This is a genomic window from Bacteroides sp. D1, from assembly GCF_000157095.2.
GTDB lineage: Bacteria > Bacteroidota > Bacteroidia > Bacteroidales > Bacteroidaceae > Bacteroides > Bacteroides xylanisolvens.
Map to the genome: position 1 here is coordinate 58,405 of NZ_JH114342.1, position 115,343 is coordinate 173,747.

The following is a 115,343-nucleotide window of genomic DNA, read 5'->3' on the forward strand; positions in this document are numbered from 1 at the left end:
TTTCAGAGATAAAGAACAAGGATGGTCGTTCAACAACAAGATTGTCTATCAGAATGGGAAGGAAAAGAAGATTAACCATAGGATGTCATCTTATATGACCTATTTCTTGAAAGGTGAGACATACAGAGATTGTTGTTATTGTTGCCCATACGCAAAACCAGAAAGATGTGCCGATATTACTATAGGCGATTTTTGGGGCATCTTGCAGACAAGACCCGATTTGAACAACAAAATAGATATTGAAAAGGGTGTGTCTTGTGTTCTTGTTAACACAGATAAAGGTATATCAATGGTCGGTAATGCTGAACTTGAGTTGTACGATGTGGAATATGATGCTATCAGAAAAGAAAATGGTCCTGTAAACGAACCTTCACACCATACGGTCAAACGCGATCTTGTTCTAGCTGAATGGGGAAAAAAAAAGGATTGGACCGATGTACATACATTTTGGAAAAAGAATGATAGGAAAATAACCTTTGTGCTTTGGTCAATGATACCGGTATCTCTTCAGCATAAGATAAGGGTGATGCTAGGGAAGAGATAATATATTCTACATAAAAATAAGTGTGACTATCAACAAATATAATGAGCTCCTTAAGGATAACTTGTCATTTATTGTAATAGAAGTAAATGGAAAACATTTATTGAATAATGATATTCCCCCTTTCCTAAAAAATGTATTAGAAATTTGTCGGTATTACATTGAAAAAAAACATCTTGATTGTATAAAATTGCCTGTTAAGGAAAATACGGTTGAATGGATGTGGAAATGTTTTTAGAAGAGTAATGAAACGTCTATTCAACAAAGTATAGAAGTTACAATAAATCAAAATCAATATATTTTTGAAGAGTGAAGGGTAAAAGGTGAGAGGTATGATTACACGAATGTGTAACGTGAGAATTTTATTCTATGTTGTTAATGATAAAGAATCATAAATTAATTTGGATAAACAAGGAAAAATGTTTACCGCTGTTTCTAAACACCTGTTTCATCAAATGCATGTTTGTAATGATAGCTGTCAAGAATATTGTTCATAGGCTCTGCTCATAGGACGAGACGTTGCCAATAGCATTTCAGAGAGTATTCTTGGATCGTATGATCAAAGGTTGATATTGGGATATCGAAACTTGGAGCTGGCGTTGAAAATTTTAAACTACAGTAGCAATCTTAGTTTATTACTTTCTAATAAAATAGCATTGAAAAAAGATGGGAATACGAGTGTCGTGCATGGGAAAACAGAACAACAACTTATCAGACAGAGGATTATACACAAATGGGAAATATAATGAAAGCTTTGTGTTGATTTTTATATTAAATATCGAAGTAAATACATTAAAACAATATGGAATTAGTTAGTACTTATGGAATTATTTTTGTGATTCTATTGGCATTAGAGTTATGCTATTTCAAGGTGGCTGACCACTTTAATATTATCGACAAACCCAACGAACGCTCATCACACTCTACGATTGTATTGCGTGGCGGAGGTATAATCTTCTTGATTGGTGTATGGATTTGGAGTGTATTCTTTGGATTTCAATATCCCTGGTTTCTGGTAGGCCTGACGCTTGTAGCAGGCATTAGCTTTGTAGATGACATCCATTCATTACCGGACTCTGTAAGATTGGTCGCTCAATTTGTAGCTGCCGCAATGGCATTCTATCAGCTTGGCATATTGCATTGGTCAATGTGGTGGGTAATACTGTTAGCACTAATAGTCTATGTTGGTGCCACAAATGTAATAAACTTCATGGATGGAATCAATGGTATCACAGCAGGCTACTCTTTGGCTGTATTGATTCCGTTGGCTCTGGTGAATATGGATGATATTTTTGTAGAACAGAGTCTGATCATATCAACGATTCTTTCTTCATTGGTGTTTTGTATTTTCAATTTCCGTCCGAAGGGTAAAGCGAAATGCTTTGCAGGGGATGTCGGCTCTATCGGCATTGCTTTTATCATACTGTTTCTGTTAGGTAATGTAATAATCAAGACAATGGATATTACTTGGCTGATATTTCTGTTGGTATATGGTGTGGATGGCTGTCTGACTATTGTACATCGTATTATGTTGCACGAAAATTTGGGCGAGGCACATCGTAAGCATGCTTATCAGATTATGGCTAATGAGTTAAAAGTAGGTCATGTAAAAGTTGCATTGCTGTATACGGTTATGCAGTTAGTGATTTCCCTTGGATTTATCTATCTCTGTCCCGATACAGTGCTTGCTCATTGGTTATATCTGGTGGGTGTATCAGCTGTATTAGCTATTGCTTACATATTATTCATGAAAAAATACTATCATTTACATGAAGAATATCTTATATCATTGAAACAATAACGATTATGGAATTTGATAAAGAATTTTTAGATAAGTTATTTGAGCAAGCTAAAGAGAATCCACGTTTACGTCAGAACTTCGACCTACGCACTTCATCTGCCGATACCAGTCAACGTATGCTAAACGCATTGTTGCCAGAAACTAAGGTGCCTATCCATCGACATGAAGATACTACCGAAACAGTAATCTGCCTGTGTGGTAAGTTGGACGAAGTAATTTATGAGGAAGTAGTTTCGTATGAGAAGGATACGGATGATTTTCAGAAGGGGGTGAATGTACAAGATGTAGCTCGTAAGGTTGAGTATCGAGAAGTACAGCGTATCCATCTCAATCCTACAGAAACCAAGTATGGTTGTCAGATACCTAAGGGTGCATGGCATACTGTGGAAGTGATTGAACCATCTGTCATCTTTGAGGCTAAAGATGGAGCTTATGCTCGTTAAACGATGAAAAACAGATGAAATGAATAGGAAGTACTGAAAGTGCTTTTTAATACGTTATGTTATAATTGAATATTTACAATGAGATGGAAAAATGTAGGTCCCTAGATTCATGTGACAAACATGAATCCCTACATTTAGTAGATTAGGAGCAATATAGTGGTATTGTTCTAATCTCGCTCTTCATATTAGTGTTAACACTAATATGATTTCCAAAAAATACCAACTGTCTGTGAAGATCGTTGATATTTTTTTATACAATAAGCCGTGTGGAAATCTAAAAGAAGCTACTTTTGATAAGAAATTACTTGGGAATACTCTTTCACCGCATCAAAGCACGGACATCCTTTCATTGGATTCAAGTCCCGGTGTCCCACAATCAACGCTTTCGGAAACTGCCTTTTCAACTCCCTCAACAAAGCAAGCAAAGCTCCTTTTTGTTCCAGTGTACGCGTATCTTTCGGTTTTCCGTTCGCATCCAGTCCTCCCTCATAACAAACACCAACCGAATGGGCATTATGATTACGGCAGTGTGCCCCGACCTTTTCTAACGCACGTTCCCGGTGAATCTCCCCATCACGAGTGATGTAAAAATGATAGCCAATATCACGGAAACCACGGTGCAAGATATGATCCTGTCGGCAAGCCTCCGCCGAAAGGGACTTTCCTTCCGGCGTGGCACTGCAATGAATGATAATTAATGTAATAGTCCGCATGGGGTTACATGCAACTTTGTATTCCGAACACACCTCCGATGGCGGTGGCTACAGTGATAACGATTTTGAGAACTAAGCTCCATACAGAGCGGGAAGATGATGATTTACTCATACAATAACAGGTTTTAAATAAATTAATAATAGTTTTCTTTTACCACAGATTTACTGTAGGTTTGCCATAGGTTTACCACAGATCTACACAGACTCACACAGATAAATAATCGACTACTTTAGCAACTACCAATTCAATATAATCTGTGGAAATCTGTGTAGTCTGTGGTGAATCTTTTAGGCAGCCGGGTCAGGCGCTTCGCCACCTCCATCCGGTTTCGGATCAGGGTTGTCACCCGAATCAGAACCTCCTCCGGCAGTTGTCGGTTTCTGATATTCCGCCTGCTGCTTCAACTGGCTATCGAGTTTCAGATTATTGGTCGACAGATTACCGGTGGCACGGGCTTTCAGACGCATGCCGCTAATATTCTTCTCCAACGAGAACTCTTCCAGCGTATCGGCTGCCTTACTGCGAATACCCACACCAAAAATGGCAAGATCATCAATTTTCACACACTTGCCGTCTAGCAACAATTCTTTGATGCAATCTACCATATCCGAAAGCACACCTTTGATGACACCACCGGAATACGGTGAATTGTGCTTCGACATATGTTCGGCAAGCTTTGCCAAATCAAACGTCTCGTCGCTTACTGCACGGGCGAACCACTTACCCGCATTCAAGCCTTTCTTCTGCTGGTTCTGATAAATTTTGTAACGAATCATAAAACAATAAATTAAAGGGTTAAACATATTGTCCGGGGATTCTTTTCCCTTTCGACGATACAAAAATACTACTCCGGATCTCCCGGAAATCAGCTGTGCACGGTTGTGTCTGGTAGCGGTCGGTTATTTGTCATTATAGTCGGTTATTCAATGGAAAAACGTTGGTTATATAGTCGTTTTTTGTTATTTTTGTAACAGTAAATCAGAAATATATCCATCATGAGTGAATTTAAAATACGTGCTTACGGGCGCATGGAACTGGCGCAACTCTATTCTCCGCAACTAACTGACATCGCTGCCTATCGAAAGATGAAGAAATGGATCTCTTTGTGTCCCGGACTTCTACAACGCCTGTACGACTTAGGCTACGAATCAAAGCGACGCTCATTCACACCGTTGGAGGTGAGAGTCATTGTGGATGCTTTAGGAGAGCCTTAAATAAAGCGTCGCTTTATGGTGTATAAAGCACCGCTTTACGATGTCTAAAGCTTAGCTTTACACCTCCTAAAGCGATGCTTTATGCAGGACAAACGATTGTTTCAGTCAAAACGGATGTGGTAATTGAAATGACTACTGCATCCGTAAGTAAAACGGGTACAGTGGGTACACTTTTTCCGGTTCACTCATACACACACGCACGCGCGTACAACCCTTTGCCGTCTATACTGACTAATATTCCGCGCTTGGTGAGCCGTTTCAACCAAGTGAGGGCTGTGTTTTCCTTAATTCCCATGGCAACTGCTTCTTCCAGTAACTGTGTACGAGTAAATTCATCACCCAGTTTCTGGAAGAGATAATCACGATCGGCATTAGGACGGTGGCTGATTTCTGTATTGGGGAGGAACGATAGAATATGCGTGGCATGACAGTAGAGAGGTTCCGCAAGACTAAGCACAGCATGAAAGTCTTCCTGTGAAATGGATACATCCCAACGAGTGATGATGTCATCTTTGCGGTTGTCCGCAGGAATCTCCTTGTCCGGTGTGAAAGGAGAGGTGGGAGAGGTCTTGAAGTCGTAGGGCTGCGGGCTTTCGAGGGCACGCAATACGGCTACTTCCGACATGATTCTGCATAGATTGACGGCCAGACGTGCCACAAAACTATACATTTCCCTTCCATTAGCTACACTGGAGCGTTCAAACAAGTCGGAAAAGACGGTGTCGATTTCTTCTTTTTGTTCATCCGTGAGTTGCAGGGTATGAATGCCGTGCGCTTTTATCACGCTCAACTTTTCTTTCCATTCCAGTCCCATAGCGGTGAATATCTCCTCCCAATCTATCTCGTTGTCCATAAATTGGCTGATCCATTTACTGATTCCGCACATGTAATAATATAATTGGCGGGAGTATGATCCGTCTTCTGCCGTCGGAATGAAAGTTTGCACCTGCGACGGCGTACCCGAAATCAGGACGGAAAGATAGCTTTTCTTCACTTCCCGGTATTCCTGGTCGGTGCGGCGGTTGTAGGACAAGCGGTCGTGGTCGAACGCTTTGCGCAGGGTATCGCTCCAATGACCATGGTCCGATCCGATGGCGGTGGAAAGGGTGTCCGCTTCCGCTTCGCAGATAAGTCCGGTTCCGTCGGAGTCCATGATGTTTTGTAGGATACCCGTACCGGTGTTGTTGCCCGAAATGAGGAACATCCTGTTAGGGGGCATTTGTGGAGCCTCCTTTTTGGTTCGTTCTTTCCCCATAGCATCGTACTCGGCTTTCTCTTTTTTGTATGCTTTCATCTGTATGGCCACTTCTTTGCGGATCTCGTCGTGGATAGGTTCCACGAGTAAGCGGATGTAGGAAAGGATACCTTTGCCGGAAGCCGAAGGAGCCACTACGAAACATTGGAGGCTGGGGTGATGGTATTTGCCGCCATATAGGCATCGCACGTGGCGCGACATACAAGCACCCAGGGCAGTGAGCGCTCCCAATAACATGATGTCGTGTTGTATTGGGCTGCTCCCGGCTTTTATGATACGTTGCAAGAATTCCGGCCAGTTGTTTTTCGGAAAAGTGGGCAATTGATGTTGCGGTTCACTGCCCGGCAATAGTTCTTCTTCCCCTTCTCTTTCTTCGGAGATATTGTCATTCCCTACCTTATTATACGCGCCCGTGTGTGGGGGAAATTTGCGTGCTGTACCTGCTGTACCTTTTGTACCTGTGGGATGTTTGGGCATTTCTTCTATGCAGATGCTTACTCCCGTCGCTTCGGCCAGGTGGAAAGCGGTGCCCAAGTGCACTTCTCCACGTTGGGTGTGGAGTGCATTGGAGAATACCCGTTCGGCATGTTCGCGCTGATACTTGGGAGACACCCGGCACAGGCGATGGAAAAAGTCACGTCCTGCTTCACCGCAATCCGTTGCGATGGCGAATGACAATTGTACGTATTCAAGATAGGTGGGAGCAATGTCCGCTCCTGCCGCTTCGACTGCTTCGGTGAGACGGCATAAAGATTCAATATCGGTCATGTTTTGATTTTTATAAAATAATGTTTAATTATTCTCGTTTACTTGGTTCTGAACAATGCTTCCGGGTCGTAACTAAGGAAACAGGATCTCACGAGGTCTTTGCCGGAGAAATCTACTTTGGATTTCGTTTCGGAAGAAACCGCTGTTACCGTATTGTATGCCGTCTCTACGTACCGCATCGCCCAACTCATGTTGTCTGTGATATTTTGGGCATCATTTATCGTGGGGGAATAATGGCAAGGAACAAATGCCTTTACACCCAGTCCGCTGGGGCTGATAAAGGTGAGTACAGGTTGTAGGAGAGGGTCGTCATAGAGCATACGTCGCATTTCTACTGCTTCCTGATAAGAGTGGAGACCGTCCACATCTACTATCACCAGATGAGACGGGGAGACGAAATCCTTACAGCTACGGCGGGTGAATGTGCCGCAAGGGGTCACATACGGAAGCAATGATGCTTTGGCGGCTCGTATATCTGTGGCATTCCGTACTTGTGCGGTCAGGGTTTTGAGATTCTCATTGCAAGTAATCATTTGGAAAACTTGTTCGATGGAGACTTCGCAGAAGGGGATAAGCGTGGGAGGAGTCATCAGTCGGCCTTGTTTGTCTTTGATGGGAGCGATAGGTGGCATAAAATAGGACATTCTGTAGCTGTTTGACATCATTTTCTTTTTGTTATAAGTTAAAATGTTTATTTTTGCAAAAAATATGAGTGTGTTTCAAAAACACGGCATGAAGGTAGTAATAACAAAATAGACTCTACCCTGATATGTGAGGATAAAAGTTAAAATATTTAATTATTAAAGTGTGTATTTAACAACAAAAAACAAAGATGAAAAAGAAAACGGTTTGTTGCAGTGATTTGGGAGCTTATATTAATGAGTTGCTTAAACGTGCGAAATTGAAAAATGAGTATGTATGCGAGACCCTGGGTATGGGACATGATGTTTTGAATGGCATAAAAAAGGGCTAAATCTCCCATTGAACGATTATATAAAAGTAATGAATCTCTGTTTGAATGCCTACAACGAAGAGGAGATTGAACTGATTTTGAATACGTTGGTGAGAATGTATCTGCGCTACTACAAGAAGAGGATAGTGGAGTAATCCGTGAAATAATTGATAGAAAATCCCGGCTGAATAAATAAAACGGCCGGGATTTTTTTGTCTAGGATGTCTATTTGTCATTCTTGGGAAATATTAAATGGTAGCCATACCTTTTCCGTGTGCGATAACGAAAACGCAAAAAATAACAATTTATTATGTAGAAAAAGTTGGGGGAATGCTTCGTAGTTCACAAATAATGATTAAATTTGCCGCGATTTGTAATGCGGAGTTTGCAAAATGACGAATAATACTATAAAGCATCTAGGTATTGTGGAAAACATACAAGGTTCTCATCTGTCGGTGAGGATTGTCCAGACATCGGCTTGCGCGGCTTGTAGCGCAAAGGGGCATTGTTCCTCGGCGGATAGTAAGGACAAAATCATAGATATTATAGATACCGCGGCTTCTTCCTATCAGGTGGGAGAGAAGGTGATGGTGGTCGGCGAAACGTCGATGGGCATGATGGCAGTGGTATTGGCTTTCGTACTTCCTTTCGTACTTCTTATATTTTCATTGTTTCTTTTGATGGCGTGGATAGAGAATGAGTTGTATGCAGCACTTCTTTCTCTGGCTGTCCTTATACCTTATTATTTCGTTTTGTGGCTCAATAAAACGCAACTCAAACAACAATTTTCATTTACTATAAAACCAATAAATAACTAAAAACATTATGAATTTGATTCTGATTGCAGTGATTTCATTGGGAGCTATAGCGCTCGTGCTGGCCGCTATTCTTTATGTGGCTTCCAAGAAATTTGCCGTGTATGAAGACCCGCGGATTGCCCAGGTGGGAGAAGTGCTTCCCCAGGCTAATTGTGGTGGATGTGGCTATCCCGGTTGTAGCGGATTTGCCGACGCTTGCGTCAAAGCCGGTTCGCTGGATGGTAAATTCTGCCCCGTAGGTGGACAACCTGTCATGGCACAAATTGCTGATATCCTCGGACTTGTAGCCGGTGAAGCTGAACCGATGGTAGCAGTGGTAAGATGTAACGGAACGTGTGCCAATCGTCCGCGTACCAACCAATATGATGGTGCGAAGAGTTGTGCTATTGCCGCTTCGCTGTATGGTGGGGAAACGGGATGTAGTTACGGATGTCTGGGGTGTGGTGACTGTGTGGCTGCTTGTCAGTTCGATGCCATCCACATGAATCCTGAAACGGGGCTCCCGGAAGTGGATGAAGCGAAATGTACCGCTTGTGGCGCTTGTGTGAAGGCTTGCCCGAAGGCGATCATCGAAATCCGTCCGCAAGGAAAGAAGTCACGCCGCGTGTATGTCTCTTGTGTGAATAAAGACAAGGGAGCTGTGGCGCGTAAGGCTTGTACAGTGAGCTGTATCGGCTGTGGCAAGTGTGTGAAGACTTGTCCGTTCGAGGCTATTACGCTGGAAAACAACTTGGCTTACATCGATCCGCACAAGTGTAAATCTTGCCGGAAATGTGTGGAAGTTTGTCCGCAGAATAGCATTATCGAATTGAATTTCCCGCCGCGGAAACCGAAAGAAGAAGCTCCGGCCGCTCCGAAACCGGCTGCTGTTTCTAAAGAAGCGGTGGAGACTCCTGCACCGGCTGCAAAAGTGGAAACTCCTGCTGCAAAGGCTACAGAAGCTCCGAAAGTAACAGAATAATAACAGAAAAAAATACAGAACTGTATGTTAAAGACATTTTCAATTGGTGGAGTTCATCCACACGAAAATAAATTGTCGGCACATCAACCTATTATCACAGCGGAAGTTCCTGCAAAGGCTGTTATTTTGCTGGGGCAGCACATCGGTGCGCCTGCAAAACCGGTTGTAGCGAAAGGGGATGTGGTAAAGGTCGGCACCCGGATTGCCGAACCTGCCGGCTTTGTTTCGGCAGCAATTCACTCTTCGGTCAGTGGTAAAGTGGCGAAGATTGATACCATAGTCGATGCCAGCGGTTATGCGAAACCTGCCATCTTTATTGATGTGGAAGGCGACGAATGGGAAGAAACAATCGACCGTAGCACCACACTGGTGAAAGAGTGTGAACTTTCCGCAGAAGAGATCGTGAAGAAGATTGCCGATGCCGGAATCGTAGGTCTGGGCGGTGCTTGTTTCCCTACGCAGGTGAAACTTTGTCCTCCTCCTTCTTTCAAGGCTGAATGTGTGATTATCAATGCCGTAGAGTGTGAACCTTACCTGACTGCCGACCATCAGCTGATGCTGGAACACGCGGAAGAAATCATGGTGGGTGTTTCTATCTTGATGAAAGCGGTGAAAGTGAACAAGGCATTTATCGGAATCGAAAATAATAAGCCTGATGCTATCGAACTGATGACCAAAGTGGCTTCCAGCTATGCAGGCATCGAAGTAGTGCCCTTGAAGGTGAAATATCCGCAAGGAGGTGAAAAGCAGCTGATTGACGCGATTACCAAACGTCAGGTGGCGAGCGGTGCATTGCCTATCTCTACGGGAGCAGTCGTGCAGAACGTGGGAACAGCATTTGCCGTTTATGAAGCTGTACAGAAAAATAAGCCGTTGTTCGAACGTGTGATTACCGTGACAGGAAAGTCGGTTGCGAAACCTTCCAACTTCCTGGCTCGTATCGGTACACCGATGAAACAGTTGATTGACGCTTGCGGTGGTCTGCCCGAAGATACGGGTAAGGTGATCGGTGGCGGTCCGATGATGGGTAAGGCGCTCGTAAATATCGAGGTTCCTACTGCGAAGGGCAGTTCCGGTATCCTGATTATGAATCAGAAGGAAGCCAAACGCGGCGAAGCTCAAACCTGTATCCGTTGCGCGAAGTGCGTGAGTGCCTGTCCGATGGGACTGGAACCGTACTTGCTCGGAGCTTTGTCCGAAAACGGAGATTTTGAAACAATGGAAAAAGAAAGAATCATGGATTGTATCGAGTGCGGCTCTTGCCAGTTCACTTGTCCTGCCAACCGTCCGTTGCTCGACTACTGTCGTCTGGGCAAAGGCAAAGTAGGCGCTATGATTCGTGCACGTCAAGCTAAAAAATAACGAATATGGAAAATAAATTAATCGTATCACTATCACCCCACGTTCATGGCGGAGACAGCGTACAGAAAAATATGTATGGCGTGCTGATCGCACTGATTCCGGCTTTTCTGGTGTCTCTCTATTTCTTCGGACTGGGTGCCCTGATTGTCACGGCTACTTCCGTTGCAGCTTGTTTGTTCTTCGAATGGGCGATCGGGAAATATTTAATGAAGAAACCTACCACTACCATCTGCGACGGCTCTGCCATCATCACAGGTGTGTTGCTGGCATTCAACTTACCGTCTAATCTCCCTATCTGGATTATCATTCTGGGTGCACTGTTTGCTATCGGTGTAGGCAAAATGTCTTTCGGCGGATTAGGTTGCAATCCTTTTAATCCGGCACTGGCAGGACGTGTGTTCCTGTTACTTTCTTTCCCGGTACAGATGACCAGCTGGCCGGTAGTCGGACAGTTGACCGCTTATACGGATGCTACCACCGGTGCCACTCCGCTGGCATTGATGAAACAAGCGATTCATGCTGCAGATAAAAGTGCGGCTATGGATGCTTTAAACCAGATTCCGGATGCATTGAGTTTGCTGATCGGACAGAATGGCGGATGCTTGGGTGAAGTGAGTGCATTGGCTCTATTGATCGGACTGGTTTATATGCTCTGGAAGAAGATCATCACTTGGCATATTCCTGTGTCTATCCTGGCTACCGTGTTTATCTTTGCAGGTATCATGCACCTGGCAGATCCGGAAAAATATGTTTCTCCGGTATTGCAGTTGCTCTCCGGTGGTCTGATGCTGGGTGCTGTTTTTATGGCAACCGACTATGTGACTTCTCCGATGAGTAAGAAAGGAATGTTGATTTATGGTGTATGTATCGGTCTGCTGACGGTTGTCATTCGTCTGTTCGGTGCTTATCCCGAAGGTATGTCGTTCGCCATCCTGATTATGAATGCGTTCACTCCGCTGATTAACACCTATTGTAAACCAAAACGCTTTGGGGAGGTAGCGAAGAAGAAATGAAAAAGTTAGAATCATCTTTAAAGAATATGTTGCTGGTACTTACGGGCGTGACTGCTGTTTCCGTAGCGTTGCTGGCTTATGTAAATGAACTGACAAAAGGCCCCATTGCCGAAGCGAATGCGAAGACACTGAACGAGGCTTTGAAAAAGGTTCTTCCCGAATTTACCAATAATCCGGTAGCGGAAAGCGATACGATTTTCAGCGAGAAAGACGGAAAGAAGAATGTTGACTTTATCGTTTATCCGGCCAAAAATGGCGAAGAACTTGTAGGAACGGCCGTCGAAGCTAAATCAATGGGATTTGGCGGCGAACTGAAAGTACTGGTAGGCTTTAACGCCGAAGGTAAAATCTATAATTACTCGTTACTCGCTCACGCGGAAACTCCGGGACTGGGCTCTAAAGCCGACAAATGGTTCGGAGCATACGACCCGGCCAAGGGAGAACAGGCTGTGTCTCATGAAGAGAGTAAAAAGTCTATTTTAGGAATGAATCCGGGTGAAGCTCCGCTGACCGTTAGCAAAGATGGGGGAGCGGTGGATGCCATTACAGCTTCTACCATTACTTCACGTGCGTTTCTGAATGCTGTAAATGCTGCTTATCAGGCTTATAAGGCAACTCCTAATACTGATGCTGCTACAGGAGCTACGATAAAAGTTGAACTTACTGATTCGGTCAGTGCTAAATAAGAAAGGAGACAGATATGAATAACTTTAAAGTAATGATGAACGGGATTATCAAAGAGAATCCTACGTTTGTACTCCTGCTTGGTATGTGTCCTACATTGGGTACGACTTCGTCGGCCATCAATGGTATGGGTATGGGACTGGCTACCATGTTCGTATTGATCTGCTCGAATGTGGTGATCTCTTTAATCAAGAACCTGATTCCGGATATGGTGCGTATCCCGTCGTTTATCGTGGTGATCGCGTCTTTCGTAACCTTGCTTCAAATGGTGATGCAGGCATACGTGCCGGGACTGTACGCTACGCTCGGTCTTTTCATCCCGTTGATTGTAGTGAACTGTATTGTGTTGGGACGTGCTGAAGCATTCGCCGCCAAGAATAACGCAGTTGCTTCTATGTTTGACGGTATCGGTATGGGACTTGGTTTCACCATTGCCCTGACATTGCTGGGTGCTGTCCGCGAATTTCTGGGAACCGGTAAGATTTTCGATCTGACCATCATGCCGGAAGAATATGGAATGTTGGTATTTGTATTGGCTCCGGGTGCTTTCATCGCTTTGGGATACCTCATTGCGCTGATTAACAGTTTCAAGAAAGCCTAATTCAATTAAATAAGAAAAGAATATGGAATATATATTGATATTTATTTCGGCAATCTTTGTAAACAACATCGTGTTGTCGCAGTTCTTGGGTATCTGTCCGTTCCTGGGCGTATCTAAGAAAGTAGAGACTGCGATGGGTATGAGCGCTGCGGTTGCTTTCGTGTTGACCATCGCTACCATCGTTACTTTCCTGATTCAGAAGTTTGTGTTGGATGTCTTCGGGCTGGGATATTTGCAGACGATTACGTTCATTCTGGTCATTGCCGGATTGGTGCAGATGGTGGAAATCATTCTGAAAAAAGTATCGCCTGCTCTGTATCAGGCTTTGGGCGTATTCTTGCCTTTGATTACAACCAACTGTTGTATTCTTGGTGTGGCTATCCTGGTGATTCAGAAAGACTACGACCTGCTGACAGGTGTTGTGTACGCGTTTTCTACGGCCATCGGTTTCGGTCTGGCACTGGTGCTTTTTGCCGGATTGCGCGAGCAGATGAGCCTCGTGAAAGTACCTAAAGGAATGCAAGGCACTCCGATTGCCTTGATTACCGCCGGTTTGCTTGCTATGGCATTCATGGGATTCTCCGGCGTGGTGTAAGGATTTACAGTTGATAATTAAATAGGGGATTGGAAGCTCTGTTGTATGGCGACATACAGCTTTGAGTTTCCAATTCTTTTTTATACCTGATTGCCACCAAATCGTACCTAAATTACTTTTCAGCAAATAAAATTGTGGCAAATTATTGCTATTCCATTTTATTTCCATACATTTGTAACTCAAACAATGATAAGCCGAGAAACTAACCATTTTAATAAAGTATATGAAAGAAAGAATTTTAGTAACAGGCGGGACAGGATACATAGGGTCTCATACTGTTGTAGAACTACAAAACAGTGGATATGAAGTAATCATCATCGATAATTTATCAAATTCAAGTGCTGACGTTGTTGACAATATAGAGAAAGTTTCCGGTATTCGCCCAGTTTTTGAAAAGCTGGATTGCCTGGACTTTGCTGGTCTTGATGCAGTATTTACAAAATATAAAGGAATTAAGGCAATCATTCACTTTGCAGCGAGCAAAGCAGTAGGAGAATCGGTACAGAAACCGTTGCTTTACTACCGTAATAACCTGGTTTCTTTGATTAACCTTCTCGAACTGATGCCAAAACATGGAGTAGAAGGTATTGTGTTCTCTTCTTCCTGTACGGTATATGGTCAGCCGGATGAATTGCCGGTGACAGAAAAGGCTCCGATTAAGAAAGCGGAATCGCCATACGGAAATACGAAACAGATCAATGAAGAGATTATTCGTGATACGGTAGCTTCAGGTGCTCCGATCAATGCGATTATGCTGCGCTATTTCAATCCGATTGGTGCGCATCCTACGGCATTGTTGGGTGAACTGCCTAATGGGGTTCCTCAAAACCTGATTCCATATCTGACCCAAACCGCCATCGGCATCCGTGAGAAACTAAGTGTGTTTGGTGATGATTATGATACACCGGACGGTTCTTGTATCCGTGACTTTATCAATGTTGTTGACTTGGCTAAAGCCCACGTGATCGCTATCCGTCGTATCTTGGAAAAGACACAAAAAGAAAAAGTGGAAGTGTTCAATATCGGTACAGGACGTGGCGTTTCTGTATTGGAATTGATAAATGGCTTTGAAAAAGCCACCGGCGTAAAATTGAATTATCAGATTGTCGGACGTCGTGCAGGCGACATTGAAAAAGTTTGGGCGAATCCGGATTTCGCAAACCAGGAACTGGGTTGGAAGGCCGTAGAAACTTTGGAAGATACTTTACGTTCTGCATGGAACTGGCAGCTGAAACTCCGTGAAAGAGGGATTCAATAAAAGAGATTTGTTTTAAAATAAACATAAAAGATTAAACAAATCGTGCATGCGATTTGTTTATTTGATGCTAATCGACCTGAAGCTGTTTATGAGTATGCGAATATACGTAAATGGTACTTATGCCTCCCCGGCATAGACAGGAAAGATTGCATAGTAGTTTTGTCGTGTTTTATTTTGTGTTTGTGTTGTGACGGTACTACGACGTGAGTCGTGGTACCGTTTTTTGTTCGCCCATACTGGGCGAACAAAACTATGTTTATAGCTTTCCTTTGAAACAGAAAACGTCGCTTTCTCCCATTGTTTTCGGTAAAGAAGTTCCGGGGGCGAACAGTCCGAACACTGAAGAGCCGGAGCCGCTCATGGAGGCGTAGATCGCTCCTTGATGATAGAGTTCTCTTTTAATTTCCCCAATAACGGGATGTTGCGGGAATACACTTGCTTCAAAATCATTGATTAGGATATCCTTCCATTCTGCAACTGGACGCAGGATTGCCTCTTTGACCGGATATTCCGGACGGTGCGGGTGGATATTTGAAAAGGCTTCCCGGGTAGAAACGAAAACGTTCGGTTTTATAATCATGATTTGGTAGCCGTTTAATGAAAGCTCGATTGGTGAGAACAGGTTTCCGATCCCTTCGGCATAGGTCGGCTTGTTTTTGATAAAGAAAGCACAGTCCGCTCCCAAAGTGGCGGCATATACCTCCAGCTGCTCTTCGGATAATTCCAGCTGAAAATGATCGTTGAGCAACTTTAGCATAAAAGCGGCATCGGATGAACCGCCCCCCAGTCCGGCTCCCGAGGGAATATGCTTATATAAATGAATTTCGACAGGGGGAAGATGAAACTCCTTATCCAGCAATGAATAGGCCTTTGCCACCAGGTTGTCTTCCGGATTGCCGGCTATCTCCATGCCATACTGGTGGAGGATAATCTTCTTTTCTGTTTCAGAAGAAGTACGGATTTCGAGAGCGTCTTCGAGGGCTACCGGATAGAAAACGGTTTCCAGATTGTGATATCCGTCCGGGCGTTTTTCCGTGATGGAAAGTCCCAGGTTTATTTTGATATTAGGAAAAGCGAGCATAAGGTTATTTACTATTTTACAATTTACGATTTACTATTTGCAGTGCCGCACATGACAATTAATCATGTGTTGAATGTAATTCGGGAGCAAAGTTAGTAAAATCTTCATTTTTCCTTATCCATTCTTCATGATTATATTCTATCTTTGTCGTCCCGACTGGAAAAACTCTGTTATAAAGGAGTCTGTCTAGTCGTAAAATAGTAAATAGTAAATTGTAAAATAGTAAATACCTCGATGGCCGAACAGAAAAGAAATACCCGCAATACAAAGTCTACTAAGGTACAACCGGTAAATGATTATGGACGTATTCAGCCACAGGCACCTGAATTGGAAGAAGCAGTTCTGGGAGCTTTGATGATTGAAAAGGATGCTTACTCATTGGTGAGTGAGATTCTTCGTCCCGAATCTTTTTACGAACACCGGCATCAGTTGATTTATTCTGCTATCACCGATCTTGCGGTGAATCAGAAACCGGTGGATATTCTGACTGTAAAGGAACAACTTAGCAAACGCGGAGAATTGGAAGAGGTGGGAGGCCCGTTCTATATTACTCAATTGAGTAGTAAGGTGGCTTCATCAGCGCATATTGAGTATCACGCCCGTATTATTGCGCAAAAATCTTTGGCGCGTGAGTTGATTACGTTTACAAGCAATATCCAGAGTAAGGCGTTTGATGAAACGCTGGATGTGGACGACTTGATGCAGGAAGCGGAAGGTAAACTTTTTGAGATTTCGCAGCAGAACATGAAAAAGGATTATACGCAGATCAATCCGGTGATTGACGAAGCCTATAAGCTGATTCAGAAGGCTGCGGCGCGAACCGACGGTTTGAGTGGTCTTGAGAGTGGTTTTACAAAGCTCGACAAGATGACTTCCGGTTGGCAGAATTCCGACCTTATCATTATCGCTGCACGTCCTGCGATGGGTAAGACCGCCTTTGTCCTTTCTATGGCTAAGAATATTGCTGTCGATTATCGGAACCCGGTGGCGTTGTTCTCGCTTGAAATGAGTAACGTTCAGTTGGTGAACCGTTTGATTGCGAATGTCTGTGAGATTCCGAGTGAGAAGATCAAAAGTGGACAGTTGGCAAATTATGAATGGCAGCAATTGGACTATAAACTGAAGAATCTGATGGATGCACCGCTTTACGTGGATGATACTCCGTCTCTGTCTGTATTTGAACTTCGAACAAAAGCGCGTCGTCTGGTACGTGAACATGGGGTGAGAATCATTATTATTGACTACCTTCAGTTGATGAATGCGAGCGGTATGGCGTTTGGTAGCCGCCAGGAAGAGGTTAGTACCATTTCCCGTTCGTTGAAAGGACTGGCGAAAGAGTTGAATATTCCGATTATCGCACTGTCGCAGTTGAATCGTGGTGTGGAAAGTCGTGAAGGTATTGATGGTAAACGTCCGCAGTTGAGTGACCTTCGTGAATCGGGAGCCATCGAGCAGGATGCCGATATGGTGTGCTTTATCCACCGTCCGGAATACTATAAGATTTATCAGGATGATCGTGGTAATGACCTGCGTGGTATGGCGGAGATTGTCATCGCCAAGCATCGTAATGGTGCGGTAGGCGAGGTGCTGCTCCGGTTTAAGGGAGAATTTACCCGTTTCTCCAATCCGGAGGACGATATGGTTATCCCGATGCCGGGTGAGCCTGCCGGGGCTATGTTAGGATCGAAGATGAATACAGGTGATGCCGGCTCGATGCCTCCTCCTCCCGCGCCTGATTTTGCACCGCAGACAGCGAATCCGTTCGGAGCACCGGGGGATGGACCTTTGCCGTTCTAGTTGCGTCCTCTGTGGTGAAATAACGCGCAATTTTTTATCAAACCTTCTCGGTCAACCGAAAAATCTTATTAACTTTGCGAATCTTTTTGAGAAACAATAAAAAATTAAGTATATGAATATCTCTTATAACTGGCTGAAAGAGTATGTCAACTTCGACCTGACGCCCGATGAAACGGCTGCTGCGTTGACTTCTATCGGCTTGGAAACAGGTGGTGTAGAAGAAGTGCAAACCATTAAAGGTGGTTTGGAAGGACTTGTGATCGGTGAAGTGCTGACCTGCACGGAACATCCTAACTCTGACCATTTGCATATTACTACTGTTAATCTGGGAGACGGTGAACCGGTACAGATTGTTTGTGGTGCCCCGAATGTGGCTGCCGGACAGAAAGTGGTGGTAGCTACTTTAGGTACGAAACTTTATGACGGTGACGAATGTTTTACCATCAAGAAATCAAAAATCCGTGGGGTAGAATCTACAGGTATGATTTGTGCTGAAGACGAAATTGGGATCGGTACGGATCATGCAGGTATCATCGTATTGCCGGAAACTGCTGTTCCGGGTACGCTTGCCAAGGATTATTATAATATCAAGAGCGATTATGTACTGGAAGTGGATATCACGCCTAACCGTGCGGATGCCTGCTCTCACTATGGGGTAGCTCGTGACCTGTATGCTTATCTGATTCAGAACGGTCGTCAGGCAACTTTACAACGCCCGTCAGTGGATGGCTTTAAAGTGGAAAACCATGACTTGAATATCGAAGTGAAGGTTGAAAACAGCGAAGCTTGTCCGCATTATGCCGGTGTTACCGTGAAAGGTGTAACAGTGAAGGAGAGTCCGGAATGGCTGCAAAACAAATTGCGCCTGATCGGTGTGCGTCCTATTAATAATGTAGTGGATATTACGAACTATATCGTTCATGCTTTCGGTCAGCCGTTGCATTGCTTCGATGCCGGAAAGATTAAAGGCAACGAAGTGATTGTGAAAACAATGCCCGAAGGTACTCCGTTCGTTACGCTGGATGAAGTGGAACGTAAGTTGAACGAACGCGACCTGATGATTTGCAACAAGGAAGAGGCCATGTGTATTGCCGGCGTATTCGGTGGACTGGACTCCGGTTCTACGGAAGCTACGACAGACGTATTCATCGAAAGTGCTTATTTCCATCCTACATGGGTGCGTAAGACGGCTCGTCGTCATGGCTTGAATACGGATGCTTCTTTCCGTTTCGAACGTGGTATCGATCCGAACGGTGTGATTTATTGCTTGAAACTGGCTGCTTTGATGGTGAAAGAACTGGCTGGCGGTACGATTTCTTCTGAAATAAAAGATGTATTCACTACTCCTGCACAGGATTTTATCGTCGATCTTGCTTACGAAAAAGTACATTCTTTGGTAGGTAAAGTGATTCCGGTAGAGACAATCAAGAGCATTGTGACCAGCCTGGAAATGAAGATTACCAATGAAACGGCAGAAGGACTGACACTGGCTGTTCCTCCTTATCGTGTAGACGTGCAGCGTGATTGCGATGTGATTGAAGATATTCTTCGTATCTATGGATATAATAATGTGGAAATTCCGACTACGCTGAACTCCAGTCTGACTACAAAGGGTGAGCACGACAAGTCAAATAAATTACAGAATCTGATTGCAGAGCAATTGGTGGGTTGCGGATTCAATGAAATTCTGAACAACTCACTGACTCGTGCTGCTTATTATGATGGGTTGGAGGCTTATCCGTCCAATCACCTGGTGATGTTGCTCAATCCGTTGAGTGCTGATTTGAACGCTATGCGTCAGACTTTGCTGTTCGGCGGACTGGAAAGCATTGCTCATAACGCCAATCGTAAGAACGCTGATTTGAAATTCTTCGAATTCGGTAACTGTTATTATTTCAATGCTGACAAGAAGAATGAAGAGAAGGTACTAGCTCCTTATTCGGAAGATTATCACTTGGGCTTGTGGGTAACCGGTAAGAAGGTTTCCAACTCATGGGCGCATGCAGATGAAAATAGTTCGGTGTATGAATTGAAAGCGTACGTAGAAAATATATTGAAGCGTCTGGGACTGGATTTGCACAATCTGGTTGTAGGTAATCTGACAGACGATGTTTTTGCTGCCGCACTCTCTGTCAACACAAAGGGCGGAAAACGTCTTGCTTCTTTCGGTATTGTAACTAAGAAGCTGTTGAAAGCATTTGATATCGACAATGAAGTATATTACGCCGACTTGAACTGGAAGGAATTGATGAAAGCCATCCGTTCTGTGAAGATCAGCTACAAGGAAATTTCCAAATTCCCTGCTGTGAAACGCGACTTGGCATTGTTGCTTGATAAGAATATACAATTTGCCGAAATCGAAAAGATTGCATACGAAACAGAGAAGAAGCTGTTGAAAGAAGTGGAACTCTTCGATGTATATGAAGGTAAGAACCTCGAAGCGGGTAAGAAGTCGTATGCGGTGAGCTTCCTGCTTCAGGATGAAAACCAGACTTTGAATGATAAGATGATTGATAAGATCATGTCGAAACTGGTGAAGAACCTGGAAGATAAACTGGGTGCCAAACTTAGATAAACTTAAAATTGTCATTATTAAAAATATAAACCAATGGGAAGAGCATTTGAATATAGAAAGGCCGCTAAACTGAAAAGATGGGGCCACATGGCTAAAACTTTTACAAGACTGGGTAAACAAATCGCTATCGCTGTAAAGGCAGGCGGTCCGGAACCTGAAAACAACCCGACGCTGCGTTCGGTGATCGCTACTTGTAAGCGTGAAAACATGCCGAAGGATAACATTGAACGTGCTATTAAAAACGCGTTGGGTAAAGACCAGAGCGACTACAAGAGCATGACTTATGAAGGATATGGCCCTCACGGTATTGCTGTGTTTGTAGACACATTGACAGACAACACGACTCGTACAGTGGCTGATGTTCGTTCGGTATTCAATAAGTTCGGTGGCAATCTGGGTACAATGGGTTCTCTTGCGTTCCTTTTCGACCACAAATGTGTGTTCACTTTCAAGAAGAAAGACGGATTGGATATGGAAGAACTGATTCTCGATCTGATCGACTATGACGTGGAAGATGAATATGAAGAAGATGATGAAGAGGGAACAATTACTATCTATGGTAATCCTAAGAGCTACGCCGCTATTCAGAAGCATTTGGAAGAATGTGGCTTTGAAGATGTCGGTGGAGACTTCACTTATATCCCGAACGACTTGAAAGAGGTTACTCCGGAACAACGCGAAACATTGGATAAGATGATCGAACGTTTGGAAGAATTTGATGACGTGCAGACTGTCTATACCAATATGCAACCGGAAGAAGGGGAAGAGTAAAGTAAGGTTATGGAATATGTTTATAAGACCCAGGGAACTTGCAGCACGAATATCGAACTGAATGTGGAAGATGGAGTGGTGAAGGAAGTTGCTTTCTGGGGAGGATGTAATGGTAACCTTCAAGGTATTTCCCGCCTTGTGAGAGGAATGAAGGTGGAGGAAGTGATCGCAAAACTTGAAGGAGTGCGTTGTGGTGGCAGGCCGACATCTTGTCCCGATCAATTATGTCGTGCATTGCATGAGATGGGATATTGATTGATCTTCATTTATGTAAATTATATATTGATTTGTGACCTCTGGCAATTGGTTTGTCGGAGGTCATTTTTTTGCAGAAAGTCCTTATTGCCTTTTCTCGAGTAGTCCTTACTCAATCCTTTTATAATAATGTCCTCATAATTAGTGTATCATCTGTGTCCATAGGTCATCTACTTATTGGTTGGTATTTTGAACTAAAATTGATTCTCACTCGTTATTTATAAGTATATTTGTACTGGATAAACTATTATGCAAAAATGAAGAATATTTTTCAAGACTTAAGACGCAAAGATCATAAACGCTATCTGGGTGGACTGGATGTTTTTAAATATATTGGTCCGGGGCTACTGGTTACTGTAGGATTTATTGATCCGGGAAACTGGGCTTCTAATTTCGCCGCCGGTTCCGAATTCGGCTATTCCTTGCTTTGGGTGGTTACCTTGTCTACTATCATGCTGATTGTCCTTCAGCACAATGTTGCTCACTTGGGAATCGTTACCGGACTTTGCCTTTCGGAGGCGGCCACTAAGTACACTCCTAAATGGGTGTCACGACCTATTCTTGGTACAGCAGTACTGGCGTCGATCTCTACTTCCCTGGCGGAAATTCTGGGAGGTGCCATCGCGTTGGAAATGTTATTGGATATTCCTATTATATGGGGAGCTGTATTGACTACGCTTTTTGTCTCCATCATGCTTTTCACTAATTCGTATAAAAAGATAGAACGTTCCATCATTGCGTTCGTTTCTGTTATCGGGCTTTCATTTATTTATGAGTTGTTTCTGGTGGAAATAGACTGGCCGGCTGCAACGGCGGGGTGGGTGACTCCTTCTTTCCCGAAAGGTAGTATGCTGATTATCATGAGTGTGTTGGGAGCGGTAGTGATGCCTCACAATCTGTTCCTTCATTCGGAGGTGATACAGAGTCACGAGTACAATAAGAAAGATGATGCTTCTATTAAGAAGGTATTGAAATATGAGTTGTTTGACACTCTTTTCTCAATGATTGTTGGTTGGGCGATTAACAGTGCCATGATTCTGCTGGCGGCCGCCACTTTCTTTAAGAGCGGTATTCAGGTAGAGGAACTGCAACAGGCTAAGTCTTTGCTCGAACCTTTATTGGGAAGTAATGCGGCAATTGTATTTGCATTGGCATTGCTGATGGCGGGCATTTCGTCAACTATTACGAGCGGAATGGCGGCAGGTTCTATTTTTGCAGGTATTTTCGGCGAGTCTTATCATATCAAGGACAGTCACTCGCAGGTGGGAGTTCTCTTGTCTTTGGGAATTGCCTTATTGCTGATTTTCTTTATTGGAGATCCGTTTAAAGGATTGATTATTTCGCAGATGGTACTTAGTATTCAATTGCCTTTCACCGTGTTCTTACAGGTGGGACTGACGTCTTCCCGAAAGGTGATGGGCGATTATGTCAATAGTCGTTGGAGTACGTTCGTGTTGTACTCGATTGCTATTATCGTTTCGGTACTGAACATTATGCTTTTGTTTTCATAAAATGAACATGAACTTATAAATATAGAATGATGAAAATTATTACTTATAACGTGAACGGACTACGTGCTGCCGTATCTAAAGGGTTACCGGAATGGTTGGCACAGGAGAATCCTGATATTCTTTGTCTGCAAGAGACGAAACTGCAACCGGACCAATATCCGGGAGAAGTGTTTGAAGCATTGGGCTACAAGTCTTATTTATACTCGGCGCAGAAGAAGGGATACAGTGGAGTGGCTATACTTACCAAGCGGGAACCGGACCATGTGGAATATGGGATGGGAATGGAAGCATACGATAATGAAGGACGTTTCATTCGTGCGGACTTCGGAGACTTGTCGGTAGTCAGCGTTTACCATCCTTCGGGAACGAGCGGAGATGAACGCCAGGCCTTTAAAATGGTCTGGTTGGAAGATTTCCAGAAATATGTGATGGAGTTGCAGAAGTCTCGTCCCAACTTGATTCTTTGCGGCGATTATAATATCTGTCACGAGCCGATTGATATTCATGACCCTGTCCGGAACGCGACCAACAGCGGTTTCCTTCCTGAAGAACGGGAATGGATGACGCGTTTCCTGTCTGCGGGATATGTGGACTCTTTCCGTACGCTTTGTCCGGAGAAACAGGAATATACCTGGTGGAGCTATCGTTTTAATTCGCGTGCCAAGAATAAAGGCTGGAGAATTGATTATTGTATGGTCAGCGAGCCGGTACGCCCGCTGTTGAAACGGGCGTATATCTTGAATGAGGCCGTACATTCCGACCATTGTCCGATGGCTCTGGAAATATTATAGAATGGTAATACTCAATTTACGGGTGTCTCCTCCGTCGCGAAACTCGCCGAGGTAGACGCCTTGCCATGTACCTAAGTTCAAACGGTGGTTTTTGATGGGGATGGTGACCGAGCTTCCTATCAGGGAGGCTTTTATATGGGCACTCATATCGTCAGGGCCTTCAAGGGTATGGATGAAGTAGGGAGCACCGTCGGGGACAAGTTTATTAAAAAACGTCTGAAAGTCATGCCGTACGTCCGGGTCTGCATTTTCGTTGATAGTCAGTCCGGCAGAAGTGTGTTTGATAAAGACTACCAGCAGACCGCTTTCAGGAAGTGGGGGTAGCTGTGAGACAATATCGCGCGTGATTAGATGAAATCCGCGCGAATAATGAGGTAGTTGGATGTCAAATGTTGTAGCCATATATATTTTAGCTTTTTAAAATTTGGATGGTGGATTCAGATCCACATACGGATCTTTGACGGCTGATTCCATCATCGCGTTGATTGTGATTCCTGTGTCTTCTTTATAATTCCTTCTTTTGTTCCATTCACGTATGTCCTTGAGAGTGACATCACGTTTCTTTCTGTTTTGAGGGAAATTACTTTTTCTTTTCCTATCGGCATATTCATCCTTTCTGGCTGCGCTCATCATAGCTTGGATGGCAATGGCTGTCGATTCTTTATATGAAATAGTTTTGTTCATATTTTCTTTTTTTTGATTTTAATCTTTACGCCCTATCTGATACAAAGATACTTTTTTATACTTTTGCACGAAATAAAAATGCAAAATAGTTTATGGAAGATAGAATACAGAAAGCAGTGGAGCTTTTTAAGAGTGGATATAACTGCTCACAGTCGGTGGTAGCGGCTTTTGCAGACATGTATGGATTTACACAGGAACAGGCATTGCGTATGAGTGCTTCTTTTGGCGGGGGCATCGGACGGATGCGTGAAACGTGTGGAGCTGCCTGCGGCATGTTTCTGGTGGCAGGCTTGGAAACCGGTGCTACGGAAGCAACTGACCGGGAAGGAAAAGCTGCCAATTATGCGGTAGTGCAAGAACTGGCGGCTGAATTTAAGAAGCGTAACGGCTCGCTGATTTGTGGCGAATTGTTGGGATTAAAGAAAAAAGAGCCGGTCTCCACTATTCCGGAAGAGCGTACTGCTCAATATTATAGCAAGCGTCCCTGTGCAAAAATGGTTGAAGAAGCGGCAAGAATTTGGTCGGAATATCTCGAAAAGCATCCAAAATGAGCTCCTAAAATGCTTTTTTATTACAAAAACGGTAAAAAAGTGCTCAATAAAGTGTTATATAACATAAAAATAACTATCTTTGCCTCCGAAATAAAATCTGAAAGTCTTTATGGCTGGAAAGATTTTAAGCATGTCTAACTAAAATTGCAAAGCAAATGTTGAAAGAAAAAGCTGGTGTAATTGCAGGTACTATCTGGAATGCACTGAACGAAACAGAAGGAATGACTGCCAAGCAGCTTAAAAAAGCAACTAAATTGGTTGACAAAGATCTGTTTCTCGGCCTTGGCTGGTTATTGAGAGAAGACAAAGTCTCTGTGGAAGAAGTTGAAGGTGAACTCTTCATCAAATTGATCTAAGCGAGTAACTCACTTAAGCAATAAAAAAATGCGTTGGTACATAATCATAATGTTATCAACGCATTTTTTTTTATTCCGCCATTTACGTATCTTTGCACACCAAAAAGATAAAATAATAAGAATTCAGAATGAAGAATATACGCAACTTTTGCATTATTGCTCATATTGACCACGGTAAGTCGACTTTGGCTGACCGTTTGTTGGAGTTTACACATACCATTCAGGTGACTTCCGGGCAGATGCTTGATAATATGGATCTGGAGAAGGAAAGAGGGATCACTATCAAGAGCCATGCTATCCAGATGGAATATACTTATCAGGGTGAAAAGTATATCCTTAACTTGATTGACACCCCGGGACATGTGGACTTTTCGTATGAGGTATCGCGTTCTATTGCTGCGTGTGAAGGTGCGTTGCTGATTGTCGATGCTTCCCAGGGAGTGCAGGCGCAGACGATTTCAAATCTGTATATGGCCATTGAGCATGACCTTGAGATTATTCCGGTGATTAATAAATGTGACATGGCGAGTGCCAATCCCGAAGAAGTGGAAGATGAGATCGTTGAATTGTTGGGCTGCAAACGGGAGGAAGTAATCCGTGCGTCCGGCAAAACGGGGATGGGAGTGGAAGAGATACTGGCGGCTGTGATTGAGCGGATCCCTCATCCGGAAGGAGATGAAGAGGCTCCGTTGCAGGCTTTGATTTTCGACTCTGTATTTAATTCTTTCCGCGGAATTATAGCCTATTTCAAGATCGAAAACGGTATGATTCGCAAGGGAGACAAGGTGAAGTTCTTCAATACGGGAAAAGAGTATGATGCCGATGAAGTAGGGGTGTTGAAAATGGATATGGTGCCTCGTAACGAACTTCGTACGGGAGATGTAGGATATATTATTTCCGGTATCAAAACTTCCAAAGAGGTGAAAGTGGGAGATACCATTACGCATATTGCCCGTCCGTGTGAAAAGGCTATTGCCGGTTTTGAGGAAGTGAAGCCGATGGTATTTGCCGGAGTTTATCCGATTGAAGCGGAGGATTTTGAAGATCTCCGTGCGTCTTTGGAGAAGTTGCAGTTGAATGACGCGTCTTTGACTTTCCAGCCGGAATCTTCGTTGGCTTTGGGTTTTGGCTTCCGTTGTGGTTTCCTCGGATTGCTCCACATGGAGATTGTGCAGGAGCGCTTGGACCGTGAGTTTGATATGAATGTGATTACTACGGTGCCGAACGTTTCTTACCATATATATGATAAGCAAGGTAATATGAAGGAAGTGCATAACCCTGGTGGTATGCCCGACCCGACTATGATTGACCATATCGAAGAGCCGTATATCAAAGCATCTATTATTACTACTACCGATTATATCGGTCCTATCATGACGCTTTGTTTAGGTAAACGTGGTGAATTGATTAAACAGGAATATATCTCCGGTAACCGGGTGGAAATCTATTATAATATGCCTTTGGGAGAAATTGTGATTGACTTTTATGATAAGTTGAAGAGTATTTCCAAAGGGTATGCTTCGTTTGATTATCATCCGAATGGTTTCCGTACTTCTAAACTGGTGAAGTTGGATATCCTCTTGAACGGTGAGCCTGTGGATGCGCTTTCCACTTTGACGCATATTGACAATGCTTACGATATGGGACGCCGGATGTGTGAGAAGTTGAAGGAACTTATTCCGCGTCAACAGTTTGATATTGCCATTCAGGCAGCTATCGGAGCGAAGATTATTTCTCGCGAAACCATTAAGGCGGTTCGTAAGGATGTGACCGCGAAGTGTTATGGTGGCGACGTGAGCCGTAAACGTAAACTGCTTGAAAAACAGAAAAGAGGTAAAAAACGAATGAAACAAATCGGTAACGTGGAAGTGCCGCAGAAAGCCTTCCTCGCCGTACTGAAGCTGGATTAAAAAACACTGCCGCAAGCAATTTTTCAGAGATATGTTCTGAACAAATTGACTTGCGGTTAGTTTTTAATACACCAGGTGATTGCCTTCTGTCTGCAGAGCTTTCCTTGGCAATCACTTTTTAGGAACGAACAACTATAAATATGAGAAAAGTTCTGTCTTTTTCGGGCTTCCTGATGTTGGGGCTCGTCGTTTCGCAATTCCTGCCGATGATGGCAGGGGATGGCTATGGAGCTGTTAAATCCATATCGAATGTATTGCTCTATGTATGCCTTAGTTTTATAATGATTAATGTAGGCCGTGAATTTGTTCTTGATAAGACACGGTGGAAAAGTTACGCCCAGGATTATTTTATTGCCATGGCTACGGCTGCTTTGCCGTGGTTTATGATTGCCATTTATTATGTGTTTGTATTGCTTCCACCCGATTTTTGGAACAGTTGGGAAGCCTGGAAGGAGAATTTGCTGTTGAGCCGTTTTGCCGCACCGACATCAGCCGGTATTTTGTTTACGATGTTGGCGGCTATCGGGCTAAAGTCCAGTTGGATTTATAAGAAGATACAGGTATTGGCTATTTTCGATGATTTGGATACGATTCTTTTGATGATTCCTCTTCAGATTATGATGATCGGGCTGCGCTGGCAGTTGATTATTGTGGTGGTGATTGTGTTCCTGTTATTATCGATCGGCTGGCAAAGGCTGAATAAATACGATTGGCGTCAGGATTGGAAGGCTATCCTCTTTTATTCAATAATCATATTTTTGGCTACTCAAATTCTTTATCTCGGTAGTAAGGAATTGTATGGGGAGGAGGGAAGTATTCATATTGAAGTCCTGCTGCCTGCATTTGTGCTGGGTATGATTATGAAACATAAGGAACATGACACGCCCGTGGAACGAAAGGTTTCTACCGGAATTTCATTTTTTTTCATGTTCCTGGTGGGGATGAGTATGCCGCATTTTATTGGAGTGAACTTTGCGGAGACTCATGCAGGTGCTTATTCCGTCACCGGTTCGCAGGAGATGATGTCGTGGGGGATGATTATGTTTCATGTGGTGATTGTCTCTTTATTGTCGAATATAGGAAAGCTTTGCCCGATGTTCTTTTACCGTGACCGGAAATTAAGCGAGCGACTGGCTCTTTCTATCGGTATGTTTACCCGTGGTGAGGTAGGAGCCGGAATTATTTTCATTGCATTGGGCTATAACTTGGGTGGTCCGGCATTGGTGATTTCTGTGCTTACCTTGGTACTGAATCTGATTTTGACAGGAATTTTTGTACTTTGGGTCAAAAATCTTGCTTTAAGGAGTTATACTAATTAGAAAATTCTGTATATTGCAAAACTAATATTATAAAAACATTTCGTTATGACTATTTTGCGGACTATGCGGAACTTCTCGTCTATGAATATCACGGCGAGTATTCTTTTATTCCTGGCTGCTATCTCGGCAGCCATTATTGCGAACTCTTCTGTGGCTCCGGTATATCAGGAATTTTTGTCGCATGAACTTCATTTACAGATAGGAAATTTTAATTTGCTTTCGCATGGTGGGGAAAATCTGCGAATGATTGAGTTTATCAATGATGGTTTGATGACGATTTTCTTTTTATTGGTTGGACTGGAAATCAAACGTGAGTTATTGGTAGGTGAGCTTTCCTCTTTCCGTAAGGCGGCGTTGCCTTTCATTGCCGCTTGTGGTGGGATGTTGTTGCCTGTGATGATCTATTCGCTTATTTGTGTTCCGGGTAGTGAAGGCGGACATGGACTCGCCATTCCTATGGCTACGGATATTGCTTTTTCATTGGGGGTGTTGAGCTTATTAGGCAGCCGTGTGCCGTTGAGTTTGAAGATTTTTTTGACTGCTTTTGCGGTAGTCGATGATATTGGGGGAATTTTGGTGATCGCTCTTTTTTATAGTTCACATGTTGCCTATGGTTATCTTTTGGTAGCTATACTCTTTTATATTTTACTTTATTTTATAGGAAAGTATGGAACGACAAATAAGGTATTTTTCTTGGTGATTGGGGTGATTATCTGGTATTTATTTTTGCAATCCGGTATTCATAGCACTATTTCGGGAGTTATTCTTGCTTTTGTTATTCCCGCTAAACCTCGTCTGAATGTAGGGAAGTACATCGAAAAAATTCGTCATACCATTGCCGATTTTCCGGCAATGCAATCTGAAAGCATTGTGCTGACTAATGAGCAAATAGCCAAGTTGAAAGAGGTCGAATCGGCTTCCGACCGTGTAATTAGTCCGTTGCAGTCATTAGAAGATAATTTGCATGGAACAGTCAATTATTTGATTCTTCCTCTTTTTGCATTTGTCAATGCCGGCGTTGTGTTTAGTGGGGGAGGCGAATTAGTGGGAGCTGTCAGTATTGCTGTTGCTGCCGGTCTGTTACTGGGAAAATTTATTGGAATATATTTCTTTACCTGGCTGGCTATAAAAATAAGATTGACTCCCATGCCTTTAGGGATGACCTGGAAGAATCTTTCCGGAGTTGCATTGTTGGGAGGTATTGGCTTTACTGTATCACTCTTTATCGCTAATCTTTCTTTTGGGGTAGACTATCCTGTATTATTGAATCAGGCCAAATTTGGTGTATTGACCGGAACCGTACTTTCCGGCTTACTGGGATATGTCGTACTTCGGATTTCGCTTTAATCTGTCGATTCATCGTCTCCATCATCTATCGGAAGAATTTTCATGCTTTCTTCATGTGGCAATTGTTCAACTTGGCGGAGTTTTCGTTCGATAGCGCGAGTCCGCTTACCCATTACTTCTTCTAGTTGGTCGCCGGCATTTTGAAGGTTTTTCTGTACTTTTTCGAGTAGTCCTCCGAATTTGCTGAATTCTGTTTTTACAGCTCCTAATACCGTCCAAACCTCTCCCGTTCGCTTTTGAATAGCTAACGTGCGGAATCCCATTTGCAGGCTATTTAGGATAGCCCCTAGTGTAGTAGGTCCTGTGACAACTATTTTGTAATCTTTTTGCAGAGTTTCTACCAGACTTGTTCTTCGGATTACTTCGGCATAAATGCTTTCAAAAGGCAGAAACATAATGGCGAAGTCTGTGGTAAAAGGAGGATCTACATATTTGTCGTGAATGTCTTTCGCCATTTTTTTGATGGTTGTTTCCAATTGCTTGCCGGACGATTCTATCAATGCAGTATCTCCTGCTTCAAAAGCATCATAATATTGTTCGTATACATCTTTGGGAAATTTAGCGTCGATAGGCAGATAGACGGTGCTGTTCGCATCATCCTTTCCCGGAAGTTTGATTGCGAATTCAACGAATTCGGTTCCGCTTTTCTTGGTTTTTACATTAGCGTCGTATTGTTCCGGACTCATCATCTGCTCTAATAATGCTCCTAACTGAACTTCGCCGAATGTGCCACGCATTTTTACATTGCTCAACACCTTCTTTAATCCGCCTACGTCTTGAGCCAGAGATTTCATTTCGCCTAGTCCTTTCTGCACATTCTCAAGTTGTGAGCGGACAATTTCAAATGATTGGCCAATGCGTTCGTTCAATGTCTTTTGCAATTTTTCTTCCACCATTGTCCTCATGTCATCCAACCTCTTTTCGGTCGATTTAATCAATGATTCCTGTTGACGGGCCATCATATCGAATTTCTGACGCTGCAGCTCTCCGTTAGTCAACATATTTTTGTGCAATACGTCTTGCAATTGCTGCATATTCTGATTCAGCGTTTGAGTCATCTCCAGGCGGAGTTCCCGGATGCTGCGATTCAGTTCTTCGCGATTCTCCTGCATTTGTTGGCGCAAAGCTGTTTGCAGTTGTTCCGCTTGCGTTTGATTATTACCTTTTGTAAGTGACAGTATTAGTAAGACTATCACTAATGCGGCAATAACGATAAGTAAAATTAATTCCATTAATAAGTAAGAATTTCGTTTCCGTTTTCAGTAATCAGAATCATGTTTTCCCATTGGGCGGAAGGTAGTCCGTCGTCGGTGCAGACAGTCCATCCGTCGGCATCATCTATAAAGACTTCGTAGGTTCCCATGTTAATCATGGGTTCGATGGTAAAGGTCATTCCCGGTACGATCATCATGCCCGTACCCCGTCGGCCGAAATGCTCTACGTCCGGTTCCTCATGGAATTGCATCCCTACGCCATGTCCGCAGAGATCACGAACCACGCTGAAACCGTTCTTTTCTGCATGTTCTTGGATGGCGGCGCCTACATCACCCAGTTGTTTCCAGGGTTGTGCGGCGGCAATACCTATTTCCATGCACTCTTTGGTGACTTGTACTAATCTTTGCATGTCAGGATTGACATCGCCAATCATAAACATACGGGATGCATCGGAGAAATATCCTTTGTAAATGGTAGAAACGTCCACATTGATAATGTCTCCGCTTTTCAGAATCTCATTTTTATTAGGTATTCCGTGGCACACAACTTCGTTGATACTTGTGCAGACGCTTTTGGGAAATCCTTCGTAGTTGAGTGGGGCAGGGATAGCGCCGTGGCTGGTGGTGAAATCATATACTAATACATCAATCTCTTCAGTAGACATTCCTTCGCGAATATTTTCTGAAATATAGTCCAACAGTGCAGTATTGATTTTGGCACTTTCCCGAATACCTTCTAGTTGTTCGGGAGTACGGAGTACTTTACGGGGAGGAAGTTTGTAACCTTGTTTCCTGTATTTCTGTATTTTTGCTTCTACTTCGGCCGGATAATTGGAGGGAGTAAACCGGAATCCCTTGATAAAGTTCTTCATTATGATAGCATATTTAATCGTATGACAAAGGTACGAGAATAAATGGAAAATATGCTTTCTTGTTTTCTAAAACTTTTCGATCCTCAATTATCAATAGGATTTACCATTCGTATGAAACACTAACTTGAGGTATCCATTCCCATCTTTTTCGTATAGCATTATATTGGTATTGCATCCCTGTTTTGATTTTCCAGTTTTTATTTATTTTGAAAACGACATTACTTCCCAATTTGGTTGGTTCCACTTCGGAGGGAAGCCCTCGGTATCTTCGGGTATCGAGGTTTTGTGAACCATATATGTCGAGAGACCATCTGGAGGATAATTTATATTCCATTTGGCTTTGGATATGGAAATGATTGGAATTTTCTGCAAAGTCGCTTTTACTATGCAGAATAAGATTCTTGTTTATTCTTAGCCAGGAATAAGTGGGTAAAAAGGTGGAACCTGGCTTTTGGAACATCTTGTATGTGTGAATAGAAGGTTTCGAAAAGATTGTGGAAGATTTTAAAGTGGGTAGTGTGGGATCAAAATCTACAAATGGTTTTCGAGAGTACATTTTTTGCTCTACTTTTTCGATCAGCTTTCTGTTTATCTTGATTTCCTGATCGGATTCCAACATTTGCTGAAGTCTCAATGAGTCCTGTTTGCTCCATTCTTGCCCTGCTGCGGATAAGGGGAACAATAATAAACAAAGAATATTCAATTGATATTTCCGAATGTCCATACACTGTGCTAGTAAAGTTTATTGTATGGACGGTGAAAAACAGGATATGCTGCTTTGAACGATTAGTGAATAGTAATTATTTCACATAATATGGGAATACTTTTCTTTTGTTTATGATAGTGTTCTAGCTTTGAAAACGGGTTGTATCTTCTGAATTTCCGATTCAAAGCCAAACCAGTAGCCATGTCCTTCTTCATCGACAGGGAGGAAACATAGTCGTAGATTTTCACGGTATGCACCGTATACTACTTCCCAACTTTCAGGAGGTAACTGTCTTTTGGTTCTTACTTTTTCTGCCGGAGCTTTTTTTAATGACATACCTGCTTCTATCCATGCAATACTGACTTGTGTCAGGTAGTCGGGATAATGATTCTTGCAGAAATCATAAAGGATTAATCCTCTTCTTTCCAGACTAAGAGGAGTGTCGATGACATCTGTCCGGACCAGATGGTCGAGTAGGTCATGTATAAAATGGGGGTTCTCCAAAATTAGTATACGGGTGATATTTCGCCAGGTAGGAGTGTTATAGAAACCGTCTAACAGGCGGGACATATAATGGGCTGTTTGTAATTCATCTACCGTGATTTCACGGGTTTGGAGTACTTCGTATGGAGGAAGTGGAGAGTACTGTATACCTAACTCGTCCGCTCTTCTTCGCATTTCGGTGCCCGGAAGTAATTTCAGGGATTCCAGTTGGATTTCTCCTGCGCCATACTCGGTTAAGGTACGGACGTCGTCGAAAATCTCTGATAGATGGTAGAGTGGGAGTCCGGCTATCAAGTCGGCATGAGTTTCCATGTTTTCAAGTGAACATAGATAATGGAGTCCGGCCAAAGCATTGGAGAGTTTTCCTATTCTTCGACTTTGTTCAAGCACGTTTTCCCGAAGGCTTTGGATACCGGCTTCCAGGTGCAGCAGACCTTTAGGCAGAGTGGCTAATTCCTGTTTGAGTTCATCGGAAAGTAGTGCCGGATGAATTTCCAGATGGAAACAGATGTCCGGGTATTCGCGGAATAAGTTTAATAGCTCTTTTGCCCGTTTATTATTGTAATTGAAAGTACGATCCAGTACTCGCACGTTTTTGATTCCGTGTTCGTGTATCACGTCGAGACGTTCTTTGATTGCTTCGAGAGATAAGGTACGAACTGGCTTTTCACCTCCACTGACACAAAAAGCACAGGTGTTAAAACATCCCCGGGTAGTTTCTAACTGCACAAATGGTTTGCTCCAATTGAAGAAACGGCTTTTTTCGGGAGGAACCAATTCAGAAAAGTTCATGACACGGGCAAGTCCGTTGTCCTGATATTCTCCTGATTCATTCAGGTAACAAAGTCCTGTGATTGATTTCCATTCCTTTCTTGGCTGATTCCACACTTTTAACCATAATGGAAATACTTCTTCGCCTTCTCCGCGAAACACTCCGCTTACAAATTTGTTCTTATATAAGAAAGCTTCATTATCTCCTAAAAACTCGGGACCTCCGAGTATAACACAGCAGTGAGGTAGTAATGCTTTTGCGCGTGAAACGATGTGCAGGAGTTGCTCATGATTGAATAGCCAATTGGTAGCTGCAATGATATCCGGTTGATGGCGGTAGATTTGATTGACGACACTGCCAGTGTTTTCATTGATCGTAGCGGAGACGGTACACCATTCAATGTCTGTATTATTTGCTATTTGGGCATGTAAGGCAGGTAATGCCAACGAAGAATGAGCGTACGAACTATTTAAATCAAGCCAAAGAAGTTTCATGTGGAAATTTTAATATTATCTTTGCAAAGGTACAAAAAACTTGTGGCTTGTAATGTATAGTAAATAAAAAACGCTAATTTTGTATTAATAAACGCAATAAACTAGAGAATTATGGAAATGATAAAGAGATATGCGGGTATCTTGATGATGCTGACTTTATTGCTTGGCTTTACTTCGTGTGAAAGTGAAGACGAGACAGAATTTAATCTGCCTGGTGAGTGGTATACGAATGAAGAGATTGATTTCGGGGCATATACCTGGGGAAGAGGTACGCTTATGACTTTTAACGCGAGAAATCAAGGAACAATTGGTTCTGCCGGTGATCCGAATTATTTGGTTTTTGAGTGGAGATGGATTGATGGAGGATATAATTCAATGGAATTATATTTTTATGGTGATGGCACTTATGCCTATATTTGGGGTGCGGAAGCTACCGATAGAACTTTTAGTGGAACATGGTATAATAATTGGCGGGATTTTAGGGATAGAATAGATGGACAACCATTCTATATGCGTCGTCAATAAAACAGTGATAAAGATTAAAAATAAAGCCAGAGTCAATCATGATTCTGGCTTTGTTTTTTGAATATAGGAATTTATTTTTTCAAAAACAACTTCTTAAATTCCGCCGGATAAGGCGTCTCGAACTCCATTAAATCTCCCGTTACCGGATGATAGAAACAAAGTTTGAAGGCATGGAGTGCCAATCGTCCGATAGGGTTGGGAGAATCTTCTCTTCCATATCTTCCGTCGCCGATAATAGGATGGCCTAAATCCTGCATGTGTACACGAATCTGATTCTTTCGGCCAGTTTCCAAATCGAGTTCCAACAGAGAATATCCGTTAGCGCGTTTGATTGTCTTATAGTGGGTAATAGATTTTGATCCACCGTCATCATATTCACTGGAACTTACGTAAAGCGTTTTATCAGTCAGCCAGGAAACGACCGTATCATAGTCTTTTTCCATACTACCTTCCACTACGGCTACATATCGGCGGTCGGTCACTATCTCATGCCAGTTGTCGCGTAGCGTCCGCTGCGTTTTTTCATCTTTGGCAAACATCATCAAACCGGAAGTATCTCTATCTAAGCGGTGAACGATAAACACACGGAATTGACGTCCGGAGCGTTGCACATATTCATTCAGTATCGTGTAGGCAGTGCGCTCTTTCTGACGCTCCGTATTGACGGATAGAAGTCCTTGCATCTTTTCGACGACAATGATATAGGCGTCTTCATATACAATCTTCAGCAATCTGTTATTAAATTCTTTCTTTCCCTTTTGCTTGCTGATTTTCACTTTCATGCCTGCTTCAAGGGGAAAGTTGAATTGCGTGGTTATCACATTATCAACAAACACGACCCGCTTGCTTAACAACGATTTTAATTTCGTGCGACTTGCATCCGGCATCTTGGCAGCCAGGAACTCCATTAATTCCATGGGCTCTTTGACTGCATAATTGGTATATTGAGCACGTGCTTTTTCAGCAGGAGTTCTTCTAGGTCTTTTTTTCATTTCTTTTTTCTTTTGAGAATTTATTTTTCACCACAGATTACACAGATTAACACAGATTTTTATTACTGATTATTATAATCTGTGCTAATCTGTGGTGAACTCTTTATCGAAGTTCCAGCAACACCACATTTTCTACGTGGTGAGTGTGAGGGAACATATCTACGGGTTGAACAGCCTTCACCTTATACTTTTCATCCAGTAATTGCAGATCCCGCGCTTGAGTAGCAGGATTACAACTAACATATACAATTCGTTTCGGTTCCGCAAACAAAATGACATCAATCACATCCTGGTGCATACCGGCACGGGGAGGGTCTGTGATGATTACGTCGGGGCGCCCATGCTGATTGATGAAATCCTGCGTCAGCATATCTTTCATATCACCGGCATAAAAAATTGCGTTCTTGATATCATTGATTTCTGCATTCACCTTTGCGTCTTCAATAGCTTCCGGCACGTATTCGATACCGATCACCTGACGGGCTTGGCGTGAAACGAAATTGGCAATTGTTCCTGTTCCTGTATAAAGGTCATATACCAGTTCGTTTCCTGTTAATCCGGCAAAGTTACGGGCTATCTTATATAAATTATAAGCCTGTTCCGAGTTAGTCTGATAGAATGATTTCGGGCCGACCTTGAAACGCAAGCCTTCCATTTCTTCAAAGATGTGGTCTTTCCCTTTAAATACGTGAACGTCCAAATCGTTGATGGTATCGTTGCACTTATTATTAATAATGTATAGAAGCGAAGTGATTTCGGGGAAAGAGTCCGCTACGAATTGGAGTAATTGCTTGAACAGTTCCATTTCGTGATCTTCTGTAATCTTGCAAATGACGATTACCATCAGTTCCCCTGTGGAAGATGTGCGTATAATCATATTCCGCAGCATACCTTCCTGTGTGCGCAGATTGATGAAAGAATAATCGTGTTCGTAAGCGTAGTCACGTACTGCGTTCCGGATGCGGTTGGATATATCATCCTGCAACCAGCATTTCTCAATAGCCAGTACTTTGTCGAATGCTCCCGGAATGTGGAAACCTACCGCATTCATCTGATCGTATTTCACGTCCTGACGAACTTCCTCGTTTGTCAACCAGCGCTTATTTGAAAAGGTGAATTCCAGTTTGTTCCTGTAGAACTCCGTTTTGTCAGAACCGAGAATCGGAGAAATCTCGGGAAGTTCGATCTTTCCGATACGTCTCAAATTATCTTCCACTTGCTTTTGCTTATATCTGATCTGCTCTGAATAGGGGAGCACTTGCCACTTGCAGCCACCGCATACGCCATAATGTTGGCAGAAAGGAACAGCGCGATTGGGCGACAGCTCGTGAAACTTCACCGCTTCAGCTTCGGCATATTTATTCTTTTTACGCTTGATTTGCAGGTCTACAACATCACCCGGCACTACATAGGGAACAAAAATCACCAGGTCGTTTACTTTTGCGATGGCTTTTCCTTCGGCAGCCACATCCATGATTGTTACCTTCTCCAATAAGGGAAGCTCTTTTTTCTTTCTTGCCACTTTTACACCAGTCTAATAATTACTTTGCAAAAGTAGGTATTTTTTTTGGAAAAAATTCGGGTATACAGAAATATTCCGGATTGTAATGTCGAAATTGCATTTTGATAGAAAGTTTTTTCGCAAAAAGTTTTCAAGTTTGCGAAATATCCTTAGATTTGCGAACAGAAAAAAGTCATAATGTAACTTTAAACACAATATTATGGATAAAAAAAGAGTTTATACCTTTGGTAATGGTCAGGCAGAAGGAAAGGCTGACATGAAGAATTTGCTCGGTGGTAAGGGAGCCAACCTTGCTGAAATGAATTTAATCGGAATTCCTGTCCCTCCCGGATTCACAATAACTACAGATGTTTGTACGGAATACAATACGTTAGGACGTGATAAAGTGGTTGAGTTGCTGAAAGATGAAGTTGTAAAAGCGATCGCTCATGTGGAAGCGTTGATGAAATCTAAATTCGGTGATGTTGAAAATCCTTTGTTGGTATCTGTACGTTCCGGTGCACGCGCATCTATGCCGGGTATGATGGATACGATCCTGAACCTCGGATTGAATGATGAAGTGGTGGAAGGTATTATCCGTAAAACGGGTAATGCACGTTTTGCATGGGACTCTTATCGTCGTTTTGTACAGATGTACGGTGACGTTGTGTTGGGCATGAAGCCTACCAATAAAGATGATATTGACCCGTTCGAAGCTATCATCGAAGAGGTGAAGAAAGCGAAAGGGGTAGAACTGGATAACGAGTTGAAAGTGGAAGACTTGCAGGAACTCGTAAAGAAATTCAAGGCCGCTGTAAAAGAACAGACCGGAAAAGATTTCCCGACTTGTGCATACGAACAACTTTGGGGAGCTATCTGTGCTGTATTTGATTCATGGATGAATGAACGCGCTATTCTTTATCGTAAGATGGAAGGTATACCTGATGAATGGGGTACAGCTGTCAATGTACAGGCTATGGTGTTCGGTAATATGGGTGATACATCGGCTACAGGTGTTTGTTTCTCACGAGATGCCGGTACAGGCGAAGACCTTTTCAATGGTGAATACCTGATTAACGCACAAGGTGAAGATGTAGTGGCAGGTATCCGTACTCCACAGCAGATCACTAAGATTGGTTCTCAACGTTGGGCTGTATTGGCTGGCGTTACCGAAGATGTTCGTGCTGCGAAATTCCCTTCAATGGAGGAGGCAATGCCGGAAATCTATAAAGAATTGGATGCTCTTCAGACTAAACTGGAAAATCATTATAAAGATATGCAGGACATGGAGTTCACCGTACAGGAAGGTAAACTCTGGTTCCTCCAGACACGTAATGGTAAGCGTACAGGTGCTGCCATGGTAAAGATTGCTATGGACTTGCTCCGTCAGGGTATGATCGACGAAAAGACTGCTTTGATGCGCGTGGAACCGAATAAACTTGATGAATTGCTCCACCCTGTATTCGATAAGGATGCTTTGAAGAAAGCCAAAGTGTTGACCCGTGGTCTTCCAGCTTCTCCGGGTGCTGCAACCGGTCAGATCGTATTCTTCGCTGATGACGCTGCCGAATGGCATGCTGCCGGTAAACGTGTGGTGATGGTTCGTATCGAAACTTCTCCGGAAGACTTGGCCGGTATGGCAGTTGCCGAAGGTATTCTTACGGCTCGTGGCGGTATGACTTCTCATGCGGCTGTTGTGGCTCGTGGTATGGGTAAATGCTGCGTATCGGGTGCAGGTGCATTGAACATTGATTATAAAAACCGTACGGTAGAGATTGACGGTGTATTACTGAAAGAAGGTGACTATATCTCTTTGAACGGAAGTACAGGTGTAGTATATAATGGTAAGGTAGAAACGAAAGCTGCAGAGCTTTTCGGCGACTTTGCCGAATTGATGACACTGGCTGATAAATATACTCGTTTGCAGGTACGTACCAATGCGGATACTCCTCATGATGCGGAAGTTGCACGTAACTTCGGTGCGGTAGGTATCGGCCTTTGCCGTACAGAACACATGTTCTTCGAAGGCGAAAAGATCAAAGCAATGCGTGAAATGATCCTGGCCGAAAATGCAGAAGGACGTCGGAAAGCATTGGCTAAGATTCTTCCATATCAACAAGAAGACTTCAAAGGTATCTTTAAAGCAATGGCTGGTTGCCCGGTAACCGTTCGTTTGCTCGATCCTCCTTTGCATGAGTTTGTTCCTCACGATTTGAAGGGACAGCAAGAAATGGCGGATACGATGGGTGTAAGCCTGCAATATATCCAGCAACGTGTAGAATCACTGTGTGAACATAACCCGATGTTGGGTCACCGTGGTTGCCGTTTAGGAAATACTTATCCTGAAATTACTCAAATGCAGACACGTGCTATTTTGGGTGCTGCATTGGAACTGAAGAAAGAAGGAGTGGAAACTCATCCGGAAATCATGGTTCCGTTAACCGGTATCTTGTATGAATTCAAGGAGCAGGAAAATGTGATTCGCTCGGAAGCTAAGAAATTGTTTGAGGAAGTAGGAGATAGTATTGACTTCAAAGTAGGTACAATGATCGAGATCCCGCGTGCTGCTTTGACTGCCGACCGTATTGCTTCTTCTGCCGAGTTCTTCTCATTCGGTACAAATGACTTGACGCAGATGACCTTCGGTTATTCTCGTGATGATATAGCTTCTTTCCTTCCTGTTTATCTGGAAAAGAAGATTTTGAAAGTAGACCCGTTCCAGGTTCTCGACCAGAATGGTGTGGGACAGCTGGTACGTATGGCGACAGAAAAAGGCCGTGCTATCCGTCCGGATTTGAAATGTGGTATCTGTGGTGAACATGGTGGTGAGCCTTCTTCTGTGAAGTTCTGTCACCGGGTAGGTTTGAACTACGTTAGTTGTTCTCCATTTAGAGTGCCGATTGCCAGACTGGCTGCGGCCCAAGCAGCGATAGAAGGATAGTCAAATACGCTGGTTAGGTACTTAACTATCTGATAAATAGGCTGTAAATACTTGTGAAAGTATTTGCAGCCTATTTTATTTTAGATTATCATTGATTTTTAGTTGGGATGAATAGTATTTCTCTATTCCGCCAAATCCTCTGATTTTTTTATTTTCTTTCGTTTTATTGATAAAGTTGTTTAATCGCTTTTCAAATTCTTCAGGTCGTTTTCTGGCTGCTTCAATGTATGCAATTCGGATACGTTTATATGCGTCGGAAAAATGGAGATAATTTTCCCATATTGTCTTATCTTCCTTCAATCTTTCAATTATATCATTGGGGAAAATGAAAGGATCAGATAATACATTTCGTATTTTATCCTCAAATTTGGGGTGTATCATTTTATTTTCCAATAGCCACTTAAGTCTTTCTTTGTTAGCTTGCGAATAGGTACTTTTAGGGTTTCTGGGTGTGAAATGCTGAATTTTATGTTCTTTGTCGAGCGATTTTATTGTACTGTCAATCCACTCGAAACAAAGAGCTTCTTCAACAGCGTCGTTGTATGTGATACTTTTTTCGCCTGAAGACTTGCTGGGAAATACAAACCAAACTTCATTGGCAATCTCAAAGTTGTCATTCAACCACTTTCGCCAATCTTTTCTGTTCTCGAAATACTTTATTTCTATTGACATACCCAATCGTTTAAACTAACTGTTTTATTGCCTTTACTTTCATAATAACGAAGCATTTTACACTATACAATGTCAGTCAAACGCGTCTGTGTCTGATGGCTGAAAGGCTTACCACCCGTCAAAGATACTAAATCTTAAAGAAACAGTCCTCATTACTTCTTAAATCCTTTGGCTTATTATGGTATGACAACACTCACTACATGCAATATATTTGAATAAGAATCGATAGCAAGAATTTTGTGTTGCTATATAATATGATGTACAGAGTCTCCGTTAAACATTTATTTGGTGTTTATTATAAAAAACTAACTAAATGTTTGTTTGTTCATAAAAACTGCTTTACATTTGCACCCAGAAATCAATCGACCGAATTGGGGTCTAACGTTTAATTAAAAAAACAAAGAAAATGAAAAAGGGTTTATTATTGGTAGTTGTGATGTTAGCAACTATCGCTGTAAAAGCACAAGACATTTACGTAGGCGGATCTTTGAACGTTTGGCGTAACAGCACAGGCAACACTACTTCTTTTAAAATTGCTCCGGAAATCGGATACAACTTTAATGAAACATGGGCGCTGGGTGCTGAATTAGACTATTCACATAATTATGATGGAGGAGTGACTAAAAATTCAGTATTTGTAGCTCCGTACATTCGTTGGTCTTACTGCGAAACAGGCGCTGTTCGTTTGTTCTTGGACGGAACTGCTGCTGTTGGTTTCGTGAAAGTTAAAGACGGAGACACTAGCAAAGCAGGACAAGTGGGACTTAGACCGGGTATTGCTGTTAAATTGAATGATCACTTCTCTTTTATTGCCAAGTATGGTTTCCTGGGATATCGTAGAAATATAAACACTCTTGGAGATTCTTTTGGTCTTCAACTTACTAGCGAAGACCTTTCAATTGGTTTCCACTACGCATTCTGATAAGAAGAAAAGTAATTCAACAAAATAGGAAAGGGAGTTCTCAAAAATAGGGAATTCCCTTTTTTTATGTATAATCTCTATAAATTACGCACTTGTTAACGAAAAAGTTGTTTAATACAAATTACAATTATACATTTGCATTGTTAAACAATAAGGTCAATAAAAACCTTTAGTATTAATTTAAAACTTTAAAATTATGAAGAAGAGTGTTTTGTTTGTTTTATTTGCGCTGATTTCAGTAGCAGGTTTTTCTCAAATTACAGGTTGGAATGCCAAGGTAGGTATGAACATCAGTAATTACACTGGAGATACTGATATGAATGCTAAGATTGGTTTCAAACTTGGTGGAGGTTTTGAATATGCTTTTAATGATACATGGTCATTGCAGCCTTCATTATACCTGACTAGCAAAGGTGCCAAAAAAGATGAATTGACTATCAACGCTTATTATTTGGAATTACCTGTAATGGCTGCTGCTCGTTTTAATGTTGCAGACAATACTAATCTTGTGGTTAATGCAGGTCCTTATTTGGCATGTGGAATTGCAGGAAAATCGAAAATGGATATGGGTAATGTAGAGTATAAGGAAGATACGTTTGGTGACGATGCTTTGAAGCGTTTTGATGCAGGTCTTGGTGTAGGAGTTGCATTGGAATTTGGTAAAATCATTGCAGGCTTGGAAGGTCAGTTCGGTTTAGTTGACGTACAAAAAGTTGGTAATCCTAAAAACATGAACTTTTCTATTGTTGTAGGATATAAGTTCTGATAAGAAAACACTGAAAAAATAGAGAGCCGTTGCAGAAGGTAATTCGCAACGGCTTTTTAATATTTCATGATTGGGAAAAACACTTCTCTTATTGGATAAAATGAGGAAGCATAACCAGTTAGTTTTATGATCGGTTATATTTATTAATCTGATAGTTTCTTCAGCTTTTTGAAATGCTCGATTACGGCTAAATAATTTTGGTCCTGACAAGCGTCGAATCTATTCCAGAGATCTCCTAAGACGACAGCCCCTCCGAAACCGAAATCCTTAATCTCCAATAAATTGTCTTCATTGATACCTCCCAATGCCATCACTTTCGAGTCGATAATCTTGGCTCTTTGTGCTTCGCGTAACTCTTCGGCAGTGTATGTTGAATAGTAATTCACTTTAGAGATACTGTCATAGATAGGGCTCATAAAAACATAGTCGTAAAAGTGCTTTCTGTTTTTTACCTCCTCCACTGAATGGCAGGAACAACTGATATGACCATAATAATCATGCGGTTCTTTGGGGTTACGCGCATTCAGGTGAATTCCCATCAGGTTGAATTCTTCTTTTAGATAAAAATGCTCATGTGTAACGATGCGACGGTGATATTTATCCGGAATAAGTGTCAATAGCCGTTCCGAATACATAGCCGGAGTCTCCGGTTTTCTAAGATGTAGGACATCCAGCCCCTCTTCGAAAAGAGCGGTAATAATCTTATCTTCTTCGACGAAGAAAGTAGGGGTGGTAACTACAATTAGTTTCATTTCTTTTGTTAAAATTGGATTGTTTAGCAAAGTTACTAATTAACTATGTCAGAAACCAACCTTTATAGTGAAAATTTGTTAGATTGCAGTGTCCGCAGGTCAATTGTCCATAGTTCGCCGGCTAAAACATCACCAAAGCCACAGATTATTTTCAATACTTCCGTAGCTTCAATGCTCCCTACAATGGCAGGAGTAACCCCCATCACTCCTTTGGGCGGAGGAGGCATCCGTTGCATTTCTTCTTCATCGGGATAAAGATCCCGGTAGTTTTTCTTTTGATTTCCGTAGTTGAACACAGAAACCTGTCCTTCAAAACCGCAGATAGCACCATATACGTAGGGCTTTTTCTGTTCAATGCAAATGTCGTTAATCAGGTAGCGGGTGGCAAAGTTGTCGCAGCCATCCACCACTATATCATATTCCTGAATGATATCATACGCATTGTCTTTCGTCAGCCGGGCAGCGTAGGGGTGTATTTCGATTTCACTGTTGAGAGCGGAGAGCCGTTCCGCAGCACAGATAGCTTTTGGTTTACCTAATTCCTTTTCGGAATAGAGCACTTGTCGTTGTAGGTTGGTGATGCTTACCAAGTCATCATCTACCAGTCCCAGGCATCCCACACCTGCACCTGTCAGGTAGAGGGCGATGGGAGAGCCCAGCCCTCCCATGCCTACAATAAGCACTTTGGCTTCCTGCAGTTTCTTCTGACCTTCTTCTCCGACTTCGGGAAGTATAATTTGTCTGTCGTATCGCATCTGTTTATCTTTTAAAATCAAAAGACTGATCCCAATCTTTCCAGACGGGTTCACGACCCAGTTTTTTCAAATCACGTTCCACTTCAACCGCCTTTCGCTCATCACTTACGTGAAATTGTTCCAGGGTTTGAGGATAACTGAAATATCCTCCCGGTTCAGTTTTACTTTCCGCACTCATTGTGGTTACGCCAAGTGTTGCCATGTGGTTTCGGATTTCTGCGCTCTCACGGGTAGAATAAGAGATATCTACATCATGGTCGAAGATTCGCATGGCGAATGTAAGTTGGGCGAGTTCTCGGTCATTCATGACTACATTCGGCTGGAATCCGCCGTTTTCAGATGGGCGCATACGCGGGAAGTTTACGCTGTATTTCGTTTTCCAGTAATGCTTCTGCAAATAACGCAGATGATAAGCCATCATCGTTACGTCGGTTCGCCATTCCTCCAGGCCGATCAGGACACCCATACCAATCTTGTGTACACCTGCCTGTCCCATGCGGTCGAAGCCGTTTACACGCCATTCGAATTTTGACTTCATACCTCTTGGATGATACGTTTTGTAATTTGCTTTATGGTAAGTCTCTTGAAAACAGATCACTCCGTTCAGGCCATGATTGGTTAGCTCCTTGTATTCTTCCGCTTTAAGAGGCATTACTTCAATTTGCAGGTTGCTGAAATAAGGCTTTGCCAAATCCAACGCCCGGGCAATGTATGGAACACCTGCTGCGGCCGGGTTTTCACCGGTTACAAGCAGTAGATTCTCAAAAGGAGCCAACCGTTTGATGGCTTTGTATTCATTGACAATCTCTTCCTCTGTCAATATCGTTCTCTTCATCGGATTGCTGATGTGAAAACCGCAATAGACACAGGAATTGGTACATGAATTAGTCAGGTAGAGCGGTACAAACATAGAGATTGTCTTACCGAACCGTTCCATTGTATATTTCTGACTAAGGCGTGCCATCACTTCCAGATAAGGAGTGGCGGCAGGTGAAATCAGCGCCATAAAGTCGTTGACATCCAGATGCTCTTTTTTACCCAACGCACGGCGTACGTCAGCATCTGTTTTGGAATAGATGGCTTTTGTCGTCTCTTCCCAGGATATTTTTTCTAATTCGTCTGAGAACATTTTATTCAATTATAAATTAAAAATTGAAAATTAAAATGAGGGGAGAGGGTAGGTCAGTGGCCTGACGTTTTGTTTCTCCCCACTCATTATTTGTTGCTTTTAGTGCTTTTCTTTAAATCGCGTGACAATCTCATTGCACAGAAATTAGGTCCGCACATCGTACAATATTCTCCGTCGATATGGTGTCCTGCGCGGAAATAGGTCTGCGCCCGTTCCGGATCGAGAGATAGGTCGAACTGGTCTTTCCAGCGGAACTCATAGCGAGCTTTACTCAATGCGTTGTCGCGTACCTGTGCACCCGGGTGTCCTTTTGCCAGGTCAGCGGCATGAGCGGCTATCTTGTAAGTGATTACTCCTACGCGTACGTCTTCTTTATCAGGTAAGGCAAGGTGTTCTTTCGGGGTGACATAACAAAGCATAGCCGTCCCCAACCATCCGATTTGTGCGGCACCGATAGCAGAAGTGATATGGTCGTATCCGGGAGCAATATCCGTCACCAACGGGCCGAGCGTGTAGAAAGGGGCGTCATGGCATTTTTCAATCTGACGTTCCATGTTCTCTTTAATTTTATGCATCGGAACGTGTCCGGGGCCTTCAATAAATGCCTGAACATTTTTATCCCAGGCACGGAGCACCAGCTCTCCCATGGTATCGAGTTCGGCAAACTGCGCTTCATCGTTTGCGTCGTAGATAGAACCCGGACGAAGTCCGTCACCTAATGACACGGCTACGTCATATTGTGCCAGAATATCACAGATATCGTCAAAATGATCGTATAAGAAACTTTCCTGATCGTGTACGAGGCACCATTTACTCATAATACTTCCTCCACGGCTGACAATGCCGCACAAGCGATTATCGGCAAGATGAACATTATGACGGCGAATCCCTGCATGGATGGTAAAGTAATCTACCCCTTGTTCACATTGTTCAATCAATGTGTCCCGGTAGATTTCCCAGGTGAGGTCTTCCACTATGCCATTCACTTTTTCAAGTGCCTGATAAATAGGAACAGTGCCTACCGGTACGGGACAATTGCGGATAATCCATTCACGTGTTTCATGGATGTTTTCTCCTGTGGAAAGATCCATCAACGTGTCTCCACCCCATTTACAGCTCCACAGTGCTTTCTCCACTTCTTCATCAATGCTGGAGGTAGTAGCCGAATTTCCGATGTTCGTATTGATTTTTACAAGGAAGTTACGTCCGATAATCATCGGTTCAGCTTCCGGGTGGTTGATGTTGGCCGGTAGTACAGCACGTCCCTCCGCAATCTCCTGACGAACAAATTCGGGGGTAATGTGAGTTTTAATTCCCAGTTCCTCACAATTCATATTTTCGCGGATCGCTACGTATTCCATTTCAGGAGTGATAATTCCTCTTTTGGCATACGCCATTTGGGTGATTGCTTCCCCTTTTTTAGCGCGATAGGGCAGGGCGATGTGTTCGAAACGTAAGTGATCGAGACTTTTATCATCTCTTCTCATTTGTCCGTATTCCGAAGTAATTTCAGGCAACTGTTCCACGTCACCACGACTCACGATCCATTCTTCACGCATGCGGGGCAGTCCTTTTTTGAGGTCAATGTTCATTTCCGCATCACTGAACGGTCCGCTGGTATCATATACATATATTTCCGGATTTGGTGTTGCTATCTTTTCTTCGCCTTCAAAGCTGACACTGGGCACTTGCTCCACTTTCCGCATGGCAACGCGGATATTCGGATAAAGTTTACCGGGTAAATAGACTTTCTGCGAACGGGGGAATTTTATTTTTTGTTCCATAGTTTATTTGTTTTAATCAAGAAAAGCCGTTAGAGGTGAACTTGCTTCTGCTACGAAGTCGACGGCTTGTAATCCTAATCCTGCTTTGTAAGCCTGTCTTCCGGCTTCTGTAGCTGCTTTGAATGCTTTAGCCATTTCTACCGGATTTCCGGCAACGGCTATTGCAGTATTCACTAATACAGCGGAAGCTCCCAGTTCCATTGCTTCGGCAGCATGGCTTGGCGCGCCGATACCGGCATCCACTACCACCGGGATACCTGCCTGTTCGATAATGATTTGCAGGAATTCTTTTGTCTGCAATCCTTTGTTCGTACCGATGGGGGCACCGAGCGGCATAACGGTAGCTGCGCCTGCTTCTTCCAGCCGTTTGCAGAGTACAGGGTCAGCCTGACAATAAGGTAACACGATAAAGCCCAGTTTCACCAGTTCTTCCGTAGCTTTCAGTGTTTCGATAGAGTCGGGGAGCAGATAGCGCGGGTCTGGATGAATTTCCAGTTTCAGCCAGTTTGTTCCAAAGGCTTCGCGAGCCAGTTGCGCGGCGAAAACAGCCTCTTCCGCGTTACGTACACCGGAGGTGTTGGGCAATAACTGAATATTCGGATGAATGATATGTTTCATCATGTCGTCCTCTTTGTTATCCATGTCGATTCGTTTCATGGCAACAGTTACCATTTCCGTACCCGAAGCCAGAATAGCTTGTTCCATTACTTCATTGGAATTGAATTTTCCTGTTCCTAGAAAAAGACGGGAGTTAAATTCGCGTCCCGCAATTACTAACTTTTCCATTCTATATATTTTAGTTGATTATTTAAATGCTAATTTAGGGGCGTAGCGCCCCGGCAAGGTTTCCCTGCGGGATATTGTCATTTTAGGCACGGATTACACGGATTTCACGGTTTTAGAAATATGATTGCATAAAGCAACAGCGTAATCCGTGCCTAAAAAATCCCATTTATCATTTGACAAATTATAAATCACTTTCAATGATTCTACGTGTTTCTTCTACCGGATTATCTGCTCCGAGAATAGTTCCTGACAGGGCTATTCCATTTACTCCTGTATGAAGTATGGCAGGAATATCCTCAAAAGTGATTCCTCCGATAGCTACAACGGGGATTTCGATATTCGCTTCCTTCATCTGTGAAAGAATAGAAGAATAGCCCTCTAAACCCAGTACAGGGCTTAGATTCTTTTTAGTGGTAGTAAACCGGAAAGGACCGATGCCGAGATAATCGGCTCCGGCACGATAGTGTTGTACGACATCTTCGAAAGTGTTTGCAGTGCCGCCGATAATAAAGGCTTCACCAAGTATTTGGCGGGCCTGGTCGATAGGCATATCCTTTTTGCCTAGATGCACACCGTCCACTTCCAGCTTTTTGGCCAGTTCGACGTGGTCATCCAGAATCAGGATTGCTTCGTGCTCTTTGCAAAGCGGCTTCAGTTGCAGGGCTACTGCTTCCACTTCTTCGAGAAGAGCGTCTTTCATACGTAGCTGGATCCATTTGCATCCGCCTTCGAGTGCCATACGTGCCGATTCGAGGTACGAATACCGTTCGGTCTGATGCGTGATAAATTGTAGACTAATCATCTCCTTATCCTCCGCAAGCCGCTTTGATAATCACCAGGTTATCGTTCTCGTGTAGAATGAAACACTCCCATTCGATACGGGGAATCATTTTGTTGTTTACGGCGATAGCAATGCCTTGAACCGGAAGTTCGAGCTGTGCTGTCAGTTGCGTAAGGGTAGAAGCAGGAGTCATTTCCACCTCTTTGTTGTTCACTTGTACTTTCATTGTCCTATCAGAATAAATAAGTTGAAAGTAAATACAAAGAGCGTGCTTAAATGGAAAGGCGATAAGAAGAAACACAATCCCTACGTCAGTATTAACTGCCTCAGGTTCCTAGGGTATAATCTCAGCCCCTCATGGGGCACCCCTTTGTCTTTACGGGAGCAAAGTAAGCGAAAAAGAAACAGAAAAACACTAAATCAGTCGATTTTTTTTCATTTTTCTGTTGATTCCTGTTTTTTGATGGGATGAGAAAAGATAAATCGGGCACCATTTTTGTAACTCTTGTCAATCCATATATCACCTCCCATATATTGGATGGTCAGTTTGCAGATAGCCAGTCCCAACCCTGTACCTTGCACGAATTCATTCAGCTTTTCAAAGCGTTGGAATACGAGTTCCTGTTTATCTTCGGGGATTCCCGTGCCGGTATCTGTCACCGAGAACAGCATACATTGCTTTTCTTCGTCCACTTCATAATCCAGCGTGATACTTCCTCCGGCAGGAGTGAATTTCAAGGCATTATTCAGCAGGTTGATAATAATCTGTTGCAGACGCAACGGGTCCGTGTAGAGCATGTAAGGCTCCTTAGGCATTTGGAGTTTGATGTCTACATCCACTGTCTTGTTCCGGTTGGTGAGAGTAATCATATTCTGGCAATGGTTCACCAGCTCGCACCATTCATAGTTGAATTGCAGCTTTCCTGATTCCAGGCGTGATATATCCAGTACATCGCTAATCAGTTGGAGCAATAAATTGGAATTAGTCTGGACGATATCCGCATATTCTTTCAATTCATCATTCTGCTCTACCGAACCGATAATCAGGCTGGAGAAACCGACAATTGCGTTTAAAGGTGTCCGTATCTCATGGCTCATATTCGAGACAAAAGCACTTTTTAATTGATTAGCTTCTTCGGCGCGCTCTTTGGCGTCGCGTAATTCGATTTCAGACTCTTCCAGTTTCTCTTTATCTTCCCGCAATTGTTGCGTGGTTCTTTCGAGGTGATTTTTCAGGATTTTCGTCCGGTAATAGTAATACAGGGAAATCATCAGACTTCCTACTAATACGAGGAAGATAATCAGGATAAATTGCACTTCTGTCTTGTATGCTACAAAGAAGGGGACAGGCTGATTGATAACCATTGAGTTGACAGGCAACTTCTTGTTTTCAAATCCCCATTCCTTTAGTTTCTTCGCGTCAAATTTATATCGGTTGGGTAAGATATTGATGCTGCTGATACCCGTTTCCTTCTGGTCTAAAAAGCGGTAAGCATATTCTCCCATATTTTTTCCCACTCCTTCATATTGCGGGACATATCCTCCGATGGCCCAATAGCCTATTGCGGTGGAAGTCATACTGAACACAGGCAGGAGTGGATTGGCTTTGGAAAAAGCATAAACGGAGTTGTTCATGTAAGTGATTCCCCGGCTGTCAATTCTCCAGATACCAAGAAGCATTGCTGTGTTTCTGGGAAGATTGCGCAATTGATTGGCAGCCATATCGAGTGTGTGGATGCGGCCGTCAATATAGGTGATGGATAACTGCGGGAAATGTTGCAGGTTTTTCTTGAACCATGCCAGTTCGGCAAGTCCGTTATAGGTATTATCCGATACAAATACCAGGTGCTCTGTGTCCGGGTAGAAATCCTGTATCATTTCGATATCTTTGCTGATGTTATATTCGTATGTATCACAGTATTTTACGTTGTACTCCTTCATCCGTTCCGTTAAGTCGATGCTTACAGGATTATAGTTTCGGATATCGATTGAATCCTCCGGAATACGGATGCCGTTGCGTGAAGCCATTGCGCAGAAAACAGGAAGCTGCTTATATTTCTCATCTTCAAGATGAAGGAAACTGCTCCATGTTTCACCACCCAAAAGAATCACTAATTTAGCTTTCGGATGTTTGTCTAAAATATCGGTTAATGTTTTTTTCCATTGGTGCGCCTGCGTTAAATCCGTCGCATTCATGTTTTCTACAATGGTCGAGTATCTTCCTCCCAATTGGGTGTAGGTTTCTATAAATGTGCTGATGTTATCGTAGGTATATTTAGTGTCAGAATTGTATGAGGTAATGAACAGGATCTCTTCCTCTGGTTCTTCTGTGGCGGCAGCGTTGCAGAAAAGGGGGAAGAAAAGAAGAACGGCAATGGAGACAATATATCGTATCTCTTTTCTTTTATATAGTACCATAATTGTTTGTTATGCTAGTTTATGGGTTGCAAAAATACAACTAATGCGTTTGATATACAATAAAAGTTTGTTTTTTTTAGTCTGTAAGAAAGGTCGCTGTGAAAACACAACGACCTTTTTCATAAGTATAGTTTTGCTAGTAAATCCGGTTACATTCTTTTTTCAACCACATCCCAGTCGATGATGTCCCACAGGGCATTTACGTGGTCGGCGCGGCGGTTCTGATAATCCAGATAATAGGAGTGTTCCCAAACGTCAAATCCGAGAAGCGGTTTCAAACCGGCACGTACCGGATTGCTGCCGTTGGCTTCTTTCGTGATTTTCAGTTTACCGTCTTTCCCAACGGATAGCCAGGCCCATCCTGAACCGAACAATCCGACTGCTGCTGCGTTGAATTCTTTCTTGAAGTTTTCAAAGCCACCGAAGTCACGTTTGATGGCTTCTCCCAGTTTGCCTGACGGTTCCTTCTTTGAGGGTTTCGGGGCAAATTGCAGGAAGTACAGATTGTGATTCAATACTTGTCCGGCGTTATTGAATATAACTCCGTCCGGTGCGGTTGCAACGATTTCTTCTACCGTTTTACCTTCATATTCTGTTCCGGGTACGAGGCTATTCAGATTATTTACATACGTTTGTAGATGTTTTCCGTAATGGAAATCTATTGTTTGCTGACTGATTACAGGTTCCAACGCATTGTTTGCGTAAGGAAGTTTAGGCATTTCGTAAGTCATGGTCATCATAATTAAAGACATTAATATAGTATTCATAATGTTACAAGTTTTAATTGGCTTGTTATACTATAATAACAGAAGCCTTCTGCAAAATGTTCACAGCATCTTACTTTATTTGTAAATGTACTGTATACGTTCCACCTCTTTCGGGTGATCGCGGTTGGTCCGGCAGATCCATTGGCCCGTATTGTCATATTCATAATAAGAATTGCCGTCAATCCGGTTCCCGTATTTATCATACAGGCAAGTCAGGCATCCGGACGTTTTTTGGTTATTACCCAAAATCCGTTGGTAGACAATCTGCGACAGATAACCGTATTTATCGTATTCATAAGCATCTTTTTGTGAAATAACCTGATCTGGAGAATTGGCAAAAAGCAAGTTTTGATGTTGGGATGAAACCAATCTTCCTTTATCATCATATTTGTTGGCGGTGTAGGACTGAAGTTCTCCGTTCTTATTATATTCTTTGGTTTCGGTCAATAATCCCTGTTTATTGTAGGAGCTTATGACGACTCTTCCGTCTGCATACTTGAGCGAATCACTCTCAATACTTCCATCGGTACCGATGCGGCGTGTCCGCCGGTAGAGATCCGTTTTGGTTTTCGGATTCGTTTGTACCTCAAAGATGCAGTGACCTTGCGGGTCGTATAATCTATTCGTCTGTATTTCATTACTTGGCTGCCCGTTCTTCATGGTAAGTGCCAGGGTGGAGACGAGCTGTCCTTTATCGTCATACGAATAAGTGGTCGAGGTGGTTCCTGTACTGTCGTTTTCCGCAGACTTTATCAATCGCCCTCCATTATAGTATTTCACGGAAGTAGGGGTGGATATGATTGTTTGCAGAATAAAAGGTGCCCGCAGTGCGTTGGCCTGGTCGCGAAATTCCTTGTATCTGTGTGTGCAAAGAAAATCCTGCAACATACTTAACGATTCGGAACTGACAATGGCAGGTTTTAAAAGCTCAAAATCAGCTTTTTCACTAAGATATTCAAGGTCATCCAGGTGCGTACGTGCTGTGGAAGTCAGGTAAGGTGATTGCTTATAGTCGTCAATGATCTGTCGGATAGCTGTTGCATTTCCTTTCTCCCGGAGGCTGTCAATTCCTTGAAACAGAAAATCGTCGTATAATGTGCGGACTTCCGAAAGGAAGGGACGTGTATCTTTATCAGTGAAGAATTTCTGCATGGCGGCATTATCAAAGAATGCTTTAAAATTCGCAGAGGTCGGATTACTCTTTACGATCTGATAAAGCCGTTTGTTTTCCGCAGTGTTGATTTGAGAGATAAACTTGCCGTTCGGATATTCCGAGATATACGTTTGATAGATGTTCAGCGCAGGTGTTTTCAGCATCCCTTCCAGTAGGGCCAGTTCGCGGATGTCCCGCACCTTTTGCAAGAGGGCGGAGTCTGCCGGATAGCCGCTTGACTGGATGCTGTCCATCAATGTCTTGCTAAAGGGAATCTGCTCTTTCGATGCTTCTAAGATGGAGATAACAGCCTGTTCCGCTTTGTCTTGTACGTTGGAAAGCTGTATTTTCTCTTCTTCGCAGATATTCGGAAAATAAGCTTTCATAGCTTGTTCGTAGCAGCCGAAATAGTTGGTGGCGGCTTGCTCACTTTGTTTGTTCCACAATTCGTTGAGAACGTCCAACAATGCCAGTTCTTCGGCATAATAGGTTTGCGTCTCGTCATCTATCTTATCACGGTTTTTCTGCCATTTGTCGGCGTCATTATCGTTCAGATACCTTAGCAGCTTTTCCAAGCGGCTCTGTTTTTGTGCCATTGCCTGTGGAATGCAGGCAACCAGAAACAAACTTAAAATAATTGATAAAAATATACTCCTTTTCATTGCTTTTTGGGGTTAGGTTAAAATAGTTAGTGATGAAAATTCATAAAAATACCTTCATTCTCGAATGAATATTATACTTTTGTATTGAGAACAAATTTGAGTGCCAAGGGTTTGTTAAAAATCCACATTGTTTTTATAATGCTGTTATGAATACCAATTATATAGATGAATTGAACGAGAGTCAGTGTGCAGCAGTGACTTATAATGACGGTCCTTCGCTGGTGATAGCCGGTGCGGGTTCGGGGAAGACGCGCGTGTTGACTTATAAAATCGCTTACTTGCTGGAGCAGGAGAACGGGTATAATCCGTGGAATATCCTTGCGCTGACCTTTACTAATAAGGCTGCGCGCGAGATGAAAGAGCGTATTGCCCGGCAGGTAGGTATGGAACGGGCACGTTATTTGTGGATGGGTACTTTCCATTCCATTTTCTCACGTATTCTTCGTGCCGAAGCACAATATATCGGATTCACTTCCCAGTTCACCATCTATGATACGGCTGATAGTAAGAGCCTGCTTCGTTCCATCATTAAAGAGATGGGGTTGGACGAGAAAACTTATAAGCCGGGAGTAGTGCAGGCACGCATCTCCAATGCAAAAAACCATTTGGTCACTCCTACGGGGTACGCTGCCAATAAAGAGGCTTACGAAGGAGATATGGCTGCCAAGATGCCTGCTATCCGTGACATCTATACCCGTTATTGGGACAGATGCCGTCAGGCGGGAGCGATGGATTTTGATGATTTACTGGTGTATACTTATATTCTGTTCCGTGATTTCCCTGATGTGTTGACACGTTATCAAGATCAATTTCATTATGTGTTGGTAGACGAGTATCAGGATACTAATTATGCTCAACATAGTATTATACTACAACTAACGAAAGAAAACCAACGCATTTGTGTGGTGGGAGATGATGCGCAAAGTATCTATTCTTTCCGTGGGGCGGATATTGATAATATTCTCTATTTTACGAAAATCTATCCCAACACGAAAGTCTTTAAACTGGAACAGAATTACCGTTCTACGCAAACCATTGTTTGTGCTGCCAATAGTCTGATTGAGAAGAACGAACGTCAGATACGGAAAGCCGTGTTCTCGGAGAAAGAAAAAGGGGAACCCATCGGTGTGTTTCAGGCGTATAGTGATGTAGAAGAGGGTGATATTGTGGCTAATAAGATTGCGGAGTTACGTCGGGAATATCACTACGGATATGCTGAATTTGCCATTCTATATCGTACGAATGCGCAAAGTCGTATTTTTGAAGAGGCCCTTCGGAAACGGAGTATGCCTTATAAGATTTACGGGGGACTCTCGTTCTATCAGCGGAAAGAGATAAAAGACGTGATTGCTTATTTTCGTTTGGTGGTGAATCCGAATGATGAAGAAGCGTTTAAGCGAATCATTAATTATCCGGCTCGTGGTATTGGAGATACGACGGTCGGGAAGATTATATCAGCGGCTACCAATCATGGCGTAAGTCTTTGGGCGGCAGTCTGCGAACCCTTAAGTTACGGACTGGATATAAATAAGGGAACTCATGCAAAACTGCAGGGCTTTCGTGAACTGATAGAAGGTTTTATTGCCGATCAGGCGGATAAGAACGCTTATGAAATAGGAACGGATATTATCCGTCAGTCTGGTATTATCAATGATGTTTGTCAGGACACATCCCCCGAGAATTTAAGTCGTAAGGAAAATATAGAAGAGTTGGTGAATGGTATGAATGACTTTTGCGCTTTGCGGCAGGAGGAAGGCAATCCGAATGTGTCTCTTACTGATTTCCTTTCGGAGATTGCATTGCTTACCGATCAGGACTCCGACAAGGCGGATGATGGGGAAAAGGTAACGTTGATGACCGTCCATTCGGCTAAAGGATTGGAGTTTAAGAATGTATTTGTGGTTGGTCTGGAAGAAAATCTGTTTCCCAGTGGGATGGTCGGAGATTCTCCCCGGGCGCTGGAAGAAGAACGTCGCTTGTTCTATGTAGCTATTACCCGTGCGGAAGAACATTGCTATCTATCTTTTGCCAAAACCCGTTTCCGTTACGGAAAGATGGAGTTTGGAAGTCCCAGTCGTTTCCTGCGTGATATTGATGTTGATTATTTGCGGTTGCCGCATGAAGCAGGAGTGAGCCGTGCTGTGGATGAAGGTGCGGGACGTTTCCGCAGGGAGATTGAAGGGGGATTTGCCCGTTCTACTTCTCCGTCGCGTGCGCCTTTCGGTAGTAATTCATCCGAGCAGCGTGAACGTCCGAAAGCACAGATTATTGCTCCCAGTGTACCGAGAAATTTGAAGAAGGTAAGTGCTGTTGGTGGAAGTAGCAGTGCGCAGATGGCGTCTTCCGGTTCAGCATCGGTAGCAGGAGTACAAGTCGGACAGATGATAGAGCACGAACGTTTCGGATTGGGCGAAGTGCTGAAAGTGGAAGGAACGGGAGACAATGCGAAAGCCACTATTCATTTTAAAAATGCGGGTGACAAACAACTATTGTTGCGTTTCGCTCGTTTTAAAGTGGTAGAATAAATAATAACACTAAATAGAGAGGCTCATGAAGAAACAACTAACAGTAATTTTGCTTTCCGCTTTGCTTTTGAGTGGATGTGCGTCGGGGCGTATGGGAAATCCGGGAGCTATCATGGCAGGTGCTTCTATTGGAGGTAGTCTGGGAAGTTCGATAGGCGGACTTATCGGAGATAATAATCATGGCTGGAGGGGCGGTTACCGTGGCTCTGCTATTGGAAATATTGTAGGAACCATTGCCGGTGCGGCTATTGGAAACGCATTGACGGCACCGAGACAAGAGCAGATAGAGGAGGATGCGTATATTCCTGAAGTGCGGGAAGTACGTGTGCAAAAGTATAAGAAGCAGCCGCAAGTGCAGCCGCCCATTTCTCAACTGAAGTTGCGCAAAATCCGTTTCATTGATGATAATCGTAGTCATGTGATTGATGCGGGAGAAAATAGCAAGATTATTTTTGAGATTATGAATGAAGGGAGAAAGCCTGTCTATAATGTGGTTCCTGTGGTAGAAACGGTAGGAAAGGTGAAGCATCTCGGCATCTCTCCTTCGGTGATGATTGAGGAAATTCTTCCGGGTGAGGGTATCCGTTATACGGCTTCGATCCATGCAGGTGAAAGGTTGAAAGACGGTGAAGTGACATTCCGTGTCGCAGTGGCGGACGAGAATGGGGTGATTTGTGATTCGCAGGAATTTACCTTGCCTACACAGCGCGGAAACTAGAGTTAAAAGCCTGAAATATCCGGTTTAAATATAGTGACGGTATATGCCTTGGATAGTGACGCTATCCTGTGCATATACCGTCACTATGTTGGTGGGATAGCGTCACTATCTTATATAATCATTTTGTTTGCACAGCCAATGTTTGAAGTCATGATTAGAAGTAACCTCTATTTCAGGGCGGGGCATACAAGTGTTTGGTGAAACCTAAAGCTATGCTTTAGCATCTGTAAAGCGTAGCTTTAGATAGGATAAAGCTACGCTTTTTACAGTCTTACCAATTGTTCCCTGCATTACTGCTACCGATAAGCATTTCCACACGTTGTTTATACAAATTTGCTCCTTCAGCGATATTCTTGCCGGCGTCTGCTGTTCCCATTCCGTAAACCACAATAGGGGTTTGCCATGACATTCCCGAATGAATGGCACTTACCTGATAAGGACGTAATAATTCGTCCGTAGTGAAACGGTTTCTGCCTCCACTGCGATAAGCTTCGTATTCAGATCCCGTGGTCGTTACTACTGTCAACGGTTTGCCGGCGACAGCCGGAGTCTTGGATAGAAAAGTAAAGACTTCATCCTGCCATTTCTTTAGTAATGACGGTGCAGACATCCAATAGAAAGGAAATTGATAGATGACAGCCGAAGCATCGGAAATGATTTTACTCCATTCATCTATATTGAAAGCGATTTCCTGTGACAGCTCGTAAAGATTGAAAACCGCCACTCCTTCCATGTCACTGACAGCATCAACTAATGCTTTGTTTGCTTGTGATTCTTTGATGTTAGGATGTGCCAGTAGAATCACTACTTTTCTTAAATCTTTATTCATTTTAATCGGGTATTTAGGATGATACAATACTTACTATAATATATAAGGTGTAAAAATAAGAAAAAGTTCGCGAAAACCAATATCTTAATTAAAAATAAAACAATCCCTCTTTGCTTTTGAATTTGTATTTTTGCATCCACGTTTGTAAGACGTCAGTTTAGATAATAATTTTATATATGATAGATTTTAATCAGTTTCCTTCTCCTTGTTATATCATGGAAGAAGAACTTTTAAGAAAGAACTTGTGTTTGATAAAAAACGTAGCCGACAGGGCGGGAGTGGAGATTATTCTTGCTTTCAAGTCGTTTGCCATGTGGCGTTCTTTCCCTATATTCCGTGAATATATAGCTCATTCTACGGCAAGTTCGGTGTATGAAGCCCGTTTGGCACTGGAAGAATTCGGAAGTAAGGCACATACATATTCTCCAGCTTATACGGAACAGGATTTTCCTGAAATAATGCGTTGCAGCAGTCATATCACTTTCAACTCGATGCAGCAGTTCGAGCGTTTTTATCCGATGGTGGTGGCAGAAGGAAGTGGTATTTCTTGTGGTATTCGTGTAAATCCCGAATACTCGGAAGTGGAAACAGAACTTTATAATCCATGTGCACCTGGCACACGTTTTGGGATAACAGCCGATTTGTTGCCCGATGTATTACCGCAAGGCATTGAAGGTTTTCATTGTCATTGTCACTGTGAATCTTCTTCGTATGAGTTGGAACGTACATTGGAACATCTCGAAGCCAAATTTTCCCGTTGGTTTCCACAGATAAAGTGGTTGAATCTCGGTGGTGGACATCTGATGACCCGTAAAGACTATGATACCGAACATTTGATAACACTATTGCAAGGATTAAAAGCACGCCATCCTCATCTGCGAATTATCCTGGAACCCGGTTCGGCTTTTATATGGCAGACGGGAGTGCTGACTTCCGAAGTAGTGGATATTGTGGAAAGTCGTGGAATCAAGACGGCTATTTTGAATGTCAGTTTCACTTGCCACATGCCCGATTGTTTGGAAATGCCCTATCAGCCTGCCGTGCGTGGTGCCGAAATGGGAAACGAAGGAAAATATATTTATCGTCTCGGAGGAAATTCCTGTTTGAGTGGTGACTATATGGGATTGTGGAGTTTCGATCATCCTTTGCAAATCGGAGAACGTATTGTGTTCGAAGATATGATTCATTATACGATGGTCAAGACAAATATGTTTAACGGAATTCACCATCCTGCCATTGCTATCTGGACCAAAGAGGGGAAAGCTGAAATATACAAGCAATTTTCTTATGAAGATTATCGTGGCCGAATGAGTTGATAATCAAAATGATTGTTTTGCGGTCGATGCAAAGTGAACAGATTTCTGTGAAAAAAGTAGGCAGAATGTTTGCAGGTTTACGGAAAATCCCTACCTTTGCAACCGCAAACGAAAAAATGCGGAAATAGCTCAGTTGGTAGAGCATAACCTTGCCAAGGTTAGGGTCGCGAGTTCGAGTCTCGTTTTCCGCTCATGTTTCTTTGAAATGTTGGAACAATAATCTTTGCCCAGGTGGCGGAATTGGTAGACGCGCACGTTTCAGGTGCGTGTGTCGAGAGGCATGCAGGTTCGAGTCCTGTTCTGGGCACAAAGGTTAAACTTTAAAATTATGGAGAGGTGGCGGAATTGGTAGACGCGCTACTTTGAGGGGGTAGTGACAGTTATGTCATGGGAGTTCGAGTCTCCTTCTCTTCACAGTTTATGAAAGTGAAATGCGGAAATAGCTCAGTTGGTAGAGCATAACCTTGCCAAGGTTAGGGTCGCGAGTTCGAGTCTCGTTTTCCGCTCTTGTTTCTTTGAAATAATGGAACTAAGTTTTGCCCAGGTGGCGGAATTGGTAGACGCGCACGTTTCAGGTGCGTGTGTCGAGAGGCATGCAGGTTCGAGTCCTGTTCTGGGCACCCATCTTTCAGAATTCTGAATGACGAAATTTAGTTTGCGGAAATAGCTCAGTTGGTAGAGCATAACCTTGCCAAGGTTAGGGTCGCGAGTTCGAGTCTCGTTTTCCGCTCCATATAGACATAAGGTTGTCAGTCGATAAGATTGGCAACCTTTTTTTATTTATGATTGATGAATTCTGATTTATATATGGTTGAATAATCGTTTAATATTGGACTTTATTAGAAGTTTATCGGACGATTTTATCGATAGATTGAATAGAAAAACGTAATTTTGCAAACGAAAAAATCAATGTACTCCCCCCAAAAAAGAGCGTCATTGATTCACACAGACCTTTAATTAATTTAACTATTTGTGATATGTTAACACAGATCATTAATGCACGCATCCTGACGCCTCAAGGTTGGCTGAAGGATGGGTCAGTTCTTATTCGCGATAACAAAATTCTGGAAGTAACCAATTGTGACCTTGCCATTATCGGAGCCAAACTGATTGATGCCAAAGGAATGTATATTGTTCCGGGAGGTGTAGAAATCCATGTTCACGGTGGCGGTGGAAGAGACTTTATGGAAGGCACCGAAGAGGCTTTCCGGACAGCAATCAAGGCTCACATGCAGCATGGTACCACCAGTATTTTTCCTACCCTTTCTTCTTCTACCATTCCGATGATCCGTGCAGCTGCGGCAACTACTGAAAAAATGATGGCGGAGCCCAATAGCCCTGTACTCGGACTCCATCTGGAAGGACATTATTTCAATATGGACATGGCAGGCGGACAGATTCCGGAAAATATCAAAGATCCCGATCCCGAAGAATATATTCCGTTGTTGGAAGAAACACGCTGTATCAAACGTTGGGATGCCGCACCGGAACTTCCCGGAGCCATGCAATTCGGTAAATATATCACGGCAAAAGGTGTACTGGCTTCGGTAGGACATACCCAGGCAGAATTTGAGGATATACAGACGGCTTATGAGGCGGGATATACGCATGCTACTCATTTTTATAACGCGATGCCCGGTTTCCATAAACGGAAAGAGTACAAGTATGAAGGTACGGTAGAAAGTATTTATCTGATTGATGATATGACAGTGGAAGTGGTGGCTGATGGTATTCATGTACCTCCGACGATCTTGCGTCTTGTCTATAAGATAAAAGGAGTGGAACGCACTTGCCTGATAACGGATGCGTTGGCTTGTGCCGCCAGTGATAGCCAGGTTGCCTTTGACCCGCGTGTGATTATTGAGGATGGAGTCTGTAAGTTGGCAGACCATTCAGCCTTGGCCGGGAGTGTTGCAACGATGGATCGTTTGATTCGTACCATGGTGCAAAAGGCGGAAATTCCTTTGGAAGATGCCGTAAGAATGGCTTCCGAAACTCCTGCACGGATTATGGGAGTGCTCGACCGTAAAGGAACGCTGGAGCGTGGCAAGGATGCTGATATAATTGCCTTGGACAGAGACCTGAATGTGAGAGCTGTATGGGCAATGGGAGAACTGGTGGAAGGCACCAACAAACTGTTTTAAATCTAATAAAGAACAAAGACTATGTTGACTCAAATAATAAACGGAAGAATACTTACCCCGCAAGGCTGGTTGAAAGATGGTTCCGTATTGATTTGTGATGGAAAAATATTAGAGGTAACTAATAGTGATTTAGCGGTTATCGGTGCAACGGTTATTGATGCCAGAGGGATGACGATAGTGCCCGGATTCGTAAGTATGCATGCACATGGAGGTGGTGGGCATGATTATACGGAAGCAACGGAAGAGGCTTTCCGCACCGCAACCAATGCACATCTGAAACATGGTGCTACCGGTATATTTCCTACTTTGTCCTCTACTTCATTCGAAAGAATCTACCAGGCAGTCGATGTATGTGAGCACTTGATGAAAGAGAAGGATTCTCCGATTCTCGGTCTGCATATCGAAGGCCCATATCTGAATCCGAAGATGGCGGGTACGCAGTATGACGGTTTTCTGAAAACTCCGGATGAAAATGAATATATTCCTTTGTTGGAGCGTACGTCTTGTATCAGACGTTGGGATATTAGTCCCGAACTGCCCGGTGCACATGATTTTGCAAAGTATACCCGTTCGAAAGGAATTATGACTGCTGTTACACATACCGAAGCCGAATATGATGAAATTAAAGCTGCATTTGCAGTAGGATTTTCTCATGCTGCTCATTTCTATAATGCGATGCCGGGTTTCCATAAACGTCGTGAATATAAATATGAGGGTACAGTGGAAAGTGTGTATCTGACGGATGGAATGACTGTGGAAGTGATTGCGGATGGTATTCATTTGCCTGCCACTATCCTGAAACTGGTTTATAAGTTGAAAGGCGTGGAGAATACCTGCCTTGTTACCGATGCTTTGGCGTATGCCGCTTATGAAGGGAATGAACCGATTGATCCTCGTTATGTCATAGAGGATGGCGTATGCAAGATGGCGGATCATTCTGCGTTGGCCGGTAGTTTGGCTACGATGGATGTGTTGGTTCGCACCATGGTAAAGAAAGCGAATATTCCTTTGGAAGATGCTGTGCGTATGGCTTCTGAAACTCCTGCCCGTTTAATTGGAGTGAGTGACCGGAAGGGGGCGTTAGCAAAGGGTAAGGATGCTGATATTGTGATTCTTGACAAAGAACTGAATGTACGTTGCGTATGGTCAATGGGAAAGATCGTTCCGGGAACTGATAATCTGTTGCATAAATAACCATTGAAATAACCTTTGAAAGGGAAGAGGCTGTCCGGAGACTTCCTAAAAGAAAAATGCCCTTTACTAAGAACTAAACTGAATCCCAAAAGTTGGATACAAAATTTTAGGAGTTCAGTTTAGTTCTAGTAAGGGGCATTTTATAAGATCAAGGCTTTTCAGCCTCTTATTATAAAAATAAATGTTCTGTATTATATCAAAAGCCTGGTAGTTTATCAGTCTATCGTCATAAGGAACTTTCCGGACTTTCGATGTTTTTCTATTCTGAAAGTAAACTGGTTTCTATTAATTCTTTCAATTGGGCTTTATTCATAGTGCCTAATTTCATTGCCGGTTTGCCGTTCAACGGGCAAAGTAACAGATTGGGAATGGTACGAATCTTAAATGCGCTTTCCAGTTCCGGTTCCTGATCGACATCCACTTTATAAATATCTAATTTCCCTTCGTATTCTTTTGCCAATTGGTCTAATATAGGCGATAATGCTTTGCAATAGACACACCAGGGTGCATGAAAATCGACCAGGCAAGGTTTATTCCCTTTGAAGTTCCAGCTGTCAGGATAAGATTGATAATCAGCTATTTTCTCAACAAAACTATCTTTGGTTAAATCTATTATTTTCATATATCCTATTTTTTAATGATTCGTTTTATTTTCTCTCCTGCAAAGATAGGGGAGTTGGAATGAAAGAAGGCTGGCCATTTTTCCTGTTGTGTTTACAATTCTTCCTTTATGGCTCTTTTCTAATCAAATTCTAATCTGATATGAGAGGCTTATAATCGTTTTTTCCCGTTTCTCCGGTTGTAGAATTGTAATTTTGCTGCGACAACTACGATAAGGTAATAAAGATAAATATAGTAATGAACAGAGTATTTTTAATTTCTTTTTTTCTTCTGCTGACAGGAGGAATATGTGCGCAACAGGCTACCACAGGAACATTAACGCTGAAAGAGGCGGAACAACGTTTCCTGGAACGTAACTTATCGCTGATAGCCGAACGGTATAACATTGATATGGCACAGGCACAAGTGCTGCAAGCCAGGTTATTTGAGAATCCGGTCATCTCGCTGGAACAGAATGTCTATAACCGCCTGAACGGAAAGTATTTTGATTTTGGTAAGGAGGGTGAAACGGTTGTGGAGGTTGAACAGGTCATTCGCCTTGCCGGACAGCGAAACAAGCAGATAAAGCTGGAAAAAATCAATAAGGAAATAGCGGAATATCAGTTTGAAGAGGTGATGAGAACACTCCGTCAGGAGTTGAATGAGAAGTTTGTGCAAGTCTATTTTCTTTCGAAATCCATATCCATCTACGAGAAAGAAGTGAACTCTCTGCAAGAACTGCTTGCCGGAATGAAGCTGCAACAGGAGAAAGGAAATATCTCATTGATGGAAATGTCTCGTTTGGAATCTATGCTATTTTCGCTGAAGAAAGAGAAGAACGAACGGGAAAACGAGTTGCTGACTCTTAGAGGAGAACTGAATGTCTTGTTAAATCTTCCGGGAGATACTACGGTTAAGTTATCACTGGACGAAGAGGTGTTGAAGCAATTGGATTTGTCTCAATTATCGTTTGCTGATTTGAAAGCGATGGTAAATGAACGTCCGGACTTGAAGATTGCCAGAAGTACGGTAAGCGCTTCCCGTGCCAATCTGAAATTGCAGAAATCGATGGCATTTCCGGAGTTCTCGGTGAAAGGGAACTATGACCGTGCCGGAAACTTTATCAATAACTATTTTGCGGTAGGAGTGAGCTTGTCAGTACCTATTTTCAATCGCAATCAGGGAAATATAAAGGCGGTCCGTTTTAGTATTCAACAGGCAGGAGCGGAACAGGAAAATGCTGCTAATCGTGCAGATATGGAACTTTATACCGCTTATGCTTCACTGGAAAAAGCAGTTCAGCTTTACCAATCTACCAATATGGATTTGGAACGTAACTTTGAGAAACTGATAACAGGAGTGAATGAAAACTTTACCAAGCGAAATATCAGCTTGCTGGAGTTTATCGATTACTATGACAGTTATAAGGAAACCTGTATTCAGTTGCATGAAATAAAGAAAGATGTTTTCCTCGCGATGGAAAACCTGAATACAACTATCGGGCAAAATATATTAAACTACTAATATTCATAAATTATCAAAGACTATGAACTGGAATAAATTCCTTCCTTGCATATTGCTTACTACCGTATTGGGAGCATGCTCCGGTAAAGGAGAACAACCGAATGTTGAACCGACTGCTTTATGCCTGACAGATAGCTTGTTGAGAATTGTATCTGTCGATACGGTTCACGTTCAAGAAGTGATTGATGAACTGACATTGAACGGACGGGTCACTTTTAATGAAAATCAGGTAGCGCATGTATATCCGATGTTTGGAGGCACGGTGACGGAACTGAAAGCAGAAATAGGAGATTATGTTCGTAAGGGAGATGTACTGGCAGTCATCCGCAGTGGAGAAGTGGCGGACTATGAGAAACAATTGAAAGAAGCGGAACAACAACTGTTGCTCGCCCGCAGAAACATGGATGCTACGCAGGATATGTATAATTCCGGCATGGCTTCGGATAAAGATGTGCTTCAGGCAAAGCAGGAGTTGACGAGTGCCGAAGCCGAAGAAAGAAGGATAAAGGAAGTCTTTTCCATTTATAATTTCTCCGGAAATGCTTATTATCAGTTGAAATCTCCCGTTTCGGGTTTTATTGTGGAGAAACAAATCAGCAGGGATATGCAGTTGCGTCCGGATCAGAGTGAAGAGTTGTTCACGATTTCGGGGTTGTCGGACGTCTGGGTGATGGCAGATGTGTATGAAAGCGATATCAGTAAGATTTCTGAAGGTGCTTCTGTACGTATTTCTACTTTGGCCTATCCGGATAAGATGTTTGCCGGCACTATCGATAAGGTATATCATTTGCTGAATAACGAAAGTAAAACAATGAATGTCCGTATCAAATTAAAGAATGAAGAGTATCTGTTGAAGCCGGGGATGTTTACGAATGTAAGTGTGAAGTGCAAAGCAGACGAAACTTCTATGCCTCGTATCGATTCTCATGCGCTGGTGTTTGAAGGAGGGAAAAATTATGTTGTTGTAGTAGAGCCGGATCAGCGTTTGCAGGTGAAAGAGGTAGATGTATACAAACAGTTGAGCAAGGAGTGCTATATCCGCTCCGGGCTTTCCGAGGGGGACAGAGTGCTGAATAATAATGTATTGTTGTTATATAATGCGTTGAATGCAGATTAAAAACAGAAAATAGTATGCACAAATTCATAGATAATATAGTGGCTTTCTCGCTGAAGAATAAGTTCTTTATTTTCTTCTGTACAGCGATTGCCGTTATAGCCGGAGTTGTTTCTTTTAAACATACTCCGATAGATGCTTTCCCGGATGTGACGAATACGAAAGTGACGATTATCACGCAATGGCCGGGACGTAGTGCGGAAGAGGTAGAGAAGTTTATCACCATTCCTGTTGAGATTGCCATGAATCCTGTTCAGAAGAAAACGGATATTCGTTCTACCACTCTTTTCGGACTTTCTGTAATCAATGTGATGTTCGAAGATCGTGTGGATGATTTCACCGCCCGTCAACAGGTATATAATTTATTGAATGACGCCGATCTTCCTGACGGGGTAACTCCGGAAGTGCAACCGTTATATGGCCCGACGGGAGAAATATTCCGTTATACACTCCGTAGTGATAAACGTAGTGTGCGGGAGCTGAAAACAATCCAAGATTGGGTGATCGAACGTAATCTCCGTTCGGTATCCGGCGTAGCGGATATTGTGAGCTTCGGCGGAGAGGTGAAAACATTTGAGGTAAGCGTGAATCCTCACCAGTTGATTAACTATGGAATTACTTCTTTGGAGCTTTATGATGCGATAGCCAAGAGTAACATCAATGTGGGAGGAGATGTCATCACCAAGAGTTCGCAAGCTTATGTTGTTCGTGGAATTGGTCTGATTAACGACTTGGAAGAATTGAGAAACATCGTAGTGAAAAACATCAACGGTACTCCGATTTTGGTGAAGAATCTTGCCGATGTACACGAATCCTGTTTACCCCGTCTCGGCCAGGTAGGACGAATGGATGAAGATGATGTGGTACAAGGCATTGTAGTCATGCGGAAAGGGGAGAATCCGGGCGAGGTGATTGCAAACCTGAAAGATAAAATAGAAGACTTGAATCAGAATATACTTCCGAAAGATGTGAAAATCGTGTCATTCTATGACCGGGAGGATTTGGTGAATCTGGCGGTAAAGACGGTGACACATAATCTGATCGAAGGAATTTTATTGGTTACGTTTATTGTATTGATTTTTATGGCAGATTGGCGGACTACCGTGATTGTTGCTGTCGTTATCCCATTAGCCCTTCTATTCGCTTTTATCTGTCTACGGGTGATGGGAATGTCCGCCAATCTGCTTTCTATGGGAGCCATTGACTTCGGTATCATTATTGATGGGGCAGTGGTGATGGTGGAAGGAGTGTTTGTGGCTTTGGACAAGAAGGCAAGGCAAGTAGGAATGCCGGCATTTAATGTCATGTCCAAAATGGGATTGATCCGTAACACCGCAAAAGACAAGGCGAAAGCAGTTTTCTTCTCCAAATTGATTATCATAACCGCGTTGATTCCTATCTTCTCTTTCCAGAAGGTAGAAGGAAAGATGTTCTCTCCCTTGGCCTATACGCTGGGTTTTGCACTGTTGGGAGCTTTGATCTTTACGCTGACCCTGGTGCCGGTAATGTCGTCTATGCTGCTGAAAAAGAATGTGCGTGAGAAGAATAATCGTTTTGTCCGTTTTATCAATACAAAGTGTACGGCTCTTTTTGATTTATTCTATGCGCACAGGAAACTGACTATCGGACTGGCAACGGTCATAGCAGGTGTCGGATTATGGCTTTTCTCTTTTTTGGGTACGGAGTTTCTTCCACAGTTGAATGAGGGGTCTATCTATATTCGTGCCACCTTGCCACAAAGCATTTCGCTGGATGAATCGGTGACGCTTGCCAATAAAATGAGAAGGAAGCTATTAACGTTTCCAGAAGTACGGCAAGTCCTGTCACAGACCGGACGACCGAATGACGGAACAGATGCTACCGGATTCTATAATATCGAGTTTCACGTTGATATATACCCTGAAAAGGAATGGGAGAGTAAATTGACAAAAATGGAACTGATCGATAAGATGCAGGAGGATTTATCCATTTACCCCGGCATTGACTTCAATTTCTCACAGCCGATTACTGATAATGTAGAGGAAGCTGCTTCCGGTGTGAAAGGGTCTATTGCGGTGAAGGTGTTTGGTAAAGACTTGTATGAGTCGGAGAAATATGCGGTGCAGATTGAGAAAATCCTGGGCACGGTTCAAGGAATTGAAGACTTGGGTGTGATTCGGAATATCGGTCAGCCGGAACTTCGTATAGAGCTGAATGAAGGTCAGTTGGCGCGTTATGGCGTTGCTAAGGAAGATGTGCAATCGATTATCGAGATGGCTATTGGTGGAAAATCGGCTTCATTGTTGTATGAGGACGAACGGAAATTCAATATCATGGTAAGGTATAGCGAGCAATTCCGCCAGAATGAAGAGGAGATAGGTAAGATACTGGTTCCGGCAATGGATGGTACAATGGTGCCTATCAAGGAACTGGCAGATATAACGACCATTACGGGACCATTACTTATTTTCCGTGATAATCATGCACGCTTCTGTGCAGTGAAGTTCTCGGTGAGAGGCCGTGACATGGGTACGGCAGTTGCCGAGGCACAGAAAAAAGTGAATGCATCCGTACATCTTCCGGCAGGATATTCGCTGAAATGGACAGGTGATTTCGAGAACCAGCAACGTGCCACGAAACGCTTGGCACAAGTGGTTCCCATCAGTATTGCTATCATCTTTATCATCCTGTTTATTCTGTTTTCTAATGCGCGGGATGCCGGACTGGTATTGCTGAATGTACCATTTGCTGCCGTGGGCGGTATTGTGGCCCTTCTGATAACACGCTTCAACTTCTCCATTTCTGCAGGTATCGGTTTCATTGCCTTGTTCGGTATTTGTATTCAGAACGGCGTGATTATGATTTCCGACATCAAGGCGAATCTGAAACTGGGTTCTCCTTTGGAGGAAGCTACGAAAGAAGGAGTACGCTCACGCATCCGTCCTGTGATTATGACAGCGGCAATGGCGGCTATCGGTTTGTTGCCTGCTGCCATGAGTCATGGAATTGGTTCGGAGTCACAGCGTCCGTTGGCGATTGTTATTATCGGCGGATTGATAGGAGCGACTTTCTTTGCCTTGTTTGTCTTTCCTCTCATCGTAGAAGTGGTATATGAACGAATGTTATATGATAAAAACGGAAAGTTATTGCAAAGACGTATTTAGTTCATTTCTATTCTGTGGAAAAAACGTTCATAGATTAAATTTGTAGTTTTCAGTAGGTAGAGTGAGAAAGGGATAAAAGAAGGGTGATTAAAAAATCACCCGTACTTTTGTTCCTTTTTCTATTTCTGAAGATATATCCAGCTTTGCGTGATAAGCAGAAATGATTTTCAAAGTCAGACTAAGTCCGATACCCTGTCCGGCATAATCCCGGGTGTTACTACCCCGATAGAAAGACTGGAAAATATGCTCAATTTCTTCTTGCGGAATACCGATTCCCTGATCTTCCACCTCAAGAATGACTTGTTGCTGCTCCCGATAGAGAGCCACATTTACTTCCTTATCGGAGTATTTACATGCGTTATCAATTATATTTTTCAATGCTATCTTTAACAGATAAGGATTAGCCTTAACAACTGCTTGTTGTTCTGTTGCTTCCAAGTGGAGACGGATTCTTTCATTAGAACCGGTCAACTCTTTCAATATATCAGATAGAATGATCTCTTCCACATTATTTTTCAGGAGTTCTTCTTCCTGCCGCGAAAGAAAAAGAAGGTGGCGGATCAGACTGGACAACCGTTTGCTTTCCGAAGAAATTCGTTGCAGGGATTCAATGTATTCTCCGGTACTTCTTTCTTTGAGCAGACTGATTTCACATTCTCCCTGAATAGCAGTAATCGGATTGTTCAACTCGTGCGAAGCATGGCTTACAAAGGATTTCTCTGCCTTGAAAGCACTATCCAGACGATCGAGCATACTATTTAATGTTTTTATCATGTCCTCCAGCTCGTCATTATTTCCGGTAGTCTTTAACCTACGATTCAGACTGTTGGCCCGTATTCTTTTCAACTCCTTTAATATGTGTTGCAGCGGAACCAAAATACGACCGGAATATATTTTCCCGATGAAAAAGATCAGGATGGAACTGGCTAAAACGAGGAAAATGGAAAGTAACAACAGATGTTCCTTGATTTCTGTTCCGTAGGCATTCCGGGACATGACGAGTACGATGAAATTCCCTTCATTATCCGGATAATAAAGGGCGGCTCCTAACTGGTCCTTATATTTAAAAGAGAAAGGAATACTGTCTTGCCTTGCCAGTAGAAGTGTTTGCTGGTGTTGCGTGAGATACTTATTCAACGTATCACGCACTTCAGAAAGACTATCCATATTTAGAAGAATCTCATGAGCTTCGGGTAGAAGTTCATCATATTTGCGTTGGATAATTTGGTAACTCTGTTCGTCCACCTCATCCTTTTCCCAGTGCTTCTGTGCAGTCAGGTAGGCTTTCTCACGCAGGTAGGAAGCATAGAGTTTATTGATATACTGTGTACTGAAAATATAAAATACAGCAATGATAATGACAGTGGTCAACACACTGATTAACGTATAGAAAAGAGCTATTTTGGAACCTATTTTCATAGCCGGGATAGTTGGTGAGTTTAAGTATTCATAATGTATCCTAATCCTACGACTGTGTGAATCAGCTTTTTATCAAAGTCACGGTCTATCTTTACCCGGAGATAGTTTACATAAACATCTACGATATTGGTATTGGTATCAAAGTTCTTGTCCCACACATCTTTGAGCAGGGTGATACGTGAGAGCGCAACCCCTTGATGAGTCATGAAATATTCGAGCAGACGATATTCCTTGACAGTAAGATCAATATCTATATTGCCTCTTTTAGCTCTTCGGGTATTGCAATCCAATATCAGGTTATCACAAGTCAGCAGATTGGAGGTTACTTCTTTATTGCGTCTTAACAAGGCCTTGATGCGTGCCTCCAGTTCTTGGAAACTGAAAGGCTTGACGAGATAATCATCTGCTCCCGCATCCAGTCCTTTGACGATATCTTCCGTTGTACCCAAGGCTGTCAGCATGATCACAGGAGACTGGTACCCAAACGTCTGCCGATAAAGCCGGCAAAGTTCCAAACCGTTTATTTTCGGCATGATAATGTCCAGTATCAAAAGGTCGAAAGGTTCGTCCTGAAGGATTTTCCAACCAGCGTTTCCGTCATGACAGACGGTTACCGTATGTCCGAACTCTTTTAACCCCCGTTCAATGAAAGAGGCGATGTTTATTTCATCTTCAACTAATAATATCTTTGCCATCATTCAGATTGTTTATGCGCAAAGATACTTTTTTCCTGGCATCTGAAGAAAGAAATTCGCCCTACATTTAAGTGTTTCTCCTTTTTGAGTTGTACTGTTTTTCTGAAATTGCAAGGATACTTATCGCGCTATCCGGGATAATTATCCCTTTGCTTCCTGATACATAAAGCGTTTGATTGACTTTTTCGCAGTCTTTTCAAATTCCTCGAAATGGATCTTTATCTTGCTTATTTGAGAATAGTTAGGAAGCTGTTGATTCAACTCGATACGGTTTTGTTCCATCACTTTCTGAATATCCGTCTGCTGCAATCCATGAGCGAAAGCGTCATCGAAATCCGGATAAATCATTGCTACCAGCTTTTCATGTTGTAAGACAATCAGTGATTCCGCAACATACGGCATATTATTCAGCTTGCTTTCAATTTCTTCCGGATAGATGTTCTGTCCGCTAGAGGTGAGAAGCAGGTTTTTGCTACGTCCGCGAACTGTTACATAACCTTCTTCATCCAACGTGCCGAGGTCACCGGTATGCAGCCAGCCGTTAGCATCGATAATTTGCGCGGTAGCTTCCGGATTTTTATAATAGCCCAGCATCATGTTCATTCCTCTACATACGATTTCTCCGGCATGCGTTTCCGGGTCCGGCGAGTCAATACGAACTTCCATCCGGCTGGTTGCCTTACCACAAGAAGCAAGTTTCAGTGTTTCCCAACGACTGGAGCAAATGATAGGACCACATTCGGTCATACCGTAAGCGATTGTATAGGGGAATCCTATCTTTTTAAGGAAGGCCTCAACTTCAGCATTGAAAGGAGCGCCTCCGATAATAATCTCGTCAAAGTTTCCACCGAAGATTTCCATGGCGGCCTGCCGTGCCAGCGATTTGATTTTATCATTCACGATAGGTACTTTAAGCAATAACTTACCGATTGTGCTGTCTACTTTAGGAAGAATATCTTTCTTAATAATCTTTTCCACAATCAATGGCACACAAGAGATCACTCTTGGCTTGATTTCAGAGAAAGATTGAGAAATGATTTTCGGAGACGGCATGCGCGTCAGGAAATAGATGTGCGCACCTGCAGAAAATCCGTAAAGGAAATCATATACCATACCGAACACATGCCCCATAGGCAACATGGAAACGATATGATCGCCCGGTTTAACGGGAAGCATCTCGAAGCAGTAAGCCACATTCGACCAAAGACTGCGATAGGGGAGCATCACTCCTTTAGAGTAACCTGTGGTGCCGGAAGTATAATTGATAATAGCCAGTTCTTCAGGATGATCCTTCCGGTAGCAAATATGTTCCGGGCGGAAGTTCTTGGGATATTGTCGACCATATATTGCATTCCGGTGTTCAAAAGCATAAGTGAGTTTCTCGTTGCGTGATACTAATGGTGAGAAATCTGTTAGTAAAGCAATACCCTCTAATAAAGGCATGGCGTCCTCATTCAAATTTTCCCAGGCTTGGTCACCGACAAAAAGTAATTTGGCTTCGGAATGGTTGACGATATTATGAATATTATCTGCCTTGAATTCATGCAAAATAGGAACAATAACGGCTCCATAAGTAATCGTTGCCAGGAAAGTAACCGCCCAATGAGCACTGTTACGTCCGCAAACGGCAATTTTATCTCCCGGCTGGATGCCGGCACTTTCCAAGACAATGTGAAATTTAGCGATTTTACGCGCTACATCCTTATATTGAAGGGTAATTCCTTTATAGTCAGTTAAGGCATCCTTGTCCCAGTTTTTGATGATGCTTTGCTCAATATAATCAATGAACTGATGTTCTTGTTCCATTCGATTTTTGCACATTTAGTTTAAAACTGCGCAAAATTAATACTTCGCTGATGTAAACCGAATTTTAAATTCAAGTTTTACGGTTAATTAACGGAGGGGGGATGAACAATTTTTACGGCTTGCTAAGGCGTTTTCGTGTTTCTTCCTTAAAACTAGTCTGTTGGCCTATTTAAAACATTTCGTCTCCACGCATGAATTAAGAAACGAGTGTCTTGTAGGGACAAGAGGCTTCATGCGTGGAGACGAATCAGTTATAGTGTATAGAATCAATCTTTTCGGATGTTAGTCAGAATCAGTCTCTTCTTCTTTTGATTTTTCGGAGATGAGCAGCAGTTTATCTCCTTCATGCAGTTTCAGTGTTCCGTTGGGAATCAGGAACTCATCTCCGCGCTTCACAATCATTACCAGCGTGCCTTTCGGGAGATTCATATCTTTCAATGTATCTGCTTCTTCCAGCATACTTTTAGTAATAGTCATATCACTAAGATCAGAGTCTATTTCTTCCGGGAGTTCCACTCCGAAATCATTTCCTGTTTTTTCCAGTGGTTTGGAAAGATTCAAGATCCGAGCTACGAAAGAAATCGTTGTTCCCTGTACCACTAATGACACGATGGTAATAAAGAAAACAATGTTGAAGATGAGGTTCGAACCCTCTACGCCCGCCACTACCGGATAAGTGGCAAAGATAATAGGAACTGCACCGCGCAATCCTACCCAGGAGACGAAAATACGTGATTTCATCGTAATTTTCCGGAATGGAAGCAAACAAAGGAATACGCTTAACGGCCGGCCGATAATAATCATAAAGACACCAATCAACAATGCCACAGCAGCTACTTCCAACATCTCGTGCGGATTGACAAGCAATCCCAGGCAAAGGAACATGATGATTTGAAACAACCAGGTCAGTCCGTTCATAAAGGTGTAGATATCCTTACGATGCATGATTTTATTGTTTCCTACCATGATACCGGCGATATATACGGCAAGGTATCCGTTACCTTTCAGTAAGTCGGTGATGGAGAAAGTGAAAAATACAAATGCAAGTAATAAGATAGGATATAAGGCCTGATTGTCAATATTGAGCTTGTTCAACATTCGGATAGCGAGCTTTCCGAGTACATATCCGGCAGCCGCACCGACGATAAACTGGATGGCAAAAGAACCGACTATGGCTCCGGCTCCCATACCAGACGACTGAATGAACTGTATCAGGACAATGGTAAGCATATAGGCCATCGGGTCATTACTTCCGCTCTCCAGTTCCAGCATGGGACGGAGGTTGTGCTTTAAATTCATCTTCTGTGAACGGAGAATGGCGAACACCGAAGCCGAGTCCGTAGACGACATGGTAGAGGCCAAAAGCAGGGAAGTGGTGATAGGTAAATAAATATTAGACCAGCTCATACCTGATATCCACCAGATAAAGAGCCCGGTGAAAAGAGCTGTGAGTAGTACTCCGACAGTGGAAAGCACGATACCGGGACCTAAAATAGGTTTGATTTCTCTGAATTTCGTATCCATACCTCCCGAGAAAAGGATAATGCTTAGGGCGACCATGCCGATAAACTGCGCGTCTTTCGCGTCGTGGAATTGCAGGCCGAGACCGTCACTCCCAAACAACATTCCTACTACGAGGAACAATAATAAAGTAGGTACTCCGAAGCGATATCCGGTTTTTCCAACAACAATGCTGACGAAAAGTAAGATAGAACCGATAAGTAAAGTGTTTTCTGCTGTAAATATCATAGGCAATATATTATAAAGTTATAAAATTGTCGTTTTAATTCTCACCGTGCGAAGTTACACATTATTAACAACAAATAAAACCTCTTTTTAGATGTATTTTTGTGAAAAAAGGGAGTTAAATTGTCTAAAAAGACTAATTTTGCAGAGATTAATCTACATTATACTTATGGATTCAAATAATCTTACACCTTTGAGGAAAGGGGTGGTGGGGGTACAATTCTTGTTTGTGGCTTTCGGAGCTACGGTACTCGTGCCGTTATTGGTAGGGCTCGATCCTTCGACAGCTCTGTTTACAGCAGGTATTGGTACGCTTATCTTTCATGCCGTTACGCGTGGAAAGGTTCCTATCTTTTTGGGAAGTAGTTTCGCATTTATTGCGCCTATCATTAAAGCGACAGAACTTTATGGGCTGCCCGGCGCCTTATCCGGCATGGTTGGAGTTGCATTAGTTTACTTTGTGATGAGTGCGCTTGTCAAATGGCAGGGAGTGCGGGTGATTGAACGGTTGTTTCCTCCTGTTGTCATAGGACCTGTCATTATTCTGATAGGTTTATCATTGGCGGGAACAGGAGTGAATATGGCAAAAGAGAACTGGGTGCTGGCTCTGCTTTCATTGGTGACTGCGGTTGTCGTTTCGATGAAAGCTAAAGGACTTTTGAAGCTGATACCTATTTTCTGTGGAATTGTAGTGGGGTATCTGGCTGCATGGATCTTCTATGGTTTGGATTTGTCCGGCGTCAGAGATGCCGCTTGGATTGGATTACCGCAGTTTGTCTTTCCTAAATTCTCATGGGAGCCGGTGTTATTTATGATTCCGGTAGCTATTGCTCCGGTGATAGAGCATATTGGTGATGTCTATGTGGTGAATACGGTTACGGGAAAAGATTTCGTGAAAGACCCGGGATTGCACCGCACCTTATTGGGTGATGGTCTGGCTTGTCTCTGTGCCGGATTGCTGGGTGGTCCTCCTGTGACTACTTATTCGGAAGTGACAGGAGCCATGTCATTAACAAAGATTACCAATCCGCAAGTGGTCCGAATAGCTGCCATCTCTGCTATCTTGTTCTCCGTTATCGGTAAAATCAGCGCATTACTAAGATCCATACCTAGTGCGGTACTGGGTGGCATTATGCTGTTGCTTTTCGGGACGATTGCCTGTGCGGGTATTGGTAATCTTGTGAATAACTGTATTGATTTGAGCCGTACAAGAAATATCGTTATCGTGTCTTTGACACTGACTGTCGGGATTGGTGGCGCTGCTTTTAGCTGGGGTGATTTTTCTTTGTCCGGTATCGGATTGGCAGCTTTGGTAGGAGTAGTTCTCAATTTGATATTGCCCAAAGAAGATTAAAAAAGGAAATCACTATAAAAGGAAGCCGGTATTCGAGAAGAAAGAATAAACGCAGGATTCCCGGTTATATATAAAAAAGATAGTGACGGTATATGATGGAAATAGTGACGGTATCATTACCGTATAGCGTCACTATCCTTATCATATACCGTCACTATCTTTTAGAAGGAAATTTGCCTGTAAAATACCCTTCTGTTCCCTTATCATTTATGATAGAAACTTCACAATATCTTCATCCACTGTACTGATACCTCCGATCCCAAATTGCTCGATCAATACGTTCTTTACATTCGGTGAAAGGAAAGCGGGAAGAGTAGGTCCTAAATGAATATGTTTCACTCCTAAAGCCAGCAATGCCAATAAAACAATGACCGCCTTTTGTTCGTACCATGCAATGTTGTATACGATAGGTAACTGATTCACATCGTCCAACCCGAAGATTTCTTTCAGTTTTAGAGCGATTACAGCCAGTGAGTAACTGTCGTTACATTGTCCCGCATCCAATACTCTCGGAATACCGTTGATATCACCTAAAGCTAATTTATTGTATCTGTACTTGGCGCAACCTGCCGTAAGAATCACTGTATCACCGGGTAGCTTTTGAGCAAATTCCGTATAATATTCACGGCTCTTCATACGTCCGTCGCATCCTGCCATTACAAAGAACTTACGGATGGCTCCACTTTTCACGGCATCCACCACTTTATCCGCTAAAGCCGTCACCTGTGCATGAGCGAATCCACCGATGAGTGTTCCGTTTTCGATGGCTACGGGTGGTTGGCATTGTTTAGCATGAGCAATCAGGGCAGAAAAATCTTTCGGTTTTCCATCTTTGCGTTCGGGGATATAATGCGCGCCTTCCAGACCGCAGGCTCCTGTGATGTAAATGCGGTCTTTGTAGCTGGCATTCGCACGTGGCGGAACAATACAGTTACTTGTAAACAGGATCGGACCGTTGAAACTTTCAAATTCCTCTTTTTGTTTCCACCAGGCATTTCCGTAGTTTCCTGCCAGATGCTTATACTTCTTTAGTTGAGGATAATAGTGCGCAGGCAGCATTTCACTGTGCGTATATACATCTACCCCTGTACCTTCCGTTTGCTCCAGCAACTCTTCGAGGTCTTTTAAATCATGTCCGCTTATCAATATACCCGGATGATTACGGACACCAAGATTCACTTGTGAGATTTCCGGATTACCGTAACTGCTCGTATTTGCCTTGTCCAGCTGTGCCATTGCCGATACTCCATGTTTTCCTGTTTCCAGCGTTAATTGAACCAATTCTTCCACAGTAATATCATTGCGGGTCAATTCGGACAATGCGTGCTGCATGAAAGCAAATATCTCCGGTGACTGATAACCCAGGTTATGCGCATGCTCTACGTAGGCAGCCATTCCTTTCAGGCCATAGTGTACGAGTTCTTTTAGTGAGCGTATATCCTCGTTAGGCGTGCGAAGCACACCGACCGTTTTTGATTTTTCTTCAAATTCCTCTTCGTTTCCATCCCAAAGACATTCGTCAGGAGCATTTTCGATCTTTACCTTACCGGCAAGTTCCTTTTTCAGTTTCAGTCCTTCTTTGATTTTTTCGGTGATCGCTACTTTATCAAAATTGGCGTTAGTGATGGTGATGAACAAAGCATCATAGATAAATTTGTCTGCTTGTTCGGAAGACTGTCCCTCTTTACGCAGATGTTCGTTGTAGACAGCAATTCCACGTACTACAAAAAGCAGCAGGTCTTGCAGGTTAGCCACTTCGGAAGTTTTACCGCATACACCTTTTAAGGTACAACCCGTACCCATTGCGGTTTCTTGACATTGATAACAGAACATACTCATAACTTTTACGTTTTTAATTAGTCCAACAGTTTATTTATTGAACGCAAAAGTAGAGGAAAGGTTTCAGGTGATTCTGTAACCAATGTTACAACAATGAATATTTTTATCTCAAATACTCACAATTAGATAAATGATTTTTAAATCGGAGCATTATTGGATGAGCCGGACCAGTTCTTCTTTCTGTAAGATAGTGATATGTTTACGATCCGCTATCAATAGTCCGTCTTCCTGCATGTGTGCCAGTTCGCGGGCGAGGGAAGGGCGGGAGACTCCGAAGTAATCACTCAACTCCTGTTGCGAACGGTCGAGGGTGATATGTGTCTGTTGTTGCTGTTTGTACAGGCGGAGCAGGTAGGAGGCAAGTTTCTGACGAATGGTCTTGAATGACATGAAGAAAAGTTTATCTGATAAAGTCCGTGCATAATTGGCGGAGAGATTCATATAGTTTTCCAAAAACTGCTCGTTCTTGCGGAACAAACTCAAAACACTTGGTTTAGGAAGCTCGATCACCTCTGTCGGTTCATTGGCAGTCACCTCCACCGGATAGCGGTTCTGCTCACCGAACAGGAACAGAGGGGCAATCGCTCTGGGAGCAGTTATATCTTCTACCTTGATAAGACGTCCCGAATAGTCAATCATTTCTCCACGCACACTTCCTTTGGTCAGGATGACAAGACGGTTGCACACATCTCCCTGTCGCGCCAGGATTTCTCCTTTCTTATAAGAACGTGTATGAAAACTGATCTCTTCCAGATCGGCAAGAAGTCTTTCCGGAGTGATTCCACGGAATAGCGGATTATTGACTAGTGTAGGTATCATATATCAATCGTTATTTGAATTTTAAAATAAACGTTGTCTCTTTCTCTCGTAGTAACGTAAGGCTTCCTCCCGAAAGGCGCATGATTTGGCGGGAGATACTAAGTCCGATTCCGCTACCGCCTTCTTTGGTCGTAAAGAAAGGAATGAAGATATGTTCTGCTATTTCCGCTGGGATTTCGGGGCCATTGTTCTTTATTTCAATCCATATTTCTTCCATGTCATTGCAGGACGCCTTCAACTCAATTCTCCCATCCGGCTGATTGCCGATTGCTTGAATTGCGTTCTTCAAAAGATTGATAACTACCTGTGAAATAAGATTCTCATCTGCATATACGATTAAGTCCGCAGGAGTAATCTCTGTGTGGAAACGGATATGCTCACATGGATGCTGATGACAGGCAAGTTCAACCATTCTTTCTATGAATGCTTTCACATAGAACAAGGAGGGTTCCGGTGTCGGTATACGTGTGAATTGCCGGTATGATTCTACAAAGGCAAGCAACCCTTTTCCGGTCGTACTGATTGTTTGCAATCCGTGATTTATTTCTTCGTCTTTATTCGCTGATATTGAAAGAAGCGTATCGCAAAGGGAAGTGATGGGAGTCACAGAGTTCATGATCTCATGTGTCAGTACCCGTGTCAGCCGGATCCATGAATCTATTTCTTTTTCATCCAGTTCGGTATTGATATCATTCAGGGCAAGGATGCGCAGATGCTCTTTGCGTACATTGATTTCCGACACACGGATGGATAAGTTAATCGTTCCCCGTTCATTGTGAAATATGACTTGTAGTTTGTCCCCCGGGCGACAGTTCTCTATTTTCTCCATAAGCTGCGCATCCACTTGACTTAACTGGCGGATATGTGTAAACACATTCAGCCCTAAAATACGGAGTGCTTCTTTGTTCTTCTGATAAACGGCTCCATTGTCATTGAGCACTACTAATCCTGTACTGACAAAGTCGAGAATCAGTTCGTAGTATTTCTCTTGCTGGGCTGTTTCAGCTTTCACGCTATATAAGATATGTCCCACGCGGTTGAGCGCCCGGTTTATTTCTTTGCTTTCGGGAGTACCGTTTTCTTCGGTAAAATGAAACGTATTATCATTATTCTCGAGCGCATCAATCATAAAAAGCACCTGTTTGGTGTGGAGACGATAAAGGCGGATTTGCCAAAGTACGCTAAGAACTAATAAACAAAGACTGACTCCTAACCAGCTGTATGATTGATGTATACCGAACCACACGGACGATATACAGAAAAGTACCGTCAGCAGGACTCTGAACCAATATTGAACACCTACTTGTTGAAGCTGCACTGTCATAATCCGAACTTTTTCATCTTGTTATAAAGAGTTTGCCTGGTTATTCCCAGTTGGGCGGCTACTGCCGATAAGTTTCCTGCACAAGTGTCGAGCGCTTTCCGTATCATCTGCATTTCCATCTCTTCCAGCGTAGAAATACTTTTCTCCTGACTCTCTGTCCGTGGAATGGATAATTGGAACAATTCGGCGGGAACGAGCGGACTGTCATTGATGATAACGGCCTTTTCAATCACGTGTTCCAGTTCACGGATATTACCATACCAAAGGTGTGCTTTCAATTTATCTTTAGCGTCGGGAGTGAACTTCATCAATGCCTTGTCATATTGCTTGCAAAAGCGTACCATGAACCTTTCGGCCAATGGAATAATATCTTCTTTCCGTTCCCGCAAAGGAGGAATCTCTACATGAATGGTATTGATGCGATAGAGCAAATCTTCCCGGAATTCACCTTTCACTACCATCTCTTGCAGATTCCGGTTGGTTGCGCATATCAGTCGGATATGAATGGGAATCGGCGTGTTGCTTCCCACTCGCACAATGCTTCGTCGTTGGAGGACGGTCAGTAGCTTTGCTTGCAGGTGATAAGGCAGGTTGCCTATTTCATCGAGAAACAGCGTACTATTATCGGCAGCCTCAAATTTGCCGGTCCGGTCGGTGTGTGCATCGGTGAAAGAACCTTTAACGTGTCCGAAAAGCTCACTTTCAAATAAAGACTCTGTGATAGTTCCCATATCCACTGCAATCATTTCTTTATATTTGCGGTTGGAAAGGACATGAATCTCTCGTGCCAGCATTTCTTTCCCTGTTCCGTTTTCGCCCGTTATCAGGATATTGGCGTCAGTGATGGCTACCTTTTCAATCAGTGCGCGGAGTTGTTGCATCACTTTGCTTTCTCCCCAGTACATAGGTGAGTGGGTGGTTTCTTCTTTGCCGTCCGTTTTCTTGTTGTTGTGCGTAGAAGCTGCTGCGGTTTGCAGGGTTTCCACCAGTTTTTGGTTATCCCAAGGCTTGACGATAAAGTCGGTTGCTCCTTCTTTAATCCCCCGGATAGCCAGTTCGATGTCGGCATAAGCCGTAAAAAGTACGACCGGAAGTTCCGGACGTACTTTCTTTATTTCATGCAACCAAAATAAACCCTCATTGCCGGTGTTGATGCCTGATGTGAAATTCATATCCAGCAGAATTACTTCCGGGGCTTCTTCCCTTATGACACTGGACAGGGTGACAGGAGAGGAGAGTGTGACAACCTTGGAAAAATAATTTTTCAAAAGGATTTGTAAGGCAGTCAATACTCCTTTATTATCGTCTACAATGATGATTGTTCCTGATTTACTCATTTTCGTTTAAGTTTGCAATGCGCAAACTTACGAAAAAGTAAGTTATAAATCATAATTCATAAATCATAAATTCTTTTATAACCACTGGAACTTCAATCCGAATGATAAACTAAGATAATCACGGGGACGGAGATAGCTATTGTTTACTGCACTGATAACATACAGGTCGCACGTACTTATTTCATAGAAAAAAGTCACCGACTTGGCTAAAAATCTACGTTGCGGATCAATATCGTATGTCAACCGTTGTCCCATGAAAACATGAAAACGTACTTTGCTGGAGAAACCATAGTAACCTTTTGGATAACGTTCCGGCTCATTCACCCAAAACTGGTCGCCAAACACGGTATTCACATAAAGCCCGCAGGTAAGAGGTTCCGTAGAGAAGCCCTTTCCGATATTAATGCTCCAGGGCATATAGTTCTGCTTGAGCGTCATGGTTACTTTGGCCTTCTTTGACGAATATTTCGGTATAAATCCGAGCAATATATCCGTTTCCCACTGATTATGTTTCCCGTAATCCCATCCCGTACCGAAAGAAAGCAATCCCATGTTTCCGGCATACTGTATTTTGGAGTGCGTCGGGATAATCCGTTCCCAGTGACTGCGGAAACGGTGAATCCGGTTATCGTAACGACTGTGTTTCACCTGCTTCGGTGTAACCGGCAATACAGAGTCCGCTCTGATGATCGTAAATATAGAATCTCCTGTGCGAAAAGTGATAATTGAATCATCTTTGATAATGAAACGGAGTGAATCATCCTTGTACGAGTTGATGATTGTATCTGCTTTACAAGTAGCTGAAATCAGACCGGGAAGTAACAGAAGTACGGATAATACTCCTGCGCGCAAGATATAGTTAGTATTTAACCAGTTCATATTCATATTTTTCCGGGGTTATTGTAAATACCAGATAAGTACGGTAATCCATACAATCACTGGTAACATAATGTATTCCATCATCAAAGATCACATCGTCCTGATAATGGTGGGTGTGAGCAGCTGTGCAAACTTGTATTCCCGGGTATTGTCTGATATAATGTTGAAATACTTTAGCCACATTATCATTGAATACATCTGTGTAGGGGCGTGCGTGCATACTAATGACTGTTTTTTTGAATTCGTCCTGTCTGTTCGTTAACTCTTGTTCCATAAAGGTGAAGTTCGGCACCGGTTCAGAGTAGTCATACTCCAATGCATTGGTGTTCAGACAGATAAATTTGACGTTGCCTGCAATAAAAGAGAAGTTAGTGGGACCGAATACTGCCTTGTATGTTTCTGCTCCCGTCCCCAAACAATCATGGTTGCCGATAAGGACTACATAAGGCACGTTAAGTCCGTTCATGATATCCCTTTGCCAGAGAAACTCTTTGGTTAGTCCGAAGTCACTCATATCGCCTCCGTGAATAACGAAGTCGATATCATTCCGTTTATTAATCTCTTTCACGAAATCTTCCGTTTCATCGTACCATCGTTGTGAGTCGCCCATAGTCACAAAGCGTATGGTCGTTTTACCCTGGCAGTTTGCTTCTATTCTTTCGATATTATGTGCGTTGACCTCTGTTTCGCCGCTGATACGGACGTCATATGGATGGTAATCTATCATGCCGCATCCGGAAAGTAAAAAGCACGATAAGAATACATATACATTCTTTCTCATCATAATTATTTTGTTTATAGTCTAGAAAACTAAATGCAAAGATAAAGTTTTCTATTTGGATGGACAATCGGCTAACAGGCAAATAGGACTCTTTGAACAATAAATGGGAGATATGGAACAGTATCGATTTGTCTAATAATCAGACAGGACCGTCTAATTATTAGACAATGCTTGGGAAACTAGGAAAAGATAAATGATTGAAAATGAATAGCCATTCTTGTTTGGCATACTTTCTGCATGACTAAAAACGTCAATAGTAAAACTGGAAATAAATCTATGTAGAACAACATCATAAATAAACAAGATGATACAGATTGAAAATATTAGTAAAGTATTCCGTACTACCGAAGTGGAGACGGTCGCATTAAATCATGTAAACCTTGAAGTAAAAGAAGGAGAATTTGTTGCTATCATGGGACCGTCTGGTTGTGGGAAATCCACCTTATTAAACATCCTCGGCCTATTAGATAACCCCACTGAAGGCTCTTATCTGTTGATGGGAGAAGAAGTAGCCGGTCTGAAAGAAAAGGAGCGTACCCGTGTCCGTAAAGGTAAACTGGGCTTTGTATTCCAGAGCTTTAATCTGATAGACGAATTGAACGTCTATGAGAATGTGGAACTTCCGCTCACTTATTTAGGTCTTAAATCTTCCGAACGTCGCCGAATGGTAGAAGACATTCTAAAAAGAATGAATATCAACCACCGTGCTAAACATTTTCCTCAACAGCTTTCCGGCGGACAGCAACAACGGGTGGCGATAGCCCGCGCGGTTGTAACCAATCCTCAACTCATCCTTGCCGATGAGCCTACGGGTAACCTTGACTCAAAGAACGGAGCGGAAGTGATGAATCTGTTGACGGAACTGAATAGAGAGGGGACAACCATTATCATGGTGACCCACTCACAGCACGATGCCAGTTTTGCACATCGTACCGTACATTTATTCGATGGAAGTATTGTAGCAAGTGTAAAGGCATAAACAGAGAACCAACCATGAGACAAATCTATTATACTATACGTACCTTATTGCGTGAATGCGGATCGAATATCATACGAATCATTTCCCTTTCTTTAGGGCTTACTATCGGTATTCTGCTTTTTTCGCAGATAGCCTTCGAACTAAGCTATGAGAAATGCTATCCGGAGGCGGAACGCCTGGCACTCGTACGTTGTCAGATGACTAATCTTAGTACAGGCGAAACCGCAGGTGATGATGGAGAGATCGGTTATGACTATACTGTTTTCGATGTGGTGGCACCTACTTTGGCAGAAGAAATGCCGAAGGAAATAGAAGTAGCCAGTAGTGTCCTTTCGATGGGAAGTGCCAATATTTATTATGAAGATAAACTGTTGCCCGATGCAGATTACATCTTTGCGGATACTTGTTTCTTTCAGACTTTCGGCATACCGGTGTTGGAAGGCAATCCCAAAGATATGATTATGCCCGGAAGCGTTTTTGTTTCGGAGCATTTTGCCCGTGAGACGTTTGGAGATGAAAGCCCTGTTGGTAAAGTGCTTTCTGTTGAAAAACAAAACACACTGACCATACGTGGGATCTACAAAGATGTACCGGAAAACACGATGCTCACCCATGATTTCGTGATATCTGTTCATCAGAATGGAGGGTATCATGCAGGAGCCGGCTGGAGAGGAAATGATGTCTTTTATGCTTTCCTTCGTTTGCGCCATGCTTCGGACATTGACAAAGTGAATGCTGACATTCAGCGGGTGATCGGTAAATATACCGCATTAGAGTTTGATGGCTGGAAAATTGAATTTAGCGCCATTCCATTGGTGAAACGTCATCTGGCTTCTCCCGATGTACAAAAGCGTTTGGTCATTTACGGATTTTTGGGCTTTGCTATCTTCTTTGTGGCTATCATGAACTATATGCTGATATCCATTGCTACTTTAAGCCGTCGTGCAAAAGGAGTGGGAGTGCATAAGTGCAATGGAGCCAGTTCCACTCATATTTTCAGAATGTTTATGGCAGAGACGGGAATCCTTGTCATTCTTTCCGTATTGCTTAGTTTCTTACTGATAATCAATGCGCGTGGTCTGATTGAAGATTTACTTTCCGTCCGTCTTTCCTCACTTTTCACTTGGGAAACGTTGTGGGTACCGTTGCTCACTATCCTTGTTCTCTTCATACTGGCAGGTGGCATACCGGGACGATTATTCTCCCGTATCCCTGTCACGCAAGTATTCCGCCGGTATACAGATGGGAAGAAAGGGTGGAAGCGTTCGTTGTTGTTTGTGCAGTTTACAGGAGTTTCTTTCGTCTTGGGATTGTTGCTGGTCACTCTGTTGCAGTACAGTCATCTGATGAGCCGTGATATGGGTATCGTCGTGCCCGGATTAGCTCAAGCGCAGACATGGTTGCCTAAAGAATCGGTGGAGCATATTAAAGACGATTTGAACCGCCAGCCGATGGTAGAAGGAGTGACCGTTGCCGTGAATGGGGTGTTGGGCGAGTACTGGACACGCGGACTGATGGGAAATGACGGTAAGCGGATTGCTACCCTTAATTTCAACTCCTGTCATTACAACTATCCTGAAGTAATGGGTATTAAGATTATAGAAGGTACTACGCTGAAAAAGCAGAACGACTTATTGGTAAACGAAGAACTGGTGCGTCTGATGAAATGGACCGACGGAGCAGTAGGTAAAACAGTGAATGACATTCAAGGAACGATTGTAGGCGTATTCCGTGACATTCGCAATAACAGCTTTTATGGGTCGCAATCTCCTATTGTCCTAATTGGAGATGAAAATGCCAACCACGCCTTTGATGTCCGCTTGAAAGAACCATATAACGAGAATCTGAAACGTCTGAACGAGTTTGTAGAAAACACCTATCCGAATATATCCTTGCGTTTTATCCTAGTAGATCAAATGGTGAAAAATATCTATAAAGACGTATACCGCTTCCGCAATTCCGTCTGGATCACTTCCGCCTTTATCCTGCTGATCGTTATCATGGGATTGATTGGCTATGTGAACGATGAAACCCAGCGCCGGAGCAAAGAGATAGCTATCCGGAAAGTGAATGGAGCCGAAGCATCTCATATCCTCGGATTACTGACACGTGACATTTTATACGTTTCAGTGATTTCTATCCTAGTAGGCACTACCGTTTCTTATTTTGCAGGACAGGCATGGCTCGACCAATTTGCCGAGCAGATTGATTTGAATCCATTGCTTTTTGCTGCTACTGCCTTGTTCGTCCAATTACTGATTGTAATCTGTGTTGTTCTGAAAGCATGGCATATCGCGAACGAGAATCCGGTCAATAGCATTAAAGCAGAATAAGCCGAATAGAATAAATGGCAGAATAGGGCAGACACCGCCTTATTCTGCTACTACCGGATGCTGTTTGGAAACCTTCTTGATATAAATCATCAGACTGATAACGGCCGTAATAAACGCCAGCGCATCCGATACCGGCATACTGATCCAGATACCTTCCAATCCCCACCAGTTAGGGAAAAGTAATAAGCAAGGCAAAAGATAAAGCAACTGACGCGTCAGCGAAAGGAAAATACTGACTTTTGCCTTGCCGATACTTTGGAAAAAGTTACCGATTACAATTTGTGCCCCTACAAACGGGAACATCAACACAGTCAGCCGGATACCGCCTACCGCCAAATCAATCAACTCATCGCTATCGGTGAAGAGAGCCGATACGGCATGAGGGAAAAACTCACAAATCACGAACCCGCTGCTCGTAATCACTACCCCGGAGATAATCCCCAGTCGCAACGTTTGTTTCACTCGGTCTATCTTTTGTGCGCCGAAGTTGTAGCCCACGATTGGCTGCATCCCCATAGTCAGCCCCAACACAATCATTACATAAAGCGTCAGCAACCGATTGATGATGCCATACGCGCCGATAGCCATATCGCCCCCATAATTTTGCAAACTGTTATTGATGATAATCACGATGGCACACGCACACACATTCATCAGGAATGGAGACATACCGATGGCGAAGATACTTTGTACAATCCTCGGTTTCATTTTCCAGATATTCCCTTCAAAATGCACCGTACTGTCTTTCTTGGTGAAGTGGCTCACCACCCACACCATACCGATCAACTGCGAGATAACCGTTGCCGTAGCCGCACCCCTCATTCCCCATTCGAAGTGGAAGATAAAGATAGGAGCGAGGATGATGTTAGCCACCACCGTTACCATTGAAGTAAGCATAGCCTTTTTGGGGTATCCGGTAGCGCGCATCACGTTGTTCAGCCCGATCATTGTGTAAGTGATGGGAGTTCCCAGCAAAATCACCTGCATAAAGCTGCGTGCATACGGAAGGGTGTCGGCGCTGGCTCCGAAAAAAGTCAGTATATCATCCAGGAAGATAAAAGATAGAATACCGAAGAAAAGAGAATTTGTGATACAAAGCATCAGCGTATGTGACAAAATTTCCGTAGCTCCTTTCATATCCTTCTGTCCCAGACGGATAGAGGCGAGGGTAGACCCACCAGCCGAAACCAGTGTACAGAAAGCGACAACAAGATTCATCAGCGGGAAGCTGATAGCCAGTCCGGCAATAGCCATCGGTCCTACGCCATGTCCGATGAAGATACTATCAATGATGTTATAGATAGAAGTAATCGTCATTCCGATAATCGCAGGAATGGAATATTGTAACAGCAATTTGCCGATACGTTCTTTGCCTAAAATGTGCGGGTCGTTCTTGCTCATGCGCCAGTAGATTTTGTTGGATAAAAACGTATGTTACGTTTTTTTTAGCTTTGCAAAGGTACGAATTATTTGCCTGATTCGATGATTATTCGGAACTTTGCGGCGATAGATACACAAGGTTTAACGTTTTAGTTTAATATGAATACAACGAAAACAATTGCAGCACTTTTCGACTTTGACGGTGTCATCATGGATACAGAAACGCAGTACACTGTTTTTTGGGACGAGCAAGGACGGAAATATCTGAATGAAGAAGATTTCGGACGCCGTATCAAGGGACAGACGCTATTACAAATCTATGAAAAGCATTTCGCGGACAAACCCGAAGCGCAGCTCGAAATAAGCGCTGAACTCAATGTTTACGAGAAAAAGATGTCCTACGAATACATCCCCGGAGTAGAAGCCTTCATAGCTGATCTTCGTCGGAACGGTGCAAAGATAGCCGTAGTCACCAGCTCCAACGAAGAGAAGATGGCCAACGTCTACAATGCCCATCCCGAATTTAAAGGAATGGTAGACCGCATCCTGACAGGAGAAATGTTTGCCCGTTCAAAACCCGCTCCCGACTGTTTCCTGCTGGGAATGGAAATCTTTGAAGCCACCCCCGAAAACTCCTACGTCTTTGAGGATTCTTTCCACGGCCTGCAAGCCGGCATGACTTCCGGGGCAACCGTGATCGGACTTGCCACCACCAACTCACGCGAAGCCATCACCGGAAAAGCCCATTATATAATAGACGACTTCACCGGCATGACATACGAAAAAATGATATCTCTCCATAAATAACGGCATTATTTTTAAATAGTTACCTCACTTATATTATATTAATAAATGAAATAAGAAAAATAACCGAGATAAATAAAAATAGTGAGACCCACCCATCCTTTCAAATGCCTTCCAACTATCCAAGCGAAGCATTTGAAAGGATTTTTTGCTTTTCTTTCCCAGTTATGAATTAAATGTTATAACTTTGCCGCAATTTTTGAAAGCGTCCAAATGCGCAGACATCAATGACATAAATCATAATTCATAAATCATAAATTAAAAAGACATGGCTGGTTATATATCAGATGACACAAGAAAGGTGACTACTCATCGCTTGGTTGAAATGAAACAGAGAGGCGAAAAAATATCTATGCTGACTGCGTATGATTACACAATGGCACAGATTGTAGACGGTGCGGGAATGGACGTAATCCTGGTAGGCGACTCCGCTTCTAACGTAATGGCAGGTAACGTGACTACATTACCTATCACGCTCGACCAAATGATTTATCATGCCAAATCCGTAGTACGTGGTGTAAAGCGTGCGATGGTGGTAGTTGATATGCCTTTCGGATCTTACCAGGGCAATGAGATGGAGGGACTTGCTTCCGCTATCCGCATCATGAAAGAAAGTCACGCTGACGCATTGAAGCTCGAAGGCGGTGAAGAAATCATCGACACGGTGAAACGTATCGTATGCGCCGGTATTCCTGTGATGGGACATTTGGGACTCATGCCTCAATCCATTAACAAATACGGAACCTATACCGTACGTGCCAAAGACGAAGCCGAAGCCGACAAACTGATTCGCGACGCCCATTTATTGGAAGAAGCAGGCTGTTTTGCCATTGTACTCGAAAAAATCCCCGCTACCCTTGCAGAGCGTGTAGCTTCCGAGCTCACTATTCCTATCATTGGAATCGGTGCCGGCGGTCACGTAGACGGTCAGGTATTGGTTATTCAGGACATGCTTGGCATGAACAACGGATTCCGTCCGCGTTTCTTACGTCGTTATGCTGACTTGTACACGGTGATGACCGACGCCATCAGCCGTTACGTTTCCGACGTGAAGAATTGCTACTTCCCCAACGAGAAGGAACAATATTAAGATAGTATATGGCAGTTAAATTGTGGACAGTTCATTTTATGCGGATATGTGTAGCTAATTTGCTGTTGTTTATATCCTTGTATGTGTTATTTCCGGTACTTTCCGTAGAGATGGCCGACCGTCTCGGAGTGCCGGCCGCACAGACAGGAGTAATCTTTCTTTTTTTCACCTTGGGGATGTTCCTCATCGGTCCTTTCCATGCCTACCTGGTAGATGCCTACAAACGTAAATACGTATGTATGTTTGCCGCTGCCCTGATGGTAGTGGCGACGATTGGGTACGCCTTTGTGACGAACTTCACAGAACTAATCCTGTTGAGTACCGTGCAAGGACTGGCCTTTGGCATAGGCACTACTGCCGGTATCACCTTGGCTATCGACATCACCAACTCCACACTGCGGAGCGCGGGAAATGTCAGCTTCTCGTGGACGGCACGTCTGGGAATGCTTTTGGGGATTATCCTCGGAGTGTGGCTCTATCAAAGCCACTCATTCCAAAACCTGCTCACTGTATCTGTCATAACCGGAGCTGTAGGAATTCTCATGCTATCGGGGGTATATGTACCTTTCCGTGCGCCGATTGTCACTAAACTCTATTCCTTCGACCGCTTCTTATTGCTTCGTGGATGGGTTCCCGCTATCAACCTGATTCTGATAACATTTGTTCCGGGCTTACTGATTCCAATGGTACACCCTTTCCTAAACGATTTCGTACTCGGAAACGTGGGAATCCCCGTACCGTTCTTTGTCGGCACAACCCTCGGATACATTATCTCCCTGTTCATCGCGCGCCTGTTCTTTTTTAAAGAGAAGACACTGCGCTTGGTCATTATAGGAATCGGGTTGGAAATGGTAGCCATGTCCTTATTGAACACAGACCTTTCGATAGGCATCTCTTCCGTACTCTTGGGATTGGGTTTAGGTTTAACCATGCCGGAATTCCTGATGATATTTGTGAAACTATCCCATCATTGCCAACGCGGAACAGCCAACACTACCCATTTGTTGGCAAGCGAAGTTGGTATCTCCCTGGGTATCGCTACTGCGTGCTACATGGAATTAGATACAGACAAGATGCTCCATACCGGACAGATGGTAGCTTCTATCGCTTTGCTGTTCTTCGTATTGGTCACTTATCCTTATTATATAAAGAAGAAGGTAAGATAAAATAGACAGAAGAACAAAAGAACATATTTCAGGAGTGATGATTATTTTTTGATTTTCATCATACGTATCCAAAAATATGTTCTTTTGTTCTTCTGTCTTAACTTTAATTCCTGCTCACCTGTTTTACTCCCTTCACCGTCCGTAATTTTTTGATAAGAGCCTCCAAACGCCCCGTATCACCCACCATTACTGTCAGTGTGCCAGAGAACAACCCATCGTTCGAATCAATACCGATAGAACGTAGCGTGATACCATTCTCTTTCGAGATGATCGAAGTAATATTTGTTACGATACCAATATCATCATGTCCTACAACGCGCAGCGTGATCGGATATTGCGTACCTTCCGACTTGCCCGCCCAGCGAGCCTTCACAATCCGGTAGCCGAAACGTTCGCGCATCTGGTTCGCGTTCGGACAATCCGACCGGTGTATCTTGATACCGCCGCTCACCGTTACGAACCCGAACACATCATCGCCATAAATCGGGTTACAACATTTAGCCAGTTTAAACTCCAGTCCTTTCAGATTTTGGTCAATCACCAGTACATCCTCTTTAGATGTCGTTTCCTCCTGTGCGGTTTGCAAATTATACCCTTCGGCACTCCGATAAACAATTTCATCGTGCGTATCGCTGTCCCGTTTCTGCTGTTCGATGTATTTATCCAGAATCTCGTTCACATCCAGTCCGCCATCGGCAATCCGTTGATAAAACTCCGTCACGTTTTTGAATCCCAGACGCTTGATGAGGCGCATCATGGTTGCTTCATCATACTCCAGTTTGCGGTTCTTGAATTTTCGTTCCAGCGTCTCTTTGGCAAACGCATGCTGGCGTGCCACCATCTCTTTGAGCGCTTGGCGTATCTTGGTGCGTGCTTTGGAAGTTGTCACGATGTTCAGCCAGTCTTGTTTCGGAGTCTGGGTGTTTGAAGTCATGATCTCCACCTGGTCGCCGCTGTTCAACTTCTGCTTCAACTGCACATTCTTGCCGTTCACTTTCGCGCCGATACACTTGCATCCCAACTTACTATGTATATGGAAAGCAAAATCGAGCACCGTAGCCCCTTTAGCCAGCTTGAACAAATCCCCTTTGGGCGTAAAGACAAACACTTCATCCTCGTAGAGATCCATTTTAAACTGATCCATCACCTTCATCGAGTCGTTGTCCGCGTTCTCCAACGCCTCCCGCACGGAAGTCAGCCACTCGTCCAAGCCCGTTTCTCCTTTGATACCTTTATATCTCCAGTGCGCAGCCAGTCCGCGTTCCGCGATCTCGTCCATCCGTCGGGTACGTATCTGCACTTCCACCCATTTCCCTTCCGGGCCCATCACGGTGATGTGCAACGACTCGTAACCATTACTCTTCGGTATTGAAAGCCAGTCACGCAGACGCTTCGGGTTCGGCTGGTACATATCCGTCACAATCGAATACACCTGCCAGCACTCCTGCTTCTCTTTCGCCGGGTCCGGTTCCGAATCCAGTATGATACGGATGGCGAACAAGTCATAAATCCCCTCGAAAGGAGTCTTTTGCTTCTGAATCTTGTTCCATATCGAATGAATCGACTTCGTGCGTCCCTTGATGTCGAACTTCAGTCCCGCTTCCGCCACCTTCTTTTGGATCGGTTCGATAAAAGCGGCGATATACTTGTCGCGGGAAGCCTTCGTTTCATTCAGCTTATCCTTGATGAAATAATATGTCTCTTTCTGCGTATATTTGAGAGACAAATCCTCCAGTTCCGATTTCAGCTTATACAATCCCAGCTTGTGAGCCAGCGGAGCATACAGGTATGCTGCTTCGTTTGCCACCTTGATCCGGTCCTCCTCGTTGCCTGTATCCTTTATTTTGCGCATCACGTTCACGCGGTCGGCAATCATAATCAGGATTACGCGCATATCCTCCGCAAACGACAGCAGCAGATTACGGAAATTCTCCGACTCGATGGCAGGGCTTTTGGCATACAGCTCGTTCGTCTTCACCAATCCCTTGATGATGCTTGCCACGTCTTCACCATATTCGGCGTTCACCTCGTCGATAGACAATACATGACCTTTCACGATTTCGTGCAACATGATCCCGATCAGGCACGAACCTTTCATACCGATTTCCTCGGCAACGATCACTGCTGTTTGTAAATCTCTGATGACGGGATTCATCCCGAAGTTATTGCGTTGCAGACCGTTACATTGGGCCGCCTTGATAAGATGTTTCTTTAACTTTTGGCAATCTCTCCAGAAAATACTGTCTCCGGCAGACTGCAATAAATGTCGATAGAGTGAAAAAAGCTCCTTTTTTTCCTCCAATGTAAAAAAGTCGTCCATATTCAATCTTGTTAATTCGATGTAAAAGTAGTTTTTTTTCCGGTTATTCGGCAAGAAGTAAATAACATTTTGTATTTTTGGGCATCAATTAATAAAATTAGATATTATGATAACGACACAGGACAAAGAGTTGCTTGCCAAGAAAGGCATCACGGAAGAGCAAATTGCAGAACAATTAGCATGCTTCCAGACGGGATTTCCCTTTTTAAAACTGGATGCGGCAGCTTCCATCGAAAAGGGCATATTAGCTCCCGACGCAGAAGAACAGAAGGCTTATCTGGCCGCCTGGGATGCATATACAAACACAGATAAGACTGTTGTGAAGTTCGTGCCTGCCTCCGGTGCTGCAAGTCGTATGTTTAAGAATCTATTCGAGTTTCTGTCCGCCGATTATGACCAGCCGACTACCAAGTTCGAACAGGCTTTCTTTGACGGAATCAAGAATTTTGCTTTCTATGACGAACTGAATGTGGCCTGCCAGCGTATCTCCGGAAAAGACATTCCCGGACTGATGGAAGAAGGCAACTATAAAGCAGTGGTGTCCGCCCTGCTGGAGACTGCAGGACTGAACTATGGCGCACTACCGAAAGGTCTGCTCAAATTCCATAAATATCCTGAAGGCTCCCGTACTCCGATGGAGGAACATCTTGCCGAAGGCGCTCTGTATGCAGCCGGCAAGAGCGGCAAAGTGAACGTACACTTCACCGTGTCTACCGAACACCGCGAACTTTTCAAGAAGCTCGTGACGGAAAAAGTGGACGACTTCGCCAAACGTTACGGCGTAGACTATTACATCACCTTCTCCGAGCAGAAGCCAAGTACCGACACCATTGCTGCCGATATGGACAACCAACCGTTCCGCGACAACGGCAAACTGCTGTTCCGTCCCGGTGGTCATGGCGCGCTGATTGAGAACCTGAACGACTTGGACGCAGACATCATCTTCATCAAGAACATCGACAACGTAGTGCCCGACCGTTTGAAAGCCGACACCGTTACGTATAAGAAACTGATTGCCGGAGTGCTCGTGACCCTGCAAAAACATGTATTCGAATACCTCACGCTGCTCGACAGCGGCAAGTATACGCACGACCAGATGATGGAAATGCTTCAATTCCTGCAAAAGAAACTCTTCTGCAAGAACCCGGAAACGAAAGACCTCGAAGACTCCGTACTGGCCATTTACCTCAAAAACAAGTTCAACCGCCCGATGCGTGTCTGCGGAATGGTGAAGAACGTAGGCGAACCCGGCGGCGGTCCGTTCCTTGCTTACAACAGCGACGGAACTATCTCCCTGCAAATTCTCGAAAGCTCGCAGATCGACATGGACGATCCGGAGAAGAAAGAAATGTTCGAGAAGGGTACGCACTTCAATCCGGTAGACCTCGTATGCGCTGTGCGTGATTATAAAGGACATAAATTCGACCTGGTGAAATATGTAGATAAAGCCACCGGCTTCATCTCCTACAAATCGAAGAACGGTAAAGACCTGAAAGCTCTCGAACTTCCCGGCTTGTGGAACGGTGCGATGAGCGACTGGAATACCGTCTTTGTAGAAGTTCCTCTTTCTACCTTTAACCCGGTGAAGACAGTGAATGACTTGTTGCGTGAGCAACATCAGTAATTGTATATCTATGTTCACCACAGATTACACGGATTAACACAGATTCTTAATTACCGATAATGGTTGAGATATAAAAAGAAAAAAGGATGCATCCGAATTCAATCTGTGTTAATCTGTGTAATCTGTGGTGAAACTTAAAAAAGAGTGTTTAGAATGAATCAGATAGAGAAGATCATCGATATTGCTACTTGGAACAGAAGAGAACATTACGAACATTTCAGTGCTTTTGACGATCCTTTTTTTGGAGTGACGGTCAACGTAGATTGTACGCGCGCGTATCAGGAAGCCAAAGACAAAGGCGTTTCCTTTTCCCTGCTCGTCCTTCACCGCATCGTGACTGCCGCGGCTGCCGTGGAAGAGTTCCGCTACCGCATCGAAGGCAATCGAGTGGTGTGTTATGACAGTCTTCTGCCCGAAGCCACTGTGGGGCGTGCCGACCACACCTTTTCTTTTGCCGCTTTTGAATACGATCCGGACGAACTCGTCTTTATTCGTCGGGCAAAAGCCGAGATGGAACGCCTGCAAGCCACTACGGGACTCAACAAAGGAGGTACGTTTCATCCCAACGCCATTCATTATTCGGCTGTGCCGTGGCTCTCTTTCACCGATATGAAGCATCCCACCAATATGCGTTCGGGCGACAGCGTTCCCAAAATCTCCACCGGTAAATACTTCCGCGAAGGAGAAAGGCTGATGATGCCCGTTTCCGTCACTTGCCATCATGGATTGATGGATGGCTATCATGTAGCGCAGTTTATCGAGAAGCTCCATTTATAAACTTCGTTCTGAAAAAGACTAACCAGACTATGATATGAGAGTAAAGATACCCAGACGGGAAATCATCCTATTCTGTTCCGCCTTGCTTTTCCCCGTTGCTTCGCTGTGCGCGCAAGAAGTGGGGCAGGAGGTGAAAGAGGTCAGGCAAGACGTGGAGCAACTCCAGCAGGACGTCCGCGAACTTCGTGAAGAAGTGCGTCGATTGCAGGAAGAACTTCATGGATTCCGGCGCAACAGTTTCCCGCAATGTGGCATGGACACGGTAGCTCCTTACGTTCCCCATCGGTTCATTCACCGGTTGGGGATAGAAGCTCGGCCGCAATACGTGTTCCCCACCAATCCTTTCCTGCAAGGAGAGAACGAACGGTGGAAGCCCATCCAAAGTTCCTTTGCCGCTCATTTGAAATATTCCTTCAAGTTTCGTCCCAATACCTGTGCCGACCGTATCTACGGCGGAGCCTACCAAGGCTTCGGCTTGGCCGTCACCACCTTTGGCGACCGTAAGCAACTCGGTGATCCGGTGACGTTCTATGTCTTTCAGGGCGCACGTATCGCCCGTTTCAATCCCCGTCTTTCGCTCAATTACGAGTGGAATTTCGGCCTTTCTGCCGGATGGAAACCATACGATAACGATTACAACTCCTACAACGGAGCGGTAGGTTCACGGGTGAATGCGTATCTCAATGCAGGTATCTACCTCAATTGGTCGCTTTCCCGTTATTTCGATTTTATCATCGGCGGAGATTTTACGCATTTCTCCAACGGCAACACCAAATTCCCCAACGCAGGAGTGAACACCACCGGAGCGAAAATCGGTCTGGTGTACAACTTCAACCGTGAAGAATCCGACCTGACCAAGTCTTTGGTCAAGCCGTATATTCCCCGTTTTCCCCGTCATATCAGTTACGACCTTGTGTTGTTCGGCTCGTGGAGACGGAAAGGCGTGTACGTAGAAAGCGGGAAGCAGATAGCTTCGCCGGGCAGTTACCCCGTGGCGGGATTCAACTTTGCCCCGATGTACAACCTCAACTATAAGCTGCGATTCGGCGTCTCGCTGGACGGTGTTTATGACGGTAGTGCCAATGTGTACACCGAAGACCGGATTGTGGAGTACGATTACGATGGAGGCAGCGGCACTTCCGAACGCAGGTTTCTTGTGCCGGGCATTCAGCATCAGCTTGCTCTCGGACTTTCGGGACGGGCGGAGTATGTAATGCCGTTTTTCACCATCAATGTCGGTTTGGGAACGAATGTGCTGGGGCGTGGCGATTTGCGGGGGCTGTATCAGGTCTTTGCGTTGAAGATAGACGTGACACGTAGCTCTTTCCTTCACATCGGTTACAATCTCCAAAACTTTCAGACACCTAATTATCTGATGCTCGGCTTGGGATTCCGTTTCAATAATAAGTATCCTAAGGTGCGTCATTAGAAATGTCCGTCCGGTGGTCTGTCGAATCAAGTAAGGAATCTCAAAATGGAAAACATTATTCAAAAAATAAGAGAAATCTATCCGGTATCCGATGAAGCGCTTCAGGCGCTTCAGGCGAATATGGAACTGCGATATTATCCTAAAGATACCTATATCGTCCAGTCGGGGGTAACAGACCGCCTGGTTTATTTCATTGAAGAGGGCATTGCCCGTTCCGTATTCCATCACAACGGACAGGATACTACTACGTGGTTCACGCTAGAAGGCGACATTACGTTCGGCATGGATTCGCTCTACTATCAGCAACCGTCGGTGGAGAGCATTGAAACGCTTTCCGATTGCAAAATCTACGTCATCCATATCGACAAGCTGAATATGCTCTACGAAACCTATATCGACATAGCCAACTGGGGGCGTATCCTGCATCAGAATGTCAATAAAGAACTTAGCCACATGTTTGTGGAACGGCTCCAGCTTTCGCCTAAAGAACGGTATGAGCAGTTCAACCGTCGCTATCCCGGACTGATAAACCGGGTGAAGCTGAAGTATGTGGCTGCCTTTTTGGGCATTTCCATCTACACGCTTAGTCGGGTACGTGCTAAAAAATAGTTTTCGGTAGGGCTTTTTTGCTTTTAAGCAAAAGAACTTCGTTTCGCAAACCGTATCTTTGCCATCTGAAAATACTAACTAACTAATAGAAAAACAGATGTCGAACATTTCTTCTTCAGCCTTTGCAGATACCAAAGCACATTATGATCTTCTTGACGGACTTCGCGGTGTAGCGGCTCTTATGGTGATATGGTATCATGTATTCGAGGGATATGCTTTTGCCGGTGGTGGCAATATCGAGACTCTCAACCACGGTTATCTTGCCGTGGATTTCTTCTTTATCCTTTCGGGTTTCGTGATCGGTTACGCTTATGACGACCGTTGGGGCAAGAGTCTCACCATGAAAGATTTCTTTAAACGCCGTTTGATACGTCTTCATCCGATGGTCGTTATGGGTGCCGTATTGGGTGCTATCACATTCTGTATTCAGGGTTGTGTGCAATGGGATGGAACGCATGTAGCCATCTCCATGATTATGTTGTCTCTTCTTTGCACGATATTCTTCATTCCTGCCATGCCGGGGGTGGGATATGAAGTTCGTGGCAACGGTGAGATGTTTCCGTTGAACGGCCCTTGCTGGTCGTTATTTTTCGAGTATATCGGTAATATCCTGTATGCGTTGTTCATCCGTCGCTTGTCCAACAAGGCGCTGACGGTATTTGTGGTGTTGCTGGGGGTAGCATTGGCAGCGTTTGCCGTCTTCAATGTCTCCACTTATGGAAACATAGGAGTGGGCTGGACGCTGGACGGGGTTAACTTCCTGGGCGGCTCCCTACGTATGCTTTTCCCTTTTTCGCTGGGTATGCTGATGTCGCGTAACTTCAAGCCTATGAAGGTGAGAGGTGCTTTCTGGATCTGTACCGTTGCATTGATTGCCCTGTTCGCTGTTCCTTATCTCGAAGGAATGGAGCCGCTTTGCATGAATGGTGTTTATGAAGCGTTTTGTGTGATTGTGGCTTTCCCTATCATTCTTTGGATAGGAGCGTCGGGCACCACTACGGACGTGCAATCGACAAAGATATGCAAATTTCTGGGGGATATATCCTATCCGGTTTATGTGATCCATTATCCGTTGATGTATCTGTTCTATGCATGGCTGATTGAGAATAAGCTCTATACGTTGGGCGAGACTTGGCACGTAGCCGTGTGCGTCTTTGTCTTGAGTATCGTGCTTGCTTATCTGTGCCTGAAACTGTATGACGAACCGATACGTAAATATTTGGCAAAACGTTTCTTGAGTAAGAAACGATAGTTTCATTGTTATGTATCTGAAAAATATTTCATAAAGCTAAAAAAGAACTCCAACCAAGTGGCGGATAAAGTCGCATTGGTTGGAGTTTTTTATCAATAGAATAAGTTTTCTCTTCGTCAGTAAGTGAGACTGATTCTATGTCTTTGCATTTTAGATGTGAAACGATATAGATTAATAGAGTTGCTTGCTCATTTTATAATTGGTGAGACACATTTGATTAGCTTTCCGTTTTTGTTCTTCATCAACCTGAAAACCTTGTTTCTCGAAAAACGGTTTTGCCGTGATGCTAACCTCCGATGTTAATCTTTTCGCACCTCTTTCTCGTGCGTATGCTTCGAGATATTTATACAAAGATGTCGCAATGCCTTGATGCTGAAAGTCCTTATGGACAAACAGCGTGTGCATATATCCGTCGTCGTTGACAGAGCCGAAGCCTACAATCACACCTTCTTCATTTTCTGCAACCACGTAATGTTGCTCTTCGAAAAGCTCACCCCAATGTGATGTATCGTCTCCGCACGAAGCCCAGTTTGCTACTTCTTCGGCTGTATAATCTTTTCGGTTCACAGTCAGGACTGTATGCTGATATAGCTCTTGTAGTGCTGGAATGTCAGACAGGTTTACTTGGCGGATTCTATTCATCTTATCTCTAAATTTCTTTTTTAGTAAACTTCTACTTTCTCTGCAATTCTCTTAGCCTTGTCGCGCAACGCATCCAAATCAGCATCGAGCGGAGCGTAGCAAAGCACCACACCCATACGACGGTTGACGCGTGTAAACGGTTTGCCGAATATACGTAGATAGGTATCTTCTTCTTTGGTCACTTCTTCCAGTCCACGATATTGAGGGCGCTCCTGGCTGGCAATCGGAGAGAGGATGACGGCACTTGCGCCTATTCGTTCTTGCTTGATGCCCGGAATAGGCAGACCGAGCACGGCACGCAGGTGCAATTCAAATTCATTCAGATTTTGTGTTCCTGCCAAAGTTACCATGCCGGTATCGTGCGGACGTGGAGAAAGTTCGGAGAAATAGACTCCGTTTTCATGGCTTAGGAAGAACTCAACTCCCCAAAGTCCTGCGCCTGTCAACGCGCGGGTTACTTTTTCTGCCATCTCTTCCGCTTCTTTCAAATGAGCAGGATCGATGTGTGCAGGCTGGAAACTTTCGCGATAGTCGCCACCTTTCTGCACGTGTCCGATAGGAGGGCAGAACAGGGTGGGGCCGTTCTTTTGAGTAACGGTGAGCAGGGTGATTTCGCTGTCGAATTTGATAAATTCTTCAATGATAAGCTCGCGGATATCGCCACGGCTTCCGCTGCATCCGTATTCCCAGGCGTGTTCAAGTTCGTCGGCACTCTTCACCAGCGACTGTCCTTTACCGGAGGATGACATCAACGGTTTAACGACACAAGGGAAACCGATTTTAGCGGCAGCTTCTTTCAGTTCGTCCAATGTTTTGGCGTAGAAGTATTTGGCTGTTTTCAGTCCGAGCTCTTTGGCGGCAAGGTCGCGGATAGCTTTACGATTCATCGTGAAGTTCACGGCACGGGCGCTGGGCACTACCTGTATGCCTTCTTTTTCGAAGTCATACAAACGTTCTGTGCGGATCGCTTCAATCTCCGGAACGATAATGTCCGGCTGGTGTTTCTTTACGACACGCTCCAGTTCTTCACCGTTCAGCATATCGAATACTTCAAATTCATCAGCCACTTGCATAGCAGGTGCTCCCGCGTATGAGTCGCAGGCAATGATGTGTTGACCTTTACGTTGAGCTGAAATTACAAATTCTTTTCCTAGTTCTCCGGAACCGAGTAACAGTATTTTCTTCATCATTTTGAGTGTTTTATATTAGTGGTGCAAAATTACAGCAAAAAAACGAGATTATAATTGTATATGCGTTGATTATATTTAAAGATTGGTGTGAATTTTAGTGTGTAAACGTGGAATATAGAGAAATGGATAGTGAGAAAATAGGAAATATGGCTTTAAACTTTCTTAAGGAAAGCGTGGAAAAACAATGTTCGTTGTGCTCGAACACAAAACTAGTTGTTTGTGCTACTATTTTGTGTCATGGCTAAATCCTTGATTTTAAACAATGAGAAAGGAAACTGGATACGGAAATTTAGTTTATTGATAGTTAAAATCTATTTTGCTATTGATTTGTAGTCGAAATTCGTCTAAATTGGTCAATCTGTAGTTGTTATTAGTCTAATAAGTGTTAGCGAACGACAAATAATGAAAAAGGAGTAACAACGATATGGAATTGTTTCTACATTTGTGCAGTTGTTTCTTTAACTATTTCTAGTGGTAGAAGTTTCTAGGATATAGAAAATAGTTGAACAAAAAATTAATTCAACTGTTTATTATAATATTGAAATTAGGTAAAACGCGAAAATGTTTATTCCTTATCATATTATAAGGTCAAAAAGGAGAGAAAAGAATAATATAAATAAAAGAGATTGCTTATGTCACAGATTATCGGACATATCTCGCAGGTGATCGGCCCTGTGGTCGATGTGTACTTTGAAGGTACGGATGCGGAACTGGTGCTGCCAAGCATCCACGACGCACTGGAGATAAAGAGGCCAAACGGCAAAATACTGGTTGTAGAAGTTCAGCAACATATCGGCGAAAATACGGTGCGTACTGTAGCAATGGATAGTACCGACGGACTTCAGAGAGGCATGAAAGTGTATCCCACCGGAGGCCCGATCACTATGCCGATAGGCGAACAGATTAAAGGACGATTGATGAACGTAGTCGGTGATTCGATCGACGGTATGAAAGGACTCAACCGCGACGGTGCGTATTCCATTCACCGGGACCCCCCTAAATTTGAGGATTTGACAACTGTGCAAGAGGTGCTCTTCACGGGTATCAAAGTGATCGACCTGCTCGAACCGTATGCCAAAGGTGGTAAAATCGGTTTGTTCGGCGGCGCCGGTGTGGGAAAAACCGTATTGATCCAAGAACTTATCAATAATATCGCCAAGAAACATAACGGATTCTCCGTATTTGCCGGAGTAGGTGAACGTACCCGTGAAGGTAACGACTTGCTGCGCGAAATGATCGAATCCGGCGTTATCCGCTACGGCGAAGCATTCAAGGAAAGCATGGAGAAAGGCCACTGGGATCTTTCGAAAGTAGATTATAACGAACTGGAGAAATCGCAAGTGTCGCTGATTTTCGGTCAGATGAACGAACCTCCGGGCGCACGTGCTTCGGTGGCACTGTCCGGACTGACGGTAGCGGAATCTTTCCGCGACGCCGGTAAAGAAGGTGAGAAACGCGATATCCTGTTCTTTATCGATAATATCTTCCGTTTCACGCAAGCAGGTTCGGAAGTGTCCGCCCTTCTGGGACGTATGCCCTCCGCCGTTGGTTATCAGCCTACGCTGGCCACGGAAATGGGTGCGATGCAGGAACGTATCACGTCCACCCGCAAAGGTTCTATCACCTCCGTACAAGCGGTGTATGTGCCTGCCGATGACTTGACCGACCCAGCTCCTGCAACGACTTTCAGCCACTTGGACGCAACTACCGTACTCGACCGTAAGATCACTGAACTGGGTATCTATCCGGCTGTCGACCCGTTGGCGTCTACGTCACGTATCCTCGACCCGCACATTGTAGGTCAGGAACATTACGACATAGCGCAGCGAGTGAAACAAATTTTGCAGCGTAACAAGGAATTGCAGGATATTATCTCTATCCTCGGTATGGAAGAACTCTCGGAAGAAGACAAGATGGTAGTGAACCGCGCCCGCCGTGTGCAGCGTTTCCTTTCGCAACCGTTTGCCGTAGCCGAACAGTTTACAGGTGTTCCGGGTGTGATGGTGGGTATTGAAGATACCATCAAGGGATTCAAGATGATTCTGGACGGAGAAGTGGATTATCTTCCCGAACAGGCTTTCCTGAATGTCGGCACGATTGAGGAAGCAATAGAGAAAGGTAAGAAATTGCTGGAACAGGCGAAAAAATAAAAATATAGAGTGATGAAAGAACTGCATTTGAGTATAGTATCGCCCGAAAAGAGCATATTCGACGGAGATGTGAAGATTGTCACATTGCCGGGCATGATCGGTTCGTTTTCTATTCTGCCGGGGCATGCGCCCATTGTATCGTCGCTGAAAGCGGGAACGTTGAGTTATACGACGATGGAGGGAGAAGAGCACACGATGGATATTCAGGGCGGTTTTGTTGAAATGAGTGACGGCACGGTTTCTGCCTGTGTTTCCTGACGGAAGCCTTCCGGCACAAAGACCAAGTATCTAAAGATTGAAAAAAACGAGATAATAACCTTACAGAAAAACACAGTAACATGATGAATATTAGTAAAACTAAACGGAGCTTTATCTGTTGGCATACCTTATTTGCAGTGATTAGTGCGGCGCTCGGAGCTGTTATCCTACACTTCGCTCTGCCGGGGCATTATTTCGGAGGGTATCCGTTTATACCGGTTTATTTTTACTTCTTCGGGTTGGCCAGCATCTATATGTTCGACGCTTGCCGGCGGCACGCTCCGCAGAGATTGTTACTGTTGTATTTGGCAATGAAGATGATAAAGATGATTCTTTCGCTGATTCTGGTCTTGATTTATTGCCTTGCTGTACGCGAAGAAGCTAGAGCTTTTTTACTGACGTTTATCTCGTTCTATTTGATATATCTGATATTCGAAACCTGGTTTTTCTTCTCTTTTGAGATGAACCAGAAACGGAAAAAGAAAAATAAGAAGAAACATGAAACAGTTGCATAACATAGTAGCTCCGTTGATTCTGTTCTGCCTGATGGCAGCGGTCAATTTGCCGGTTCTTGCGCAAGAGCAAGAGGGGGAAACAGTGGCGCAGCAGACGCAGGACGAGATTACTCCGAAGGAGGAACAGGAGAACACGGTTGATGTGAAAGAAATTGTGTTCGGGCATATCGGCGACTCCTACGAATGGCATATTACAACATGGGGTAACACGCATATTACTATACCGTTACCTATTATTGTTTATAGTAGCACTTCAGGTTGGCATACGTTCCTTTCTTCCCGTCTCGAAGAGAATGGAGGTACGTATGAAGGACTTTCCATCGCTCCCGCAGGAAGCAAGTATGAAGGCAAACTGGTAGAGTATGACGCCGCAGGCGAACAGGTTCGCCCCTGGGATATTTCCATTACGAAAGTGACGTTTGCCTTGCTGTTCAACAGCGTATTATTGCTCGTTATCGTGTTGTGCGTGGCACACTGGTACAGGAAACGTCCGCAAGGAGCCAAAGCACCGGGAGGATTTATCGGATTCATGGAGATGTTCATTATGATGGTGAACGACGACATCATCAAGAGTTGTGTCGGACCCAACTACCGGAAGTTTGCGCCATATCTGCTGACAGCGTTCTTTTTCATCTTTATCAATAACATGATGGGATTGATTCCGTTTTTCCCCGGAGGCGCGAATGTGACGGGAAATATCGCTATCACGATGGTGCTGGCAGTCTGCACGTTCCTCGCAGTCAATATCTTCGGTACGAAACATTATTGGAAAGATATTTTCTGGCCCGATGTACCTTGGTGGCTGAAAGTGCCTGTGCCGATGATGCCGTTCATCGAGTTCTTCGGAATCTTTACGAAACCGTTTGCTTTGATGATCCGTCTTTTTGCCAATATGCTGGCCGGACACATGGCGATGCTGGTGCTCACCTGCCTGATCTTTATCTCGGCAAGCATGGGGCCTGCGCTGAACGGCACGCTCACAGTGGCTTCCGTATTGTTCAACATCTTTATGAATGCGCTTGAGCTGCTGGTGGCTTTCATTCAGGCTTACGTATTTACGATGTTGTCGGCAGTGTTTATCGGACTGGCACAGGAAGGGGCCAAAGTGAAAACAGAAGAATAATCAATGAAACGCGGTGAAAACGTGACTGAATAAATACGGAATAAACGCGCGGAATGAGGAATTAAATAATAAAAACAAGAGAAAATATAAACCATTTTAAAACTGAAAATTATGTTACTATCAGTATTGTTACAAGCCACTGCAGCAGCAGTAGGAGTTAGTAAATTAGGTGCAGCTATCGGTGCAGGTCTTGCAGTAATCGGAGCTGGTTTGGGTATTGGTAAGATTGGTGGTTCGGCAATGGAAGCTATCGCACGCCAGCCGGAAGCATCGGGAGACATTCGTATGAACATGATTATCGCCGCCGCCTTGATTGAAGGTGTGGCCCTGTTGGCGGTAGTAGTTTGTCTGTTGGTGTTCTTCCTCTAATCAGGTATATAACAAGCGGATTTCGCAGGCGTAAAACCCTGTTTCTAAATGGGAGAGATCCTCATGCAATGGGCAGCCGCGAAATCGTAAATTGTAAATCGTAAAATCGTAAATAAAGATTATGTCATTACTATTACCTGATAGTGGCCTGCTGTTCTGGATGTTTCTCTCATTCGGGATTGTGTTCGTGATATTGGCGAAATACGGCTTCCCCGTCATCATCAAGATGGTGGAAGGCCGTAAGACCTATATCGACCAGTCTTTGGAGGTGGCGAGGGAAGCTAATGCCCAGTTGTCTAAATTGAAACAAGAAGGCGACGCATTGGTGGCAGCCGCCAACAAAGAGCAAGGACGCATCTTGAGGGAAGCAATGGAAGAACGTGACAAGATTGTTCACGAGGCCCGTAAACAAGCCGAAATTGCCGCACAAAAAGAACTTGATGCGGTGAAACAACAAATCCAGATGGAGAAAGACGAAGCAATCCGCGACATCCGTCGCCAGGTGGCCGTGCTTTCTGTTGACATCGCCGAGAAAGTGCTCCGCAAGAGTCTTGAGGACAAGGATGCACAGATGGGCATGATCGACCGCATGCTGGATGAAGTACTAACCCCGAATAAGAACTAAGGAAGATGGAAGTCGGAATACTCTCAATGCGTTATGCAAAAGCTATCATTGAATACGCACAGGAAAAAGGTCTGGAAGACAGGTTGTATCAGGAGTTTCTGACCCTGTCGCACAGCTTTTGTGAACAGCCCGGTCTTCGCGAAGCGCTTGATAATCCTGTCATCACGACCAAGGAAAAGTTGGCGTTAGTCTGCACAGCTGCCGATGGTGACGGTAAATCGACCAGAGAGTTTGTCCGTTTTATCACTTTGGTACTGCGAAACAGGCGTGAAGGCTATCTGCAATTTATTAGCCTGATGTATCTGGATCTCTACCGGAAGCTGAAACATATCGGAACCGGCAAATTGATTACGGCCGTTCCCGTCGATAAAGAGACGGAAGACCGGATCCGGTCGGCTGCCGCACATATCCTGCATGCCCAGATGGAGCTGGAAACGGTGATAGATCCTTCTATCGAAGGTGGGTTTATCTTTGATATCAACGACTATCGGTTGGATGCAAGCGTTGCCACGCAGTTGAAGCGAGTGAAACAACAATTTATTGATAAGAATAGGAGAATTGTATAATGTCTGAAAATATAAGAGTAAGCGAAGTATCCGATATATTGCGCAAGCAGCTCGAAGGAATCAATGCCAATGTGCAACTTGACGAAATCGGTACGGTGCTCCAGGTGAGTGACGGCGTAGTGCGTATCTATGGACTACGGAACGCCGAGGCCAATGAATTGCTGGAGTTTGACAATGGTATCAAAGCAATCGTGATGAACCTCGAAGAGGACAACGTGGGTGCTGTACTGTTGGGCCCGACGGACAAAATCAAAGAAGGATTCGTCGTGAAGCGTACCAAACGTATCGCCTCCATCCGTGTAGGAGAGGGCATGCTGGGACGTGTGATTGACCCGCTGGGCGAACCGCTCGACGGCAAAGGATTGATTGGCGGCGAACTGTATGATATGCCTTTGGAACGGAAAGCTCCGGGAGTAATCTATCGTCAGCCTGTGAACCAGCCGTTGCAGACCGGATTGAAGGCTGTGGACGCCATGATTCCTATCGGCCGCGGACAGCGTGAGTTGATTATCGGCGACCGCCAGACGGGAAAGACTGCCATTGCGATTGATACGATTATCAACCAACGCACTAACTTCTTGGCAGGCGACCCTGTATATTGTATCTATGTAGCTATTGGTCAGAAGGGTTCTACCGTTGCTTCTATCGTTAATACGCTTCGTGAGTACGGAGCACTGGACTACACGGTGGTTGTAGCTGCCACGGCTGGTGACCCGGCTGCGTTGCAGTATTACGCTCCGTTTGCAGGTGCTGCCATCGGCGAGTATTTCCGTGATACCGGCCGTCATGCGTTGGTGGTTTATGATGACCTTTCCAAACAGGCGGTGGCTTATCGTGAGGTTTCGCTGATTCTTCGTCGTCCGTCTGGTCGTGAGGCTTATCCGGGTGATATCTTCTATCTGCACTCCCGTCTGTTGGAACGTGCTGCCAAGATTATCAGTCAGGAAGAAGTGGCACGCGAAATGAACGATCTCCCGGAAAGTCTGAAGGGGATTGTGAAAGGTGGCGGCTCGCTCACAGCATTGCCTATCATCGAAACGCAAGCAGGTGACGTATCGGCTTATATCCCGACGAACGTGATTTCTATCACCGACGGACAGATATTCCTTGAGACTGACTTGTTCAACCAGGGTACGCGTCCGGCTATCAACGTCGGTATCTCCGTATCCCGTGTAGGTGGTAATGCGCAGATTAAGGCTATGAAGAAGGTGGCCGGAACATTGAAGATTGACCAGGCGCAATATCGCGAGTTGGAAGCCTTCTCCAAGTTCAGCAGCGACATGGACCCGATTACTGCCCTGACTATTGATAAAGGACGTAAGAACGGACAATTATTGATTCAACCACAATACAGCCCGATGCCCGTAGAGCAGCAGATTGCTATCCTCTACTGTGGTACGCACGGACTTCTACATGATGTCCCATTGGATAAGGTGCAAGACTTTGAACGCAGTTTCATCGAATCTCTGCAACTGAATCATCAGGAGGATGTATTGGACATACTGAAAACGGGCGTGATCGACGATAACGTGATTAAAGCTATCGAAGAGACTGCCGCTATGGTGGCGAAACAGTACTTATAATAGTGATTAGTTGGTTAGTGATAAGTGATTAGCTTACTGTCACCAACCACTAACCGCCAACTATTAATCACTATCACCAACTATTAATAATTAACCACTAACCAATAAAAAAATGGCTTCACTGAAAGAAGTAAAAACCAGAATAAATTCGGTAAAAAGTACCCGAAAAATCACTTCAGCAATGAAGATGGTGGCTTCTGCCAAATTACACAAGGCACAAGGAGCCATTGAGAATATGCTGCCTTATCAGAAGAAGTTGAACAAGATTCTGACTAACTTCCTAAGCGCGGACCTGCCCATCGAATCTCCTTATGTGCAGGAGCGTGAAGTGAAGCGTGTAGCAATCGTCGTCTTTTCTTCAAACACTTCTCTTTGTGGTGCTTTCAACGCCAACGTCATCAAAATGATGATGCAAACGCTCGGAGAGTTCCGCACCTTGGGACAGGATAATATCTTGATATTCCCAATTGGCAAGAAGGTGGATGAAGCGGTCAAACGAATGGGATTCAAACCGCAGGAGACTTCTCCGACGCTCTCCGACAAGCCGACGTATCAGGAGGCTGCCGAATTGGCTCACCGACTGATGGATATGTATGTGGCAGGAGAAGTGGACCGCGTGGAAATAATCTATCATCACTTCAAGTCAATGGGGGTACAGATTCTTCTCCGGGAGACGTATCTCCCCATTGATATGACGAATGTGGTAAGTGAAGAGGACAGCATGAATAAGGAGGAGGTAGAGGAGCATGAAATTGCCAATGATTATATCATCGAACCGAACGCGGAAGAATTGATCGCCAGCTTAATACCAACAGTATTGAGCCAGAAGATTTTTACCGCTGCCGTCGACTCTAATGCATCGGAACATGCTGCACGTACCCTAGCTATGCAAGTGGCTACGGACAATGCAAACGAGCTGATTCAGGATTTGACAAAGCAGTACAATAAGAGTCGTCAGCAAGCAATTACGAATGAGTTGCTGGATATTGTAGGGGGGACAATGAAATAGATTCCAAGGATTAATAACAATATTTTTTGATTCGGTATCCCATTTTTAAGATAAGCCTTAAAAATGGGATATTTGTATATATATTTGTGGCATAATTAGGCTTGATTATGGGTTTATGCCTAGACAAAACAAACTTAAAAATATATATAGATTATGAGAATTAAGCATTTATTGAACTTTTTCGTTGCAACGGTATTTATCGGTGTGGCAGTAGGATGTGCAGAAAAGGATTTGTATGATCCTAATTATGGGAAAGAACCTGTAAAAGGTCCTGAAGAATATTTCGGATTCGAAACATGTGGAGATGTGTCGCTTGATGTGAATTATGCATTACCCGGATTTGCGGCTCTTATTGAAGTCTATGACATTGATCCGATGGAAATTGTGGATAATACACCTGTAAAAAAACAAGGAGTGGAAGCTTTATTCAAGATTTACACAGATGAAAGCGGAAAGTTTAATGGAAAGATGAATATTCCCACTTCTGTAAAATCGATATACCTATATACGGAAAGTTGGGGATTGCCAAGGTGTATGCCATTGGAAATAAAGGATGGTATGGTTAGTTTTGATATGTCAAATATAGGAGCTTCTACTGTAAAAGCAAAAAATAATACACGGTCTTATGGTTTTCAAGGGACGGTTCCTTATGTCTTGAATGGAAATAATAAACTATATTCCTTATGTAAATGGGGAGAGGGAGGAAGTCTTGACAGTAAATATATGTCATTTGAAGAGAACGTTGGTGATGAAACGGTTGGAAGTTTGACGCAACGTTTGAAGAATTTCTTTAATCCTGATGGAATAGCGAATGTTGATAATATGAATTTAGTCACCCAATCCAGAACTACAAATATTACGGTAACACAAGATGGGACTGCATTGGATGTTATTTTCCTGAATCGGGATGCCATGTATAATAATTCGTTCGGGTATTATTATTATAAAACATCTAAGGAACCTGATATGCGCGGAATGTCAGATATGAAGAAGTATATCATATTTCCAAATGTTTCTTTCTCTGTATATGGAGGTCAGTTGCCTATTTTGAAATGTGGCAGTAAAGTACGTTTGCTCTATTTTGATGAACAAGGTAATGCTAAAGAGGAATTTCCAGCCGGTTATACGGTAGGATGGTTTATGTATGCTGATGGATATAATCAGAGTGAGAATGAAATTGATATAACAAAACAAGTTGCATCAGGTTTCTCTAATTTATTAGCTTCTAATCAGGTGTTGGGACAGCAGCGACAGAATTTTGTATCTGTAAAGGACGAGACAAGCGGCAAGGTTATTATCGGAGTAGAAGATGGGGCAAATAATAGTTATTGTGATCTTTTATTCTATGTAAATGCATCAAAAACTATTGAGGAACCCAATGACAGACCTGTTATAACTCCGGATGATGGAAATGAACCAGAAAAACCGGATGTAACTGAAACGAAGACCGGCACATTAGCTTTTGAAGATATATGGCCTGGCGGTGGAGATTATGATATGAATGACGTAATCGTAGAATATAATCGTGCCGTATCTTTTGATAAAAAGAACCAGGTAACTAAAATTGTAGATACATTTACTCCTGTACATGATGGTGCAGTGTTTGCGAATGCTTTTGCTTATCAGGTAGATAAGGGACAATTCGGTAAAATGACTTTTTCCGCTACTACGGAAGGGATACATACGGAATCTGCAACATCTTCTATTATTGTTTGTCCGAATGTGAAGCAAGCTATTCAAAAAGTATATACTATAACCCGTGAATTTACAGGCGGTTCTTTCAATAAGAAAGATTTAAAGTCATATAATCCTTATATCATAGTGAAGTATGCCGAAGGGCAAAAAGGTCGTACAGAAGTGCATCTGCCTAAGCATGAGGCGACATCTCTTGCGGACTTGTCTTTAGCAGGTACCCAAAAGGATGCTTATTACATAGATAAAGAAGGAGCTTATCCGTTTGCTATTGATATTCCTATCTTGAACTTTATTTCAGTAACTGAAAAAAAGAGTATTGATACCGAATATCCTAACTTTAAAGCTTGGGCAGATTCTAAAGGAGAAAAATATACGGATTGGTATAACAATCATGTAAATTAACTCTCAAAGCATATAACACAACATTTGGTGTTTTTATTGTTCTCTCGTCCCGGTCGTTATTTAATGAAAACGACCGGGACTTTCTTTTATCCGATTGCTTCTCATCTCTACCAGAAAAAGTTTGCTACTTTTATTTCAATCTCTATATAGTTTTCTGTACCTTTGCACAAAACAATATAACTTTCATGGAAAATAACCCGGAACTGCAGCTAGCTTGGCAGTTCATAGAAAATACAGGCACACATTTATTTCTTACCGGAAAAGCCGGAACCGGAAAAACGACATTTCTTAGACGATTGAAAGAACACACCCCCAAGCGCATGGTTGTATTAGCACCGACAGGGATCGCGGCCATCAATGCGGGAGGAGTAACGATTCATTCTTTCTTTCAGTTGTCTTTTGCCCCTTTTGTGCCGGAAACTACCTTTAATTCTTCCCAAACGCATTACCGTTATAGTAAAGAAAAGCGGAACATAATTCGTAGCATGGATTTGCTCGTTATTGATGAGATCAGTATGGTGCGTGCCGATTTGTTGGATGCGGTGGATGCAACCCTGCGGCGGTATCGTGATAGAGAGAAACCATTTGGCGGGGTGCAACTGTTGATGATTGGAGATTTGCAGCAATTGGCTCCTGTCGTGAAAGATAATGAATGGGAACTGTTGAGGAAGCATTACGAAACCCCTTATTTCTTTGCGAGCCATGCGTTGAAAGAAACGGTATATATGACCATTGAGCTTAAAAAAGTCTACCGGCAGAGTGACACATTCTTCCTGTCTTTATTAAATAAAATCCGGGAAAATAAGGCCGATGATGAAGTGTTGAATGAACTGAACCGTCGTTATCAGCCCGGTTTCCAGCCACAAAAAGAAGAAGGATATATTCGGCTGACGACACATAATTATCAGGCACAGAAAGTAAATGACCGTGAACTAGCATCTTTGTCCGGCAAGGCGTATCATTTTCGTGCCGAGATAGAAGGAGATTTCCCTGAATATTCGTACCCTGCGGATGAACTCCTGACAATAAAGGAAGGAGCACAAATTATGTTCCTTAAGAATGATTCATCGTCCGAGAAACGATATTATAACGGTATGATTGGTGAGGTGGTCACTGTTAATGATGCAGGTATTATCGTGCGGGGGAAGGGGAATAAATCAGAATTTCAGTTGTTGCCGGAAGAGTGGGGAAATTATAAGTACGTGCTGAATGAGGAAACAAAGGAAATCACGGAAGTGATAGAAGGAACGTTCCGCCAATATCCTATCCGTCTGGCATGGGCCATTACGATACATAAAAGTCAGGGGTTGACGTTCGAGCGTGCCATTATTGATGCACGTAACTCTTTTGCGCACGGACAGACTTATGTGGCGTTGAGCCGTTGCAAGACTTTGGAAGGGATGGTGTTGGAGTCTCCTTTGCGGAGGGAAGCCATTATTAGTGATGCTACGGTGGATAATTTCACCAAAGCGGTAGAGCAGAATAAGCCGGGCAGTCAGCAGTTGAACGATATGCAAAAGGCGTATTTCTTTGATTTGTTGAGTGATTTGTTTAATTTCTATTCGATCGATCAGGCTTATAAACGATTGCTTCGTTTGATAGATGAAGATTTGTATAAGCTCTTTCCGAAGCAGTTGGCAGAATATAAGGCATTGGAACCTCGCATCAAAGAGAAAATAGTGGAAGTGTCCCAGCGTTTTCGTAACCAGTATACCCGGTTGATACATGAGAGTGAAGACTATGCGACGAATCAGGAGTTACAGGAGCGGATTCGTTCCGGGGCCGGATATTTTCATAAAGAGTTGGCGCCGATTCGGGCTTTGTATAATAAGACTAATATGCCTCTTGATAATAAAGAGTTGAGAAAGCTGTTGGCAGAACGTATGCAGGCGTTGGATGATGCGTTGTGGATTAAAGAGTCTTTGTTGGAGGCTGTGTCTGCGAGAGAGAGATTCGCTATTACGGATTATTTGAAGTTGAAGGCTAAAGTAATGTTGAGTCTTGAGGATGATTCTTCCTCTTCCGGTTCTTCGAAAGCGTTGAAAGAAAAGAAAGAACGGAAGGAACGGAAAGAACGGACACGTAGCGGTGCTGAAAAGGTGAAAGTGGAAGTGCCTACGGATATTCTGCATCCGGGGCTTTATCGTGCTCTGGCTGAATGGAGGACAGCTAAAACACGTGAGGTGAATCTTCCTGCGTATGTCATTATGCAGCAGAAAGCGTTGATGGGAATTGTGAATCTGCTACCGGATAATCCAAGAGCTCTGGAAGCGATACCCTATTTCGGAGCAAAAGGGGTGGAAAAGTATGGACTTGAAATATTAGGCATTGTCCGTAAGTATATGGCGGAGAATCAATTGGAAAGACCGGAAATAATGGATATGCTCATCTCTGATAATAGGGAAGCCGCAAGCCGGCGGGAAGAGCTGAAGCAACGGAAAGAGGAAGAAAAACAGAAGAAGGAAGCAGAGAAACAGAAAAAAGAAGCGGAGAAGGAGAAGAAAAAAGATACAAAATTAGTCAGCTATGAAATGTTCTGCCAGGGAATGAGCATAGATGAAATTGCCAAAGCTCGCGAATTGGTATCGGGAACCATTGCTGGACATCTGGAATATTATGTCCGTTTGGGAAAAATTAAAGTGGAGAAAGTAGTGAAAGCTGAAAATCTGGCGAAGATTCGTAAGCATCTGGAAGAACATGAATACATGGGAATATTTGCCATTAAAGCAGCATTAGGAGACGATGTCTCCTATGCTGATATAAAGTTTGTATTGGCTGTTTCCGGGCATTAACTAATTATCTTTAGACCTAGCCCCAAACATAAAAATATCTCTGTCTTTCGTTCACAATGCTCATTCTTGCTCTTGTCAAACCATCGCAAGCAATGTCAGAGATTACAGAAAAAAGAAACAAAAACAGGAACACTGATATCAATCAGAATACCGTGTAAGATAGCGATGGGAATCATTTCTTTTCCCGAATATCTGCTGATGGAGGGCAGGAGTACATCCATCGAATTGACTCCTGCCGCTGAAATAGGAGCCAGTTTCCCGAAATACTTCTTGATGATTGGAGTACCGAGAAGTGCCATCATCTCACGGAAAATATTAGTCAGCAGTGCGATAGTTCCTAATTCCGTAGCCAGTTGCAGCCCGATAGAAGGCTCTTTGAACTGGGTGATAAGGATAGAAGAAAGCGAATAGTATGCGAATCCGCTTCCCACTGCCATACAGTCGAACACGCTCCATTGGCGCAATAGCAGGCTTGCTAAAGCAGAAAACAGCAACGTCCCGATAATCGTTCCCAACGGAATCAATAGCATTTTAGGGTGCAAATGCGACACAATCGCTTTCAGGTTCTTATTAGAACCGATACTGATTCCCACTTGCAGCATTAACGCATAAAGTATATACATCGAAACAGTGTGCGTATCAAACTGGAACTTGTTGAAAGCTCCCATGACACAACCTACACAAAAGAATAATATAACGATCAAACTTCCTTTCATTGTTCACCTCCTTCTTGAATAAACGCGTCTTTTTCCTCTTAAAAGAAATTAGCCTCCTTTTTTTATTATTCGCCTCCTTTTCTAAAAAACAATTGCAGTACCAAACGGGCAGCGATCAGGCTTCCCAATACACCGGACACGGCAAGAACAATTGCCTGCCATCCGAATTTACCGAGATTGTTTACAATCAGGCTATTAGAACCGATAGACACACCGAGAATGAAGAGTAACAAGAATATTGTAAGAGAAATTGTCTTTTCTGTCTTTTGCAAGATACTCCAGTTACGCAATACATAACCGATGCCGATTCCTAAAAACATAGTAGATATAATAGAGAACATAATGTATATATTTTTGGTTAGGTTAAACTGATTATTGACAACACACGAGAGAATTTTCAAAGAAGATGATACATCTGCTTGAAAATCGGAAAGGAATACTGCTGTGAATAGTGAAACAAGTCAGCAGATAGTTCCAGTTAAGAAATAATAGGGTAATTTAGATGAATCCACTGAACCAATGTACATGCACGCAGCAAGACTTACAGAAAGTCGGTATTCCTGCAAGAAAAAGATTAGCGTTATGTAGTTGTAATGTTTGATTCATCATTGGGCTTTTTTGATTTTGGTGCAAAGATAATAACTTATTGCATATTTTCAAAATAAATATGCAATAAATAAAGCGAAAGAATTATTCGGAATGAAATAGATTGTTGTAAAAAGTAGTATTGTTTCCAATTCTACCACTGTCTTCAATTTGGGCACTATCCCGCATTTTGTGTAAATAGCCACTGTTCACCATTTGAGGACTCTCTTATTATATAAATAGAAACCACAGAATTCCTCTTGTAGTTTTCTGTTTACGTAAAATGATGGATAATCCTTGAATAATTGGTAATCTGTCTCTTCCTTATAAATGTTCCCAGTTAGCAAGAACTTCTTTTAGCTTCTGTGGCTCGTATCCAAGCATTGTTCGTGCTTTATCGATACTCATTCCACTAAAACGGGGACGGGGAGTGGTTTCATTCATTTCCTCGGTCGTGA

At 43.5% G+C, this 115,343-nt stretch carries 102 protein-coding genes, 6 tRNA genes and 1 riboswitch (2 of these 109 only partly in view); of the genes, 64 read left to right on the forward strand and 44 right to left on the reverse strand.

Annotated features, from left to right (window positions below):
* From BSAG_RS11660 to BSAG_RS11645, 3 genes are all read left to right on the forward strand, one after another.
* Positions 1-544 carry the end of a Coenzyme F420 hydrogenase/dehydrogenase, beta subunit C-terminal domain gene (locus BSAG_RS11660; RefSeq protein ID WP_004312746.1) on the forward strand. It extends 632 nt beyond the left edge of the window, so 544 of the gene's 1,176 nt are visible here — the last part of the coding sequence; its start codon lies beyond the left edge, outside the window; the stop codon is at positions 542-544.
* A 799-nt stretch (positions 545-1,343) separates the two neighbouring features.
* Positions 1,344-2,342, forward strand: coding sequence for an MraY family glycosyltransferase (locus BSAG_RS11650; protein WP_004312747.1), 999 nt, complete (start codon positions 1,344-1,346; stop codon positions 2,340-2,342).
* 5 nt (positions 2,343-2,347) lie between these two features.
* On the forward strand, positions 2,348-2,785 hold the full coding sequence (locus BSAG_RS11645) for a WbuC family cupin fold metalloprotein (RefSeq protein ID WP_004312748.1): 438 nt from the start codon (positions 2,348-2,350) through the stop codon (positions 2,783-2,785).
* Between the two features lie 284 nt (positions 2,786-3,069).
* On the opposite strand, the gene BSAG_RS11640 is transcribed toward BSAG_RS11645, so the two are convergent.
* The 3 genes from BSAG_RS11640 to BSAG_RS11635 form a co-directional block, all read right to left on the reverse strand.
* Positions 3,070-3,498 carry an N-acetylmuramoyl-L-alanine amidase gene (locus tag BSAG_RS11640; protein WP_004312749.1) on the reverse strand — a complete coding sequence of 143 codons (429 nt, stop codon included), beginning with the start codon at positions 3,496-3,498 and terminating at the stop codon, positions 3,070-3,072.
* Between the two features lie 4 nt (positions 3,499-3,502).
* Positions 3,503-3,610 carry a smalltalk protein gene (locus BSAG_RS24965; RefSeq protein WP_004295566.1) on the reverse strand — a complete coding sequence of 36 codons (108 nt, stop codon included), beginning with the start codon at positions 3,608-3,610 and terminating at the stop codon, positions 3,503-3,505.
* 176 nt (positions 3,611-3,786) lie between these two features.
* Positions 3,787-4,275: a DNA-binding protein gene (locus BSAG_RS11635; protein WP_004303576.1), complete on the reverse strand. Its 489-nt coding sequence runs from the start codon at positions 4,273-4,275 to the stop codon at positions 3,787-3,789.
* Positions 4,276-4,494: 219 nt separating this feature from the next.
* On the opposite strand from BSAG_RS11635, the gene BSAG_RS11630 reads away from it, so the two are divergent.
* Positions 4,495-4,713 carry a DUF4248 domain-containing protein gene (locus BSAG_RS11630; protein WP_004295574.1) on the forward strand — a complete coding sequence of 73 codons (219 nt, stop codon included), beginning with the start codon at positions 4,495-4,497 and terminating at the stop codon, positions 4,711-4,713.
* Positions 4,714-4,894: 181 nt separating this feature from the next.
* Here BSAG_RS11630 and BSAG_RS11625 read toward each other — a convergent pair whose 3' ends face one another.
* Together BSAG_RS11625 and BSAG_RS11620 are read right to left on the reverse strand one after the other, a co-directional pair.
* Positions 4,895-6,736, reverse strand: coding sequence for a DUF3987 domain-containing protein (locus BSAG_RS11625; protein WP_004312751.1), 1,842 nt, complete (start codon positions 6,734-6,736; stop codon positions 4,895-4,897).
* Positions 6,737-6,774: 38 nt separating this feature from the next.
* Entirely contained in the window at positions 6,775-7,398 is a 624-nt protein-coding gene (locus BSAG_RS11620) for a BT4734/BF3469 family protein (protein WP_008997536.1), read from the reverse strand.
* Between the two features lie 170 nt (positions 7,399-7,568).
* Between BSAG_RS11620 and BSAG_RS25280 the strand changes: the two genes are divergently transcribed.
* The 9 genes from BSAG_RS25280 to galE all read left to right on the forward strand — a co-directional run bounded on the left by BSAG_RS25280 (position 7,569) and on the right by galE (position 14,980).
* On the forward strand, positions 7,569-7,709 hold the full coding sequence (locus tag BSAG_RS25280; protein WP_004295577.1) for a hypothetical protein: 141 nt from the start codon (positions 7,569-7,571) through the stop codon (positions 7,707-7,709).
* A gap of 371 nt (positions 7,710-8,080) precedes the next feature.
* Positions 8,081-8,506, forward strand: coding sequence for a SoxR reducing system RseC family protein (locus tag BSAG_RS11610; protein ID WP_008770630.1), 426 nt, complete (start codon positions 8,081-8,083; stop codon positions 8,504-8,506).
* Between the two features lie 7 nt (positions 8,507-8,513).
* Complete coding sequence (locus tag BSAG_RS11605) at positions 8,514-9,467, forward strand: Fe-S cluster domain-containing protein (RefSeq protein ID WP_004312754.1); 954 nt, start codon at positions 8,514-8,516, stop codon at positions 9,465-9,467.
* Between the two features lie 24 nt (positions 9,468-9,491).
* Positions 9,492-10,829 (forward strand): electron transport complex subunit RsxC, encoded by a 1,338-nt coding sequence (gene rsxC / locus BSAG_RS11600; RefSeq protein ID WP_004309220.1) that lies wholly within the window; start codon positions 9,492-9,494, stop codon positions 10,827-10,829.
* Between the two features lie 5 nt (positions 10,830-10,834).
* Entirely contained in the window at positions 10,835-11,842 is a 1,008-nt protein-coding gene (locus BSAG_RS11595) for an RnfABCDGE type electron transport complex subunit D (RefSeq protein ID WP_004309219.1), read from the forward strand.
* A complete protein-coding gene (locus tag BSAG_RS11590) occupies positions 11,839-12,528 on the forward strand; it encodes an RnfABCDGE type electron transport complex subunit G (protein ID WP_004312755.1) in 690 nt (229 codons plus the stop codon). Before BSAG_RS11595 ends, BSAG_RS11590 begins: the two co-directional genes overlap by 4 nt.
* 14 nt (positions 12,529-12,542) lie before the next feature.
* Positions 12,543-13,127: an electron transport complex subunit RsxE gene (gene rsxE, locus BSAG_RS11585; RefSeq protein ID WP_004295586.1), complete on the forward strand. Its 585-nt coding sequence runs from the start codon at positions 12,543-12,545 to the stop codon at positions 13,125-13,127.
* Between the two features lie 22 nt (positions 13,128-13,149).
* On the forward strand, positions 13,150-13,722 hold the full coding sequence (gene rsxA / locus BSAG_RS11580) for an electron transport complex subunit RsxA (RefSeq protein ID WP_004303570.1): 573 nt from the start codon (positions 13,150-13,152) through the stop codon (positions 13,720-13,722).
* 223 nt (positions 13,723-13,945) lie between these two features.
* Complete coding sequence (gene galE / locus BSAG_RS11575) at positions 13,946-14,980, forward strand: UDP-glucose 4-epimerase GalE (protein ID WP_004312756.1); 1,035 nt, start codon at positions 13,946-13,948, stop codon at positions 14,978-14,980.
* A 256-nt stretch (positions 14,981-15,236) separates the two neighbouring features.
* Here the strand turns inward: galE and ispE are convergent, their stop codons facing one another.
* Positions 15,237-16,061: a 4-(cytidine 5'-diphospho)-2-C-methyl-D-erythritol kinase gene (gene ispE, locus BSAG_RS11570; protein WP_004312757.1), complete on the reverse strand. Its 825-nt coding sequence runs from the start codon at positions 16,059-16,061 to the stop codon at positions 15,237-15,239.
* Between the two features lie 234 nt (positions 16,062-16,295).
* Here ispE and dnaB point away from each other — a divergent pair, with 234 nt between their 5' ends.
* The 6 genes from dnaB to BSAG_RS11540 all read left to right on the forward strand — a co-directional run bounded on the left by dnaB (position 16,296) and on the right by BSAG_RS11540 (position 23,761).
* Positions 16,296-17,858 carry a replicative DNA helicase gene (gene dnaB / locus BSAG_RS11565; protein ID WP_004312759.1) on the forward strand — a complete coding sequence of 521 codons (1,563 nt, stop codon included), beginning with the start codon at positions 16,296-16,298 and terminating at the stop codon, positions 17,856-17,858.
* A 112-nt stretch (positions 17,859-17,970) separates the two neighbouring features.
* The gene (gene pheT, locus BSAG_RS11560) at positions 17,971-20,433 is read left to right on the forward strand and encodes a phenylalanine--tRNA ligase subunit beta (protein ID WP_004312761.1); all 2,463 of its coding nucleotides are present in this window, start codon (positions 17,971-17,973) and stop codon (positions 20,431-20,433) included.
* Between the two features lie 33 nt (positions 20,434-20,466).
* On the forward strand, positions 20,467-21,204 hold the full coding sequence (locus BSAG_RS11555) for a YebC/PmpR family DNA-binding transcriptional regulator (protein WP_004312763.1): 738 nt from the start codon (positions 20,467-20,469) through the stop codon (positions 21,202-21,204).
* Positions 21,205-21,213: 9 nt separating this feature from the next.
* A complete protein-coding gene (locus BSAG_RS11550; RefSeq protein WP_004312765.1) occupies positions 21,214-21,459 on the forward strand; it encodes a TIGR03905 family TSCPD domain-containing protein in 246 nt (81 codons plus the stop codon).
* A gap of 257 nt (positions 21,460-21,716) precedes the next feature.
* Complete coding sequence (locus tag BSAG_RS11545; RefSeq protein WP_008022695.1) at positions 21,717-22,970, forward strand: Nramp family divalent metal transporter; 1,254 nt, start codon at positions 21,717-21,719, stop codon at positions 22,968-22,970.
* 29 nt (positions 22,971-22,999) lie between these two features.
* On the forward strand, positions 23,000-23,761 hold the full coding sequence (locus BSAG_RS11540) for an exodeoxyribonuclease III (RefSeq protein ID WP_008016274.1): 762 nt from the start codon (positions 23,000-23,002) through the stop codon (positions 23,759-23,761).
* Here the strand turns inward: BSAG_RS11540 and BSAG_RS11535 are convergent.
* Together BSAG_RS11535 and BSAG_RS11530 are read right to left on the reverse strand one after the other, a co-directional pair.
* Positions 23,756-24,163 (reverse strand): secondary thiamine-phosphate synthase enzyme YjbQ, encoded by a 408-nt coding sequence (locus BSAG_RS11535; RefSeq protein ID WP_004312772.1) that lies wholly within the window; start codon positions 24,161-24,163, stop codon positions 23,756-23,758. The two genes, BSAG_RS11540 and BSAG_RS11535, sit on opposite strands and share 6 nt — an antisense overlap.
* A gap of 15 nt (positions 24,164-24,178) precedes the next feature.
* The gene (locus BSAG_RS11530; protein ID WP_008643710.1) at positions 24,179-24,445 is read right to left on the reverse strand and encodes a hypothetical protein; all 267 of its coding nucleotides are present in this window, start codon (positions 24,443-24,445) and stop codon (positions 24,179-24,181) included.
* A 92-nt stretch (positions 24,446-24,537) separates the two neighbouring features.
* On the opposite strand from BSAG_RS11530, the gene BSAG_RS11525 reads away from it, so the two are divergent.
* The 5 genes from BSAG_RS11525 (at position 24,538) to nhaA (ending at position 29,928) form a co-directional block, all read left to right on the forward strand.
* Positions 24,538-24,996, forward strand: coding sequence for a C-GCAxxG-C-C family protein (locus tag BSAG_RS11525; RefSeq protein WP_004312774.1), 459 nt, complete (start codon positions 24,538-24,540; stop codon positions 24,994-24,996).
* 155 nt (positions 24,997-25,151) lie between these two features.
* A complete protein-coding gene (locus tag BSAG_RS11520; RefSeq protein ID WP_004295603.1) occupies positions 25,152-25,352 on the forward strand; it encodes a winged helix-turn-helix domain-containing protein in 201 nt (66 codons plus the stop codon).
* A 128-nt stretch (positions 25,353-25,480) separates the two neighbouring features.
* A complete protein-coding gene (lepA, locus tag BSAG_RS11515; protein WP_004312779.1) occupies positions 25,481-27,262 on the forward strand; it encodes a translation elongation factor 4 in 1,782 nt (593 codons plus the stop codon).
* A gap of 140 nt (positions 27,263-27,402) precedes the next feature.
* A complete protein-coding gene (locus BSAG_RS11510) occupies positions 27,403-28,581 on the forward strand; it encodes a hypothetical protein (protein ID WP_004312781.1) in 1,179 nt (392 codons plus the stop codon).
* A 45-nt stretch (positions 28,582-28,626) separates the two neighbouring features.
* Entirely contained in the window at positions 28,627-29,928 is a 1,302-nt protein-coding gene (gene nhaA, locus BSAG_RS11505; RefSeq protein WP_004312783.1) for a Na+/H+ antiporter NhaA, read from the forward strand.
* Here the strand turns inward: nhaA and BSAG_RS11500 are convergent.
* The 4 genes from BSAG_RS11500 to BSAG_RS11485 form a co-directional block, all read right to left on the reverse strand.
* A complete protein-coding gene (locus BSAG_RS11500) occupies positions 29,925-31,160 on the reverse strand; it encodes a DNA recombination protein RmuC (protein WP_004312785.1) in 1,236 nt (411 codons plus the stop codon). The genes nhaA and BSAG_RS11500 overlap by 4 nt on opposite strands.
* Positions 31,160-32,014, reverse strand: a complete 855-nt coding sequence (map, locus tag BSAG_RS11495) for a type I methionyl aminopeptidase (RefSeq protein ID WP_004312787.1) — start codon at positions 32,012-32,014, stop codon at positions 31,160-31,162. The genes BSAG_RS11500 and map overlap by 1 nt, the downstream gene beginning before the upstream one ends.
* A gap of 100 nt (positions 32,015-32,114) precedes the next feature.
* Complete coding sequence (locus BSAG_RS11490; protein ID WP_004312789.1) at positions 32,115-32,738, reverse strand: DUF4858 domain-containing protein; 624 nt, start codon at positions 32,736-32,738, stop codon at positions 32,115-32,117.
* A 111-nt stretch (positions 32,739-32,849) separates the two neighbouring features.
* Positions 32,850-34,490, reverse strand: a complete 1,641-nt coding sequence (locus tag BSAG_RS11485) for a B12-binding domain-containing radical SAM protein (protein WP_004312791.1) — start codon at positions 34,488-34,490, stop codon at positions 32,850-32,852.
* 111 nt (positions 34,491-34,601) lie between these two features.
* Here BSAG_RS11485 and BSAG_RS11480 point away from each other — a divergent pair, with 111 nt between their 5' ends.
* A complete protein-coding gene (locus tag BSAG_RS11480) occupies positions 34,602-35,015 on the forward strand; it encodes a hypothetical protein (RefSeq protein ID WP_004313297.1) in 414 nt (137 codons plus the stop codon).
* Positions 35,016-35,086: 71 nt separating this feature from the next.
* On the opposite strand, the gene BSAG_RS11475 is transcribed toward BSAG_RS11480, so the two are convergent.
* Together BSAG_RS11475 and rlmD are read right to left on the reverse strand one after the other, a co-directional pair.
* On the reverse strand, positions 35,087-36,007 hold the full coding sequence (locus BSAG_RS11475; protein ID WP_004312314.1) for an RluA family pseudouridine synthase: 921 nt from the start codon (positions 36,005-36,007) through the stop codon (positions 35,087-35,089).
* 103 nt (positions 36,008-36,110) lie between these two features.
* Positions 36,111-37,481, reverse strand: coding sequence for a 23S rRNA (uracil(1939)-C(5))-methyltransferase RlmD (rlmD, locus tag BSAG_RS11470; protein WP_254306432.1), 1,371 nt, complete (start codon positions 37,479-37,481; stop codon positions 36,111-36,113).
* Between the two features lie 247 nt (positions 37,482-37,728).
* On the opposite strand from rlmD, the gene ppdK reads away from it, so the two are divergent.
* Positions 37,729-40,449 carry a pyruvate, phosphate dikinase gene (gene ppdK, locus BSAG_RS11465; protein WP_004313173.1) on the forward strand — a complete coding sequence of 907 codons (2,721 nt, stop codon included), beginning with the start codon at positions 37,729-37,731 and terminating at the stop codon, positions 40,447-40,449.
* A 75-nt stretch (positions 40,450-40,524) separates the two neighbouring features.
* Here ppdK and BSAG_RS11460 read toward each other — a convergent pair whose 3' ends face one another.
* The gene (locus tag BSAG_RS11460; protein ID WP_004313172.1) at positions 40,525-41,121 is read right to left on the reverse strand and encodes a YdeI/OmpD-associated family protein; all 597 of its coding nucleotides are present in this window, start codon (positions 41,119-41,121) and stop codon (positions 40,525-40,527) included.
* Positions 41,122-41,527: 406 nt separating this feature from the next.
* On the opposite strand from BSAG_RS11460, the gene BSAG_RS11455 reads away from it, so the two are divergent.
* Together BSAG_RS11455 and BSAG_RS11450 are read left to right on the forward strand one after the other, a co-directional pair.
* Positions 41,528-42,043, forward strand: coding sequence for an outer membrane beta-barrel protein (locus BSAG_RS11455; RefSeq protein ID WP_004313171.1), 516 nt, complete (start codon positions 41,528-41,530; stop codon positions 42,041-42,043).
* A 196-nt stretch (positions 42,044-42,239) separates the two neighbouring features.
* Entirely contained in the window at positions 42,240-42,809 is a 570-nt protein-coding gene (locus BSAG_RS11450; protein ID WP_004313170.1) for a porin family protein, read from the forward strand.
* A gap of 143 nt (positions 42,810-42,952) precedes the next feature.
* Here BSAG_RS11450 and BSAG_RS11445 read toward each other — a convergent pair whose 3' ends face one another.
* The 10 genes from BSAG_RS11445 to BSAG_RS11400 all read right to left on the reverse strand — a co-directional run bounded on the left by BSAG_RS11445 (position 42,953) and on the right by BSAG_RS11400 (position 53,796).
* On the reverse strand, positions 42,953-43,561 hold the full coding sequence (locus BSAG_RS11445) for a thiamine phosphate synthase (RefSeq protein ID WP_004313169.1): 609 nt from the start codon (positions 43,559-43,561) through the stop codon (positions 42,953-42,955).
* Between the two features lie 62 nt (positions 43,562-43,623).
* On the reverse strand, positions 43,624-44,316 hold the full coding sequence (locus BSAG_RS11440; RefSeq protein ID WP_008770632.1) for a HesA/MoeB/ThiF family protein: 693 nt from the start codon (positions 44,314-44,316) through the stop codon (positions 43,624-43,626).
* 4 nt (positions 44,317-44,320) lie between these two features.
* Complete coding sequence (gene thiH / locus BSAG_RS11435) at positions 44,321-45,445, reverse strand: 2-iminoacetate synthase ThiH (RefSeq protein ID WP_004313167.1); 1,125 nt, start codon at positions 45,443-45,445, stop codon at positions 44,321-44,323.
* Between the two features lie 86 nt (positions 45,446-45,531).
* A complete protein-coding gene (thiC, locus tag BSAG_RS11430) occupies positions 45,532-47,229 on the reverse strand; it encodes a phosphomethylpyrimidine synthase ThiC (RefSeq protein ID WP_008017054.1) in 1,698 nt (565 codons plus the stop codon).
* Between the two features lie 12 nt (positions 47,230-47,241).
* Complete coding sequence (locus tag BSAG_RS11425; protein WP_004313165.1) at positions 47,242-48,015, reverse strand: thiazole synthase; 774 nt, start codon at positions 48,013-48,015, stop codon at positions 47,242-47,244.
* Positions 48,016-48,196: 181 nt separating this feature from the next.
* Complete coding sequence (locus BSAG_RS11420) at positions 48,197-48,817, reverse strand: thiamine phosphate synthase (RefSeq protein ID WP_004313164.1); 621 nt, start codon at positions 48,815-48,817, stop codon at positions 48,197-48,199.
* A 4-nt stretch (positions 48,818-48,821) separates the two neighbouring features.
* Positions 48,822-49,022 carry a sulfur carrier protein ThiS gene (gene thiS, locus BSAG_RS11415; protein ID WP_008017057.1) on the reverse strand — a complete coding sequence of 67 codons (201 nt, stop codon included), beginning with the start codon at positions 49,020-49,022 and terminating at the stop codon, positions 48,822-48,824.
* Positions 49,023-49,082: 60 nt separating this feature from the next.
* Positions 49,083-49,176: riboswitch (TPP riboswitch) on the reverse strand.
* A gap of 55 nt (positions 49,177-49,231) precedes the next feature.
* The gene (locus BSAG_RS11410) at positions 49,232-51,214 is read right to left on the reverse strand and encodes an ATP-binding protein (protein WP_004313162.1); all 1,983 of its coding nucleotides are present in this window, start codon (positions 51,212-51,214) and stop codon (positions 49,232-49,234) included.
* A gap of 149 nt (positions 51,215-51,363) precedes the next feature.
* Entirely contained in the window at positions 51,364-51,981 is a 618-nt protein-coding gene (locus BSAG_RS11405; protein WP_008770633.1) for a superoxide dismutase, read from the reverse strand.
* A 75-nt stretch (positions 51,982-52,056) separates the two neighbouring features.
* Positions 52,057-53,796, reverse strand: coding sequence for a hypothetical protein (locus BSAG_RS11400; protein WP_008770634.1), 1,740 nt, complete (start codon positions 53,794-53,796; stop codon positions 52,057-52,059).
* Between the two features lie 146 nt (positions 53,797-53,942).
* Here BSAG_RS11400 and BSAG_RS11395 point away from each other — a divergent pair, with 146 nt between their 5' ends.
* Positions 53,943-56,321 (forward strand): ATP-dependent helicase, encoded by a 2,379-nt coding sequence (locus BSAG_RS11395; RefSeq protein WP_004313159.1) that lies wholly within the window; start codon positions 53,943-53,945, stop codon positions 56,319-56,321.
* Between the two features lie 25 nt (positions 56,322-56,346).
* Positions 56,347-57,039, forward strand: coding sequence for a hypothetical protein (locus BSAG_RS11390; RefSeq protein ID WP_004313158.1), 693 nt, complete (start codon positions 56,347-56,349; stop codon positions 57,037-57,039).
* A 271-nt stretch (positions 57,040-57,310) separates the two neighbouring features.
* Here the strand turns inward: BSAG_RS11390 and BSAG_RS11385 are convergent, their stop codons facing one another.
* The gene (locus BSAG_RS11385; RefSeq protein ID WP_008015701.1) at positions 57,311-57,868 is read right to left on the reverse strand and encodes an NAD(P)H-dependent oxidoreductase; all 558 of its coding nucleotides are present in this window, start codon (positions 57,866-57,868) and stop codon (positions 57,311-57,313) included.
* A 176-nt stretch (positions 57,869-58,044) separates the two neighbouring features.
* Here BSAG_RS11385 and nspC point away from each other — a divergent pair, with 176 nt between their 5' ends.
* From nspC to nagA (BSAG_RS11340), 9 genes are all read left to right on the forward strand, one after another.
* Positions 58,045-59,184, forward strand: coding sequence for a carboxynorspermidine decarboxylase (gene nspC, locus BSAG_RS11380; protein ID WP_004313156.1), 1,140 nt, complete (start codon positions 58,045-58,047; stop codon positions 59,182-59,184).
* Between the two features lie 118 nt (positions 59,185-59,302).
* Positions 59,303-59,375, forward strand: a tRNA-Gly gene (locus BSAG_RS11375).
* Positions 59,376-59,409: 34 nt separating this feature from the next.
* Positions 59,410-59,491 (forward strand) — tRNA-Leu (locus tag BSAG_RS11370).
* A 23-nt stretch (positions 59,492-59,514) separates the two neighbouring features.
* Positions 59,515-59,598: transfer RNA gene (locus BSAG_RS11365), tRNA-Leu, on the forward strand.
* Between the two features lie 19 nt (positions 59,599-59,617).
* A tRNA-Gly gene (locus BSAG_RS11360) sits at positions 59,618-59,690 on the forward strand.
* A gap of 32 nt (positions 59,691-59,722) precedes the next feature.
* Positions 59,723-59,804, forward strand: a tRNA-Leu gene (locus BSAG_RS11355).
* A 37-nt stretch (positions 59,805-59,841) separates the two neighbouring features.
* Positions 59,842-59,917 (forward strand) — tRNA-Gly (locus BSAG_RS11350).
* Between the two features lie 244 nt (positions 59,918-60,161).
* Positions 60,162-61,328 (forward strand): N-acetylglucosamine-6-phosphate deacetylase, encoded by a 1,167-nt coding sequence (gene nagA / locus BSAG_RS11345; protein ID WP_004316985.1) that lies wholly within the window; start codon positions 60,162-60,164, stop codon positions 61,326-61,328.
* Positions 61,329-61,349: 21 nt separating this feature from the next.
* Positions 61,350-62,522, forward strand: a complete 1,173-nt coding sequence (gene nagA, locus BSAG_RS11340) for an N-acetylglucosamine-6-phosphate deacetylase (RefSeq protein WP_004316984.1) — start codon at positions 61,350-61,352, stop codon at positions 62,520-62,522.
* A gap of 259 nt (positions 62,523-62,781) precedes the next feature.
* On the opposite strand, the gene BSAG_RS11335 is transcribed toward nagA (BSAG_RS11340), so the two are convergent.
* Positions 62,782-63,144, reverse strand: coding sequence for a thioredoxin family protein (locus BSAG_RS11335; protein ID WP_004316983.1), 363 nt, complete (start codon positions 63,142-63,144; stop codon positions 62,782-62,784).
* Positions 63,145-63,380: 236 nt separating this feature from the next.
* Here BSAG_RS11335 and BSAG_RS11330 point away from each other — a divergent pair, with 236 nt between their 5' ends.
* From BSAG_RS11330 to BSAG_RS11320, 3 genes are read left to right on the forward strand one after another with little or no spacing between them, the layout of a single operon-like run.
* Positions 63,381-64,646, forward strand: a complete 1,266-nt coding sequence (locus BSAG_RS11330) for a TolC family protein (protein ID WP_004316982.1) — start codon at positions 63,381-63,383, stop codon at positions 64,644-64,646.
* Positions 64,647-64,668: 22 nt separating this feature from the next.
* On the forward strand, positions 64,669-65,763 hold the full coding sequence (locus tag BSAG_RS11325; protein WP_004316981.1) for an efflux RND transporter periplasmic adaptor subunit: 1,095 nt from the start codon (positions 64,669-64,671) through the stop codon (positions 65,761-65,763).
* 14 nt (positions 65,764-65,777) lie between these two features.
* Positions 65,778-68,903, forward strand: a complete 3,126-nt coding sequence (locus tag BSAG_RS11320) for an efflux RND transporter permease subunit (protein ID WP_004316980.1) — start codon at positions 65,778-65,780, stop codon at positions 68,901-68,903.
* A gap of 87 nt (positions 68,904-68,990) precedes the next feature.
* Here the strand turns inward: BSAG_RS11320 and BSAG_RS11315 are convergent, their stop codons facing one another.
* The 4 genes from BSAG_RS11315 to BSAG_RS11300 form a co-directional block, all read right to left on the reverse strand.
* Positions 68,991-70,322, reverse strand: a complete 1,332-nt coding sequence (locus BSAG_RS11315; RefSeq protein WP_004316979.1) for a sensor histidine kinase — start codon at positions 70,320-70,322, stop codon at positions 68,991-68,993.
* 20 nt (positions 70,323-70,342) lie between these two features.
* Positions 70,343-71,017, reverse strand: coding sequence for a response regulator transcription factor (locus tag BSAG_RS11310; RefSeq protein ID WP_008639963.1), 675 nt, complete (start codon positions 71,015-71,017; stop codon positions 70,343-70,345).
* 141 nt (positions 71,018-71,158) lie between these two features.
* Complete coding sequence (locus BSAG_RS11305; RefSeq protein WP_004316977.1) at positions 71,159-72,823, reverse strand: long-chain fatty acid--CoA ligase; 1,665 nt, start codon at positions 72,821-72,823, stop codon at positions 71,159-71,161.
* Positions 72,824-73,105: 282 nt separating this feature from the next.
* Positions 73,106-74,572 carry a potassium/proton antiporter gene (locus tag BSAG_RS11300; RefSeq protein ID WP_004316976.1) on the reverse strand — a complete coding sequence of 489 codons (1,467 nt, stop codon included), beginning with the start codon at positions 74,570-74,572 and terminating at the stop codon, positions 73,106-73,108.
* A gap of 166 nt (positions 74,573-74,738) precedes the next feature.
* Here BSAG_RS11300 and BSAG_RS11295 point away from each other — a divergent pair, with 166 nt between their 5' ends.
* Complete coding sequence (locus tag BSAG_RS11295; protein ID WP_004316975.1) at positions 74,739-75,923, forward strand: uracil-xanthine permease family protein; 1,185 nt, start codon at positions 74,739-74,741, stop codon at positions 75,921-75,923.
* Positions 75,924-76,130: 207 nt separating this feature from the next.
* Here the strand turns inward: BSAG_RS11295 and hcp are convergent, their stop codons facing one another.
* From hcp to BSAG_RS11265, 6 genes are all read right to left on the reverse strand, one after another.
* The gene (gene hcp, locus BSAG_RS11290) at positions 76,131-77,762 is read right to left on the reverse strand and encodes a hydroxylamine reductase (RefSeq protein WP_004316974.1); all 1,632 of its coding nucleotides are present in this window, start codon (positions 77,760-77,762) and stop codon (positions 76,131-76,133) included.
* Between the two features lie 150 nt (positions 77,763-77,912).
* Positions 77,913-78,581: a Crp/Fnr family transcriptional regulator gene (locus BSAG_RS11285; protein ID WP_004316973.1), complete on the reverse strand. Its 669-nt coding sequence runs from the start codon at positions 78,579-78,581 to the stop codon at positions 77,913-77,915.
* Positions 78,582-78,591: 10 nt separating this feature from the next.
* On the reverse strand, positions 78,592-79,905 hold the full coding sequence (locus tag BSAG_RS11280) for a sensor histidine kinase (protein WP_008770635.1): 1,314 nt from the start codon (positions 79,903-79,905) through the stop codon (positions 78,592-78,594).
* Complete coding sequence (locus tag BSAG_RS11275) at positions 79,902-81,242, reverse strand: sigma-54-dependent transcriptional regulator (RefSeq protein WP_004316971.1); 1,341 nt, start codon at positions 81,240-81,242, stop codon at positions 79,902-79,904. Before BSAG_RS11275 ends, BSAG_RS11280 begins: the two co-directional genes overlap by 4 nt.
* A 75-nt stretch (positions 81,243-81,317) precedes the next feature.
* Positions 81,318-82,121 (reverse strand): hypothetical protein, encoded by an 804-nt coding sequence (locus BSAG_RS11270; RefSeq protein WP_008017978.1) that lies wholly within the window; start codon positions 82,119-82,121, stop codon positions 81,318-81,320.
* Positions 82,102-82,905, reverse strand: coding sequence for a metallophosphoesterase family protein (locus BSAG_RS11265; protein ID WP_004316969.1), 804 nt, complete (start codon positions 82,903-82,905; stop codon positions 82,102-82,104). Before BSAG_RS11265 ends, BSAG_RS11270 begins: the two co-directional genes overlap by 20 nt.
* Before the next feature lie 301 nt (positions 82,906-83,206).
* On the opposite strand from BSAG_RS11265, the gene BSAG_RS11260 reads away from it, so the two are divergent.
* Both BSAG_RS11260 and BSAG_RS11255 read left to right on the forward strand, forming a co-directional pair.
* Positions 83,207-83,881, forward strand: a complete 675-nt coding sequence (locus BSAG_RS11260) for an ABC transporter ATP-binding protein (protein ID WP_004316968.1) — start codon at positions 83,207-83,209, stop codon at positions 83,879-83,881.
* 14 nt (positions 83,882-83,895) lie between these two features.
* Positions 83,896-86,214, forward strand: a complete 2,319-nt coding sequence (locus BSAG_RS11255) for an ABC transporter permease (RefSeq protein ID WP_004316967.1) — start codon at positions 83,896-83,898, stop codon at positions 86,212-86,214.
* Between the two features lie 39 nt (positions 86,215-86,253).
* On the opposite strand, the gene BSAG_RS11250 is transcribed toward BSAG_RS11255, so the two are convergent.
* Complete coding sequence (locus tag BSAG_RS11250) at positions 86,254-87,615, reverse strand: MATE family efflux transporter (RefSeq protein ID WP_004316966.1); 1,362 nt, start codon at positions 87,613-87,615, stop codon at positions 86,254-86,256.
* 138 nt (positions 87,616-87,753) lie between these two features.
* On the opposite strand from BSAG_RS11250, the gene BSAG_RS11245 reads away from it, so the two are divergent.
* The 3 genes from BSAG_RS11245 to BSAG_RS11235 all read left to right on the forward strand — a co-directional run bounded on the left by BSAG_RS11245 (position 87,754) and on the right by BSAG_RS11235 (position 90,654).
* A complete protein-coding gene (locus BSAG_RS11245; RefSeq protein WP_004316965.1) occupies positions 87,754-88,401 on the forward strand; it encodes an HAD family hydrolase in 648 nt (215 codons plus the stop codon).
* 265 nt (positions 88,402-88,666) lie between these two features.
* A complete protein-coding gene (gene panB / locus BSAG_RS11240) occupies positions 88,667-89,488 on the forward strand; it encodes a 3-methyl-2-oxobutanoate hydroxymethyltransferase (RefSeq protein ID WP_004316964.1) in 822 nt (273 codons plus the stop codon).
* Positions 89,489-89,496: 8 nt separating this feature from the next.
* Positions 89,497-90,654: an MFS transporter gene (locus tag BSAG_RS11235; protein ID WP_004316963.1), complete on the forward strand. Its 1,158-nt coding sequence runs from the start codon at positions 89,497-89,499 to the stop codon at positions 90,652-90,654.
* 103 nt (positions 90,655-90,757) lie between these two features.
* Here the strand turns inward: BSAG_RS11235 and BSAG_RS11230 are convergent, their stop codons facing one another.
* Entirely contained in the window at positions 90,758-92,974 is a 2,217-nt protein-coding gene (locus tag BSAG_RS11230) for a RelA/SpoT family protein (RefSeq protein WP_004316962.1), read from the reverse strand.
* Positions 92,975-93,080: 106 nt separating this feature from the next.
* Here BSAG_RS11230 and BSAG_RS11225 point away from each other — a divergent pair, with 106 nt between their 5' ends.
* From BSAG_RS11225 to BSAG_RS11205, 5 genes are all read left to right on the forward strand, one after another.
* Complete coding sequence (locus BSAG_RS11225; protein WP_008017989.1) at positions 93,081-94,598, forward strand: DUF4301 family protein; 1,518 nt, start codon at positions 93,081-93,083, stop codon at positions 94,596-94,598.
* Positions 94,599-94,751: 153 nt separating this feature from the next.
* The gene (locus tag BSAG_RS11220; protein WP_004315311.1) at positions 94,752-95,375 is read left to right on the forward strand and encodes a chloramphenicol acetyltransferase; all 624 of its coding nucleotides are present in this window, start codon (positions 94,752-94,754) and stop codon (positions 95,373-95,375) included.
* Positions 95,376-95,409: 34 nt separating this feature from the next.
* Positions 95,410-96,804, forward strand: a complete 1,395-nt coding sequence (locus BSAG_RS11215; protein ID WP_004315310.1) for an acyloxyacyl hydrolase — start codon at positions 95,410-95,412, stop codon at positions 96,802-96,804.
* 45 nt (positions 96,805-96,849) lie between these two features.
* Complete coding sequence (locus BSAG_RS11210) at positions 96,850-97,413, forward strand: Crp/Fnr family transcriptional regulator (protein ID WP_004315309.1); 564 nt, start codon at positions 96,850-96,852, stop codon at positions 97,411-97,413.
* Between the two features lie 97 nt (positions 97,414-97,510).
* A complete protein-coding gene (locus BSAG_RS11205; RefSeq protein ID WP_004315308.1) occupies positions 97,511-98,665 on the forward strand; it encodes an acyltransferase family protein in 1,155 nt (384 codons plus the stop codon).
* A gap of 171 nt (positions 98,666-98,836) precedes the next feature.
* Here BSAG_RS11205 and BSAG_RS11200 read toward each other — a convergent pair whose 3' ends face one another.
* Together BSAG_RS11200 and purT are read right to left on the reverse strand one after the other, a co-directional pair.
* Positions 98,837-99,307, reverse strand: a complete 471-nt coding sequence (locus tag BSAG_RS11200; protein ID WP_004315307.1) for a GNAT family N-acetyltransferase — start codon at positions 99,305-99,307, stop codon at positions 98,837-98,839.
* 20 nt (positions 99,308-99,327) lie between these two features.
* Positions 99,328-100,494, reverse strand: a complete 1,167-nt coding sequence (purT, locus tag BSAG_RS11195) for a formate-dependent phosphoribosylglycinamide formyltransferase (protein WP_008639987.1) — start codon at positions 100,492-100,494, stop codon at positions 99,328-99,330.
* 635 nt (positions 100,495-101,129) lie between these two features.
* Here purT and atpD point away from each other — a divergent pair.
* From atpD to BSAG_RS11140, 11 genes are all read left to right on the forward strand, one after another.
* A complete protein-coding gene (atpD, locus tag BSAG_RS11190) occupies positions 101,130-102,647 on the forward strand; it encodes a F0F1 ATP synthase subunit beta (RefSeq protein ID WP_004315305.1) in 1,518 nt (505 codons plus the stop codon).
* Positions 102,648-102,659: 12 nt separating this feature from the next.
* A complete protein-coding gene (gene atpC / locus BSAG_RS11185) occupies positions 102,660-102,905 on the forward strand; it encodes an ATP synthase F1 subunit epsilon (RefSeq protein ID WP_004315304.1) in 246 nt (81 codons plus the stop codon).
* Between the two features lie 80 nt (positions 102,906-102,985).
* On the forward strand, positions 102,986-103,420 hold the full coding sequence (locus tag BSAG_RS11180) for a hypothetical protein (protein ID WP_004315303.1): 435 nt from the start codon (positions 102,986-102,988) through the stop codon (positions 103,418-103,420).
* A complete protein-coding gene (gene atpB, locus BSAG_RS11175) occupies positions 103,404-104,543 on the forward strand; it encodes a F0F1 ATP synthase subunit A (protein ID WP_004315302.1) in 1,140 nt (379 codons plus the stop codon). The genes BSAG_RS11180 and atpB overlap by 17 nt, the downstream gene beginning before the upstream one ends.
* Before the next feature lie 111 nt (positions 104,544-104,654).
* Positions 104,655-104,912, forward strand: a complete 258-nt coding sequence (atpE, locus tag BSAG_RS11170; protein WP_004295758.1) for an ATP synthase F0 subunit C — start codon at positions 104,655-104,657, stop codon at positions 104,910-104,912.
* Between the two features lie 121 nt (positions 104,913-105,033).
* Positions 105,034-105,537 (forward strand): F0F1 ATP synthase subunit B, encoded by a 504-nt coding sequence (atpF, locus tag BSAG_RS11165; RefSeq protein WP_004315301.1) that lies wholly within the window; start codon positions 105,034-105,036, stop codon positions 105,535-105,537.
* Between the two features lie 5 nt (positions 105,538-105,542).
* Complete coding sequence (locus BSAG_RS11160) at positions 105,543-106,103, forward strand: F0F1 ATP synthase subunit delta (protein WP_004315300.1); 561 nt, start codon at positions 105,543-105,545, stop codon at positions 106,101-106,103.
* On the forward strand, positions 106,103-107,686 hold the full coding sequence (gene atpA, locus BSAG_RS11155; RefSeq protein ID WP_004315299.1) for a F0F1 ATP synthase subunit alpha: 1,584 nt from the start codon (positions 106,103-106,105) through the stop codon (positions 107,684-107,686). The genes BSAG_RS11160 and atpA overlap by 1 nt, the downstream gene beginning before the upstream one ends.
* Before the next feature lie 112 nt (positions 107,687-107,798).
* Positions 107,799-108,695, forward strand: a complete 897-nt coding sequence (locus tag BSAG_RS11150; protein WP_004315298.1) for a F0F1 ATP synthase subunit gamma — start codon at positions 107,799-107,801, stop codon at positions 108,693-108,695.
* A gap of 153 nt (positions 108,696-108,848) precedes the next feature.
* Positions 108,849-110,792 (forward strand): LruC domain-containing protein, encoded by a 1,944-nt coding sequence (locus tag BSAG_RS11145; RefSeq protein WP_008770639.1) that lies wholly within the window; start codon positions 108,849-108,851, stop codon positions 110,790-110,792.
* A 185-nt stretch (positions 110,793-110,977) separates the two neighbouring features.
* Positions 110,978-113,584, forward strand: coding sequence for a helix-turn-helix domain-containing protein (locus BSAG_RS11140; protein ID WP_004315296.1), 2,607 nt, complete (start codon positions 110,978-110,980; stop codon positions 113,582-113,584).
* Between the two features lie 95 nt (positions 113,585-113,679).
* Here BSAG_RS11140 and BSAG_RS11135 read toward each other — a convergent pair whose 3' ends face one another.
* The 3 genes from BSAG_RS11135 to BSAG_RS11125 form a co-directional block, all read right to left on the reverse strand.
* Entirely contained in the window at positions 113,680-114,300 is a 621-nt protein-coding gene (locus tag BSAG_RS11135; protein WP_004315295.1) for a lysine exporter LysO family protein, read from the reverse strand.
* Between the two features lie 65 nt (positions 114,301-114,365).
* Positions 114,366-114,641: a LysO family transporter gene (locus tag BSAG_RS11130; protein WP_004315294.1), complete on the reverse strand. Its 276-nt coding sequence runs from the start codon at positions 114,639-114,641 to the stop codon at positions 114,366-114,368.
* 568 nt (positions 114,642-115,209) lie between these two features.
* Positions 115,210-115,343, reverse strand: the 3' portion of a protein-coding gene (locus BSAG_RS11125) for an SDR family oxidoreductase (RefSeq protein ID WP_004315293.1). Its footprint extends 799 nt past the window's final position; only the last 134 of its 933 coding nucleotides appear in the window; its start codon lies off the right edge, out of view; the stop codon is at positions 115,210-115,212.

Bases quoted from the DNA above. Each gene is read 5' to 3' on its own strand.
- BSAG_RS11650 (WP_004312747.1), top strand. From the start codon at position 1,344: ATGGAATTAGTTAGTACTTATGGAATTATTTTTGTGATTCTATTGGCA.
- BSAG_RS11645 (WP_004312748.1), top strand. From the start codon at position 2,348: ATGGAATTTGATAAAGAATTTTTAGATAAGTTATTTGAGCAAGCTAAA.
- BSAG_RS11640 (WP_004312749.1), bottom strand. From the start codon at position 3,498: ATGCGGACTATTACATTAATTATCATTCATTGCAGTGCCACGCCGGAA.
- BSAG_RS24965 (WP_004295566.1), bottom strand. From the start codon at position 3,610: ATGAGTAAATCATCATCTTCCCGCTCTGTATGGAGCTTAGTTCTCAAA.
- BSAG_RS11635 (WP_004303576.1), bottom strand. From the start codon at position 4,275: ATGATTCGTTACAAAATTTATCAGAACCAGCAGAAGAAAGGCTTGAAT.
- BSAG_RS11630 (WP_004295574.1), top strand. From the start codon at position 4,495: ATGAGTGAATTTAAAATACGTGCTTACGGGCGCATGGAACTGGCGCAA.
- BSAG_RS11625 (WP_004312751.1), bottom strand. From the start codon at position 6,736: ATGACCGATATTGAATCTTTATGCCGTCTCACCGAAGCAGTCGAAGCG.
- BSAG_RS11620 (WP_008997536.1), bottom strand. From the start codon at position 7,398: ATGTCAAACAGCTACAGAATGTCCTATTTTATGCCACCTATCGCTCCC.
- BSAG_RS25280 (WP_004295577.1), top strand. From the start codon at position 7,569: ATGAAAAAGAAAACGGTTTGTTGCAGTGATTTGGGAGCTTATATTAAT.
- BSAG_RS11610 (WP_008770630.1), top strand. From the start codon at position 8,081: ATGACGAATAATACTATAAAGCATCTAGGTATTGTGGAAAACATACAA.
- BSAG_RS11605 (WP_004312754.1), top strand. From the start codon at position 8,514: ATGAATTTGATTCTGATTGCAGTGATTTCATTGGGAGCTATAGCGCTC.
- rsxC (WP_004309220.1), top strand. From the start codon at position 9,492: ATGTTAAAGACATTTTCAATTGGTGGAGTTCATCCACACGAAAATAAA.
- BSAG_RS11595 (WP_004309219.1), top strand. From the start codon at position 10,835: ATGGAAAATAAATTAATCGTATCACTATCACCCCACGTTCATGGCGGA.
- BSAG_RS11590 (WP_004312755.1), top strand. From the start codon at position 11,839: ATGAAAAAGTTAGAATCATCTTTAAAGAATATGTTGCTGGTACTTACG.
- rsxE (WP_004295586.1), top strand. From the start codon at position 12,543: ATGAATAACTTTAAAGTAATGATGAACGGGATTATCAAAGAGAATCCT.
- rsxA (WP_004303570.1), top strand. From the start codon at position 13,150: ATGGAATATATATTGATATTTATTTCGGCAATCTTTGTAAACAACATC.
- galE (WP_004312756.1), top strand. From the start codon at position 13,946: ATGAAAGAAAGAATTTTAGTAACAGGCGGGACAGGATACATAGGGTCT.
- ispE (WP_004312757.1), bottom strand. From the start codon at position 16,061: ATGCTCGCTTTTCCTAATATCAAAATAAACCTGGGACTTTCCATCACG.
- dnaB (WP_004312759.1), top strand. From the start codon at position 16,296: ATGGCCGAACAGAAAAGAAATACCCGCAATACAAAGTCTACTAAGGTA.
- pheT (WP_004312761.1), top strand. From the start codon at position 17,971: ATGAATATCTCTTATAACTGGCTGAAAGAGTATGTCAACTTCGACCTG.
- BSAG_RS11555 (WP_004312763.1), top strand. From the start codon at position 20,467: ATGGGAAGAGCATTTGAATATAGAAAGGCCGCTAAACTGAAAAGATGG.
- BSAG_RS11550 (WP_004312765.1), top strand. From the start codon at position 21,214: ATGGAATATGTTTATAAGACCCAGGGAACTTGCAGCACGAATATCGAA.
- BSAG_RS11545 (WP_008022695.1), top strand. From the start codon at position 21,717: ATGAAGAATATTTTTCAAGACTTAAGACGCAAAGATCATAAACGCTAT.
- BSAG_RS11540 (WP_008016274.1), top strand. From the start codon at position 23,000: ATGAAAATTATTACTTATAACGTGAACGGACTACGTGCTGCCGTATCT.
- BSAG_RS11535 (WP_004312772.1), bottom strand. From the start codon at position 24,163: ATGGCTACAACATTTGACATCCAACTACCTCATTATTCGCGCGGATTT.
- BSAG_RS11530 (WP_008643710.1), bottom strand. From the start codon at position 24,445: ATGAACAAAACTATTTCATATAAAGAATCGACAGCCATTGCCATCCAA.
- BSAG_RS11525 (WP_004312774.1), top strand. From the start codon at position 24,538: ATGGAAGATAGAATACAGAAAGCAGTGGAGCTTTTTAAGAGTGGATAT.
- BSAG_RS11520 (WP_004295603.1), top strand. From the start codon at position 25,152: ATGTTGAAAGAAAAAGCTGGTGTAATTGCAGGTACTATCTGGAATGCA.
- lepA (WP_004312779.1), top strand. From the start codon at position 25,481: ATGAAGAATATACGCAACTTTTGCATTATTGCTCATATTGACCACGGT.
- BSAG_RS11510 (WP_004312781.1), top strand. From the start codon at position 27,403: ATGAGAAAAGTTCTGTCTTTTTCGGGCTTCCTGATGTTGGGGCTCGTC.
- nhaA (WP_004312783.1), top strand. From the start codon at position 28,627: ATGACTATTTTGCGGACTATGCGGAACTTCTCGTCTATGAATATCACG.
- BSAG_RS11500 (WP_004312785.1), bottom strand. From the start codon at position 31,160: ATGGAATTAATTTTACTTATCGTTATTGCCGCATTAGTGATAGTCTTA.
- map (WP_004312787.1), bottom strand. From the start codon at position 32,014: ATGAAGAACTTTATCAAGGGATTCCGGTTTACTCCCTCCAATTATCCG.
- BSAG_RS11490 (WP_004312789.1), bottom strand. From the start codon at position 32,738: ATGGACATTCGGAAATATCAATTGAATATTCTTTGTTTATTATTGTTC.
- BSAG_RS11485 (WP_004312791.1), bottom strand. From the start codon at position 34,490: ATGAAACTTCTTTGGCTTGATTTAAATAGTTCGTACGCTCATTCTTCG.
- BSAG_RS11480 (WP_004313297.1), top strand. From the start codon at position 34,602: ATGGAAATGATAAAGAGATATGCGGGTATCTTGATGATGCTGACTTTA.
- BSAG_RS11475 (WP_004312314.1), bottom strand. From the start codon at position 36,007: ATGAAAAAAAGACCTAGAAGAACTCCTGCTGAAAAAGCACGTGCTCAA.
- rlmD (WP_254306432.1), bottom strand. From the start codon at position 37,481: ATGGATGTGGCTGCCGAAGGAAAAGCCATCGCAAAAGTAAACGACCTG.
- ppdK (WP_004313173.1), top strand. From the start codon at position 37,729: ATGGATAAAAAAAGAGTTTATACCTTTGGTAATGGTCAGGCAGAAGGA.
- BSAG_RS11460 (WP_004313172.1), bottom strand. From the start codon at position 41,121: ATGTCAATAGAAATAAAGTATTTCGAGAACAGAAAAGATTGGCGAAAG.
- BSAG_RS11455 (WP_004313171.1), top strand. From the start codon at position 41,528: ATGAAAAAGGGTTTATTATTGGTAGTTGTGATGTTAGCAACTATCGCT.
- BSAG_RS11450 (WP_004313170.1), top strand. From the start codon at position 42,240: ATGAAGAAGAGTGTTTTGTTTGTTTTATTTGCGCTGATTTCAGTAGCA.
- BSAG_RS11445 (WP_004313169.1), bottom strand. From the start codon at position 43,561: ATGAAACTAATTGTAGTTACCACCCCTACTTTCTTCGTCGAAGAAGAT.
- BSAG_RS11440 (WP_008770632.1), bottom strand. From the start codon at position 44,316: ATGCGATACGACAGACAAATTATACTTCCCGAAGTCGGAGAAGAAGGT.
- thiH (WP_004313167.1), bottom strand. From the start codon at position 45,445: ATGTTCTCAGACGAATTAGAAAAAATATCCTGGGAAGAGACGACAAAA.
- thiC (WP_008017054.1), bottom strand. From the start codon at position 47,229: ATGGAACAAAAAATAAAATTCCCCCGTTCGCAGAAAGTCTATTTACCC.
- BSAG_RS11425 (WP_004313165.1), bottom strand. From the start codon at position 48,015: ATGGAAAAGTTAGTAATTGCGGGACGCGAATTTAACTCCCGTCTTTTT.
- BSAG_RS11420 (WP_004313164.1), bottom strand. From the start codon at position 48,817: ATGATTAGTCTACAATTTATCACGCATCAGACCGAACGGTATTCGTAC.
- thiS (WP_008017057.1), bottom strand. From the start codon at position 49,022: ATGAAAGTACAAGTGAACAACAAAGAGGTGGAAATGACTCCTGCTTCT.
- BSAG_RS11410 (WP_004313162.1), bottom strand. From the start codon at position 51,214: ATGGTACTATATAAAAGAAAAGAGATACGATATATTGTCTCCATTGCC.
- BSAG_RS11405 (WP_008770633.1), bottom strand. From the start codon at position 51,981: ATGAATACTATATTAATGTCTTTAATTATGATGACCATGACTTACGAA.
- BSAG_RS11400 (WP_008770634.1), bottom strand. From the start codon at position 53,796: ATGAAAAGGAGTATATTTTTATCAATTATTTTAAGTTTGTTTCTGGTT.
- BSAG_RS11395 (WP_004313159.1), top strand. From the start codon at position 53,943: ATGAATACCAATTATATAGATGAATTGAACGAGAGTCAGTGTGCAGCA.
- BSAG_RS11390 (WP_004313158.1), top strand. From the start codon at position 56,347: ATGAAGAAACAACTAACAGTAATTTTGCTTTCCGCTTTGCTTTTGAGT.
- BSAG_RS11385 (WP_008015701.1), bottom strand. From the start codon at position 57,868: ATGAATAAAGATTTAAGAAAAGTAGTGATTCTACTGGCACATCCTAAC.
- nspC (WP_004313156.1), top strand. From the start codon at position 58,045: ATGATAGATTTTAATCAGTTTCCTTCTCCTTGTTATATCATGGAAGAA.
- nagA (WP_004316985.1), top strand. From the start codon at position 60,162: ATGTTAACACAGATCATTAATGCACGCATCCTGACGCCTCAAGGTTGG.
- nagA (WP_004316984.1), top strand. From the start codon at position 61,350: ATGTTGACTCAAATAATAAACGGAAGAATACTTACCCCGCAAGGCTGG.
- BSAG_RS11335 (WP_004316983.1), bottom strand. From the start codon at position 63,144: ATGAAAATAATAGATTTAACCAAAGATAGTTTTGTTGAGAAAATAGCT.
- BSAG_RS11330 (WP_004316982.1), top strand. From the start codon at position 63,381: ATGAACAGAGTATTTTTAATTTCTTTTTTTCTTCTGCTGACAGGAGGA.
- BSAG_RS11325 (WP_004316981.1), top strand. From the start codon at position 64,669: ATGAACTGGAATAAATTCCTTCCTTGCATATTGCTTACTACCGTATTG.
- BSAG_RS11320 (WP_004316980.1), top strand. From the start codon at position 65,778: ATGCACAAATTCATAGATAATATAGTGGCTTTCTCGCTGAAGAATAAG.
- BSAG_RS11315 (WP_004316979.1), bottom strand. From the start codon at position 70,322: ATGAAAATAGGTTCCAAAATAGCTCTTTTCTATACGTTAATCAGTGTG.
- BSAG_RS11310 (WP_008639963.1), bottom strand. From the start codon at position 71,017: ATGGCAAAGATATTATTAGTTGAAGATGAAATAAACATCGCCTCTTTC.
- BSAG_RS11305 (WP_004316977.1), bottom strand. From the start codon at position 72,823: ATGGAACAAGAACATCAGTTCATTGATTATATTGAGCAAAGCATCATC.
- BSAG_RS11300 (WP_004316976.1), bottom strand. From the start codon at position 74,572: ATGATATTTACAGCAGAAAACACTTTACTTATCGGTTCTATCTTACTT.
- BSAG_RS11295 (WP_004316975.1), top strand. From the start codon at position 74,739: ATGGATTCAAATAATCTTACACCTTTGAGGAAAGGGGTGGTGGGGGTA.
- hcp (WP_004316974.1), bottom strand. From the start codon at position 77,762: ATGAGTATGTTCTGTTATCAATGTCAAGAAACCGCAATGGGTACGGGT.
- BSAG_RS11285 (WP_004316973.1), bottom strand. From the start codon at position 78,581: ATGATACCTACACTAGTCAATAATCCGCTATTCCGTGGAATCACTCCG.
- BSAG_RS11280 (WP_008770635.1), bottom strand. From the start codon at position 79,905: ATGACAGTGCAGCTTCAACAAGTAGGTGTTCAATATTGGTTCAGAGTC.
- BSAG_RS11275 (WP_004316971.1), bottom strand. From the start codon at position 81,242: ATGAGTAAATCAGGAACAATCATCATTGTAGACGATAATAAAGGAGTA.
- BSAG_RS11270 (WP_008017978.1), bottom strand. From the start codon at position 82,121: ATGAACTGGTTAAATACTAACTATATCTTGCGCGCAGGAGTATTATCC.
- BSAG_RS11265 (WP_004316969.1), bottom strand. From the start codon at position 82,905: ATGATGAGAAAGAATGTATATGTATTCTTATCGTGCTTTTTACTTTCC.
- BSAG_RS11260 (WP_004316968.1), top strand. From the start codon at position 83,207: ATGATACAGATTGAAAATATTAGTAAAGTATTCCGTACTACCGAAGTG.
- BSAG_RS11255 (WP_004316967.1), top strand. From the start codon at position 83,896: ATGAGACAAATCTATTATACTATACGTACCTTATTGCGTGAATGCGGA.
- BSAG_RS11250 (WP_004316966.1), bottom strand. From the start codon at position 87,615: ATGAGCAAGAACGACCCGCACATTTTAGGCAAAGAACGTATCGGCAAA.
- BSAG_RS11245 (WP_004316965.1), top strand. From the start codon at position 87,754: ATGAATACAACGAAAACAATTGCAGCACTTTTCGACTTTGACGGTGTC.
- panB (WP_004316964.1), top strand. From the start codon at position 88,667: ATGGCTGGTTATATATCAGATGACACAAGAAAGGTGACTACTCATCGC.
- BSAG_RS11235 (WP_004316963.1), top strand. From the start codon at position 89,497: ATGGCAGTTAAATTGTGGACAGTTCATTTTATGCGGATATGTGTAGCT.
- BSAG_RS11230 (WP_004316962.1), bottom strand. From the start codon at position 92,974: ATGGACGACTTTTTTACATTGGAGGAAAAAAAGGAGCTTTTTTCACTC.
- BSAG_RS11225 (WP_008017989.1), top strand. From the start codon at position 93,081: ATGATAACGACACAGGACAAAGAGTTGCTTGCCAAGAAAGGCATCACG.
- BSAG_RS11220 (WP_004315311.1), top strand. From the start codon at position 94,752: ATGAATCAGATAGAGAAGATCATCGATATTGCTACTTGGAACAGAAGA.
- BSAG_RS11215 (WP_004315310.1), top strand. From the start codon at position 95,410: ATGAGAGTAAAGATACCCAGACGGGAAATCATCCTATTCTGTTCCGCC.
- BSAG_RS11210 (WP_004315309.1), top strand. From the start codon at position 96,850: ATGGAAAACATTATTCAAAAAATAAGAGAAATCTATCCGGTATCCGAT.
- BSAG_RS11205 (WP_004315308.1), top strand. From the start codon at position 97,511: ATGTCGAACATTTCTTCTTCAGCCTTTGCAGATACCAAAGCACATTAT.
- BSAG_RS11200 (WP_004315307.1), bottom strand. From the start codon at position 99,307: ATGAATAGAATCCGCCAAGTAAACCTGTCTGACATTCCAGCACTACAA.
- purT (WP_008639987.1), bottom strand. From the start codon at position 100,494: ATGAAGAAAATACTGTTACTCGGTTCCGGAGAACTAGGAAAAGAATTT.
- atpD (WP_004315305.1), top strand. From the start codon at position 101,130: ATGTCACAGATTATCGGACATATCTCGCAGGTGATCGGCCCTGTGGTC.
- atpC (WP_004315304.1), top strand. From the start codon at position 102,660: ATGAAAGAACTGCATTTGAGTATAGTATCGCCCGAAAAGAGCATATTC.
- BSAG_RS11180 (WP_004315303.1), top strand. From the start codon at position 102,986: ATGATGAATATTAGTAAAACTAAACGGAGCTTTATCTGTTGGCATACC.
- atpB (WP_004315302.1), top strand. From the start codon at position 103,404: ATGAAACAGTTGCATAACATAGTAGCTCCGTTGATTCTGTTCTGCCTG.
- atpE (WP_004295758.1), top strand. From the start codon at position 104,655: ATGTTACTATCAGTATTGTTACAAGCCACTGCAGCAGCAGTAGGAGTT.
- atpF (WP_004315301.1), top strand. From the start codon at position 105,034: ATGTCATTACTATTACCTGATAGTGGCCTGCTGTTCTGGATGTTTCTC.
- BSAG_RS11160 (WP_004315300.1), top strand. From the start codon at position 105,543: ATGGAAGTCGGAATACTCTCAATGCGTTATGCAAAAGCTATCATTGAA.
- atpA (WP_004315299.1), top strand. From the start codon at position 106,103: ATGTCTGAAAATATAAGAGTAAGCGAAGTATCCGATATATTGCGCAAG.
- BSAG_RS11150 (WP_004315298.1), top strand. From the start codon at position 107,799: ATGGCTTCACTGAAAGAAGTAAAAACCAGAATAAATTCGGTAAAAAGT.
- BSAG_RS11145 (WP_008770639.1), top strand. From the start codon at position 108,849: ATGAGAATTAAGCATTTATTGAACTTTTTCGTTGCAACGGTATTTATC.
- BSAG_RS11140 (WP_004315296.1), top strand. From the start codon at position 110,978: ATGGAAAATAACCCGGAACTGCAGCTAGCTTGGCAGTTCATAGAAAAT.
- BSAG_RS11135 (WP_004315295.1), bottom strand. From the start codon at position 114,300: ATGAAAGGAAGTTTGATCGTTATATTATTCTTTTGTGTAGGTTGTGTC.
- BSAG_RS11130 (WP_004315294.1), bottom strand. From the start codon at position 114,641: ATGTTCTCTATTATATCTACTATGTTTTTAGGAATCGGCATCGGTTAT.